This window comes from Ideonella oryzae (assembly GCF_024055665.1).
Classification (GTDB): Bacteria; Pseudomonadota; Gammaproteobacteria; order Burkholderiales; family Burkholderiaceae_C; genus Ideonella; species Ideonella oryzae.
In genome coordinates this window covers 1-112,552 of record NZ_JAMXMC010000011.1, presented here as the reverse complement: position 1 = coordinate 112,552, position 112,552 = coordinate 1, and the positions used below count along the sequence as shown (strand labels likewise).

Annotated in this window: 103 protein-coding genes, 2 pseudogenes and 1 CRISPR repeat array (1 of these 106 cut by a window edge); of the genes and pseudogenes, 66 read left to right on the top strand and 39 right to left on the bottom strand. The window is 69.0% G+C overall.

Translation table 11 applies throughout. The annotated features are described in order from the left end of the window. The 3 genes in view from M0L44_RS18250 to M0L44_RS18240 are tightly spaced (each overlapping or abutting the next) and all read left to right on the top strand, a layout consistent with a single transcriptional unit that may run on beyond the window. On the top strand, positions 1–711 hold the 3' portion of the coding sequence (locus M0L44_RS18250; RefSeq protein WP_252771362.1) for an alpha/beta fold hydrolase. It extends 852 nt beyond the left edge of the window; 711 of the gene's 1,563 nt are visible here — the last part of the coding sequence; its start codon lies beyond the left edge, outside the window; its stop codon occupies positions 709–711. After that, entirely contained in the window at positions 708–1,493 is a 786-nt protein-coding gene (locus tag M0L44_RS18245) for an ABC transporter ATP-binding protein (protein WP_252771355.1), read from the top strand. The genes M0L44_RS18250 and M0L44_RS18245 overlap by 4 nt, the downstream gene beginning before the upstream one ends. Continuing rightward, positions 1,490–2,653: an ABC transporter permease gene (locus M0L44_RS18240; protein WP_252771353.1), complete on the top strand. Its 1,164-nt coding sequence runs from the start codon at positions 1,490–1,492 to the stop codon at positions 2,651–2,653. The genes M0L44_RS18245 and M0L44_RS18240 overlap by 4 nt, the downstream gene beginning before the upstream one ends. A gap of 19 nt (positions 2,654–2,672) precedes the next feature. On the opposite strand, the gene M0L44_RS18235 is transcribed toward M0L44_RS18240, so the two are convergent. Further along, positions 2,673–2,942, bottom strand: coding sequence for a DUF4902 domain-containing protein (locus M0L44_RS18235; RefSeq protein ID WP_252771351.1), 270 nt, complete (start codon positions 2,940–2,942; stop codon positions 2,673–2,675). 205 nt (positions 2,943–3,147) lie between these two features. Between M0L44_RS18235 and M0L44_RS18230 the strand changes: the two genes are divergently transcribed. From M0L44_RS18230 to M0L44_RS18215, 4 genes are all read left to right on the top strand, one after another. After that, positions 3,148–3,912 carry an autoinducer binding domain-containing protein gene (locus M0L44_RS18230; protein WP_252771349.1) on the top strand — a complete coding sequence of 255 codons (765 nt, stop codon included), beginning with the start codon at positions 3,148–3,150 and terminating at the stop codon, positions 3,910–3,912. A gap of 119 nt (positions 3,913–4,031) precedes the next feature. Continuing rightward, positions 4,032–4,190: a hypothetical protein gene (locus M0L44_RS18225; RefSeq protein ID WP_252771348.1), complete on the top strand. Its 159-nt coding sequence runs from the start codon at positions 4,032–4,034 to the stop codon at positions 4,188–4,190. Positions 4,191–4,420: 230 nt separating this feature from the next. Beyond that, positions 4,421–5,683 (top strand): beta-barrel domain-containing protein, encoded by a 1,263-nt coding sequence (locus M0L44_RS18220; protein ID WP_252771346.1) that lies wholly within the window; start codon positions 4,421–4,423, stop codon positions 5,681–5,683. A gap of 10 nt (positions 5,684–5,693) precedes the next feature. After that, positions 5,694–7,841 carry a peptidase domain-containing ABC transporter gene (locus M0L44_RS18215; protein ID WP_252771345.1) on the top strand — a complete coding sequence of 716 codons (2,148 nt, stop codon included), beginning with the start codon at positions 5,694–5,696 and terminating at the stop codon, positions 7,839–7,841. Positions 7,842–7,855: 14 nt separating this feature from the next. Here M0L44_RS18215 and M0L44_RS18210 read toward each other — a convergent pair whose 3' ends face one another. Continuing rightward, a complete protein-coding gene (locus tag M0L44_RS18210; protein WP_252771343.1) occupies positions 7,856–8,044 on the bottom strand; it encodes a YgaP family membrane protein in 189 nt (62 codons plus the stop codon). 124 nt (positions 8,045–8,168) lie between these two features. Beyond that, positions 8,169–8,852, bottom strand: a complete 684-nt coding sequence (locus tag M0L44_RS18205) for a Crp/Fnr family transcriptional regulator (RefSeq protein WP_252771341.1) — start codon at positions 8,850–8,852, stop codon at positions 8,169–8,171. A 130-nt stretch (positions 8,853–8,982) separates the two neighbouring features. On the opposite strand from M0L44_RS18205, the gene M0L44_RS18200 reads away from it, so the two are divergent. Beyond that, entirely contained in the window at positions 8,983–9,243 is a 261-nt protein-coding gene (locus M0L44_RS18200) for a DUF2061 domain-containing protein (protein ID WP_252771339.1), read from the top strand. On the opposite strand, the gene M0L44_RS18195 is transcribed toward M0L44_RS18200, so the two are convergent. Next, positions 9,159–9,446 (bottom strand): YkgJ family cysteine cluster protein, encoded by a 288-nt coding sequence (locus tag M0L44_RS18195; RefSeq protein WP_252771337.1) that lies wholly within the window; start codon positions 9,444–9,446, stop codon positions 9,159–9,161. The genes M0L44_RS18200 and M0L44_RS18195 overlap by 85 nt on opposite strands. Before the next feature lie 122 nt (positions 9,447–9,568). Between M0L44_RS18195 and mnmG the strand changes: the two genes are divergently transcribed. From mnmG to M0L44_RS18180, 3 genes are all read left to right on the top strand, one after another. Next, positions 9,569–11,581 (top strand): tRNA uridine-5-carboxymethylaminomethyl(34) synthesis enzyme MnmG, encoded by a 2,013-nt coding sequence (gene mnmG, locus M0L44_RS18190; RefSeq protein WP_252771336.1) that lies wholly within the window; start codon positions 9,569–9,571, stop codon positions 11,579–11,581. 17 nt (positions 11,582–11,598) lie between these two features. After that, positions 11,599–12,270 carry a 16S rRNA (guanine(527)-N(7))-methyltransferase RsmG gene (gene rsmG / locus M0L44_RS18185; RefSeq protein WP_252771334.1) on the top strand — a complete coding sequence of 224 codons (672 nt, stop codon included), beginning with the start codon at positions 11,599–11,601 and terminating at the stop codon, positions 12,268–12,270. Positions 12,271–12,422: 152 nt separating this feature from the next. Continuing rightward, on the top strand, positions 12,423–13,235 hold the full coding sequence (locus tag M0L44_RS18180) for a ParA family protein (protein ID WP_252771441.1): 813 nt from the start codon (positions 12,423–12,425) through the stop codon (positions 13,233–13,235). A gap of 22 nt (positions 13,236–13,257) precedes the next feature. Here M0L44_RS18180 and M0L44_RS18175 read toward each other — a convergent pair whose 3' ends face one another. Together M0L44_RS18175 and argC are read right to left on the bottom strand one after the other, a co-directional pair. Next, on the bottom strand, positions 13,258–13,938 hold the full coding sequence (locus tag M0L44_RS18175) for a hypothetical protein (RefSeq protein WP_252771332.1): 681 nt from the start codon (positions 13,936–13,938) through the stop codon (positions 13,258–13,260). A 73-nt stretch (positions 13,939–14,011) separates the two neighbouring features. Then, the gene (argC, locus tag M0L44_RS18170; RefSeq protein ID WP_252771331.1) at positions 14,012–14,953 is read right to left on the bottom strand and encodes an N-acetyl-gamma-glutamyl-phosphate reductase; all 942 of its coding nucleotides are present in this window, start codon (positions 14,951–14,953) and stop codon (positions 14,012–14,014) included. Positions 14,954–15,045: 92 nt separating this feature from the next. Here argC and M0L44_RS18165 point away from each other — a divergent pair, with 92 nt between their 5' ends. The 9 genes from M0L44_RS18165 to M0L44_RS18130 all read left to right on the top strand — a co-directional run bounded on the left by M0L44_RS18165 (position 15,046) and on the right by M0L44_RS18130 (position 28,974). After that, a complete protein-coding gene (locus M0L44_RS18165) occupies positions 15,046–15,615 on the top strand; it encodes an RBBP9/YdeN family alpha/beta hydrolase (protein WP_252771329.1) in 570 nt (189 codons plus the stop codon). Positions 15,616–15,723: 108 nt separating this feature from the next. Next, complete coding sequence (locus M0L44_RS18160) at positions 15,724–16,485, top strand: LuxR C-terminal-related transcriptional regulator (RefSeq protein WP_252771327.1); 762 nt, start codon at positions 15,724–15,726, stop codon at positions 16,483–16,485. A 64-nt stretch (positions 16,486–16,549) separates the two neighbouring features. Beyond that, on the top strand, positions 16,550–17,458 hold the full coding sequence (locus tag M0L44_RS18155) for a ParB/RepB/Spo0J family partition protein (protein ID WP_252771325.1): 909 nt from the start codon (positions 16,550–16,552) through the stop codon (positions 17,456–17,458). Between the two features lie 404 nt (positions 17,459–17,862). Next, positions 17,863–19,785: a PrkA family serine protein kinase gene (locus M0L44_RS18150; RefSeq protein WP_252771324.1), complete on the top strand. Its 1,923-nt coding sequence runs from the start codon at positions 17,863–17,865 to the stop codon at positions 19,783–19,785. Positions 19,786–19,844: 59 nt separating this feature from the next. Beyond that, positions 19,845–21,128, top strand: a complete 1,284-nt coding sequence (locus M0L44_RS18145) for a YeaH/YhbH family protein (RefSeq protein WP_252771322.1) — start codon at positions 19,845–19,847, stop codon at positions 21,126–21,128. After that, positions 21,125–22,738, top strand: a complete 1,614-nt coding sequence (locus tag M0L44_RS18140; RefSeq protein ID WP_252771320.1) for a SpoVR family protein — start codon at positions 21,125–21,127, stop codon at positions 22,736–22,738. Before M0L44_RS18145 ends, M0L44_RS18140 begins: the two co-directional genes overlap by 4 nt. A gap of 97 nt (positions 22,739–22,835) precedes the next feature. Next, positions 22,836–27,641, top strand: coding sequence for an RHS repeat domain-containing protein (locus M0L44_RS18135; RefSeq protein ID WP_252771319.1), 4,806 nt, complete (start codon positions 22,836–22,838; stop codon positions 27,639–27,641). Between the two features lie 15 nt (positions 27,642–27,656). After that, entirely contained in the window at positions 27,657–28,181 is a 525-nt protein-coding gene (locus M0L44_RS22215; protein ID WP_354004145.1) for an Imm21 family immunity protein, read from the top strand. 28 nt (positions 28,182–28,209) lie between these two features. After that, the gene (locus M0L44_RS18130) at positions 28,210–28,974 is read left to right on the top strand and encodes a DnaJ domain-containing protein (RefSeq protein ID WP_252771317.1); all 765 of its coding nucleotides are present in this window, start codon (positions 28,210–28,212) and stop codon (positions 28,972–28,974) included. Between the two features lie 16 nt (positions 28,975–28,990). On the opposite strand, the gene M0L44_RS18125 is transcribed toward M0L44_RS18130, so the two are convergent. Further along, positions 28,991–29,701: a hypothetical protein gene (locus M0L44_RS18125; protein ID WP_252771315.1), complete on the bottom strand. Its 711-nt coding sequence runs from the start codon at positions 29,699–29,701 to the stop codon at positions 28,991–28,993. Positions 29,702–29,796: 95 nt separating this feature from the next. Next, on the bottom strand, positions 29,797–31,206 hold the full coding sequence (locus M0L44_RS18120; protein ID WP_252771314.1) for an FAD-binding oxidoreductase: 1,410 nt from the start codon (positions 31,204–31,206) through the stop codon (positions 29,797–29,799). 174 nt (positions 31,207–31,380) lie between these two features. Here M0L44_RS18120 and M0L44_RS18115 point away from each other — a divergent pair, with 174 nt between their 5' ends. The 4 genes and pseudogenes from M0L44_RS18115 to M0L44_RS18100 all read left to right on the top strand — a co-directional run bounded on the left by M0L44_RS18115 (position 31,381) and on the right by M0L44_RS18100 (position 34,893). Then, positions 31,381–32,367, top strand: a complete 987-nt coding sequence (locus M0L44_RS18115; RefSeq protein WP_252771312.1) for a quinone oxidoreductase family protein — start codon at positions 31,381–31,383, stop codon at positions 32,365–32,367. Positions 32,368–32,392: 25 nt separating this feature from the next. Beyond that, positions 32,393–33,361 (top strand): annotated as a pseudogene (locus tag M0L44_RS18110) (LysR family transcriptional regulator). Beyond that, positions 33,358–34,254 (top strand): DMT family transporter, encoded by an 897-nt coding sequence (locus M0L44_RS18105; RefSeq protein ID WP_252771310.1) that lies wholly within the window; start codon positions 33,358–33,360, stop codon positions 34,252–34,254. The pseudogene M0L44_RS18110 and the gene M0L44_RS18105 overlap by 4 nt, the downstream one beginning before the upstream one ends. Before the next feature lie 33 nt (positions 34,255–34,287). Continuing rightward, a complete protein-coding gene (locus M0L44_RS18100) occupies positions 34,288–34,893 on the top strand; it encodes a cob(I)yrinic acid a,c-diamide adenosyltransferase (RefSeq protein ID WP_252771307.1) in 606 nt (201 codons plus the stop codon). A 40-nt stretch (positions 34,894–34,933) separates the two neighbouring features. On the opposite strand, the gene M0L44_RS18095 is transcribed toward M0L44_RS18100, so the two are convergent. From M0L44_RS18095 to M0L44_RS18080, 4 genes are all read right to left on the bottom strand, one after another. Continuing rightward, positions 34,934–36,058, bottom strand: a complete 1,125-nt coding sequence (locus tag M0L44_RS18095) for a 3-deoxy-7-phosphoheptulonate synthase (protein ID WP_252771306.1) — start codon at positions 36,056–36,058, stop codon at positions 34,934–34,936. Between the two features lie 177 nt (positions 36,059–36,235). Further along, positions 36,236–37,033, bottom strand: a complete 798-nt coding sequence (locus M0L44_RS18090) for a sulfotransferase family protein (protein WP_252771304.1) — start codon at positions 37,031–37,033, stop codon at positions 36,236–36,238. A 128-nt stretch (positions 37,034–37,161) separates the two neighbouring features. Beyond that, complete coding sequence (locus M0L44_RS18085) at positions 37,162–37,776, bottom strand: acyltransferase (protein ID WP_252771302.1); 615 nt, start codon at positions 37,774–37,776, stop codon at positions 37,162–37,164. 48 nt (positions 37,777–37,824) lie between these two features. Continuing rightward, positions 37,825–38,718, bottom strand: coding sequence for a glycosyltransferase (locus M0L44_RS18080; protein WP_252771300.1), 894 nt, complete (start codon positions 38,716–38,718; stop codon positions 37,825–37,827). A 245-nt stretch (positions 38,719–38,963) separates the two neighbouring features. On the opposite strand from M0L44_RS18080, the gene M0L44_RS18075 reads away from it, so the two are divergent. Then, positions 38,964–40,364 carry a hypothetical protein gene (locus M0L44_RS18075; RefSeq protein WP_252771298.1) on the top strand — a complete coding sequence of 467 codons (1,401 nt, stop codon included), beginning with the start codon at positions 38,964–38,966 and terminating at the stop codon, positions 40,362–40,364. A gap of 33 nt (positions 40,365–40,397) precedes the next feature. On the opposite strand, the gene tldD is transcribed toward M0L44_RS18075, so the two are convergent. After that, positions 40,398–41,861 (bottom strand): metalloprotease TldD, encoded by a 1,464-nt coding sequence (tldD, locus tag M0L44_RS18070; protein ID WP_252771296.1) that lies wholly within the window; start codon positions 41,859–41,861, stop codon positions 40,398–40,400. 144 nt (positions 41,862–42,005) lie between these two features. Here tldD and M0L44_RS18065 point away from each other — a divergent pair, with 144 nt between their 5' ends. Beyond that, positions 42,006–42,371, top strand: a complete 366-nt coding sequence (locus M0L44_RS18065; protein WP_252771294.1) for a hypothetical protein — start codon at positions 42,006–42,008, stop codon at positions 42,369–42,371. Between the two features lie 22 nt (positions 42,372–42,393). On the opposite strand, the gene rsmI is transcribed toward M0L44_RS18065, so the two are convergent. Continuing rightward, on the bottom strand, positions 42,394–43,350 hold the full coding sequence (gene rsmI, locus M0L44_RS18060) for a 16S rRNA (cytidine(1402)-2'-O)-methyltransferase (RefSeq protein ID WP_252771293.1): 957 nt from the start codon (positions 43,348–43,350) through the stop codon (positions 42,394–42,396). Between rsmI and M0L44_RS18055 the strand changes: the two genes are divergently transcribed. The 3 genes from M0L44_RS18055 to M0L44_RS18045 all read left to right on the top strand — a co-directional run bounded on the left by M0L44_RS18055 (position 43,349) and on the right by M0L44_RS18045 (position 45,111). Then, positions 43,349–43,765 (top strand): YraN family protein, encoded by a 417-nt coding sequence (locus M0L44_RS18055; protein WP_252771291.1) that lies wholly within the window; start codon positions 43,349–43,351, stop codon positions 43,763–43,765. The genes rsmI and M0L44_RS18055 overlap by 2 nt on opposite strands. A gap of 68 nt (positions 43,766–43,833) precedes the next feature. After that, positions 43,834–44,436: an SIS domain-containing protein gene (locus M0L44_RS18050; RefSeq protein ID WP_252771289.1), complete on the top strand. Its 603-nt coding sequence runs from the start codon at positions 43,834–43,836 to the stop codon at positions 44,434–44,436. A gap of 36 nt (positions 44,437–44,472) precedes the next feature. After that, a complete protein-coding gene (locus tag M0L44_RS18045; RefSeq protein WP_252771287.1) occupies positions 44,473–45,111 on the top strand; it encodes a BON domain-containing protein in 639 nt (212 codons plus the stop codon). Positions 45,112–45,115: 4 nt separating this feature from the next. Here M0L44_RS18045 and M0L44_RS18040 read toward each other — a convergent pair whose 3' ends face one another. From M0L44_RS18040 to M0L44_RS18025, 4 genes are read right to left on the bottom strand one after another with little or no spacing between them, the layout of a single operon-like run. Next, complete coding sequence (locus tag M0L44_RS18040) at positions 45,116–46,009, bottom strand: NAD(P)-dependent oxidoreductase (protein WP_435526443.1); 894 nt, start codon at positions 46,007–46,009, stop codon at positions 45,116–45,118. Between the two features lie 5 nt (positions 46,010–46,014). Continuing rightward, positions 46,015–47,151: a PilT/PilU family type 4a pilus ATPase gene (locus M0L44_RS18035; protein ID WP_252771286.1), complete on the bottom strand. Its 1,137-nt coding sequence runs from the start codon at positions 47,149–47,151 to the stop codon at positions 46,015–46,017. A gap of 35 nt (positions 47,152–47,186) precedes the next feature. Then, entirely contained in the window at positions 47,187–47,843 is a 657-nt protein-coding gene (locus M0L44_RS18030; protein WP_252771285.1) for a cyclic nucleotide-binding domain-containing protein, read from the bottom strand. Positions 47,844–47,879: 36 nt separating this feature from the next. After that, positions 47,880–48,923, bottom strand: a complete 1,044-nt coding sequence (locus M0L44_RS18025; RefSeq protein ID WP_252771283.1) for a type IV pilus twitching motility protein PilT — start codon at positions 48,921–48,923, stop codon at positions 47,880–47,882. Positions 48,924–48,985: 62 nt separating this feature from the next. Here M0L44_RS18025 and M0L44_RS18020 point away from each other — a divergent pair, with 62 nt between their 5' ends. Further along, the gene (locus M0L44_RS18020; RefSeq protein ID WP_252771281.1) at positions 48,986–49,687 is read left to right on the top strand and encodes a YggS family pyridoxal phosphate-dependent enzyme; all 702 of its coding nucleotides are present in this window, start codon (positions 48,986–48,988) and stop codon (positions 49,685–49,687) included. A gap of 31 nt (positions 49,688–49,718) precedes the next feature. Here M0L44_RS18020 and M0L44_RS18015 read toward each other — a convergent pair whose 3' ends face one another. Both M0L44_RS18015 and M0L44_RS18010 read right to left on the bottom strand, forming a co-directional pair. Continuing rightward, a complete protein-coding gene (locus tag M0L44_RS18015) occupies positions 49,719–49,955 on the bottom strand; it encodes a hypothetical protein (protein WP_252771278.1) in 237 nt (78 codons plus the stop codon). 102 nt (positions 49,956–50,057) lie between these two features. Continuing rightward, the gene (locus M0L44_RS18010; RefSeq protein WP_256490345.1) at positions 50,058–50,549 is read right to left on the bottom strand and encodes an Lrp/AsnC ligand binding domain-containing protein; all 492 of its coding nucleotides are present in this window, start codon (positions 50,547–50,549) and stop codon (positions 50,058–50,060) included. Between the two features lie 95 nt (positions 50,550–50,644). On the opposite strand from M0L44_RS18010, the gene M0L44_RS18005 reads away from it, so the two are divergent. The 8 genes from M0L44_RS18005 to dsbD all read left to right on the top strand — a co-directional run bounded on the left by M0L44_RS18005 (position 50,645) and on the right by dsbD (position 60,354). Beyond that, positions 50,645–53,677: an L-glutamate gamma-semialdehyde dehydrogenase gene (locus tag M0L44_RS18005; protein ID WP_252771276.1), complete on the top strand. Its 3,033-nt coding sequence runs from the start codon at positions 50,645–50,647 to the stop codon at positions 53,675–53,677. Positions 53,678–53,856: 179 nt separating this feature from the next. Then, positions 53,857–54,186: a JDVT-CTERM system glutamic-type intramembrane protease MrtJ gene (gene mrtJ, locus M0L44_RS18000; protein WP_252771274.1), complete on the top strand. Its 330-nt coding sequence runs from the start codon at positions 53,857–53,859 to the stop codon at positions 54,184–54,186. A gap of 16 nt (positions 54,187–54,202) precedes the next feature. Then, a complete protein-coding gene (locus tag M0L44_RS17995; RefSeq protein WP_252771272.1) occupies positions 54,203–55,531 on the top strand; it encodes a choice-of-anchor D domain-containing protein in 1,329 nt (442 codons plus the stop codon). Next, on the top strand, positions 55,518–56,108 hold the full coding sequence (locus M0L44_RS17990; protein WP_252771270.1) for a TlpA family protein disulfide reductase: 591 nt from the start codon (positions 55,518–55,520) through the stop codon (positions 56,106–56,108). The genes M0L44_RS17995 and M0L44_RS17990 overlap by 14 nt, the downstream gene beginning before the upstream one ends. Next, complete coding sequence (locus M0L44_RS17985) at positions 56,105–56,353, top strand: DUF4266 domain-containing protein (RefSeq protein WP_252771268.1); 249 nt, start codon at positions 56,105–56,107, stop codon at positions 56,351–56,353. The genes M0L44_RS17990 and M0L44_RS17985 overlap by 4 nt, the downstream gene beginning before the upstream one ends. Beyond that, positions 56,340–57,503, top strand: coding sequence for a DUF3570 domain-containing protein (locus M0L44_RS17980; protein ID WP_252771266.1), 1,164 nt, complete (start codon positions 56,340–56,342; stop codon positions 57,501–57,503). The genes M0L44_RS17985 and M0L44_RS17980 overlap by 14 nt, the downstream gene beginning before the upstream one ends. A 56-nt stretch (positions 57,504–57,559) precedes the next feature. Next, positions 57,560–58,453 (top strand): FAD:protein FMN transferase, encoded by an 894-nt coding sequence (locus tag M0L44_RS17975; protein ID WP_252771265.1) that lies wholly within the window; start codon positions 57,560–57,562, stop codon positions 58,451–58,453. Next, on the top strand, positions 58,450–60,354 hold the full coding sequence (gene dsbD, locus M0L44_RS17970) for a protein-disulfide reductase DsbD (RefSeq protein ID WP_252771264.1): 1,905 nt from the start codon (positions 58,450–58,452) through the stop codon (positions 60,352–60,354). Before M0L44_RS17975 ends, dsbD begins: the two co-directional genes overlap by 4 nt. 6 nt (positions 60,355–60,360) lie before the next feature. On the opposite strand, the gene mnmH is transcribed toward dsbD, so the two are convergent. Continuing rightward, entirely contained in the window at positions 60,361–61,437 is a 1,077-nt protein-coding gene (mnmH, locus tag M0L44_RS17965) for a tRNA 2-selenouridine(34) synthase MnmH (RefSeq protein ID WP_252771262.1), read from the bottom strand. An 87-nt stretch (positions 61,438–61,524) separates the two neighbouring features. On the opposite strand from mnmH, the gene selD reads away from it, so the two are divergent. Continuing rightward, positions 61,525–62,577: a selenide, water dikinase SelD gene (gene selD, locus M0L44_RS17960; protein ID WP_252771261.1), complete on the top strand. Its 1,053-nt coding sequence runs from the start codon at positions 61,525–61,527 to the stop codon at positions 62,575–62,577. 20 nt (positions 62,578–62,597) lie between these two features. Here selD and M0L44_RS17955 read toward each other — a convergent pair whose 3' ends face one another. Beyond that, positions 62,598–63,872 (bottom strand): Glu/Leu/Phe/Val family dehydrogenase, encoded by a 1,275-nt coding sequence (locus M0L44_RS17955; RefSeq protein ID WP_252771259.1) that lies wholly within the window; start codon positions 63,870–63,872, stop codon positions 62,598–62,600. Between the two features lie 200 nt (positions 63,873–64,072). On the opposite strand from M0L44_RS17955, the gene proC reads away from it, so the two are divergent. Continuing rightward, a complete protein-coding gene (gene proC / locus M0L44_RS17950) occupies positions 64,073–64,906 on the top strand; it encodes a pyrroline-5-carboxylate reductase (RefSeq protein WP_252771258.1) in 834 nt (277 codons plus the stop codon). A 23-nt stretch (positions 64,907–64,929) separates the two neighbouring features. Here the strand turns inward: proC and ubiA are convergent, their stop codons facing one another. From ubiA to M0L44_RS17920, 6 genes are read right to left on the bottom strand one after another with little or no spacing between them, the layout of a single operon-like run. Next, the gene (ubiA, locus tag M0L44_RS17945; protein ID WP_252771256.1) at positions 64,930–65,835 is read right to left on the bottom strand and encodes a 4-hydroxybenzoate octaprenyltransferase; all 906 of its coding nucleotides are present in this window, start codon (positions 65,833–65,835) and stop codon (positions 64,930–64,932) included. A gap of 44 nt (positions 65,836–65,879) precedes the next feature. Continuing rightward, positions 65,880–66,767 carry a hypothetical protein gene (locus tag M0L44_RS17940; RefSeq protein WP_252771254.1) on the bottom strand — a complete coding sequence of 296 codons (888 nt, stop codon included), beginning with the start codon at positions 66,765–66,767 and terminating at the stop codon, positions 65,880–65,882. Between the two features lie 22 nt (positions 66,768–66,789). Further along, positions 66,790–67,257 (bottom strand): hypothetical protein, encoded by a 468-nt coding sequence (locus M0L44_RS17935; RefSeq protein ID WP_252771252.1) that lies wholly within the window; start codon positions 67,255–67,257, stop codon positions 66,790–66,792. A 7-nt stretch (positions 67,258–67,264) separates the two neighbouring features. After that, the gene (locus tag M0L44_RS17930; protein ID WP_252771250.1) at positions 67,265–67,711 is read right to left on the bottom strand and encodes a hypothetical protein; all 447 of its coding nucleotides are present in this window, start codon (positions 67,709–67,711) and stop codon (positions 67,265–67,267) included. 19 nt (positions 67,712–67,730) lie between these two features. After that, positions 67,731–68,456 (bottom strand): TadE/TadG family type IV pilus assembly protein, encoded by a 726-nt coding sequence (locus tag M0L44_RS17925; RefSeq protein ID WP_252771249.1) that lies wholly within the window; start codon positions 68,454–68,456, stop codon positions 67,731–67,733. Continuing rightward, positions 68,440–70,101, bottom strand: a complete 1,662-nt coding sequence (locus M0L44_RS17920) for a nitrilase-related carbon-nitrogen hydrolase (protein WP_252771247.1) — start codon at positions 70,099–70,101, stop codon at positions 68,440–68,442. The genes M0L44_RS17925 and M0L44_RS17920 overlap by 17 nt, the downstream gene beginning before the upstream one ends. A gap of 355 nt (positions 70,102–70,456) precedes the next feature. On the opposite strand from M0L44_RS17920, the gene M0L44_RS17915 reads away from it, so the two are divergent. The 15 genes from M0L44_RS17915 (at position 70,457) to M0L44_RS17845 (ending at position 82,507) form a co-directional block, all read left to right on the top strand. Continuing rightward, positions 70,457–70,738, top strand: a complete 282-nt coding sequence (locus M0L44_RS17915; RefSeq protein ID WP_252771245.1) for a Flp family type IVb pilin — start codon at positions 70,457–70,459, stop codon at positions 70,736–70,738. 67 nt (positions 70,739–70,805) lie between these two features. Further along, positions 70,806–71,114 (top strand): Flp family type IVb pilin, encoded by a 309-nt coding sequence (locus M0L44_RS17910; RefSeq protein ID WP_252771244.1) that lies wholly within the window; start codon positions 70,806–70,808, stop codon positions 71,112–71,114. A gap of 164 nt (positions 71,115–71,278) precedes the next feature. Further along, positions 71,279–72,667 carry a pilus assembly protein TadG-related protein gene (locus M0L44_RS17905; RefSeq protein WP_252771243.1) on the top strand — a complete coding sequence of 463 codons (1,389 nt, stop codon included), beginning with the start codon at positions 71,279–71,281 and terminating at the stop codon, positions 72,665–72,667. Further along, the gene (locus M0L44_RS17900; RefSeq protein ID WP_252771241.1) at positions 72,667–73,449 is read left to right on the top strand and encodes a hypothetical protein; all 783 of its coding nucleotides are present in this window, start codon (positions 72,667–72,669) and stop codon (positions 73,447–73,449) included. The genes M0L44_RS17905 and M0L44_RS17900 overlap by 1 nt, the downstream gene beginning before the upstream one ends. Before the next feature lie 9 nt (positions 73,450–73,458). After that, positions 73,459–74,169: a hypothetical protein gene (locus M0L44_RS17895; RefSeq protein ID WP_252771240.1), complete on the top strand. Its 711-nt coding sequence runs from the start codon at positions 73,459–73,461 to the stop codon at positions 74,167–74,169. Next, positions 74,166–74,366, top strand: coding sequence for a hypothetical protein (locus M0L44_RS17890; RefSeq protein WP_252771238.1), 201 nt, complete (start codon positions 74,166–74,168; stop codon positions 74,364–74,366). The genes M0L44_RS17895 and M0L44_RS17890 overlap by 4 nt, the downstream gene beginning before the upstream one ends. A 6-nt stretch (positions 74,367–74,372) precedes the next feature. Next, positions 74,373–75,272, top strand: a complete 900-nt coding sequence (gene cpaB / locus M0L44_RS17885; RefSeq protein ID WP_252771237.1) for a Flp pilus assembly protein CpaB — start codon at positions 74,373–74,375, stop codon at positions 75,270–75,272. Positions 75,273–75,396: 124 nt separating this feature from the next. Continuing rightward, positions 75,397–76,833 carry a type II and III secretion system protein family protein gene (locus M0L44_RS17880; protein ID WP_252771235.1) on the top strand — a complete coding sequence of 479 codons (1,437 nt, stop codon included), beginning with the start codon at positions 75,397–75,399 and terminating at the stop codon, positions 76,831–76,833. 3 nt (positions 76,834–76,836) lie between these two features. Continuing rightward, on the top strand, positions 76,837–78,573 hold the full coding sequence (locus M0L44_RS17875; RefSeq protein ID WP_252771233.1) for a TadA family conjugal transfer-associated ATPase: 1,737 nt from the start codon (positions 76,837–76,839) through the stop codon (positions 78,571–78,573). Continuing rightward, complete coding sequence (locus M0L44_RS17870; protein WP_252771231.1) at positions 78,570–79,412, top strand: type II secretion system F family protein; 843 nt, start codon at positions 78,570–78,572, stop codon at positions 79,410–79,412. The genes M0L44_RS17875 and M0L44_RS17870 overlap by 4 nt, the downstream gene beginning before the upstream one ends. After that, a complete protein-coding gene (locus M0L44_RS17865; protein ID WP_252771229.1) occupies positions 79,409–80,275 on the top strand; it encodes a type II secretion system F family protein in 867 nt (288 codons plus the stop codon). Before M0L44_RS17870 ends, M0L44_RS17865 begins: the two co-directional genes overlap by 4 nt. After that, positions 80,272–80,637, top strand: coding sequence for a DUF192 domain-containing protein (locus tag M0L44_RS17860; RefSeq protein ID WP_252771228.1), 366 nt, complete (start codon positions 80,272–80,274; stop codon positions 80,635–80,637). The genes M0L44_RS17865 and M0L44_RS17860 overlap by 4 nt, the downstream gene beginning before the upstream one ends. Then, a complete protein-coding gene (locus M0L44_RS17855) occupies positions 80,637–81,470 on the top strand; it encodes a hypothetical protein (protein ID WP_252771226.1) in 834 nt (277 codons plus the stop codon). The genes M0L44_RS17860 and M0L44_RS17855 overlap by 1 nt, the downstream gene beginning before the upstream one ends. A gap of 124 nt (positions 81,471–81,594) precedes the next feature. Next, a complete protein-coding gene (locus tag M0L44_RS17850; protein WP_252771225.1) occupies positions 81,595–81,948 on the top strand; it encodes a DUF192 domain-containing protein in 354 nt (117 codons plus the stop codon). 43 nt (positions 81,949–81,991) lie between these two features. Continuing rightward, positions 81,992–82,507 (top strand): DUF3617 domain-containing protein, encoded by a 516-nt coding sequence (locus M0L44_RS17845; RefSeq protein WP_252771223.1) that lies wholly within the window; start codon positions 81,992–81,994, stop codon positions 82,505–82,507. Positions 82,508–82,562: 55 nt separating this feature from the next. On the opposite strand, the gene M0L44_RS17840 is transcribed toward M0L44_RS17845, so the two are convergent. The 7 genes from M0L44_RS17840 to recG form a co-directional block, all read right to left on the bottom strand. Further along, complete coding sequence (locus M0L44_RS17840) at positions 82,563–84,200, bottom strand: peptide chain release factor 3 (RefSeq protein WP_252771222.1); 1,638 nt, start codon at positions 84,198–84,200, stop codon at positions 82,563–82,565. Positions 84,201–84,244: 44 nt separating this feature from the next. Then, a complete protein-coding gene (locus M0L44_RS17835) occupies positions 84,245–84,892 on the bottom strand; it encodes an FABP family protein (protein ID WP_252771220.1) in 648 nt (215 codons plus the stop codon). Positions 84,893–84,947: 55 nt separating this feature from the next. Further along, a complete protein-coding gene (locus M0L44_RS17830) occupies positions 84,948–85,109 on the bottom strand; it encodes a hypothetical protein (RefSeq protein WP_252771219.1) in 162 nt (53 codons plus the stop codon). A 113-nt stretch (positions 85,110–85,222) separates the two neighbouring features. After that, on the bottom strand, positions 85,223–86,146 hold the full coding sequence (locus M0L44_RS17825; RefSeq protein WP_252771217.1) for a LysR substrate-binding domain-containing protein: 924 nt from the start codon (positions 86,144–86,146) through the stop codon (positions 85,223–85,225). A gap of 113 nt (positions 86,147–86,259) precedes the next feature. Continuing rightward, entirely contained in the window at positions 86,260–87,825 is a 1,566-nt protein-coding gene (locus M0L44_RS17820) for a M4 family metallopeptidase (protein ID WP_252771216.1), read from the bottom strand. A gap of 275 nt (positions 87,826–88,100) precedes the next feature. Next, positions 88,101–89,663 (bottom strand): M4 family metallopeptidase, encoded by a 1,563-nt coding sequence (locus M0L44_RS17815; protein WP_252771214.1) that lies wholly within the window; start codon positions 89,661–89,663, stop codon positions 88,101–88,103. 213 nt (positions 89,664–89,876) lie between these two features. Next, on the bottom strand, positions 89,877–92,003 hold the full coding sequence (gene recG, locus M0L44_RS17810) for an ATP-dependent DNA helicase RecG (RefSeq protein WP_252771213.1): 2,127 nt from the start codon (positions 92,001–92,003) through the stop codon (positions 89,877–89,879). Between the two features lie 157 nt (positions 92,004–92,160). Between recG and M0L44_RS17805 the strand changes: the two genes are divergently transcribed. From M0L44_RS17805 to M0L44_RS17790, 4 genes are all read left to right on the top strand, one after another. Beyond that, positions 92,161–92,325, top strand: a complete 165-nt coding sequence (locus tag M0L44_RS17805; protein ID WP_252771212.1) for a hypothetical protein — start codon at positions 92,161–92,163, stop codon at positions 92,323–92,325. A 94-nt stretch (positions 92,326–92,419) separates the two neighbouring features. Further along, entirely contained in the window at positions 92,420–93,520 is a 1,101-nt protein-coding gene (gene queA / locus M0L44_RS17800; protein WP_252771211.1) for a tRNA preQ1(34) S-adenosylmethionine ribosyltransferase-isomerase QueA, read from the top strand. Between the two features lie 59 nt (positions 93,521–93,579). Continuing rightward, a complete protein-coding gene (locus tag M0L44_RS17795) occupies positions 93,580–94,038 on the top strand; it encodes a c-type cytochrome (RefSeq protein WP_252771209.1) in 459 nt (152 codons plus the stop codon). Positions 94,039–94,177: 139 nt separating this feature from the next. Further along, entirely contained in the window at positions 94,178–95,392 is a 1,215-nt protein-coding gene (locus M0L44_RS17790; protein WP_252771208.1) for an ABC transporter substrate-binding protein, read from the top strand. A 29-nt stretch (positions 95,393–95,421) separates the two neighbouring features. Here the strand turns inward: M0L44_RS17790 and M0L44_RS17785 are convergent, their stop codons facing one another. After that, entirely contained in the window at positions 95,422–96,021 is a 600-nt protein-coding gene (locus M0L44_RS17785; RefSeq protein WP_252771206.1) for an IMPACT family protein, read from the bottom strand. A gap of 99 nt (positions 96,022–96,120) precedes the next feature. Here M0L44_RS17785 and tgt point away from each other — a divergent pair, with 99 nt between their 5' ends. The 6 genes from tgt to M0L44_RS17755 all read left to right on the top strand — a co-directional run bounded on the left by tgt (position 96,121) and on the right by M0L44_RS17755 (position 103,717). Continuing rightward, positions 96,121–97,266, top strand: coding sequence for a tRNA guanosine(34) transglycosylase Tgt (gene tgt / locus M0L44_RS17780; RefSeq protein WP_252771204.1), 1,146 nt, complete (start codon positions 96,121–96,123; stop codon positions 97,264–97,266). 14 nt (positions 97,267–97,280) lie between these two features. Next, positions 97,281–97,979, top strand: a complete 699-nt coding sequence (locus tag M0L44_RS17775) for a UPF0149 family protein (RefSeq protein ID WP_252771202.1) — start codon at positions 97,281–97,283, stop codon at positions 97,977–97,979. 84 nt (positions 97,980–98,063) lie between these two features. After that, positions 98,064–99,140: a hypothetical protein gene (locus M0L44_RS17770; protein WP_252771201.1), complete on the top strand. Its 1,077-nt coding sequence runs from the start codon at positions 98,064–98,066 to the stop codon at positions 99,138–99,140. Between the two features lie 124 nt (positions 99,141–99,264). Continuing rightward, complete coding sequence (locus tag M0L44_RS17765; RefSeq protein ID WP_252771199.1) at positions 99,265–101,538, top strand: hypothetical protein; 2,274 nt, start codon at positions 99,265–99,267, stop codon at positions 101,536–101,538. A gap of 11 nt (positions 101,539–101,549) precedes the next feature. After that, the gene (locus M0L44_RS17760) at positions 101,550–102,056 is read left to right on the top strand and encodes a hypothetical protein (protein ID WP_252771197.1); all 507 of its coding nucleotides are present in this window, start codon (positions 101,550–101,552) and stop codon (positions 102,054–102,056) included. 119 nt (positions 102,057–102,175) lie between these two features. After that, positions 102,176–103,717: an NYN domain-containing protein gene (locus M0L44_RS17755; RefSeq protein WP_252771195.1), complete on the top strand. Its 1,542-nt coding sequence runs from the start codon at positions 102,176–102,178 to the stop codon at positions 103,715–103,717. A gap of 108 nt (positions 103,718–103,825) precedes the next feature. Here M0L44_RS17755 and argG read toward each other — a convergent pair whose 3' ends face one another. Together argG and M0L44_RS17745 are read right to left on the bottom strand one after the other, a co-directional pair. Further along, entirely contained in the window at positions 103,826–105,166 is a 1,341-nt protein-coding gene (gene argG, locus M0L44_RS17750) for an argininosuccinate synthase (protein WP_252771194.1), read from the bottom strand. Between the two features lie 56 nt (positions 105,167–105,222). Continuing rightward, positions 105,223–106,545, bottom strand: a pseudogene (locus M0L44_RS17745) (MFS transporter); the annotation flags it as partial. Between the two features lie 148 nt (positions 106,546–106,693). Between M0L44_RS17745 and M0L44_RS17740 the strand changes: the two are divergent. Continuing rightward, on the top strand, positions 106,694–108,847 hold the full coding sequence (locus M0L44_RS17740) for a phosphocholine-specific phospholipase C (protein WP_252771192.1): 2,154 nt from the start codon (positions 106,694–106,696) through the stop codon (positions 108,845–108,847). A gap of 42 nt (positions 108,848–108,889) precedes the next feature. Here the strand turns inward: M0L44_RS17740 and M0L44_RS17735 are convergent, their stop codons facing one another. Next, positions 108,890–110,806: a M61 family metallopeptidase gene (locus tag M0L44_RS17735; RefSeq protein ID WP_252771190.1), complete on the bottom strand. Its 1,917-nt coding sequence runs from the start codon at positions 110,804–110,806 to the stop codon at positions 108,890–108,892. 174 nt (positions 110,807–110,980) lie between these two features. After that, a CRISPR array of direct repeats spans positions 110,981–112,389; the repeat unit is 28 nt; unit sequence TTTCTGAGCTGCCTGTGCGGCAGTGAAC. Positions 112,390–112,552: the final 163 nt, after the last annotated feature.

Here is a 112,552-nt window from a genome sequence, read left to right as displayed (position 1 = left end):
CAAGCCAGCCTGCCGCGCAAGGTCACGGTGGCCCATCCCTTCACCGGCCAGCCCGAGACTTTCACCCTCACCCGGGCGATGCTGGCCAGCCTGGTGCTGCCGCCGCTCTATGCGCCGGTCACGGCGGCGGCCCTGCCTCTGGCGGTGCTGCAGGCCAGCCAGGGGCGCTTCGAGGCCCTGGTCGGGCTGGGCATGGGGGCCATGGGCGGCGGGCGCGGCCTGGGCCTGGCCACCGGCATGCACTTCTCGGTGGTCTGTGCCGAGGACGTGCCCCGCATGAAGCCCGGCAGCGCATCTGCGTTGACCGATTTCGGTGATTTTCAGGAGCGCCTGTACCGCGACAGCTGCCGGGACTGGCCGCGCGGCGAGCTGCCGGCGGCCTTCTACACGGTGCCGCGGGCGCCCTCGCCGGTGCTGCTGCTGTCCGGCGCGGTGGATCCGGCCACCCCGCCGGTGCATGCCGAGCGGGTGGCCAAGGCCCTGGGGCCGAAGGCCGTCCACATCGTGGTGCCGCACAGCGGCCACGGCGTGATGAGCCTGGGCTGCATGCGCGACGTGGTGTTCCGCTTCCTGGACGAGCCCGACGATGGCAAGGCCCTGGCCGAGGTGGGGGCCGATGCTGCCTGTGCCGCCAAGATGCCGCGGCCACCCGCGCTGCTGCCCTTGATGCCACCGACGGCCGCGTCGGCCTCCCAGGGAGGTGCCCGATGATCGAGGTGGCCGGACTGAGCAAGACCTTTGTCGCCGGCAGCGGCCGGCAGCGCAAGGTGGTGCCCGCGGTGCGGGCCGTGAGCTGGAAGGCGGCCGATGGCGCCATCACCGGCCTGCTGGGCCCCAATGGTGCGGGCAAGACCACCACGCTGCGCATGGTGGCGGCACTGTTGGCCCCTGACGCCGGCCAGGCCCGGGTGGACGGGCTGGAGGTGGCACGCGAACCGCAGGCCGCGCTGGCGCGCCTGGGGGTGCTCTCGGATGCGCGTGGCTTGTACCCGCGCCTGACCGCGCGCGAGAACATCGTCTACCACGGCCGCCTGCAGGGCATGCGCGCTGCGGAGGCGGTGGCCCGTGCGGAGCACCTGGCCCGGGTGCTGGACATGGTCCCGCTGTTGGACCGCCGTACCGAGGGTTTCAGCCAGGGCGAGCGCATGAAGACCGCGCTGGCCCGGGCCCTGGTGCACAACCCGCCCAACATCATCCTGGACGAACCCACCAACGGCCTGGACGTGCTGGCCACCCGCGCGCTGCGCGAGGCCCTGCGCCGGCTGCGCGACGATGAGGGCAAGTGCATCGTCTTCTCCACCCACATCATGCAGGAGGTGGAGCGGCTGTGCGACCACGTGGTGGTGATCGCCCGGGGCACCACGGTGGCCCAGGGCACGGTGCCCGAGCTGCTGGCCCGCACCGGTCGGAGCGATTTCGAGGAGGCCTTCGTGAGCCTGGCCTTTGACGATGCCGAGCGGGCCGCCGCTGCGGGCGGGGAGGGGGCACGATGACCGGCGCCTGGACCGTGTTCCGCAAGGAGCTGGCGGACGCGCTGCGCGACCGCCGCACCCTGATGACCGTGCTGCTCAGCGCGGTGGCCATGGGGCCACTGGTGCTGATGCTGATCTCCACCCTGGTGGCCCGAGTGGAAAAGCAGGCCGAGGCGCGCGAGGTGGTGGTGCAGGGCATCGCCCAGGCGCCCACGCTGCGCAATTACCTGGAGCGCCAGACCTACACCGTGCGCGAGGCCCCGGCCGACTACGAGCAGCAGCTGGCGCAGAACCGGCTGGGCGATCCGGTGGTGGTGGTGCCCAAGGACTTCGAGGCCGACCTGCACCAGGGCGAGGTGCCCACGGTGGAGGTGGTGAGTTCGTCGAGCAACCAGCGCGCTGACAGCGGGCAGCAGCGCATCCTGAACCTGTTGCAGGGCTTCAGCCGCGAACAGGCGGTGTTGCGGCTGCTGGTGCGCGGCGTGTCGCCGGCCCTGCTGCAGGCGGTGGATGTGCAGGGACGCGACCTGGGCAGCCCGGCGGCGCGGGCCATGCGCCTGACCGGCATGCTGCCCTTCTTCGTGCTGATGGCGGTGCTCTACGGCGCGCTCAACGCCGCACTGGACACGACGGCGGGCGAGCGCGAGCGCGGCTCGCTGGAGCCGCTGCTGACCACCCCTGCGACGCGGATGGGGCTGGTGGTGGGCAAGTGGGGCGCGGTGGCCGCGGTGGCCATGCTGATCGCGCTGCTGTCCAGTCTGAGCTTCCTGTCGGGGCAGTGGCTGCTGCGCAGCGAGACGCTGGCGGCCAACTTCCAGTATGGCTGGCCCGAGGCCCTGACCTTCCTGGCGGTGCTGCTGCCGCTGGCGGCCAGCCTGTCGGCCCTGCTGATGGCGATCGCCATCCGGTGCAAGACCTTCAAGGAAGCTCAGGCCGGGGCCAGCGTGCTGCTGCTGGGGGTGTCCCTGCTGCCGATGATGAGCATGATCGACCAGGACGGCGAGCGTCCCTGGCACCTGTGGGTGCCGGCCCTGGCGCAGAGCACGCTGATGAACCGCGTGCTGCGGGGCGACCCGCTGGGCTGGGGGGATTGGGCGATCACCGCGGTGATCGGGCTGGCCCTGACCGCCGCCTGCCTGGCCTACGTGGCCCGGCAACTGGCCAAGGTGGTGGCGCGTTGAGGTCGATGGCGCCGGGGCGTCAGGCCTGGCGCAGCGAGCGCCACACCTCGTCCTGCCAGGGCAGCTGGTGGATCAGGCCGTTCAGGTGCAGGGAGGCCTCGTTGCTGGTCATCACCGCGCCCTCGTCGCTGACCAGACGCAGATTGGTCAGCACACCCATCGGATCGGCCATGGCGACCACGCCTTCGTTGATTTCCACCCAGTCCCACAGCAGGCCGGCCTCGGGTTGGGGGGAGGATTCGCACCACAGGGTCTGTCCGCACAGGGGATCGCGGGGGCTTCCGCGCATCACACGCGTGCCAACGTGCACAAAGCGACAAGTTTGTGGCCGGTTTGCCTGCCAAAATACCGTCGGCCACAAATACAAGGACCAGGGGGGTGGCATGGCGCCGCGCGAGCGCGAGGGTGCATGAGCATTCGGTAGCGAGAGCATGGCGATAGTCTGGAATGGACGACGTGCGTGAGCTAGATGTAAGACCTGTCAGGGATGCCTGGTGGATCCCGGCCTGCGCGGTGCGGGAGGCAGCGCCGTGACCGCCGGCATGCTGCATGGCAGCTTTTTGTCGGTCATGCAGGCGCAGACTGAAGCGGATTTCCGCGAGGAGGTCATCCGCTTTGCGCAGGATCTGGGCTTTGCCTATGTGTCTGCGATGACGGTCATCGACCATTCGCTGACCCATTCCGATTTCTTCACGGTGGACAACACGCCCGCGAATTTCCTGGACGTGTTTGGCAACCACCAGTTGTGGCGACGCGATCCCGTCATGCAGCACTGCAAGCGGGGCACCGTGCCCATCCTGTGGGACCAGGCCACCTATGTCCGCAACGGGGTGGAGGAGCTCTGGGAAGAGCAGGCGGCTTTTGGCTATCGCACGGGGATTGCGCTGGCGATGCACCTGCCGCAGGGGCGACATTTCACCTTCGGCGTGGACCGCGACCAGGCCTTGCCCAGGGAGCCCGCGGCTCTGACCCGGATCGTGGCGGACATCCAGCTGTTTGCCGTGCATGCGCAGGAAGCGGCCTTGCGCCTCTTTGTGGCACCCAACGCGGTGGCGCTGGAGCGGCCCAAGCTGACCCCCCGTGAACTGGAGGCCTTGCGCTGGACCATGGAGGGCAAGACCGCCTGGGAGGTGGGCACGATCCTGGGCATCAGCGAGCGCACGGCGGTGCTGCACCTGCAGAATGCGATGCACAAGCTCGAGGCGAGCAACAAGCACCAGGCGGTGCTCAAGGCGCTGCGCCTGGGCCTGATCCACTGAGCAGGGGATGTGTTGCGGAGGGTGACGCCCTGTAAGAGTTGACAGTGTCGCCAAAAGCGGGGACTTGGTTCAATGACTTCACGCGCTAGATGCGCACCGATCAACGGAGTCAAGCCACCATGAAGCAAGTCCTGAAGTCCATCGTTTCCAACACCCTGGGCGCGCTGCGTGCCAAGACTGCCGCGGTGCAACCGCTGCAACAGCTGTCGACCACCGAGCTGCGCGCTGTGGTGGGCGGCACCCAGGCCGTGGATGCCCTGCCCAAGGGCGGCTGGTAATCCGAAGACAAGAAAACAAGACGCTGTCATCGTGAATCGGCCTGGGGAGGGCGATTCTCTGTTCACGCACCATCAGGGAAGACAAGTCCAGACTTAGGACGTGTTGGGATCTCTCGACGGCGGCCACGGGAAACCGGGCCGCCGTCTCTTTTTGAGGCCTGTCGAACGCCCTATCATCGGCCCGCCATGCAGTTCACACAGACCACCATCCGATGCCTCGCGAGGGCCGGATGAGCCTGTTCCGACCCGAGGCCCTGCGCCATCGTCAGGGGGAGTGGCTGGGGAGCCTGCAGCTGTCTCAGCCGCTGCCCCTCGCCTGGGTCACCGCCGGTGTGGTGGTGTGCGTGCTGGCCCTGGGGCTGTTCCTGGCCTGGGGACAGGGCAGCCGGCGCGTGCATGTGAGCGGGGTGTTGACACCCGCAGGCGGCCTGGTGCGCATCGTTCCGCCCCAGGTGGCACGGGTGCAGCGCCTGGTGGTGCAGGAGGGCCAGCGGGTGCAGGCCGGGCAGCTGCTGATGACCCTGGCCGTGGGCGACCCCCGCCTGGCCGGCACGCCGCAAGGCCAGCTGCAGCAGACCTTCGATGCCCGGCTGCAGAGCCTGGCCGACACCGAGCAGCAGACCCGCCGGGTGGCCGAGGCGGAGCAGCAGTCGCTGTCCCAGCGCATCGAGGCCTTGCAGCGCGAGCTGCAGCAGCTCGAGCAGCAGGTCCAGTTCCACCAGCAGCGTCTGGCCCTGGCCGAGCAGGCCCAGGCCCGGCTGGAATCGCTGGCGGGGCAGCAGTTCGTCTCTACCGCCCAGGTGCAGGCCAAGCAGGAAGAGGTGATGGGGCTGCGCGCCGACGGCGCTGCCCTGTTGCGCCAGCGTGCTTCGCTGAGCCGTGACCTGGCCGGCCTGCAGGCCCAGGCGCGCGAGCTGCCTGCGCAGACCGCCCAGCAGCTGCAAGGCCTGGCCCGGCAGCGCGATGAGATCCGCGAGACGGCGACGCGCGCCGACCCGGCGGCCGCGGATCGCGTGCTGCCCGTCACCGCGCCGATGGCCGGCACCGTCACCGCGATCTACGCCGGTGCGGGCCAGGCGGTCAGCGACGAGTTCGCGATGGCCAGCCTGTGGCCCGCCGCGGCGCCGCTGCAGGCCCACCTGTACGCGCCCTCCAGCGCGCTGGGTTTTGTGCGGCCAGGGCAACCGGTGCGCCTGCGGCTGCAGGCCTTCCCTTACCAGAAGTACGGCTGGCTGGATGGCACGGTGAGCCAGGTGGCCCAGGCGCCGGCCCAGGCCACCGAGCTGGCCAAGTTGCCGCTGGCCCCTGCGGCGGGGGCGCCGCAGCCCCTCTACCGCATCGTCGTGACGCTCTCGGCCCAGACCATGCGCGCGGGCGGCCAGGCTCAGCCCCTGCAGCCGGGCATGCAGCTGGATGCCGACATCCAGCTGGAACGCCGCCGGCTGATCGAATGGGTGCTGGAGCCCCTGCTGGGTTGGCGCCAGCGCTGGTGAGAGAGACCGCATGACCGAGCCGACCGCTGCCACCGCCCCCGAGCCCTTGCGCGGCCTGCGCACCGGATGGGGCCGCCGCCGCGTGCCCCTGGTGTTGCAGACCGAGGCGGCCGAATGCGGCCTGGCCTGCCTGGCCATGGTGGCCGGCGCCCATGGGCTGGACACCGACCTGCCGGCCCTGCGCAGCCGCTTCCAGATCTCCATGAAGGGGGCCACGGCCGCCGACGTCTGCGAGATGGGTGCGGCCCTGGGTCTGGCGCCGCGCGCCCTGCGGGCCGAGCCCGAGCAGCTGGCCCAGTTGAGCCTGCCGGCGGTGCTGCACTGGGACCTGAACCACTTCGTCGTGCTGGCCGGGCTCAAGCGCGGCGTGGCGACCGTGCACGACCCGGTGCGTGGCGTGCGCCGACTGAGCCTGGCCGAGCTGTCGCCGCATTTCAGCGGGGTGGCGCTGGAGTTCACGCCCACCGCGGCCTTCGTGCCCCGGCGCGAGCGCCAGCCGGTGCGCCTGCGTGAGCTGATGGGCCGGGTGCTGGGCTGGAAGCGGGCCCTGGGCCAGGTGCTGCTGCTGGCGCTGGCGCTGGAGCTGCTGGTGCTGGGCAGTCCCTTCTTTCTGCAGTGGGTGGTGGACAGTGCCCTGCCCACCGGCGACCGCGACCTGCTGCTGACCCTGGGCGTGGGCTTCGGCGGCCTGGTGCTGCTGCAGTCGGTGGCGGCGGCGGCCCGTTCCTGGGCGGTGCTGCACCTGTCCTCCACGCTCAAGCTGCAGTGGCTGGGGCAGGTCTTCGCCCACCTGCTGCGGCTGCCGCTGGAGTGGTTCGAGCGCCGCCATACCGGCGATGTGTGGTCCCGATTTGCTGCGGTGCAGCAAATCCAGGATGCGCTGTCGATGCAGTTCTCCGAAGCGGTGATCGACGGTCTGATGGTGCTGCTGACCCTGGTGTTGATGCTGGCCTACAGCCCGGCCCTGACCGCCGTGGCGGTGGCTGCTGTGGCGCTGTACGCGGTGCTGCGCTGGGCCCTGTACCGGCCGATGAAGGAGGCCTCCGAGGAGGCCCTGGTGCACGAGGCGCGCAAGAGCAGCCACTTTCTCGAGTCGCTGCGCGGGGTGGGCGCGATCAAGCTGTTCAATGCCCAGGGGCGGCGCCAGTCGCGCTTTCTGAACCTGGTGGTGGATGCGATGAACGCCAGCCTGGTGGCCCGCCGCCACGAGCTGGTGCTGGCGGTGGGGCAGCGGCTGATCTTCGGCCTGGAGCGGGTGGCGGTGGTCTGGTTGGGCGCGCTGGCGGTGATGGACCAGCAGATCAGCACCGGCATGCTGTTCGCCTTCCTGGCCTACCAGGAGCAGTTCGCCACCCGTTTTGGCGCATTGATCGACAAGGCCGGCGAGCTGCAGCTGCTGCGCCTGCAGGGCGAGCGCCTGGCCGACATCGTGCGCACGCCGCCCGAGGAGGATGCCGGCACGCCCTTGCCCGCGGGCACCGTGCTGGCGGGCCGGCTGACGGTGCGGGGCCTGCACTTCCGCTATGCGGATGTGGAGGCCGAGGTGTTACAGGACATCAGCTTCAGTGTGGCGCCGGGCGAGTCGGTGGCCATCACCGGGCCGTCGGGCGGCGGCAAGACGACGCTGCTCAAGCTGCTGCTGGGCATCTACGGCCCGCAGGCCGGCGAGATTTCCATCGACGGCCTGCCGCTGGCCCGCCTGGGCCGCACCCGCTGGCGCAACCTGATCGGCACGGTGATGCAGGACGAGCCGCTGTTCGCCGGCTCCATCGCCGACAACATCGCCTTTTTCGCGCCCGACCCGGACCGTGACTGGATCGAGGCCTGCGCGCAGCAGGCTGCGGTGCACGAGGAGATCCTGGCCATGCCCATGGGCTACGCCACCCTGGTGGGCGACATGGGCACCAGCCTGTCGGGCGGGCAGAAGCAGCGCATCCTGCTGGCCCGGGCGCTGTACAAGCGCCCGCGCATCCTGCTGCTGGACGAGGCGACCAGCGCGCTGGACGTGGACCGCGAGCGCCGGGTGAACCTCGCGGTCCAGCAGTTGCAGCTGACGCGCATCATCGTGGCCCACCGGCCCGAGACCATCGCCAGCGCCCAGCGGGTGCTGGTGCTGAAGGACGGCCGCCTGGTCGAGGACCGACCGGTCGGCGGCTGAAGCCGCCGCTCAGCTCACTTCATCGGGCAGGTCTTGATGCCCAGCACCGTGTAGAGCGGGCAGATGCGCAGGGCACCGGTGGCCAGCGGCACGATGCCGATCCAGCCCCAGACGCCGATGGTGCCGGTCAGGGTGAGGGCGATCAGCACGAGGCCGACGAGGATGCGGGCGATGCGGTCGAAACCGCCGACATTGGCTTGCATGAGTCTCTCCTGGTCTTGGATAGGCACGCTCTTGAGGGAGCGCATGGACGTACTGTGCGCCCGGCGGTCCGGCCCGGTCTGTGACTGGGGTCACACAGCCGACTGCGCAGGGGCCGGGGCGCGCTCAGCCGCCGGAGGCCAGCTGGCGCAGGGCGGCGGCGTCCAGCACCTCGATGCGCTCGCGTCCCAGGCGCAGCCAGCCGGCCCGTTCGAAACGCTTGAGCAGCCGGGTGACGATCTCGCGCACGGTGCCCAGCTCGTCGGCCAGGGCCTGGTGGCTGCTGGCCACCACCGCGCCGTGGCCCAGCAAGGTGCCGGCCAGGCGCTGGTCCAGGCGCTGGAAGGCCACGGCCTCGGCCAGGGCCATCAGGTCGGCCAGGCGGTCGGCGAAGATGCCGAAGACGAATTGCCGGAAGCCTGCGTCGATCACCCAGCGGTCGAAACCGCGGGGGCTGAGTACCACCAGCTCGGTGGGCTCGGTGGTGGCGCCATGGGCCACCATCAGGCTGTGACCGAACAGGCAGGAGGTGGAGGCCACGCACAGCTCGCCCGGGCCCACGCGGTAGAGCTCCAGCGAGCGACCGTTCTGCGCACCCCGCGCCACCCGCACCTCGCCGGAGAGCACCAGCGGAAAGCCCTGGCAGGGGGCGCCTTCCTGGAACAGCGGCACCTGGGCCGGCACCGTCATCACCGCGGCGTCCTCGGCCAGCACGCTGTCCCGCAGCGCGACGGGCAGGGCGGCCACGGCCGGATAGAGCGCGGACAGCTGTTCGGCCAGGGACAGGGGAGACGGGGACGGCGCGGGCATGGTGGCAGTGTATCGGTGGCCGGACGGTGAGCGGCTATGGCCACCATGCAGAGATTCGATGCCGCGGCGGGCATCGGTTTAGGACAATGAGAACCGTTCTCAACGATTTCACCCACCCACGGAGTCCACCATGGCCAAAACCCTCAGCTTCGGCGCCATGCACGTCGGCATCGCCTTCGGCCTGGGCTATGCCTTCACCGGCAGCGTGGCCACGGCCGGGGTGCTGACCGTGGTGGAGCCGCTGTGCAATATGGTGGCCCACCACTTCTTCGAAGGCTGGTGGGAGCGCCGCGAGCACGCACGGGCTCAGCCCGCGGGCGAGGTGGGGGCGTTGACCGGCGTCGGATTCGTGGCGGCTTCCAGTCCGCCCAGCCAGGTCATGGCCTGCTGACGGCTGTCACCGCACATTTCGGGCGAGGGCTGCAGCGAGCCGCAGACCGCCGGCCGCCGTGGATCGCCAAAGATCTGGCAGCGGTCCTGCGCATCCAGCTGCACGCAGCGCACCCCGGCCGGCTTGCCCTGGGGCATGCCCGGAATGGGAGAGGAGATCGACGGGGCGATGCAGCAGGCGGCGCAGTGCGGGCGGCAGTCCATGGTGAGATTGTTCCACGTGAAACAGCGGCGGCGGCTTCGCCGTGGGCAGGGTCTTGGCTGGGTCGGTGACGCCCAAGGGGGAGCGGCTTAAAATAGAGGGTTCGCCTCGCAGGAGCCTGCTCGTGCTGTATCCCAAGGAATTCGACGTCATCGTGGTGGGTGGTGGCCATGCCGGCACCGAGGCCGCCCTGGCCGCGGCCCGCATGGGCTGCGCCACCTTGCTACTCACCCACAACATCGAGACGCTGGGGCAGATGAGCTGCAACCCCTCGATCGGCGGCATCGGCAAGGGCCACCTGGTCAAGGAGGTGGACGCGCTGGGCGGGGCCATGGCCCTGGCCACCGACGAGGGCGGCATCCAGTTCCGCATCCTCAACTCCAGCAAGGGGCCGGCGGTGCGTGCCACCCGGGCCCAGGCCGATCGCATTCTCTACAAGGCCGCCATCCGCCGTCGCCTGGAGAACCAGCCGAACCTCTGGCTGTTCCAGCAGGCCGTGGACGACCTGATGGTGGAGGGCGACCGGGTCGTCGGGGCGGTGACCCAGGTGGGCATCCGCTTCCGGGCCCGCGCCGTGGTGCTCACGGCCGGCACCTTCCTGGATGGCCGTATCCATGTGGGCCTGCAGAACCACAGCGGTGGCCGGGCGGGAGACCCGCCGGCGGTCAGTCTGTCGGCCCGCTTGAAGGAGCTGAAGCTGCCCCAGGGTCGGCTCAAGACGGGCACGCCACCTCGCATCGACGGGCGCAGCATCGACTTTTCCAGGCTCACCGAGCAGCCCGGTGACGGGGTGGGGCTGGTGGACCGTTGGGGCGAATCGGCCCCGACGGGACCCGAGGTGCCGGTGTTCAGCTTCCTGGGCGAGGCGAGCATGCACCCGCGCCAGTTGCCCTGCTGGATCACCCACACCAACGAACGCACCCATGCCATCATCCGCTCCGGCTTCGACCGCAGCCCGATGTTCACCGGCAAGATCGAGGGTGTGGGCCCGCGTTACTGCCCCAGCATTGAGGACAAGATCAATCGCTTCGCGGACAAGGACTCGCACCAGATCTTCCTGGAGCCCGAGGGCCTGACCACGAACGAGTTCTACCCCAACGGCATTTCCACCAGCCTGCCCTTCGACATCCAGCTGGCGGCGGTGCAGTCCATGCCAGGGCTGGAGAACGCCCACATCCTGCGGCCGGGCTACGCCATCGAATACGACTACTTCGATCCGCGCGAGCTCAAGTCCACCTTCGAGACCCGGCAGATCCAGGGCCTGTTTTTCGCTGGCCAGATCAACGGCACCACCGGCTACGAGGAAGCGGCCGCCCAGGGCCTGTACGCTGGGGCCAATGCCGCCCTGCAGGCGCTGGGGCGCGAACCCGTGGTGTTGGCGCGCGATCAGGCCTATCTTGGCGTGCTGGTGGACGACCTGATCACCAAGGGCGTGAGCGAGCCCTACCGCATGTTCACCAGCCGGGCCGAGTTCCGCCTGCAGCTGCGTGAGGACAATGCCGACGCCCGCCTGACCGAGCTGGGCCGTTCGCTGGGCCTGGTGGACGATGCGCGCTGGGACGCCTACGCCCGCAAGCGCGATGCTGTTTCACGTGAAACAGAGCGCCTCAAGTCGACCTGGGTCCACCCGGGCATCTTCCCCGCCGAGGCAGCCGAGCGGTTGCTGGGCAAGACCATCGAGCGCGAGTACAGCCTCTGCGATCTGCTGCGTCGCCCGGGCGTGGGCTTCGACACGGTGGCCGAGATCGCTGCACTGACCCGACCGGACGCTGGTGTTTCACGTGAAACACTGAACACCGAGTTGGGCGAGTCTCTGGCCTCTGCGGTGGTGGAGCAGGTGGAGATCGCTACCAAGTACGCCGGCTACATCGACAAGCAGCAGGAAGAGGTGGGGCGTGCCCAGGCCTATGAGCGCCTGAAGCTGCCGGCCGACCTGGACTATGGCCAGGTGACGGCCCTGAGCCACGAGGTGCGCCAGAAGCTCAACCGCCACCGCCCGGAGACCCTGGGCCAGGCGGCGCGAATTTCCGGCATCACCCCGGCGGCCATCTCCTTGCTGCTGGTGCACCTGAAAAAGAAGCGCCTCGCGGGTTTTGCCGCCGAGGTCACCGACGAATCCAGTTCCGCGCAGGCCTGAGGGCGCTGCGCCACCCCATGACCCATCCGCTCCATGCTGAGCTGACCCAGGGCCTGTCCGCCCTGGGCCTGCTCCTGTCCCCCGAGACCGAGCAGCAGCTGCTCGACTACCTGGATCTGATCGCACGCTGGAACAAGGTCTACAACCTGACCGCCGTGCGCGAGCCCCGGGACATGTTGCGCCAGCATCTGCTGGACTGCCTGGCGGCCGTGCCCCTGCTGGACAGGGCCGATGCTGCCCGCGGGGAGAACGGCCACGCCGCTTGGCGCATCCTGGACGTGGGCAGCGGCGCCGGTCTGCCGGGCGTGGTGCTGGCCATCGTTCGTTCGCAGTGGCAAGTGACCTGTGTGGACACGGTGGCCAAGAAGGCCAGCTTCATCCGCCAGGTGGGGGCCGAGCTGGGCTTGCCCAACCTCCAGGCGGTGCACCAGCGGGTCGAGGCCATGGACACGCCGCCCTTCGATCTCATCACCTCTCGCGCTTTCGCCTCCCTGGCAGATTTCATCGCGCTCACCCGTGAGCGCCTGGCGCCGCAGGGCCAGTGGGTGGCCATGAAGGCCCATCTGACCGAGGATGAGCGCGCGGCTGTGCCGTCGGATGTGCAGATCACTGGCGTGTCGCCGCTCACCGTGCCGGGCCTGGACGCACAGCGCTGCCTGGTCTGGATGCGTCCTGCCACGAGCCTTTGATCTGCACAGCCCGCCCACAGGGTGGGCACAGCTTGTTCCGGGGTTTGTCCCCAGCCTTGTCCACAGCCTTCGTCGCGTTTTCTGTTGCGTGAGGGGAGGGCGGCCGGCCCGCCCTCGGCGACAATGGCCGCTTTCCTGCCCACCGCATGCCCATGTCCCGGATCTTCTGCATTGCCAACCAGAAAGGTGGCGTCGGCAAGACGACCACCTGTGTGAACCTGGCCGCAGGCTTGGCCGGCATAGGGCAGCGGGTGTTGTTGGTCGACCTGGACCCGCAGGGCAATGCAACGATGGGCTCCGGCGTGGACAAGCGCACGCTGGGCCACAGCGTCTACGACGTGCTGCTGGAAACCGCCTCCATCCCCGAAGCCAAGGTGCGCTCGGACAAGGGCGGCTACGACGTGCTGGGTGCCAACCGGGAGCTCTCCGGCGCGGAAGTGGAGCTGGTGGCGCTGGAGCGCCGCAACGAGCGCCTGCGCACCGCCCTCAAAGCGGTTGATGCAGACTATGACTTCGTGCTGATCGATTGCCCGCCCAGTCTCAGCATGCTGACGCTGAACGGGCTGTGCAGCGCCCATGGCGTGATCGTGCCCATGCAGTGCGAGTACTTCGCGCTCGAGGGCCTGACCGATCTGGTCAACACGATCAAGCAGGTGCATGCCAACCTGAACCGGGACCTTCAGCTCATCGGCCTGTTGCGGGTGATGTTCGACCCGCGCATCACGCTGCAGACCCAGGTCAGCGACCAGCTCAAGGCCCACTTCGGCGACAAGGTGTTCGACACCGTCATCCCCCGCAACGTGCGCCTGGCCGAAGCGCCCAGCTACGGGCTGCCGGGCGTGGTGTTCGACCCGGCCTCCAAGGGTGCGCAGGCCTTTGTGCAGTTCGCCCAGGAGATGGTGGCGCGGGTGGCTGGCGAATTGCCGGCTGATACTGCGGCGGGCAGCCCGGTCGTCAGCAGCTGAGGGCGGCGGTGGCCGTTGGCGCTCAGAAGTCGCGCGTCAGCAGCAGGCCCACATGGTTGGAGCCGACGTGGCTGGGGGCCACCAGGCCATAGATGCCCGAGCGGTGGTGGATGCGCAGCGCCAGGGCCCAGCCGGGCAGGGCGTCATGCCGCAGGGCGATCTCCGGGGCCATGTAGAACAACGTGGCGTAGTTCTTCTCGTCGGTGTGGTTCGGGTTGTCGTAGGGCGGGTTGTTCAGAGCGTGGGACAAGCCGAAGCTGCCCGCCACGTCGATCTTCAACCCCTGCCATTGCACACCGGTGGCTCCAAGGCGCCAGCCTGCCACCAGTTCATCGGAGTGCAGCAGCCCGTTGTGGTGAAAGGCCCCGAACTCCAGCCCGGTGAACACCGGCATGCCACCCCATTCGCCCCAGGCATTCACCCAGCCCGGGTTGTCCAGTGAACGACGGACGACCAGGCCGGAGATGTAGCTGTTCTGATCCCGCAGATCGCCACTGAAGGCATGGGGGATCAGGTCGAGCAGGTTGTCCTTGTACAGCTTGCCGCCGAACAGGCCCACGGACCAGACAGGTGCCTGCGCGGGGCTCAGCGTGGACGGGGACTGGGGGGCTTCGCTTTGGGCCAGGGCTGCTGGAGCCCATGCGCCGGCCGCCGCCAGCCCCACGATGGCCGCCAACGGCCGTACTGCTTTGAACACGATCATGTTCGCAGTATGTAACGCCGGGGATGCTCGGCACATCCCATCAACTGAAGAGGTGTGGCGTCTACCCCGCAGATCAGAGCCCCGCGCCCTCGTCCAGCCCCAGGTGCACGTTCATGGCCTGCACGGCCGCGCCGCTGGCGCCCTTGCCCAGGTTGTCCAGGCGGGACATCAGCAGCACCTGTTCGTCGTTGGCAAAGACGAACAGATCCACCCGGTTGGTGTCGTTGCAGGCCTGCACATCGAAGAAGCCACTGGCCAGGGTGTCCGGATCGGCCAGGGGCATGACCCGCACGAAGCGCTCGCCGGCATAGCGCGCGGCCAGGGCCTGCTGCAGGTCGGCGGCCGTGGCGCCGCCTTTCAGCTGCGAACGATGCAAGGGCACACTCACGGCCAGGCCCTTGTAGAACGGGCCCACCACCGGCAGAAACACCGGCGGCTGGGCCAGGCCGGTGTGGGCCTTCATCTCGGGCAGGTGCTTGTGGGCTAGGCCCAGGGCATAGGGGCGGGGGGCTTGCAGGGCCGGGTCGCCGCCGGCTTCGTACTGCTCGATCATCTTCTTGCCGCCGCCGGAGTAACCGGTCAGCGAGGTGGCCGAGATGGCGGCATCGGCCGGCACCAGGCCCGCATCCACCAGGGGGCGCAGCAGCAGGATGAAGGCGCTGGCGTGGCAACCGGGGTTGGCAATGCGCTTGCTGGCGCGGATGGCGTCGCGCTGGCCGGGGGCCAGCTCGGGCATGCCAAAGGTCCAGCCCGGCACGGTGCGGTGGGCGGTGCTGGCGTCGATCACGCAGGTGGCCGGGTTGCTCAGCAGGCTCACCGCCTCGCGCGAGGCGGCGTCGGGCAGGCACAGAAAGGCCACGTCCGCCGCATTGAGCAGGCGCGCGCGCTCGGCGCTGTCCTTGCGCTTGTCGGCGTCGATGCGCAGCACCTCCACATCGTTGCGGCTGGCCAGCACCTCGTGGATGCGCAAGCCGGTGGTGCCTTCCTGGCCGTCCACGTAGATCTTGAATGTCATGCTGCGGTCCTTCTCTTCTGCCTGGACGTCAGCATGCGGCGGCTGCGCCAGAATCGGGGCCCCGAAGCATAAGGCAAGCGCAGGTCCCCACGGTGTCAACGCATTCATCCGCGCCACGCATTCTCCTGCTGCCGGGCTGGCAGGATTCCGGCGAAGGCCACTGGCAGACCCGCTGGGAGGCGGTGCACGGCGACGAACGTGTGCGCCAGCACGACTGGCTGTGGCCGCGCCGGGGCGACTGGATGGCCCAGCTGGAAGAGGCCGTGCTGGCCGACGAACGGCCGGTGGTGCTGGTGGCCCACAGCCTGGGCAACCACCTGGTGGCTGCCTGGGCCGATCACAGCCGGCAGGTGGGACGGGTGGCGGCGGCCCTGCTGGTGGCGCCGCCCGATCTGGACCGACCGGAGCTGCCGCCCCAGCTGTTCAACTGGCGGCCGATGCGCCTGCCCCGGCTGCCGTTCCCGGCCCTGGCGGTCTACAGCGAAGACGACCCTTGGTGCAGCCCCGAGCGCGCCCGCTGGCTGGCCGACCAGTGGGGCGTGTCCAGCCGCTCGATCGGGTTGCGGGGCCATGTGAACCACGACTCCGGCCTGGGCGACTGGCCCGAGGGGCGGGCCTGGCTGCAGGCGCTGATGACCCCCGGGGGCCTGCCCGTGGCCTGAGCGGCTGGCGGGTCTGTCATCGGCGCTTCACCGGCGCTGCCTAGCCTGGGCCCTCTTTTCCCCAGACGTGAGGGCCGCCCGGTTGAAGGCCGCGTGTGGCAGACCACCATGACCACACCGCTTTCCGGCCCGCCCGATGGCGAGGCCCTGCTGCGCGCCGCCGAGGTGGCGGGCACGGTGCGCAACCGACACCAGTTTTTCCTGTGGCTGCGCCTGCACCTGCACCGCTTCGTGCCGCACGAGCTGTTGCTGTGCCGCATTGGCCGGCTCCGTGCCGGCGCCGAGCACCGGGTGGAGGTGTTCAATTGCCTGCCGCTGGACGAGGGCTTGGTCGAGGCGTTGAACGCGCCGCAGGGGCCGCTGTGGCGCCAGCTGCAGGAGGCCTGGGTGAACGGCGGGCGCCGCCCCGTCCTGCTGCCGCTGGACCGGTTGGCGGCGCAGGAGGGCCTGGCCCTGCAGGCCGCCGGCTATGCCCAGCTGGCGGTTCATGGCGTGGATGGCACGGCCGGCATCCATCCGCCCTTGCTGCTGGCCCTGGGCCGTCCCCAGATCCAGGTGCTGGAGCCCACGACCACGCTGGCCGGTCTGCAGACCTGGCTGCCGCACCTGCACTTCAGCGCCGCCCGTGCCCTGCAGGAGGGCGAGGGCCAGGCGGTGGGCGACGCCGACCGGCCGCGGGTGCTGACCGAGCGCGAGCTGGAGGTACTGCGCGCGATGCGGGTGGCCCGCAACAATGCCCAGATCGGCGAACAGCTGGGCATCAGCGCGCTGACGGTGAAGAACCACCTGCGCAAGATCATGCGCAAGCTGGGGGCGGGCAACCGGGTGCAGGCGGTGGCCGAGGCCATGGCCCGCCACATGATCAGCTGAGCCGCGCAAGCCTCTTGCGCCAGCCCGCAGGGCCGCAGGCTGCCGATCGCGGACAATGCGCCGCATGGCAAGCAAGAAACCCAAGGGCCTCGGGATGGGGCTGGAGGCCCTGTTGGGTCCCAAGGTCACCGAAGCCCCCGCACGCGAGGCCGGTCGCGAAGGCCCGCCCAGCGTCCTGAAGATCGCCCAGATGCAGGCCGGCAAGTACCAGCCGCGCACCCGCATGGACGAGGGTTCACTCTACGAACTGGCCGAGAGCATCAAGAGCCAGGGCATCATGCAGCCCATTTTGGTGCGTCCGGTGGGCGATCCGGTGCAGCAGCGCTACGAGATCATCGCCGGCGAGCGCCGCTTCCGTGCCGCTCAGCTGGCCGGGCTGAACGAGGTGCCGGTGCTGGTCAAGGCCGTGCCGGACGAAGCCGCGGCCGTCATGGCCCTGATCGAGAACATCCAGCGTGAGGACCTGAACCCGCTGGAAGAGGCCCAGGGCCTCAAGCGTCTGGTCGACGAGTTCGGCTTGACGCACGAGCAGGCGGCCCAGTCGGTGGGCCGCTCGCGCAGCGCGGCGTCCAACCTGCTGCGCCTGTTGAACCTGGCCGAGCCGGTGCAGAAGATGTTGATGGCCGGTGACCTGGACATGGGCCACGCCCGGGCCCTGCTGCCCCTGGCCGCGGCCCAGCAGATCCTCACCGCCAACGAGGTGGTGGCCCGGAAGCTGTCGGTGCGCGATGCCGAGAAGCTGGCCACCAAGGCGCTGCAGCCGGAGAAACCCGCCAGCGGCAAGGCCGCGTCTGAGAAGTCGCGCGACATCGTGCGACTGGAGGAGCAACTGGCGGATCTGCTCACGGCCCAGGTGGAGATCCGTGTGCAACGCAAGACGCGTCGCGGCGAGCAGGGCGAGGTCGCCATCCGCTTCGCCTCGCTCGACGAGCTCTCGGGCCTGCTGGACAAGCTGGGCCTCACCGAGCGCTGAGCTCGCTCGCCGGCCTTTGGGGTCTTCCACACGGGTCAACCCCGTGTCATCGACGTCAACCCTCTTGCCGCGCGGCGCGTTCGGCGAGAGGATGGCCTCATGGCTGTACGTTGGCAAAGACCCTGAAGGTCTTGCTGCCGGGCAGACACCATGGGCACGGCTTATGCTGATGAGCCACAACAGGAGTTCTGTTGAAACTGAGAGAGAAAAGGCCGCTTGATTCCAGCCTTCCTTTGGTGGGTGTGGCCCCAAGCTTCTTTGCACGCACTTTGCTGAACTGAATGCATCCCTGATCGGAACGCTCTGATGGCGCCCGGGCCGAGTCAAGCCGGGACTCCATCAAAACTTTCCAGACGCTGACCGGAGTCATGCCCGGCTGCGCCTTCCCTGCCCAGGAGGTCAACATGGATGTGATCAGCACCTTTGCCGCCCGCTACGAGCGCACCCGCGAGGAAGAGATGTCCCTCGAGGACTACCTGGCGGAGTGCAAGCGCAACCCCCTGGCCTATGCCACGGCCGCTGAGCGCATGCTGCAGGCGATCGGCGAGCCGCAGATGGTCGACACCCGGCACGACCACCGGCTCTCGCGCATCTTCGCCAACAAGGTCATCAAGATCTACCCGGCCTTCGCCGAGTTCTATGGCATGGAGGACGCGATCGAGCAGGTCGTTTCCTACTTCCGCCATGCCGCGCAAGGGCTGGAGGAGAAGAAGCAGATCCTCTACCTGCTGGGCCCGGTGGGGGGTGGCAAGTCCTCCATCGCCGAGCGCCTGAAGGCGCTGATGCAGGAGGTGCCCTTCTACGCCATCAAGGGCTCGCCGGTGAACGAATCGCCGCTGGGGCTGTTTGATGTCGAGGAAGACGGCCCGCTGCTGGAGGAGCAGTACGGCATTCCGCGGCGCTACCTCAACCGCATCATGAGCCCCTGGGCCGTCAAGCGCCTGGAGGAGTACGGTGGCGACATCCGCCAGTTCAAGGTCGTCAAGCGCTACCCCAGCATCCTCAAGCAGGTCGGCATTGCCAAGACCGAGCCGGGTGACGAGAACAACCAGGACATCTCCAGCCTGGTGGGCAAGGTCGACATCCGCAAGCTCGAGAGCTATGCCCAGGACGACCCCGATGCCTACAGCTACAGCGGCGGCCTGTGCCTGGCCAACCAGGGCCTGCTGGAGTTCGTCGAGATGTTCAAGGCGCCGATCAAGGTGCTGCATCCGCTGCTGACGGCCACGCAGGAAAGCAACTTCAAGGGCACGGAGGGCTTCGGTGCCATTCCCTTCGATGGCGTGGTGCTGGCCCACAGCAACGAAAGCGAGTGGAAGGCCTTCCGCAACAACAAGAACAACGAAGCCTTCCTGGACCGCATCTACATCGTCAAGGTGCCGTACTGCCTGCGCGTCAGCGAGGAAGTCAAGATCTACGAGAAGCTGCTCAAGGGCTCCTCGCTGGCCCATGCCACCTGCGCGCCCGGTACGCTGAAGATGATGAGCCAGTTCGCCATCCTGACCCGCCTGAAGGAGCCGGAGAACTCCAGCCTGTTCAGCAAGATGCAGGTCTACGACGGCGAGAACCTCAAGGACACCGACCCGCGCGCCAAGAGCTACCAGGAGTACCGCGATTACGCCGGTGTCGACGAAGGCATGAGCGGCATCTCCACCCGCTTCGCCTACAAGATCATCTCCAAGGTCTTCAACTTCGACAGCCAGGAGGTGGCGGCCAACCCGGTGCACCTGATGTACGTGCTCGAACAGCAGATCGAGCGCGAGCAGTTCCCGGCCGAGACCGAGCAGAAGTACACCGCTTTCATCAAGGAACTGCTGGCACCGCGCTACGCCGAGTTCATCGGCAAGGAGATCCAGACCGCCTACCTGGAGAGCTACAGCGAGTACGGGCAGAACATCTTCGACCGCTACGTCACCTATGCCGACTACTGGATCCAGGACCAGGAGTACCGCGACACCGACACCGGCGAGGTCTTCGACCGCGCCAGCCTGAACGGCGAGCTCGAGAAGATCGAGAAGCCCGCCGGCATTGCCAACCCCAAGGACTTCCGCAACGAGATCGTCAACTTCGTGTTGCGCGCGCGAGCCAACAACGCGGGCAAGAACCCGGTCTGGACCAGCTACGAGAAACTGCGCTCGGTGATCGAGAAAAAGATGTTCTCCAACACCGAGGAGCTGCTGCCGGTCATCAGCTTCAACGCCAAGGCCAGTGCCGACGAGGCCAAGAAGCACGAGGACTTCGTCGACCGCATGGTGCAGAAGGGCTACACGCCCAAGCAGGTCCGCCTGCTGTGCGAGTGGTACCTGCGCGTGCGCAAGAGCAGCTGATTGGGTCCCCTGGTCGGCCGGTTGGCCGGCCAGGGCCAGAAGTCTGACCGAGGAATGCGATGCTGCAGCAGATCATTGACCGTCGGCTTGCGGGCAAGAACAAGTCGATCGGCAACCGCGAGCGCTTCCTGCGGCGCTACAAGCAGCAGATCCGCGAGGCCGTGCGCCGCGCGGTGGACGGACGCGGCATCCGCGACCTGGAGCGCGGCGAAGAGGTGCACATCCCGAAGAAGGACATCTCCGAGCCCGTCTTCCACCACGGCTCGGGCGGCCAGCGCGACATGGTGCACCCGGGCAACCAGGAGTACGTGACGGGCGACCGCATCCAGCGCCCGCAGGGCGGAGGCGGCAAAGGGCAGGGCAAGGGCCAGGCCAGTGACTCTGGCGACGGGGAGGACGAGTTCACCTTCGCGCTGTCCAAGGAAGAGTTCATGCAGGTCTTCTTCGAGGACCTGGCCCTGCCACACCTGATCCGCACCCAGCTGGCCGAGACGCCCGAGTGGAAGACCCACCGGGCCGGCTTCTCCAGCGACGGCACGCCCAACAACCTGCATGTGGTGCGCTCCATGCGCGGCGCATTGGGCCGGCGCATCGCGCTGGGTGGCGAATCGCGCCGCGAGCTGCATGCGCTGGAAGACCTGGTGGCTCAGATGTTGCGCCAGCCCCCGGACGATCCGGCCGTCAAGCAGCAGCTCAAGGAGGCGCAGGAGCGCATCGCCGCGCTCAAGGCCCGGCTGGGTCTCATCCCCTTCCTCGATCCGATCGACCTGCGCTTTCGCAGCCGGGTGCGGGTGCCGGTGCCCACCAGCAAGGCGGTCATGTTCTGCCTGATGGACGTCTCCGGCTCGATGGATGAGCAGCGCAAGGAGCTCTCCAAGCGTTTCTTCATCCTGCTCTACCTCTTCCTCACCCGCCACTACGAGAAGATCGAGCTGGTCTTCATCCGTCACCACACCCAGGCTCAGGAGGTGAGCGAGGACGACTTCTTCCACGCCCGCGAGACCGGGGGCACCGTGGTGTCCAGCGCGCTGGAGTTGATGGACCAGATCATCCGCGAGCGCTACAACCCCACCGAGTGGAACATCTACGGCGCCCAGGCCAGCGACGGTGACAACTGGCACCACGACAGCGGCCGCTGCCGTGAGCTGCTGGCCGAGAAGCTGCTGCCCGCCTGCCGCTACTACGCCTACGTGCAGGTGGCCGAAGAGGAGCAGAACCTCTGGGAGGAGTACACCCGCCTGGGCGAGAGCCATCCGAACTTTGCGATGCGCAAGGCGGTGGAAGCCTCCGAGATCTACCCGGTCTTCCGCGACCTGTTCAAGAAGGAAGGGGCCACGACATGAGCGACTTCTCGCAAGAGCGCCGCTGGCACGACGACCACGCCAAGATCCCCGAAGGACAGGACCGTCGCAAGGGTCGTCTGGCTCTGCAGGCACCGTTGCCGCCCGGCCCGCGGCCCGAGCATCCGCTGCCCGACCCCAGCGACTGGACCTTCGAGCTGATCACGCAGTACCACGAGGTGATCGACCGCACCGCGCGTCGCTTCGGGCTGGACACCTACCCCAACCAGCTGGAGATCATCACCGCCGAGCAGATGATGGACGCCTATGCCAGCGTGGGCATGCCGGTGAACTATCGGCATTGGAGCTACGGCAAGGAATTCATCGCCACCGAGAAGAACTACAAGCGTGGCCACATGGGCTTGGCCTATGAGATCGTCATCAACAGCAACCCCTGCATCAGCTACCTGATGGAGGAGAACACGATGGCGATGCAGGCCCTGGTCATCGCCCACGCGGCCTACGGTCACAACAGCTTCTTCAAGGGCAACTACCTGTTCCGCATGTGGACGGACGCCTCGTCCATCATCGACTACCTGGTCTACGCCAAGAACTACGTGGCCCAGTGCGAGGAGCGCTACGGCGTGGACACGGTGGAGGAGTTCATCGACTCCTGCCATGCACTGCAGAACCACGGCGTGGACCGCTACCGCCGACCGACCAAGAAGTCGCTGGCCGAGGAACTGGCGCTGCGCAAGGACCGCGAGGCCTATGCCCAGCAGCAGGTCAACGACCTCTGGCGCACGCTGCCGCGCAAGGCCGAGGCTGCCGAGGAGGCCCCCGAGGCCCGGCGCTTCCCGGCCGACCCGGAGGAGAACCTGCTGTACTTCGTCGAAAAGAATGCACCGCTGCTGGAAGCCTGGCAGCGCGAGATCGTGCGCATCGTGCGCAAGGTGGCGCAGTACTTCTACCCCCAGCGCCAGAGCCAGGTGATGAACGAGGGCTGGGCCACCTTCTGGCACCACAGGCTGCTCAACACCATGTACGACGACGGCTACCTCACCGATGGTGTGATGATCGAGTGGCTCAAATCGCACACCAACGTCATCTACCAGCCCCGGGTGGGCGACCGCGGCTACAACGGCCTGAACCCCTACGCGCTGGGCTTTGCGATGTACACCGACATCCAGCGCATCTGCGAGCGGCCCACCGACGAGGACCGCGCCTGGTTCCCCGACATCGCCGGCAAGCCCTGGCTGCCCACGCTGGACCAGGCCATGCGCAACTACAAGGACGAGAGCTTCATCGGCCAGTTCCTCAGCCCCAAGCTGATGCGCGACTTCCGCCTCTTCGCCATCAGCGACGACGACCGCCAGCCCACGCTGGAGGTCAGCGCCATCCACGACGAATCCGGCTACCGCCAGGTGCGCGAGGCGCTTTCGCGCCAGTACGACCTGGGCGCGCGCGAGCCCAACATCCAGGTCTGGAACGTCAACCTGCGCGGCGACCGCAGCCTGACCCTGCGCCACACCCAGCACAACAACCGGCCGCTGGACGACAGTGCGCAGGAGGTGCTCAAGCACGTGGCTCGGCTCTGGGGCTTTGGCGTGCACCTCGAGAGCGTCAACAGCCAGGGCGATGTGACGCGGCGCTGGAGCGTGGCGGCACCTTGAGTTTGGCGTTCTGAAGCCGACACCCCTTCCTTTTGGGGATCCCGTTGATTTCGATTTGCCATAACGTCCGACTCATTCAAATGAGGGAGAGGCGTTCATGGCAAATTGGATGCGTGCTGTCGTCCTGGCATGGGCCGGTTGTGCCGCTTGGCATGGTGTTGCTCTGGCGGATGAATACGACGAGGCCTACAAACGCGTTGGGGCCGTCAAGACCATTGCCAGCTACGGGACCGATCTCTTCGGTGACCGAGTCAATTTGTATGATGGTGGGCTTGAGTTCGTCCAGCCCGATATCTCCCTGCCGGGCAACAACGCGCTTCCTGTCGCCGCAGGCAGGCGCTTGGTTGCCGGGACCCAAATCAGTGTCAGTTCAACCAACCCGACGGGTTCATTTGGTGACTGGCAGTTGGAGGTGCCGCACATCCATGGGACGTTCTCGTCTGGTCTGAATAAAGGTTGGGCGACCACCACAGGAACCTACACGCGGTGCACGAACTTCGGTGTTCCAATCGGTGGAACGGATACCAGTGGAACCTATGGCGCGTTCGGTGAATCCTTCTGGCACGGGACATTTCTCTACGTTCCAGGCCAGGGCGATCAAGAAATGGTCAAACGCTCTGCGGCCAATCAGGCGGCTCCGAGTGGTAACGCATCCAAATATCCTATTGTGACCCATGGGGGGTATCAGGTTGCCTGTGGGATCAATCTGGTCAATGGTCAGGGTGAAGGGTTCGTCGTCGTATCGCCGGAGGGGGTTACTTACCGCTTTGACACCATGATGAAGTGGTACGCGCCCAACTATCCTATCAGCCCTGGATCGGCAGAGTTGGCTGGGCGAAAAAGGCGAGATTCCGCGCCTTCGGTGGCAGCCAATCCGACGATGATGACCGCTGAGTATTGGATCGTGCCTAGCTTGGTGACTGATCGTTTTGGGAATACCGTCTCCTATAACTGGGACTCATCGGATGCGCATAAGTTAAATTCGATCGTTGCAAGCGACGGTCGTCGTCTGGACTTCTCTTATTCTGGCTCGCCGATCGTCACCCAAATCAGCGACGGTTCGCGAGTGTGGAAGTACGGCTATACAAATGGGTCTTTGACTTCGGTTCAATTGCCTGATGGAAGCGCGTGGGGCTTCAATCTTGGAAGCATCGAGAAGAGCATCAGCTACTCTGTGCCTCCCAGCAGCTGTGAGTCGGTGGGGACACCATATTCCTCGGTTTATACCGGAACGATCAGCCATCCGTCAGGTGCCACAGGCACCTTTCAAATGGGCAGTGTCAATCACGGACGGGCAAAGGTTCCCAAGTTGTGCTTGTCCAAGGGCGGGTCTCCTACGGAGACTTACTCTCAATACCCGCGCTACTTCGCACAACTCTCTCTGAAGTCCAAGCAGATCACCGGTCCCGGATTGGCAGGACTGTCCTGGGCTTACAGCTACCCGACCGCGGTGGGCTCTTGGGACAACTGCACCAGCAACTGCGGCGGCACCAAGACAGTTCGCGTCACCGATGGGCAAGGGCGGGTCACCGATCACACCTTCGGCACGGTGTGGGGTGTCAACGATGGGCAGTTGTTGGCCCTGGCGGAGGGTGACGGTAGCTCGGTGCTGCGCACAACCACGACCACTTATGCCGCGTGGGCAGACGATGGTGGGCAACCTTTTCCCAAGGAAGTCGGCTTCAGCGAGGCCGAGGGCGACCATTTTGCCACCGAGCAATTCACCCCTGAGCGAGAAAAGGCGATCACTCTGCAAGGTGTGACTTTCAAGTGGCACGCCAATGCCTATGACGCCTTTGCACGCGCCATTGATGTGACCAAGAGCAGCACCCTCGGTTACAGCCGGCGTGAACTGTATGGTTATCAGGACTTCACCAACCTGTGGGTGCTGGGGCGCCTCAATACGGTGACGGACGCTGCCAACAACCAGCAGATGGAGGGTCACTGGTATGACACGCTGGCCCGGAAGACATCTGACTACGAGTTTGGCTTCTGGCGTGGCATCTACACCTACAACGCCGACGGGACAATGGCCACGGTCACCGATGGTGCCCAGGATGCCCACAAGATCAAGCTTACCGACTACTACCGCGGCGTACCGCGCACCATCACCTATCCAGATGCACGCACAAAGAAGTCGGTCGTCAATGGCTACGGCAAGATCACAGCGCTGACGGACGAGGCCGGATACACGACCAACTACGCTTACGACGCGCTGGGGCGACTCAAGCAAATCACCTATCCCAACGACACGGTGAGCTACAGCCCCACCGTGGTGACCTTTGCCCAATCCACAGGGTCCGAGTATGGCGTACCAGCGGGTCACTGGGTGCAGCGCCTGACTACGGGCAGTCTGGTAGAAGAAAACTATTTTGATGGCCTGTGGCGCCCTATCATCTCGCGCCGCTACGACAGCGCAAACGCCGGGGGCACCTCGCGCTTTATCGTGCGCTCCTTTGATGAAGACGGCCAGCCGCTGTTCGAGTCCTACCCCATGGCCAGCCTCACCACTTGGTCTGGCCAGTACGCTGGCACGAGTACGTTGCGCGATGTCTTGGGGCGGCCTTATCAGGTCTTGGCTTCCAGCGAACTGGGCACCCTCAAGACCACGATCGATTACCTGAGTGGTTTCCAGACACGCACCACGAACCCGCGGTCGTTGGCCACCACCGTGAGCTACCAAGCGTATGACCAGCCGGTGGACACCTGGCCGGTGTCGCTGGTGGGCCCGCTCTACACCAACAGCGTTACCCGCAACAACTATGGCAATGCGTTGGTCGTGACGCGCAGCGGCAGCTTCCAGGGCAGCACGCTGCAAGCCACCACCAACTACGTCTACGACAAGTACTTCCGGCTGTGCAAGGTCATCACACCGGGGGGCTATGCCGAAGTTCAGAGCTATGACGCCGCCGGCAACGTGGCTTGGCATGCCGATGGTCAAAGTCTGAGCAGTACCACCGATTGCCAGCAGGGCTCGGTGTCGGCGACGGCCAAGACCAGCTACGGCTACGACAGCCGCAATCGCCTGTTGACGACCAGCTATGGCGATGGCGTGACGCCCAACATCACGCGCACGCTGACGCCGGACGGCCTGCCAGACACCGTGACCAAGGGCGCCACCGCCTGGAGCTACGACTACAACGCGCGCCGGTTGTTGACCACCGAAGCCCTGACGGTTGGCGGCAACTCGTATGCCTTCACCCATGTGTACGACAGCCTGGGCAACACCAGCGGGCTCGTCTATCCAAACGGGACCACGCTGAACTTCAGTCCCAACGCCTTTGGTGAAGCCACGGCCGTGGGTAGTCATGTCACGGGGGTCACCCGCTACCCCAATGGTGCTGTGTCTGGCTACAGCTATGGCAATGGCATCAAACGCACTGTGGGGCTCAATGGTCGTTACCTGCTCCAGTCAATCAAGGACACGGGGGCCAGCTCGCCCATCAACGACAGCTACGCCTACGACCCCAACGCCAACATCGCCAGCATCACGGACAGCGCGCGCAGTGGGCTGACCACCCGCAGCATGGCCTATGACGATGCAGATCGCCTCACCGGTGTGACGTCCAGCCAGCAATGGGGGGCAGCGAGTTACACCTTCGATCCGCTGGACAACATCCGCACGATGACCCGGCAGAACCAGAACATCACCCTGGGCTACAACGGCGCCAACCGCATCAGCGGTCTTACCGTGAACGGGCAGGCCTGGGCCGTTCAGCAGGATGATGGTGGACGGGTCACCCAACGCGGGCCGCTGGTTCTGAGCTGGGACCAGGAAGACCGCCTGACCGGTGTCACAGGTCCGGCCACGGTGGGCTATCAGTACGACGGCCTGGGCCGTCGCGCCCTGGTGACCAATGCGGATGGAAGTCGGCTCATCACCGTCTATGGCAAAGATGGCCAGCTGTTCTACAAGCAGAGCCTGGCGGCCAATGGGCAGGTGAGCAACACCACACTGCACGCCTACCTGGACGGCAAGCTCGTGGCAGAAGTGAGCAACGGCGTCGTGGCCTATGTGCACACCGATGGCCTGGGCAGCCCCGTGGCGCGCACCAACAGCGGCGCGGCCCTGACCCAGCAGGTGCAATACGACCCCTGGGGGGACGGCTGGGCGGGCACCAACCCCAGCGCGGTGGGCTACGCAGGGCACCACCATGACACCACCACGGATCTGGTGCAGATGCAGCAGCGCTACTACGATCCCCTCATCGGTCGCTTCCTCAGCCCGGACCCGGAACCCACTAACGCCAACACCGGGGAGAACTTCAACCGCTATTGGTACGCCAACAACAATCCTTATCGGTATACGGATCCGGATGGACGATTCAGTGATGCCGACTGCAGGGCGATGGGGGGCAATTGCCAAAGTTCTGCGTCAAGCTCAAACGGTTCCCGGCGCCGGGAACAACTGGTCGCCACGGGTGCAGTGCTAGGCGGAACAACAGGTACAGTGATCGCTGGTGGCTGTGCGGTGGCATCCGGTGGAGTGTGCGGCTTAGGAGCCCCAACAATTATTGGAGGTAGTGTCACTGCCGGTGCTCTTATCGGCGGACTGATTGACAGGGCAGCTTCTTGGCTTGAAGGTGTCCTCCTTAGTGAGGGTGCAAATAGCAACGTACCAAGCAATGTCGGACCTGGGCCAAATGCCGGCGAATCGGTTCCCGCTGGCCCCACTCCTAGGCCTACAAAGGAACAGCAGGACAAAATTAATGAGATCGGCAATCGGGATGGCTGCCACACATGCGGTACTACGACTCCCGGAACAAAGAGTGGTAACTGGGTAGGCGATCATCAAGACCCAACTAAGCTCAATCCAGATGGCAAGCCGCAAAGGTACTACCCTCAATGTCGAGGTTGCAGTAACGAACAAGGTGGACGTATTCGATGGCTGTCGGGTGTGTGAAGGTGAGGTCGTGACATGAAGTCAATAGTTTCTGGCGGGGGACCTCTAGTCTGTGTTGAAATGGAAGTGGTAAATCGTTGGCGGGGACTCGCTGGCAATTCAGTTTCAGGTGACATTGAGCCGGATTTCCCGAATGACTATAAAAGGGCCTGCGCTGTTTCGGATTACCTCGGAAAGGTCTCAGTGGGCGATCGAGATGCATTGGTACTAGGCGATATGCCGCTTGAGACCTTAATCTGGACACCTCTAGGCGAGCTTCCAAGGATAGTGCGCGTTTATTACGGTGATCCCGGTGTTGACGTGGCATCTCTACTCGAGAAGACAATCAAAAGTACGCCTGATGATCCAGACGAAATGTTGCCAGTGGAGTTCAAGTCCTCTCTGATCCTTGTGTTTGATGCCGCATGTCTTGGGTCCGACGCAAGCATTGATAGACTTTCATTCGAGGTGCCCGTAGGGAGGTACATCGCAATGACGAAACATTTTCAACCTGACAACAGAACCTCAGTTCTCGTTCATTTTTTTGTGCCCTCTCAATAGCCAGCGGAAACAAGTGATCTGACTACTCATGCGCCGCGAACGCCGCAACCTCTACCGCCTGCTTCACGTCCAGCCCGAGGCCCCGCCCGAGGTCATCAAGGCCGCATGGCGGGCGCTGATGAGCACGCTGCGGGCCCATCCCGACCTGGGGGGCGACCCCGAGCTGGCGGCGAGGCTGAATGCGGCCTACGAGGTGCTGAGCGACCCGGAGCGCCGGGCGGCCTACGACCGCACCCTCAAGCGCCCGCCGCGCGCTTCGTCCATGCCACCGGCCGCGCCGCCTGCCGCGGCCCCCAAGCCGCCACCCCATGCGGCGTCCGCGCCACCGGCAGCGCAGGCGCGGCGCGGTGCGCCGTCACCGGCGTCGGCCACACCGGCCGATTGCCCCTTCTGCGGCTTCACCCGCCGCACACCGCTGGCCCAGGATCCGCGCTGCCTGCGCTGTGACAGCCCGCTCACGCCGGCGCCCAGCCGATCCGCCGCGCCCGAGTTGCTGGGGCGGCGACAGAGTGAGCGCTTCGAGCGCGTGGCGATGGTTGCGGTGTGGGTGAAGGGCGATGCCCGGCCCCGTCACGCCCGGCTCAAGGACCTGTCCTTCACCGGCCTGTCCCTGCTGTACCCGGTGGCGGTGCCGGTGGGCAGCATCCTGCGGGTCAAGTCGCCACAGTTCGAGGCCCTGGTCCAGTTGGTGGCCTGCCGGGCCCAGGCCGGGCAGTTCAGCCTGCACGGACAACTGCTGACCTTGGCGCTGGACCGCGCCGGTCGTGGCGTTTACGTGGACGCCAAGGCCTGAGCCGTTTCGGCGCCGTTCAGGGCAGGGTGCATGTGCCGCTGCCCCCGTCGCGCACATAGGCGTCGGTGGACAGGCTGCCAGCCGCGACGGTGACCACGTTCAGACCGGGGGCCAGGAACAGCGTGGCCTTGGGCCGGCTGCTGCTCAGCTGGGTCAGCGGCACGGTGTTCAGGCTCACGTTGAGCAGATAGCCGCCGTTGTCGAACAGGGTGACGTAAGGCTGGGTCAGGCCCGTCTGCGGGTTCAGCGCGCAACCCGGCGTCACCGTGGCGTAAGAGGTGCCGCTGGCCGCGGTTTCCAGGTCACCCGAGACACTGTTGCCCCGGGTGTCGGGGATGCACACATTGGGCTGGCCGGGGAAGGTGGGCGTGCCATCAAAGGCATAGCGGTCGGCCACCCGGGCGCTCAAAGTCACCTGCACCGTGTTCGGCTTGGCGGCCAGCCACACCGTGGCATCCGGCTGGGTGGCCGTCACCTGGGCCACCTGCGCCCCGTTGAGGCTGACCGTGGCGCGCGCCCGCTTGGCGGGCTGGTAGAGGCCCGCCGTCACCCGGGGCGACAGGCCCGCCGTGGGATGCAGCGCGCAGGACAGGGCGCTGTCGGCGTAGGTCTTGCCGCTGAGGCCGACCTGGATGCCGGCCGCGCCCGCCTGCAGGGCGGTGCCGGCCAGCGCGGCCAGCAGGGCACCGCGCAGCAGGTGGCTGGAGGGGCGGGGGGATGGGGACATGGCTGGCTTTCGGCTGGCTAAGGGATACCGAGATTATGTGCAAATTGCACACTTCATGGTCAACCCCCTGTTTGACGGGCCATCTCTTGCGCCCCTCAGGCCTGGAAGATCTTCCCCGGGTTCAAGATCTGATGCGGATCGAGCGCGGCCTTGAGGGCGCGCATCATCGCCACGCCGCCCTCGCCGGCCTCCTCCCGTAGAAAGCCCTGCTTGTGCAGGCCAATGCCGTGCTCGCCGGTGCAGGTGCCGCCGCTGGCGATGGCCCGGCGCACCAGCTGTTCGTTGAGCTGTTCCACCACCTCGCGCTCCTCGGGCCGGGCTGGGTCGATCAGGTAGATCATGTGGAAGTTGCCGTCGCCCACATGGCCCACCGCGGCATGGGGCAGGCCGGCGGCCGCCGCCTCGTCCAGGGCCTGCACCACGTTCTCGGCCAGGCGCGAGATGGGCACGCAGGCGTCGGTGGTGATGGCGCGGCTGCCCGGGCGCATCTGCAGGGTCGAGAAGAAGGCATGGTGGCGCGCCGCCCACAGCCGGGTGCGCTCCTCCGGCGTGGTGGCCCACTGGAAGTCCTCGCCGCCGTGTTCGCGGGCCAGTTCCTGCACCACCGCGGTCTGCTCGGCCACGCCCGCCGGGCTGCCGTGGAACTCCATCAGCAGCAGCGGGCTCTCCTTCAGCCCCAGGTGGTCGCGGGCGTTGACGGCGCGCACCGCGTGCGCATCCATCAGCTCGCAGCGGGCGATGGGCACGCCCATCTGGATGAGGGCGATGGTGGTCTGCACGGCGCTGGCCACATCGGGGAAGGAGCAGATGGCCGCGGCCACATGCTCGGGCAGTGGGTGCAGGCGCAGCGTGATCTCGGTGATGACGCCCAGCGTGCCTTCACTGCCCACCAGCAGCCGGGTCAGGTCGTAACCGGCGCTGGACTTGCGCGCCCGGGTGCCGGTGCGGATCACCTCGCCCTGGGCGGTCACCACCGTCAGGCCCAGCACGTTCTCGCGCATGGTGCCGTAGCGCACCGCGTTCGTGCCGGAGGCCCGGGTGGCCGCCATGCCGCCGATGGAGGCGTCCGCACCCGGGTCGATCGGGAAGAACAGCCCGGCGTGGCGCACCGCCTGGTTGAGCTGGGTGCGCAGCACGCCGGCCTGCACGGTCACCGTCAGGTCCTCGGGCTGCAACTCCAGCACCTCGCCCATGCGTGAGAGATCCAGCGACAGGCCGCCCTGCACCGCCAGCAGATGGCCCTCCAGCGAGGAGCCCGCGCCGTAGGGGATCACCGGCACCCGGTACTGGGCGGCCAGGCGCACGGCGTCGGCCACGTCCTCGGTGGACTGGCAGAACAGCACCGCATCGGGCGGGGGCACGTCGAAGGGGGATTCGTCGCGCCCGTGCTGCTGCCGCACCGCTGCCGCGGTGGAGAGCTGGGCGCCGAAGCGGGCCTGGAGCTGGGCCAGCATCTCGGCGGGCAGCGGACGCGGGGGCAGGCCGGGAAGGCAGGAGGCGTTCATGGGGGCAGGGCAGAACCGTGATCCGGCCATTGCACCGCATTCCGGCCGCGCCGGGGAGCGCGACGACCCGGTCATTCGTGCATTCCACGCACGGATGATGTTCGTCCGGATGTCTTTATACGATCCGGCACACGAAACTACGCTCTCGGGTCCACAAAGTCACGGGAGCAAGACATGGCGCAACAGGTGCGGGCCATCCGTCTGGAGGCCTTCGGCGGGCCCGAGGCCATGCAGCTGGTGAACATGGTGCCGCAAGCCCCGGGGCCGGGCGAGGTCTGGCTGGACCAGCTGGCCATCGGCGTCAACCCGCTGGATGTGCTGCAGCGCAAGGGGGCGGTGCCCCTGCCGCTGCCCACCGGCCTGGGCCTGGAAGGGGCGGGCCGGGTGGTGGCTGTGGGCGAGGGCGTGCAGCGTCTGGCCGCCGGGGACCTGGTGGGCTACGCCACCGGGCCGCTGGGCGCCTACGCCAGCGCCCGCTGCTTTCCCGCCGAGCGTCTGGTGCGCCTGCCCGACGGGCTCTCGCCCGAGCTGGCGGCGGCCACCCTGTTCAAGGGCATCACCGCCCAGTACCTGCTCAAGACCACCGGCCAGGTCGGGCCGGGCTCGCGCGTGCTGATCTACGGTGCTGGCGGGGCGGTGGGCCAACTGATGGCGGCCTGGGCGCGCCACCTCGGCGCCTTCGTGATGGGCGTGGTCTCCAAGCCCGCCAGCGTCGCCCGGGCCGAGGCTGCGGGCTGCCACAGCGTCTTCGTCTTCGACCCGGCCACGCTGCCGGCCCAGGTGGCCCAGGCCACCCAGGGGCAGAAGGCCGACGTGGTGTACGACGGCGTGGGGCGCGACACCTGGGCCGCCTCGCTGGACTGCCTGCGTCCGCGCGGCCTGATGGTGTCCTTCGGCGCCACGTCCGGCCCGCCGCCGGCGGTGGAGGTGGCCACGCTCAACGCCAAGGGCTCGCTGTTCCTCACCCGGCCCTCGCTGGCTGCCCACACCGCCACCGCGGCCGAGTACCAGGCCCGGGCGCAGGACGTGCTGGACGCGGTGACGGCCGGCGTCCTGCAGCCCCAGGTCTGGCGCCGCTACCCGTTGGCCGAGGCCGCAGCCGCCCATGCCGACCTGGAGCAGGGCCGCAACCAGGGCGCGCTGGTGTTGGTCGTCCCTTGAGGGCCCCTGAGGGCATTTGCCGCGCATGGACGCCTTCGACCCCCAGCACGCCGATGAACAGGCCACCCTGCTGGCCCTGCATGCGCTGGGCTCCTTCGCCGCGGCCGGGCGCGCCTTGCAGCGCCACCCCTCGGTGCTGTCGCGCCGCCTGAGCGCGCTGGAGGCCCGCCTGGGCGTGCGCCTGGTCGAGCGCTCCACCCGCCAGCTGCGCTTCACCGATGCCGGACAGCGCCTGGTCGAGCGCCTGCAGCAGGCCCGTCAACTGCTGGAGGAGGCCGAGCAGGAGGCTCGCCAGACTGCGCAGGACGTGCGCGGCCGGCTGCGCCTGGCGTTGCCAGCGGCCATGGGCCGGCGCCTGCTCAGCCCCATGATCGCGGCCTTTGCGCTGGCCCACCCGGAGGTGGTGCTGGAGGTGGAGTACGGCGAGCGCTTCGTCGACCTGGTGGGCGAGCGCTTCGACGCCGCGCTGCGCATTGGCGAGCTGGCCGACAGCCGCTTGGTGGCGATCAAGCTGCACGACCATGCGCGCTGGCTCGGCGCCTCGCCAGCCTACCTGGCCCGCCACGGCACGCCGGCCGAGCCGCAGGACCTGCGGCAGCACAACTGCCTGGGTTTCACCGGCCTGGCCAGCTTTCCGCAGTGGCGGCTGGAGCGGGCGGGGCAGGGCGCATCGATGCAGGTGGTGCCGGTGCGCGGCAGCCTGACCAGCAACGACAACGAGGCCCTGCTGAACGCCGCGCTGGCCGGTGTCGGCATCCTGGCGGCGGGCGATTGGCTGCTGGGTCCGGACCTGGCTGCCGGCCGGCTGCAGCGCGTGCTGCCGGGCTGGTAGCTGCGGGGCGATGGCGGCATCTACCTGGTGCGGCCCTCGGCCCAGTACACATCGGCGGCCCTGGCCGCCTTCCGCGCCTGGGTCCAGCACTGGTTCCAGACCCAGCCACCCTGGTGTGCCGCGGCCGCATCCACCACCGTCTTCCCGACCGACCTGCCATGAGCGCCACCACGCCTGCTCCCGTTCCCGCCGATGCCGCCGCGCAGTGGGCCTATCCCGCGCTCTTCGTGCTGCTGTGGAGCACCGGCTTCATCGGCGCCAAGTTCGGACTGCCCGATGCCGGGCCGCTCACCTTCCTGAGCTGGCGCTACGCTGCCGTGCTGTTGCTGATGGGTGCGGTCGTGCTGTGGGCCCGTGCACCCTGGCCGCGCGCGCCGTGGGCCTGGCTGCACATTGGCGTGTCGGGCCTGTTGGTGCATGGGGTCTACCTGGGCGGGGTGTTCACGGCCATCGGCCGCGGCCTGCCGGCCGGGCTCACCGCGCTGGTGGTGGGCCTGCAGCCGCTGGTCACCGCGCTGGGCGCCAGCCTGCTGCAGGGCGAGCGGCTGCGGCCGCCGCAGTGGCTGGGCCTGGGCCTGGGGCTGGCCGGCGTGGGCCTGGTGGTGGCGCAGAAGGCCCATGCCGCGGCCGGAGCGCCTTTGCTGCCGCTGCTGGCGCCGGCGGTGCTGGCACTGTTGGGCATCACCGCCGGCACGCTGTACCAGAAGCGCTTCTGCCCCGCCTTCGACCTGCGCACCGGCGCGCTGATCCAGTTCGCGCCCTGTCTGGTGGCCACGCTGGCGCTGGCTGCGGCCACCGAAAACCTGCAGGTGCGCTGGACCGGCCACTTCGTCTTCGCCCTGGGCTGGCTGGTGCTGGTGCTCTCGCTGGGCGCGGTCAGCCTGCTCAACCTGCTGATCCGCCGCGGCAGCGCGGTGCACGTGGCCAGCCTGTTCTACCTCACGCCCCCCACCGCCGCCCTGATCGCCTGGGCCCTGTTCGGCGAAACCCTGCACGGCCTGGCCCTGGTGGGCATGGCCCTGGCGGTGACCGGGGTGTGGCTGGTCCGGCGCTGAGCCCGGGCCGTCCAGTTCACTACACTGCAGCGCATGGCAAACCGACTCTCGCAGATCGCCACCCGCACCGGCGACGATGGCACCACCGGTCTGGGCGATGGCCAGCGCGTGCCCAAGCACCACGGGCGCATCGCCGCGATGGGCGATGTGGACGAACTCAACTCCCACCTGGGCGTGCTGCTGGCCGAGCCGCTGCCGGCCGATGTGCGCGAACTGCTGGTGGTCATCCAGCACGAGCTGTTCAACCTGGGCGGCGAGCTCTCCATCCCTGGCTACACCCTGCTCAAGGACGAGGCCGTGGCCCGGCTGGACGCTGCGCTGGCGCATTACAACGCCCAGCTGCCCCGCCTGGCCGAGTTCATCCTGCCGGCGGGCACGCGCAGCGCGGCGCTGGCCCATGTGGCCCGGGCCGTGGCCCGTCGCGCCGAGCGGGCGGTGGTGGCCCTGGCCGCGCAGGAGGCGGTGAACGACGCCCCGCGCCTGTTCCTCAACCGCCTGTCGGACCTGCTGTTCGTGCTGGCCCGCGTGCTCAACCGGGCCAACCTCGACGGCCTGGGCGGCGACGACGTCTACTGGCGCAGCGAGCGCCTGGCGGCCCAGCAGGGCGAGGCCGGGGACGACGTGCCCGACGGGACCTGAAGACAGTTTGCACGGGGCAGGGTGCCTGCCCCGTGTCGCCTCAGCGGGCCCGGCGCGCCTTCACCGCGTCGCTGAGCACCTTGAGCATGCCCACCGAATCGTCCCAGCCGATGCAGGCGTCGGTGATGCTCTGGCCGTAGCACAGCGCGCGCGGGTCATCCTTGCCAGGGCTGAACTTCTGCGCGCCGGCCACCAGGTTGCTCTCCACCATCACGCCGAAGATCTGGCGGCTGCCGCCGGCCAGCTGGGCGGCGATGTCGCGGGCCACATCCAGCTGGCGCTGGTGCTGCTTGCTGGAGTTGGCGTGGCTGCAGTCCACCATCAGGCTGGGATGGAGCTTGGCGGCTTCCAGTTCGGCGCAGGCCGCACCCACATGTTCGGCGTCGTAGTTGGGCGTCTTGCCACCGCGCAGGATGACGTGGCAGTCCTTGTTTCCGGCCGTGCGCACGATGGCCACCTGGCCGTTCTTGTGCACCGACAGGAAGTGGTGCGGCCGGCTGGCGGCCTGGATGGCGTCAAACGCGATGCGCAGGTTGCCGTCGGTGCCGTTCTTGAAGCCGATCGGGGCCGACAGGCCGGAGGCCAGCTCGCGGTGCACCTGGCTTTCGGTGGTGCGTGCGCCGATGGCGCCCCAGGAGATCAGGTCACCGATGTACTGCGGGCTGATGGTGTCCAGGAACTCGCTGGCGGCCGGCACGCCCAGGCGGTTGATTTCCAGCAACAGCTGGCGGGCGATGCGCAGGCCCTCGTCGATGCGGAAGCTCTGGTCCAGGTAGGGGTCGTTGATCAGGCCCTTCCAGCCCACCGTGGTGCGCGGCTTCTCGAAGTACACGCGCATCACGATCTCCAGCGTGTCCTTGTACTCCTCGCGCAGGTCCTTCAGGCGGCGGGCGTAGTCCACCGCGGCGGCCGGGTCGTGGATTGAGCAGGGCCCGACGATGACCAGCAGGCGGTCGTCGTGGCCGGTCATGATGTCGCGCACCGCATGGCGGGTGTGCTTGACCAGCTTTTCGACCGGCGTGCCCGCGATGGGGAAGAAGCGGATCAGGTGCTCGGGCGGCGGCAAGGGGATGACCTCCTGGATGCGCTCGTCGTCCGCCTCACTGGTGCGGTTGCTCGGGACCAGGGGGCGGACGTCGATGGGGGTGGTGGCTTTGGCGTTCATCGGGGTTGCTTGCGGTGGGCCGGACCGGCGAAAAAAAACCGCCGGGGGTTCCGGCGGTTTTCTGGGGGATTCGCGTGGGTTCAGGTGCGCGCGTTTGCCTCTCCAGCCGCCATACGGGGCGAGAACCAGTAAAAGGCAAAGAAAAATCGTTGGGCACGCATCACGAGGCCGAATGTATCACATCAACTGCGGCAGGTAGCCGTACTGCTTGCAGCCCTTCTGGCACAGCTTGCGCACCAGGGCCTGTTCCTGGGGGCTCAGGACCGCCTCCTCGGCGTGGCTGACCTCCTGGATGGCCATGCCCTCGAACCAGCTGGCGTCAAAGGGCTCCTCCAGGAATTCGCAGAGCTTGGCCAGTTCGCCCAAGGGATTGGCCGTGAAGTCCTCGTAGCGCACCTCGTACATGCGCTTGGGGTATGCCCTGCGCAGGGTCGTGATGTTCTCGATGGCCTCGCGCCAGTAGTTGGCGGCGCCCAGCGGCTCGAACTTGTTCATCACCTTGCCCAGCCGCAGGCTGGCCGCCACCTCCACCGGGTTGCGCACGATGTGAACGAAGCGCACTTCCTTCCAGTCCCCCAGCATGCCGGCGCCATAGACATTTTGCGGGGTCTTCTCGAACCAGCGCGTGGCCTCGGGCTTGTTGCGGGCGATGTACAAGGCCATGTAGCGATCGCACAGCTCGCGCCGGGTGCTCGACTTGGCCAGGATGTCGGCGAACTCGGCTTCGCTGATGCCATCAATCTCTCGGTGCTTTCTCAGCACCGGGTTGGTCTGAACGATGCGGGCATAGGCCGCAGAGCCGAAGGGCTCAGGCCAGCGGTAGAAGTGGGTCTCCTCCGGGCAGGCCAGATGGGGATGGCAGCGCAGCAGGTTCCTCAGCATCGTGGTGCCGGACCGCACGCAGCCGATGACGAAGAAAGGAGCGGGACGACGCGCTGGGGTGCTGGCGGGAGGAGAGAGGTCTGCTGCGTTCATTCGGGGTATGGCCTCTCGAAGAAGTCAGGCTACCGAGGCGGGCCCAATGATAAGCGGCAGGCCGCCAGCTCCTTTGCTTCTGGCGTGGAAGGGGCGCTAAACAGTGGCAGGTGGCCGGTCCGGGGTGTTCACGTCTTGGGCGCTGGGTTCTTCAGAGGCAGGCGTCGCCGATCCCAGGTCACGCCACTGCGAATCACCCTGGCGGGTATGCCCACAGCCAGACTCTGGGGCGGAAGATCCTGCGTGACGATGGAGCCCGTCCCCACGACGCAGTGGGCGCCAATGTGGACTCCTTTCATCACGTAGGTTCCGTAGCCGAGCCACACGTGGTCGCCGATATGGATGTCGCCGGGTGGGTTCAGTCGATCGCCGGTGGCTGCGTCCAGTACGCTGTGCATGTCACTGGTGTCCATGCGAACTTCCCCAGCGAACATGCAGTCCCTTCCGATGTCGATCACACCCGCTTCGTGCATGGTGATCTTCACGCCCATCGTTGTGGTCTTCTCCCCGATGCGCAGTCGGGTGTTCGCCTCGCGCAGGTGGATCTCCCCCCCTAGCACGCACTGAGCGCCGATGTCGATCATGCAATCGCTGGCGAACACGGTGATCCGCATGTTGGGAAACCGTGCTCCGGCCCCAACGGTGATGGTGTTGCCGCTGCCCTTGATCTCGATGCGGAGCTTGCCCGGAACATCGGGTGCTACCGAGACGAGGTTGCGTTCTCCATGGTCAATCAGTTCCATCGTGCGGCTCAGCGGCGAATCTTGAAGGGCTCAGACGGCAAGGGGGGGTCATCCTTTGGTCAACCAGTTTGTCAACCTGCGGTGCCATGGGTCTGATGTTGGTGCGGAGGAGGGGAGGGGCGGCGCCGCAGCCAGGGGAGCCTGAAGGGTGGAGGCGGCAAGCTCCGATGTCTTGTCGTCCACCGAACCGGCAGTTCGCCAGTGGCGTGCGTCGCTCTTGTAGCCCAGGGCGGCCTTCAGGTAGGTGGGGCCCAACTCGATCAGCTGGTGGGCCCGCGACACTGTCTCAATGCGAACCGACGACGCGTCCTGGCTGTCTGCACTGCGGCGGCGCTGCAGATCGGAGGCCACGGCGCGGGTGAAAATGCCCGGTCCCGAGACGCCAAGGATGTTCTTCAAGGCGGCCTGCGGATCCTGTCGGCACTGCCGGGACACGTTGTCGGCGGTGACCTCCATGGCCCGCCGCAGGCTGGGGTCACCCGCGTGTCCGCCGATCAGCCAGTTGCAGAGATTGCTGAGGCCGCGGCTGTCCCACTGGTAGACCAGACAGGTACCGGGTAGCTCGAACAGCTGTCCTAGGTTGGGACGCAGCACGATGTCGGCATCGACGTAGTGGCCACCGACGGAGTACAGCCAAGCCAGACGGAACACGTCGCACTTCATGGCCGGGTGGACGGCCAAATCGAAGGCTTCGACGATGGATGGGGCCAGATGCTCGACCAGATGGGCGCGGGCACGGGGTTCGTCGAAGAAAACGTACTCAACCGATGCCGACGAGCAGAGGTCGCGGGTCCGGTCCAGCAGGGTCTGAATCTGCGTTGGCGGGTGCCGGTCCCAGAACTGCATCACCCGCCTCGAGATGGTCACGGCAGGCGGTGGATGCGTCAGTTGCTCAGCGCGATGAAGGCCGACAAGATTGCAAGCCTCATCCAGTTTCAGCAAGGGTGGCAACAAACCTGTTCTCCGTGATCCAAGCGCTCCGACCATGGAATTGGAGCGCTTGCGAGCAAGTGTATGTGACAGCCTCGCCCGTGGAATCGGCATGTCATCGTCGGACTTGAGGGTCTTGAGACCCCAGGAAAGCGACTCAATTCCGCAGCAATTTCTCCTAACGGTGCCCGCCAAGCTGCCGATGACTAGAAGGCGCGGTGCCATCGGGGCGACCGCATCGATCAAGGAGCGCGGTCATGAAGGCGACGGCAAACGAAGGAAAGGGCAAGCGGAAGTCGCTTTCTCCGGGCTGGGTGGCATTGAGTGTCATGAGCTTGGCCATCCTGGCCGCTTGCGGTGGCGGGGGAGGTGGCACTGGGGGCGGCGGCAGCACCAGCGGCGGCACTTCCGAGCAGCCCTCCGGCGGTACCACCGACACCTCGGTGACCGTGGATGCGCTGCCCTCCGCTACGCATGCGCTCCGCGTCCAGGTGGACTCGAACTGGTCAGACTTGCAGGCGGCAGCGCTGGCGGCAGGCGGGACGCCGGTGATGGGTTGGAATCTGCGAGACACGAGCAAGACCATGGTGCCGGGGATGAAAGTCGCATTCTTCGGGGTTTCCGATCTTTGTGACACCGATGCCGCGAACGGTCCCGTGGTCTCGGGTGAGGACAGCCAGTTCTCCCGCGCACAGGCACTGACGGGCGTGGCAGCCACGGCCACGCGCACGGATTTGCGCTGGACGCCTTCTGGGGCCACCACAGCTTGCGCACCTTCTGCACAGAGCCTGACCGGCCCCAACTGGATCTTTGTGAATCCCGCCGACAGTGGTGGGGGCATCGGCATGCTGACGCAGGTGGGGCCCGATCTCAACGGGCAGCCCCCATTTCTGCAGGCCACCTCGTCTTCGGGCATTGATGGCAATGGGTACAACGCCAATGGACTCGCCAACTTCGTTGCATTCCGTCAGGCCTGGAACACGACGAGCGCCATTCGGCCCTGGGCAGCTTCCTCCGATGGCACGGCGGTGGATGCACGGGTTCTCACCCGTCAATCCATGGGGTCGGCTGACGTTGGAACGGGCTCGGGCGCGACAGTGCAGGTCAAGCAGCAGGTGATGGTGTCGCTGATCAATACCGAGTGCCAGAAGGGTACGCAACGGCCTTGCCAGATCCAGTATCTTTTCAATACGGCGGCTGTCCGCACGGGCGTGACCGACTGGGCGACCTATTCGCCAGCCACCAACGGAAAAGTGTGGTTTGACGCGGCGCAGGCCGGGCTTCCAATTGTGGCCGGGCTGGTTCCGGCCAAGGGCAAGACGGTCGTGGACACGGACTCTGGTCTGGCGCTCTACAGCTCTGCAGGGGCAGAGTCGCAGCACGCCACCTTCAGCAACCAGCCCTTCGACATGCGCGTCAGCTTTGCCCAGCTTCTGAATGCCGCCCGGATCATTGCTGCGCGCCAACTTGGCATCGCGCCTGCCCAGGTGACGGAAGAGCAGATGGCGGTTCGCTGGTCTTCCCAATGGAACCAGCCTTCTTCTTGGACATTGGTGTCCAGTACCTTTGGCCACGAAATCTACAACGACGCGGCAGGCACCCGCCACAGCCACATTGGTGGCGGCTTGGCGAGCCTTTACGTGGGGCCGGTTCGCTGAGCGTTCGGCACCGCCGCGCAAGGCGGTCTGCCGTCAGGCCGTCCCGCCAACCGTCAGCCCGTCCATGCGCAGCGTGGGCTGGCCCACGCCGACGGGCACGCTCTGGCCTTCCTTGCCGCAGGTGCCCACGCCGGTGTCCAACGCCAGGTCGTTGCCGATCATGCTGACGCGGTTCATCGCGTCCGGGCCGTTGCCGATCAGGGTGGCGCCCTTGACCGGGTACTGGATCTTGCCGTTCTCGACCCAGTAGGCTTCGGAGGCCGAGAACACGAACTTGCCGCTGGTGATGTCGACCTGGCCGCCGCCGAAATTGGTGGCGTACAGGCCGCGCTTGACCGAGGCGATGATCTCCTCGGGCGACTTGTCGCCGGCCAGCATGTAGGTGTTGGTCATGCGCGGCATTGGCACGTGGGCATAGCTCTCGCGCCGCCCGTTGCCAGTGGGTTTCACCCCCATCAGCCGGGCGTTCAGGCGGTCCTGGATGTAGCCGCGCAGGATGCCGTCCTCGATCAGCACATTGCGCTGGCTCGGGTTGCCTTCGTCGTCGATGTTGAGCGAGCCGCGGCGGTCGGCCAGCGTGCCGTCGTCCAGCACGGTCACGCCCTTGGAGGCCACCCGCTCGCCGATGCGGCCGGAGAAGGTGGACGAGCCTTTGCGGTTGAAGTCGCCCTCCAGGCCGTGGCCCACCGCCTCATGCAGCATCACGCCAGGCCAGCCTGGGCCCAGCACCACGGTCATCGGACCGGCGGGGGCTGGGCGCGATTCGAGGTTGGTCAGCGCCGCATTGACGGCCTGGTCCACATAGCTTTCCAGCTGGGCGTCCTGGAAGTAGCCCAGGCCGAAACGGCCGCCACCGCCGCCCGAGCCCACTTCGCGCCGGCCATTCTGCTCGGCGATCACGGTGATGGACAGGCGCACCAGCGGCCGCACGTCGGCCGCGCGGGTGCCATCGGCGCGTGCCACCAGCACCACGTCGTACTCGGCGGCCAGGCCGGCCATCACCTGCACGACACGCGGATCGCGTGCGCGGGCCATGCGCTCGATGCGTTCGAGCAACTCGACCTTCTGGGTGCTGTCCAGCGTGGCGATCGGGTCCAGCGGGGCGTAGAGCAGGCGGCTCTTGGCCACCTGGGTCTTGTTGCTCACCTTGACGCGACGGCTCTGCCCCGACGCGGCAATGGTGCGCACCGTGCGGGCGGCGTCCAGCAAGGCCGCTTCGGACAGGTCATCCGAATAGGCGAAGGCGGTCTTCTCGCCGGCGATGGCGCGCACACCCACGCCCTGGTCGATGGAGAAGCTGCCGCTCTTGACGATGCCCTCTTCCAAGCTCCAGCCTTCGTGGCGGGTGTACTGGAAGTAGAGGTCCGCGTCGTCCACCTTGTGCTCACCGATGGTGGCCAGGGCCCGGGACAGCGTGGACTCCGTCAGTTGATAGGGGTCCAGCAGCAGGCTTTGCGCCACTGCCAGCCGTTCGAGGGTGGGTTCACGGGAGATCATGCGATCGATTGTAGGGAGTCGGCCTGTTTACAGGTGTACACCCTTTCGGAGAGTCCGAGTCGGCGCGATCCCTATCTCGTGCGTTGAGACTGTCACCGGGGCGTGGCATCGTGCCCCGTGATTTCAGTCGAAGGAGGAACACCCATGATTCGCAAGACGTCTGCCCTCAGCCTGGCCCTGGCCGGTTTCATTGCCTGCGCCAGCTTCGCCGCCAGCGCCCAGACTGCCACCCCGCCCGAGCGTGGCGCCAGCACCCCGCACATCAAGCTGCGTCAGCAGCGCGAGGCCGCCCGCATCAACCAGGGCGCCACCAGCGGCGAGCTGACCCAGCGCGAGAGCACCCGTCTGGACAACCAGCAGCAGCACATCGACAACATGGAAACCAAGGCCTCGGCTGATGGGACCGTGACGACCCAGGAACGCACGCGCATCCGCTCGGCCGAACGCCGCGCCAACCGCGACATCGCCCGCAAGACGCACAACGAGCGCGGCGCCTCGGCACCGCAGTGAGGGAGCGGGCAGCGGCCGGTGTTCAGCCGGCCGCGTCCTCGTCATCCCCGGTCTGCTGAGCCGCCTGACGCCAGGCCAGTGCCTGCTCGTACAAGGCATTGCGCGGGGCGCCGGTCAACTCCGAGGCCAGGGCCACGGCCTGCTTCAGCGGGAGATCCCGTGTGAGGACGCGCAGGGCTCTCTCCACCTCGGGCGGCAAGCCGGGATCGTCGACACGGGCAGGCGCGGGCGCATGCAGGACCAGTGCGAACTCCCCTTTGCGACGTTGCGCGTCGGCCGCGAACCAGGCCGGCAATTGCAATGCAGGCAGGGTGTCGATCTGCTCGAACTGCTTGGTCAATTCGCGGCAGACGGTCACCGGCCGATCGGGCGCCAGCTCGGCCAGGCGATCTGCGAGTGACTCGATCCGGTGGGGTGCCTCGAACAGCACGGTGGGGCAGGGTTGGGCCAGTGCGGCCTGCAGCCCCGTTTCACGATCCTGTCCTTTGGCAGGCAGGAACCCGGCGAAGTGGAAGCCCGGGCCCGCCGCGCTCACGCAGCCGGCCGCGCTCAGCGCAGTCACCACCGCGCTGGGCCCGGGCAGGGGCAGCACCCGGTGGCCGGCCGCCCGCACCAGATGGGCCAGCACGGCGCCAGGGTCTGACACGGCGGGCGTGCCGGCATCGCTGAGGTAGGCCACCCGCTCGCCCTGGGCCAGCCGGGCCAGCACCTTTTCCGTGGCGCTCTGCTCGTTGTGCTCGTGCACGGCAATCAGCGGCTTGTCCAGCCCCAGGTGGCGCAGCAAGCCTGCCGTGACGCGGGTGTCCTCGCAGGCCACCGCGTTGACCAGGGAGAGCGCATGCACCGCACGCAGGCTGAAGTCCGCCAGATTGCCGATGGGGCTGGCGACCACGTACAGGGTGGCGGCGGGATACTGCTGGGCACCGGCTGCGGTGGCAGCAGCCTGGAGCAGGGACAGGGAAGCAGAGGAAGCGCTCATGTGGTTCAGTAAGCCCCGGAAGGACCCGGCGTCGGCCCAGGCCGACGCTCAGGTGCGCGCGGTCACCGGCCGCGCGGCGGAGGATCGGGCCCTGGCGCATCTGCAGGGCCAAGGCTTGCGCCTGGTGCAGCGCAATTATCGGGTGGCGCGTGGCCCCTCCCGCCGCGGCGGCGAGATCGACCTGATTCTGCGCGAGCCCGATGGCACCCTGGTCTTCGTGGAAGTCCGCGCTCGTCAGGCGCGCGGGCATGGCGGAGCGGCCGCCAGCGTGACCTTCGCCAAGCAGCGCAGCCTGGTCTATGCGGCCCAGCACTACCTGCTGCGCCTGCCCACACTGCCGCCTTGCCGCTTCGATGTAGTGGCCGTCGACGGCGAGGCGTTGGAATGGTTGCCTGGCGCCTTCGATGCCGGCTGAAACACCGGGAACTCGCCGCCGGCCCGGGGTTCATACCCAGGACATGCCCGCGCTTATGATCGGCGCCCATGCTTGAAGCCCGTATCCAGCACCATTTCTTCGAGACCGCCGACCTGCTGTACCAGGTCGCCGAGTCCTTGTCCCGCCCCATCGCCGAGGCGGCCCAGGCGGCCGTTGGCTGCCTCACCGCGGGCGGCAAGCTGCTGGCCTGCGGCCAGGGGGCGGATGCCGATCTGGCCGCCATGCTGTGTGGCGCGCTGACGCTGCGCTTCGAACGCGAGCGCCCGCCCCTGGCCGCGCTGGCGCTGGGGCCTGGCCTGGGGCGCCCGCTGGCGCTGCCGCCCGCACCGGGGCATGGCGAGGATGTCTTTGCCGCCCAACTGCGTGCCCTGGGTCACCCGGGCGACCTGTTGGTGGTCTTCGCCGGTCTTTACAGCGACGATCTGGCGCTGCGCGCCGTGGTTCAGGCCGCGCATCAGCAGGAAATGAGCGTCGTGCTGTTCACCGGCGGTGACCCGGGGCCCTGGCCCGACCTGCTGGTGGAAACCGACGTCTGGGTGCCGGTGGCCACGGCCCGGCCGGCCCGTGTGCGCGAACTGCACCTGATGGCGGCACACGCTCTGTGCGATGCCATCGACATGCAATTGTTGGGCGAGGAGTCGCCCGCCTGAGGTGTCCATCCCGGGCACCCCTTTTCAGGACCGAAGATGAAGAATGCAAGCCGTATCGTGACCCTGGCCAGCCTGCTGGCCGCCAGCCAATTGCTCAGTGCCTGTGCGCCGCTGCTGATCGGCGGTGCCGCCGTGGGGGGCGCCCTGATGTACACCGACCGCCGGACCTCGGGCGCCCAGGTCGAGGACGAGGCCATCGAGGCCAAGGCCTACAACCGCATCCGCCAGGCCATTGGCGACCGTGGCCATGTCAATGTCACCAGCTACAACCGCCTGGCGCTGCTGACCGGTGAGGTGCCCAGCGAGACCGACCGCACTGCGGTGGCCAATGCCGTGGCCGGTGTGGAGAACCTGCGCTCCATCACCAACGAAGTGGTCGTCATGCCCAACAGCTCGCTGGGCTCCCGCTCCAGCGACGCCATCGTGACCAGCAAGGTCAAGGCCACGCTGTTCGACGCCAAGGACGTGCAGGGCAATGCCTTCAAGGTGGTGACCGAGCGTGGCACCGTCTACCTGATGGGCGTGGTGACCGAACGCGAACTGAACCGGGCCACCGAACTGGCCCGCTCGATCAGCGGCGTGGAGAAGGTCGTGCGCGTGGCCGAGGTGGTCAGCGAAGAGCAACTCAAGGCGCTGCAGCCGGCACCCGCGCCGGCGGCCTCCGCGGCCCGCTGACCTTTCAGCGCAGGCGGCGGATCAGGCTGGAGGTGTCCCAGCGGCCGCCGCCCATCTCCTGCACGTCGGCATAGAACTGGTCTACCAGCGCGGTGATCGGCAGGCGGGCGCCGTTGCGGCGCGCTTCGTCCAGCACCAGACCCAGATCCTTGCGCATCCAGTCGACGGCAAAGCCGAACTCGAACTGGTCGTCCACCATGGTCTTGCCGCGGTTGTCCAGCTGCCAGCTCTGGGCCGCGCCCTTGCCGATCACGTCCAGCACCAGCTTCATGTCCAGCTGGGCCTGCTGACCGAAGGCCACCGCTTCCGACAGACCCTGCACCAGACCGGCGATGCAGATCTGGTTGACCATCTTGGCCAGCTGGCCGGCGCCGGATTCGCCGATGCGGGTGACGGCCCGGCTGTAGGCCATGGCCACCGGCTTCATGGCTTCAAAGGGGGCCAGTTCGCCGCCGCACATCACCGTCAACACGCCGTTCTCGGCGCCGGCCTGACCGCCGGACACCGGGGCGTCGATGAAGTACTTGCCGGCCAGGCGGGCGACTTGGTTGAGCTCACGCGCCACTTCCGCGGAGGCGGTGGTGTGGTCGACGAAGATGGCGCCTTCCTTCATGCCGGCGAAGGCGCCGTCCGGGCCCAGCACCACCGAGCGCAGGTCGTCGTCGTTGCCCACGCAGGCAAACACCAGGCTGGCCCCGGCCACCGCCTCGCGGGGCGTGGCGGCACTGCGTCCGCCGTAGGTCGCCACCCAGGCCTCGGCCTTGGCGGCGGTGCGGTTGTAGACGGTCACCTCGTGACCGGCCCGTTGCAGATGGCCTGCCATCGGCGAGCCCATCACGCCCAAGCCGAGGAAGGCCACCCGCTGCGGCGGCACGCTGTCGTAGGTCTTGTTCGGCATGGTGTTCAGATGATGGTCAGGTTTTCGGTGCCGGCGGCCAGGTCGCCGACCCGCGCCCGCTTGCTGTTGAGCTTGATCTGCAGCCGCAGGTCGTTGACCGAATCGGCGTTACGCAGGGCGTCTTCGTAGGTGATGGCGTTGGCCTCGTAGAGGTCGAACAGGGCCTGGTCGAAGGTCTGCATGCCCAGTTCGCGCGAGCGCTTCATCAGTTCCTTCAACTCACCCACCTCACCCTTGAAGATCAGGTCGGCCATCAGCGGCGTGTTGAGCATGATCTCCACCGCGGCGACGCGGCCGCGGCCTTCCTGGCGTGGGAGCAGGCGCTGGGAGATCATGCCCTTGAGGTTCAGTGACACGTCCATCAGCAACTGGTCGCGCTTCTCCTCGGGGAAGAAGTTGATGATCCGGTCCAGCGCCTGGTTGGCACTGTTGGCGTGCAGCGTGGCCATGCACAGGTGGCCGGTCTCGGCGAAGGCGATCGCCAGCTCCATGGTCTTGCGGTCGCGGATCTCACCCATCAGGATCACGTCCGGTGCCTGGCGCAGGCTGTTCTTCAGCGCGATGTCCCAGTCCTCGGTGTCGATGCCCACCTCACGCTGGGTGATGATGCAGTTCTTGTGCGGGTGCACGAACTCCACCGGGTCTTCCACCGTGATGATGTGGTCACAGGCATGCTCGTTGCGCCAGTCCACCATCGAGGCCAGCGAAGTGGACTTGCCCGAGCCCGTCGCCCCCACCAGGATGACCAGGCCGCGCTTGGTCATCGCGATGTCCTTGAGGATCTGCGGCAGGGCCAGTTCGTCGATGGTGGGCAGCTCCTGCGGGATGGTCCGCAGCACCATGCCCACATGGCCCTGCTGCATGAAGGCGCTGACCCGGAAGCGGCCGACGCCCTGCGGTGAGATCGCGAAATTGCACTCCTTGGTGCGCTCGAAGTCCGCGGCCTGCTTGTCGTTCATGATGGCCCGCGCCAGTGCCACCGTGTGCGAGCCCGTCAGCGGCTGGGGCGAGACCTTGGTGACCTTGCCGTCCACCTTGATGGCGGGCGGGAAGTCGGCGGTCAGGAAGAGGTCGGAGCCCTTGCGCGTGACCAGCAGCTTGAGCAGGTCGTTGACGAACTTCGAGGCCTGGTCGCGTTCCATGGAGGTTCTCCGTCAGCGGATTCGGTCGGGTGGTGTCATTCGCTGGCCTGGCCACCCCGGGCCAGTTGCACCGACAGGCGGGCACTGACCTGGCGCAGGCGCAGCGACAGGCGCTTGGCCAACCAGGCCAGCACTGCGGCCGCCAGCCGGGGCTCATCGTTCATCATGGCCTCCAGCGCCTGGCTGGGCAGCACTGCGGCGACCAGCGGGGTCAGTGCGGTGCAGGAGCAGAAGCGCGTGCCGCCATCGAGCACCGACATCTCGCCCAGCACATCGCCCGCGCGCGATTCGTTGATGCGCACTTTGGCGCCCGAGGGTTGCAGCCGGTCATCGGCCACCACGCCCTTGAGCAGCACCACCAGATAGTCGCCCTGCTCGTCCTGGCCAATGATCTGGCGGCCACTGTCGAGCTGGACGAACTCGAAGTAGCCGCCTAGCACGCCCAGGTCGACGCCTTCCAGCCCGGCGAACACCGGGTCCTGGTGGAACCACTGCTGCAGCAGCGCCAGGCCCTGGACGGTGTCGAACGGGCGGGCGCCCAGCTCGCCGGCCCGCGCCTGCCAGGGGGCGAGCAACTGGGTGTCGCCCTCATGGTCCATCAACTGGGTGGCGAAGAAGCCGGCGTCATCGGGGCGCGGCGTTCCATCGGCCGGATCGGCCGTGCGGCGGAGGCGGGAGAGCAGCTGTTTCACGGTCACGGCGGTACTGCGAGGGGCGGTGAGGCGGGATCAGCCCGGGAAGTTCTCGGGGAACTTGGCCCGCACCCGGGCTTCGGAGGCGGCCACGAGGTTGCGGCGCACCAGATCGGCCAGGCACTGGTCCAGCGTCTGCATGCCCTGGCTCTGGCCCGTCTGGATGGAGGAGTACATCTGGGCCACCTTGTTCTCGCGGATGAGGTTGCGGATGGCCGAGGTGCCGATCATGATCTCGTGCGCGGCCACACGGCCCTGGCCGTCCTTGGTCTTGCACAGGGTCTGCGAGATGACCGCCACCAGCGATTCGGACAGCATGGCGCGGACCATGTCCTTCTCGGCAGCCGGGAACACGTCCACGATCCGGTCGATGGTCTTGGCGGCGCTGCTGGTGTGCAGGGTGCCGAACACCAGGTGGCCGGTCTCGGCCGCGGTCAGCGCCAGGCGGATGGTCTCCAGGTCACGCAATTCGCCCACCAGCACCGCGTCCGGGTCTTCGCGCAGCGCGGCGCGCAGGGCGTTGGCAAAGCTGTGGGTGTGGGGGCCCACCTCGCGCTGGTTGACCAGGCACTTCTTGGACTCGTGCACGAATTCGATCGGGTCTTCCAGCGTCAGGATGTGGCCGTACTCGGATTCATTGAGGTGGTCCACCATGGCGGCCAGGGTGGTGGACTTGCCCGAACCCGTCGGGCCCGTCACCAGCACCAAACCGCGCGGCTTGAGCGCCAGATCACCGAACACCGGCGGGCAGTTGAGCTGCTGCAGGGTCAGGATCTTGGACGGAATGGTCCGGAACACTGCACCCGCACCGCGGTTCTGGTGGAAGGCGTTGACCCGGAAACGCGCCAGCCCCTGGACCTCGAAGCTGAAGTCGCACTCCAGCGTGTCCTCGTACTGCTTGCGCTGCACGTCGTTCATGATGTCGTAGACCATCGCATGCACCTGCTTGTGGGGCAGCGGCTCGACATTGATGCGGCGGACATCGCCATGCACACGGATCATCGGCGGCAGGCCAGCAGAGAGGTGCAGGTCCGAGGCCTTGTTCTTCACCGAGAAGGCCAGCAGTTGGGTGATGTCCATGGCGTGGTGTGTGGGAGTCCCTGGGCACCCTGGGCAAGGGCGTCGTTTATGCTCGGGTGATCATGGTCAGTATCGCGCAGAACATACTACAAGTCCGTCACCGTCTGAACGCGGCCTGTGAGGCGGCGGGACGACCGGCCGACGCCGTGGCCTTGCTGGCGGTGAGCAAGACCTGCCCGCCCGAAGCGGTGCGCGAAGCCTTCGAAGCCGGACAGCGGGCTTTTGGCGAAAACTACGTCCAGGAAGCGCTGGCCAAGATCGAGGCCCTGGCCGACCTGCAGCCGCGGCCCGTCTGGCATCTGATCGGGCCGCTGCAAGCCAACAAGACGCGGGTGGTGGCCGAGCAGTTCGACTGGGTCCATTCGGTGGACCGGCTGAAGATCGCTGAAAGGCTGTCGGCACAGCGGCCCGCCGGGCTGCCACCGCTGCAGATCTGTCTGCAGGTCAACATCAGTGGCGAGGCCAGCAAGAGCGGTGTCACGCTGGACGAACTGCCCGCGCTGGCGCAGGCGGTGGCGGCCTTGCCGCGGCTGACCCTGCGGGGGCTGATGGCCGTCCCCGAACCTGCGGAGGATCTGGCCGCCCAGCGGCTGCCGCACCGCCGCCTGCGCGAAGCGCTGGAGGCCCTGAAGGCCCAGGGCTTGGCGCTGGACACCCTGTCGATGGGCATGAGCGCCGATCTCGAGGCCGCCGTGTTTGAGGGCGCGACCGTGGTGCGCATTGGCACCGCCATCTTTGGCGCCCGGCCACGGCCGGTGGGCTGACCGCCGCTGCGATCGGCCCAGGCCGCTCGGTTCAACTGCGGGATCGGTCCCGCTCTGGCGCGAACCACAGGCGCCAGGCCGGGTCGTCCGCGGGCAGGGGCAGCTCCTGCACGGTCAGGCCACGCTGCAGGTCCAGGCTGGAATCCAGCCAGCCCGCTTCGGCCTTGGGGCCGCGTGGGCGGACAGGCGACAAGGGGCGGGGCAGGGCGGTCGGGGGGAAGGGGGCGAACAAGAAATCCTCGTCCAGGGCATGGGGTACTGCTTCCATGCCGGACATGCTCGCGGCCGCTCCGGCGTCTGGCCATCACCCCAAGGGGGGTGTTCGACGGGCGGCTTCCCCCGTCCGGGGGATGTGGGGATGCCCTCGGACTCAGAAGTCCAAGGCAGTGGTATTTTTCACCTCTTCCATGACGGCATAGGTGCGGGTTTCGCGCACGCCGGGCAGGGTCCAGATGACGTCGCCCACAAAGGTGCGGTAGGCGGCCATGTCGGACACCCGGGTCTTGAGCAGGTAGTCGAAGCCGCCGGCCACCAGGTGGCATTCCAGGATTTCCGGCCGCACCTGCACGGCCGCACGGAAGGCGTCCATCACGTCGTGCACGGTGCGATCCAGCAGCACCTCCACGAAGACCATCAGCCCGGCGCCCAGCTTGGCCGGGTTCAGGCGGGCTTCGTAGCCCAGGATGTAGCCCTCCCGCGTCAGGCGCTTGACGCGCTCCAGCACCGCCGTGGGCGACAGGTGCACCTCCTCGGCCAGCTTGAGGTTGCTGATGCGGCCGTCGCCCTGCAGGACACGCAGGATGCGCAGGTCGATCTTGTCCAGCTCTCGGTCTTGCTCGTTTGTCTCTGACACGGGCTTCATGCCTTGAAAAACTCCAGCGAAACTAAAAAAGTCCGAATCTTTGTCGTGAATTGTCGCCGTAAGCTGTGTACTTATCCAGTTGGGTTTCTACTGCCATGCACACCGCTGCCGACCTTCATCTGCCGCCGCCGCAACAGCGCTTGCCATTTCCGTACCAGCCCGAGACCCGGGCCCTGGCGGCCGCACGGGCCCGGCTGGGCGAGGGCCTGGACTGGGCCGCGGCCGTGGCCGTGGCCGCGCCCTGGGTGGAGGCGGTGCGCGCCCACCCGGCGCCCTTCTGGGCTATGGAGTCGCTGCTGCGCGAGTACCCCATCTCCCGTCCCGAGGGCCTGGCCCTGATGCGCCTGGCCGAGGCCCTGTTGCGGGTGCCCGATGTGGAGACCGCGGTGGCGCTGACGGCCGACCAGTTGGGCCGAGCCGACTTCAGCGCCAACGACGGCAGTGGCGGCATGCTGGCCGGGCTGTCGGCGACCGCGCTGGCCATGTCGCAGAAGTTCCTGCCCGAGGCGGGCGAATCCGGCGGTCTGCTGACCCGGCTGGGCGCCCGCGGCGTGGTGGCGGCCACGGTGCGCGCCATCCAGCTGCTGGGCCGGCAGTTCGTGCTGGGCCGCTCCATCGACGAGGCCCAGGCCGAAGCCGACAAACAGCGCAAGGCCCAACCGCAGCTGCGCTTTTCCTACGACATGCTGGGCGAGGGCGCCCGCACCGAGGCCGACGCCGAGCGCTACCAGGCCAGCTACCTGAACGCGATCGCGGCCATCGCGCGGCACCAGGGCGACGCCTCGGTGGGGCCGGAAGGGCGCGATGGCATCTCCATCAAGCTCTCCGCCCTCTTCTCGCGTTACGAAGACGCCCAGCGCGGGCGCGTGCATGCCGAGTTGCTGCCGCGGGTCTGGGCCCTCATCGAGCAGGCCGCCGCGGCCGACATGAACCTCACCATCGACGCCGAGGAGGTGGACCGGCTGGAACTGTCGCTGGAGTTGCTGGACGCCCTGGCCGGCCGCATCGCGGCGGCCCTGCCGCGCTGGCGCGGTTTCGGCCTGGCGGTGCAGGCCTACCAGAGCCGTGCGCTGCCGGTGGTGGAGGCGGTGGCCGCCATCGCCCGCCGCCATGGGCTGCGCTTCATGGTGCGCCTGGTCAAGGGCGCCTACTGGGACGGCGAGGTCAAGCGTGCCCAGGAGATGGGCCTGCCGGCCTACCCGGTCTTCACGCGCAAGCCGCACACCGATGTGAACTACCTGGCCTGCGCCCGCGCCCTGCTGGCCCACCGCGACGTGATCTTCCCGCAGTTCGCCGGCCACAACGCTGGCACCATCGCCGCCCTGCTGCAGATGGCCGAGAAGGTCGGCGCGGTGCCGGGGCAGGACTTCGAGCTGCAGCGCCTGCACGGCATGGGCGATGGCGTGTTCCGCGAGGTGCTGAAGGATCCGCGCGTGTCCTGCCGCGTCTACGCCCCGGTGGGCGAGCACCGCGACCTGCTGGCCTACCTGGTGCGCCGTCTGCTGGAGAACGGCGCCAACTCCTCCTTCGTCCACCAGCTGGCCGACCCGAGCGTGGCCCCGGCCGAGCTGCTGCGCTCGCCGCTGCTGGAGGCCCATGACGGTGCCGGCCCGGCCGAAGGCCTGCCGCTGCCGCGCGATCTCTATGGGCTGGAGCGACCCAACGCGGCGGGCGCCGACCCCACCTGCCTGGAAAGCCGCCAGCCCCTGGCGGCCGCCATCGCTACGACCCGGGTGGACCCGGTGCCGCTGGCCAGCCAGGCCGACGTGGCCGACGCGATGCGGCGCCTGGCCCAGGGCGGGGCCGGCTGGAACCACCGCCCGGTGGACGAGCGCGCGGCGGTGCTGCGCCGCGCCGCCGACGCGCTGGAGGCCCGCCTGCCTGAGTTCTGCGGCCTGCTGGTGAAGGAGGCGCACAAGACCCTGGGTGACGCCATCTCCGAGGTGCGCGAGGCGGTCGACTTCTGCCGCTACTACGCCCAGCAGGCCCAGGCACGGCTGCAGCCGCAGGAGCTGCCTGGCCCCACCGGCGAGCGCAACACCCTGCGCCTGCACGGCCGCGGCGTCTTCGTCTGCATCAGCCCCTGGAACTTTCCGCTGGCCATCTTCACCGGCCAGGTGGTGGCCGCGCTGGTGGCCGGCAATGCGGTGGCCGCCAAGCCGGCCGAGCAGACCCCCGCGGTGGCCGCCCGCATGGTGGCCCTGCTGCACGAGGCCGGCGTGCCGGCCGATGCGCTGGCGCTGCTGCACGGCCCGGGCGAGACGACGGGCGCCGCGCTGGTGGCCCACCCGGCCACGGCCGGCGTGTGCTTCACCGGCTCCACCGCGGTGGCCCGCATCATCAACCGCACGCTGGCCGCCAAGGACGGTCCCATCGTGCCGCTGATCGCCGAGACCGGCGGCCTCAACGCCATGGTGGTCGACTCCACCGCCCTGCCCGAGCAGGTGGTCGACGCGGTGGTGCAGAGCGCCTTCCGCTCGGCCGGCCAGCGCTGCTCGGCCCTGCGTCTGCTGTGCCTGCACGAGGGCGTGGCCGACGGCATCCTGGCCATGCTGCGCGGCGCCATGCTGGCGCTGCGCCTGGGCGACCCGGCGGACTGGGCCACCGATGTCGGCCCGGTGATCGACGACGAGGCCTTCCAGAACCTGCAGACCCAGATCGCCCGCCTGCGCCGCGAGGCCACGCTGATCGGCGAAACACCGCTGCCGGCCGGGGCCGCCGTGCCGCGCCTGGTCGCCCCGGTGGCCTTCGAACTCGCCAGCGTGGGCCAGTTGCAGCAGGAGCTGTTCGGCCCGGTGCTGCATGTGGTGCGCTGGTCGGGCGACCCGGCCACGCTGGTGGCCCAGATCAACGCCCTGGGCTACGGCCTGACCTTCGCCCTGCAAACCCGCATCGACAGCCGGGCCGAGCGCCTGGCCGACCAGGCTCGCATCGGCAACGTCTACGTCAACCGCAACATGATCGGTGCGGTGGTGGGCGTGCAGCCCTTCGGCGGCGAGGGCCTGTCGGGCACCGGCCCCAAGGCCGGCGGGCCGCACTACCTCTACCGCTTCTGCGCCGAGCAGTGCGTGACCATCAACACCGCGGCGGCCGGCGGCAACGCGGCGCTGCTGGCCGGCGGGCATTGAGCGCCGACGTCCCGCCGCTGTCCCCTCCAGGCCGCCTTCGGGCGGCCTTTGCTTTTCCCTTGTGGTGTTTCTTAAGGCCGCCTGAAAGATCAGGAAAGACCGAGAGCGCAACATGCTGTTGCAAGCATTAAATGTGCAAATTGCACATTGATAAATAACATCTGCCCCATCGTGGAGACATGTGGGGGGCACAGGAGATGGTCGATGCGGTGGCTGCCGGCCTCGCGCTGGGCGCAGCCCCGGTGCTGGAGGAGACCGTCTTCCGGGCCGGGCTGCAGGACGCTCTGCTGCGCCGGGGCGTCTCGGGGGTCTTGAGCGTGCTGCTCACGGCCGGAGCCTTTGCCGCTGCCCATGCGCTGTGGCGGCCCGGCCCCTGGGCCTGGGCCACGGCCTTGCCGGCGTTGCTGCTGGGCGGGGTCTACCTGCGCACGCGCCGCCTCTGGCCCTGCATCGCCCTGCATGCGCTGTTCAACGCACTCTGGTGGGGCCTGCTGCGCCCCCTGGTCTGATTTTTCGGGAGCCGAGATGACACCTTTCCCTACTCCTTGCCCTTCGCCGGCCCGTCGCGTCCGACGCGCGGGCGCCCTGGTGGGGCTCACCGTGCTGGCGCCCGTGCCAGCCGCCTGGGCCCAGGACGCCACGCACGGCCAGGCCCTTTACCAGCAAGTGATCGTCACCGGCACCCAGACCTGTGCCGCTTCAGCCTGCCACGGCAGCGCGCCCAGCCGAAACCAGAACAAGATCGCCAGCGGAGCGAGCGCCTACACCATCGCCACCGGCATCGCCGGTGTCAGCCAGATGCGCGCACTGCAGGGGCAGCTCACCGAGTCGGACCTGAACGATCTGGCGGCCTATATTGCCGGCCAGACCGGCCGCACACCGACCTATTACCCGGTGTCCACCGCGCCAGCCGTGAGTCTGTCCACCACCAGCGTCGGCTTCGGCTCGGTGACCCTGGGGCTGACGGCCACCCAGACGGTGACGCTGACCAACAGCGGCAACGCGGCCCTCAGCGTGGGGACGCTCAGCAGCAGCCAGCCGGTCTTCACCGCCGGCAGCAACTGCCCGACCAGCCTGGCCGCGGGCGCCAACTGCGCGATCAGCCTGAACTTCACGCCGGCGCTGGCCGGCTCGTACAGCGGCACGGTCACCCTGCAGACCAATGCCTCCAATTCGCCGCATGCCGTCGCCGTCAGCGGCACCGGGGCGGCCGCCGCGCTGGCGCTGCTGGGCTGGCAAGGGGGGGTGAGCACCGTGGGCTTTGCCGACACCACCGTCGGCCAGGCGGCGGCCGGCCAGACCCTCACCCTGGTCAACACCGGCAATGCCTCCGCCACCCTCACCGCGGTGCTGCTCTCCGGCACCCAGGCGACGGACTTCAGCCTGTCGGGCAGCTGTGCCACGGGCGTGACGCTGGCCCCGGGGGCGAGCTGCACCGTCACCGTCGGCTTCCAGCCCACCGCCGCGGGCGCGCGCACCGCCAGCCTGCAGCTCACCACCAGCAATGCCACCAACCCCCCGGGGGTCAGCCTGACCGGCACCGGCGTGGCCAGCCCGTCGCCCGCGCCTGCCCCGGCACCTTCTCCGGCGCCCAGCCCGGCACCGCCCCCCGCGCCGACGCCCGCACCCACGCCGGCCCCCAGCCCGGCCCCCAGCCCGGCCCCCAGCCCGGCCCCAGCGCCCAGCCCGGCACCCGCTCCGGGCACGGACACCAATACGGGTGGTGGGGGCTGCAGCATCGGCCGCCCCGACACCCCGCTCGACCCCGTCTGGCCCACCCTGCTGGCGCTGTCCGCCGGGGTGCTGCTCCAACGCCGCCGTTCCCAAGGAGACCGCACTGATGACACGCCCTGATCGCTTCCCGACGACCGGCCCTGACCAGAGCCGCCGCCAACTGGCCGCTGGGCTGAGCATGGGCCTGACCGCCCTGTCCCTGCCCTGGCTGGGCCTGACCCCGGCGCACGCGGCCGAGGGCACCGAGGCCACCGGCCCGGCGCCCGACTTCGACCTCAGCGGCCCCGCCGGCCGCGTCCAGCTCTCGGCCCTGCGCGGCAAGGTCGTCTACCTGGACTTCTGGGCGTCCTGGTGCGGCCCCTGCCGCCAGTCCTTTCCCTGGATGAACGAGATCCAGGCCAAGCTGGGGCCACGCGGCCTGCAGGTGGTGGGTGTCAATGTCGATGCCCGCACCCCCGACGCCGAGCGCTTCCTGGCCGAGGTGCCGGCCCGCTTCACCGTGGCGTTCGACCCCAAGGGCGAGACACCCCGCCGCTACGCCATCAAGGGCATGCCCACCAGCGTGCTGATCGGCGCCGACGGCCGCGTCCGCTTCGTGCACAGCGGCTTCCGCCCGGAAGACCGCGCCGCGCTGGAAGCCCAGCTTCAGCAGGCCCTGGCGCAGGCCGCACCGCTGCGGCAGGGAGGCTTGGCATGAGCGCTGTCATCCATGCCGGGCGCCCCGTGCACCGCGGGCGACTGGCCGGCCTGGGCCTGCTGGCGCTGAGCCTGTTGGGCGGCTGCGCCGGCCCGCAACCCTGGGAAAAGGGCGATCTGGCGCGCCCGGAGATGCGCTTGGACCGCGATCCGCTGGAGGCACGCTTTGTCGGCCACGTGACGGCCAGCAAGGAAGCCTCGTCCGGTGGCGAAGGCGTGGGAGGAGGCGGCTGTGGCTGCAACTGAGGACCGCAAGACCGCGTCCGGCTGGGGCCTGATCGCCCTGGCCGCCTGCGCCCTGCCCGGGGTCATGCCTGCTGTGGTGACCGCCGTGCTGCCCGCCACCGCCCAGGCCGAAGAGGCCCCCGAGCAGGGGGTGGTGGCGCTGAAGTACTCCAGCTACGAGGACCGCCAGCCGGGCCTCAAGCGCCTGAGCGTGAAGTCGCCCTCGGCCTACCTGATGGCCCCGATCGGCCGCGAGTGGTCGGTCGAGGGCTCGGTCACGCACGACGACGTCTCGGGCGCTTCGCCGCGCTACTACACCGACGTCACCGGGGCCAGCCGCATGCACGACGACCGCAAGGCCGGCGACCTGCGCCTGACCCGCTACTTCGAGCGCAGCACGTTGAGCGTCGGCGCCTCGCATTCGGACGAGCACGACTACGTGTCCAACGCGCTGTCGCTGGCCGGCACCGTGGCCAGCGAGGACCACAACACCACCTGGAACTGGGGCGTGGGCGCGGCGCACGACCGCATCAACCCGGTCAACGACCTGGTGGACAACGAGACCCGCCGCACCACCGAATGGCTGCTCGGTGTCACCCAGGCCCTGACGCCGCAGGACATCGTCCAGGCCAACCTGACGCTCACGCGCGGCCGCGGCTACTTCAGCGACCCCTACAAGCTGTTCGACGCCCGGCCCCGCCAGCGCAACGCCACCATCGCCCTGGTGCGCTGGAACCACTGGTGGTCTGACCTGGGTGTGGCCAGCAAGCTGAGCTACCGCTTCTACGATGACAGCTTCGGTATCCGATCCCACACGCTGGAGCTGGCGGCCGACAAGCGTCTGTCGGACACGCTGGTGCTCACGCCCTCGCTGCGCTACTACACCCAGCGGGCCGCTTCGTTCTATTACGACCCGGTGTCCGACCCCAACGTCTACCCGGCGCCCTATGGCACGCCCACCGACAGCAGCACCGACCAGCGCATGTCGGCCTTCGGTGCCCTCGGGCTGGGCCTGAAGCTGGCCTGGCAGTTCGAGCCGGACTGGACGCTGGATGTGAAGGGCGAGCAGTACGAGCAGCGCAGCAGTTTGCGCCTGGGCGGCCATGGCTCGCCCGGTGTCGACCCTCTGACGGCCACGCAATGGCAACTCGGGCTGGCGCGGCGCTTCTGACCCGGCAGTCCCCACACCGTCCGCAGCCGCGGGCGGACGTGGAGACGGGCTGGCTGGTGGAATTCACCGCCATGGCCTCGCCCTGCCGCATCCGCCTGGCGGGTGTGGCCGACGAGGCGCAGGCCCAGGCGCTGGCGCAGGCCGCGGTGGACGAGGTGCGCCGCATCGAGCAGCGCTACTCGCGTTACCGGCCCGACAGCATCGTCTCGCGCATCAACGTGGCAGCCGGCAGCGGTCGCCCCGTGCCGGTGGATGCCGAGACCGCCCAGCTGCTGGACTTCGCCGACCTGCTCTACCGCCAGAGCGAGGGCCGCTTCGACCTCAGCTCCGGCGTGCTGCGCCAGGCCTGGGACTTCAAGGCGGCCCGCGTGCCCTCCGAGACCGAGCTGGCCCGCTGCCGCGAGCGCATCGGCTGGGACCGGGTGGTCTGGACCGGCGAGGCCATCGCCCTGCCGCGGGCCGGCATGGAGATCGACTTCGGCGGCATCGGCAAGGAATACGCGGTGGACCGCGCCGCCACCCTGCTGCTGGAGGCCGGCGTGCGCAGCGGCCTGGTCAACCTGGGCGGGGACTTGCGGGTGCTGGGTCCCCACCCCGACGGCCGGCCCTGGCGCCTGGGCGTGGCCCACCCACGCGCGCCCGGCGCGGTGGCGCTGGAGTGGGCGGTGCACGACGGCGCCCTGGCCACCAGCGGCGACTACGAGCGCTACTTCGAGCAGGACGGCCGGCGCTACTGCCACATCCTGGACCCGCGCACCGGCTGGCCGGTTTCGCACTGGCAGTCGGTCACGGTCGCCGCACCGTCCTGCCTGGCCGCCGGCGCCCTGAGCACCCTGGCCATGCTGGCCGGGCCGCAGGCGCCGGCCTTTCTGCAATCCCAAGGCGTGGCCTACGCCGCCCTGGACCCCCGGGGCGAACTGGTCGCGCCCGGCATGGAGCCTTCCGCATGACGCTGTTCTCTTCCCTTTTGCGCCGGACGCTGGCGCTGCTGGCGGCCGCCACGCTGGGGCTGGCCCTGGCACCCGCGCGGGCCGACGATTTCCTGGACCCAGCCCAGGCTTTTCCCTTGCAGGTACAGGTCACCGACGGCGGCCGCGCGCTGACTCTGCACTGGGCGGTGACGCCGGGCTACCACCTCTACCGCGAGCGACTGCAGGTGCGCGCGGCCGACCCTGCCGTCACGCTGGGGCCGCTGGCCCTGCCGCCCGGCCAGCGCCAGTACGACGCCAATCTGCAGAAGGAGGTGGAGATCTATGCCCAGCCGATTGACGCCACGCTGCCCGTGCAGGCCGGCGCCGGCCGCTGGCGGATCGAGGTGGACAGCCAGGGCTGCGCCGACGCCGGCCTATGCTATCCGCCGCAGACGCAGACCTTGCTGCTGCAGGCCGATGCCGGCGGCCTGCGCCAGGTCAGCCTGCTGGCCGACGGTGCGCCGCAGGACGCGCCGCAGGCGGCCAGCGCCGCAGCGCCTCAGGCGCAGGAGAGGGCTCAGGGGGTGAGCCTGGCGGCCTCCCCCGAGTCCGGCAACGGCGTCGAGCGAGCGCTGCGCTCCGGCAGCCTGCTGAGCATCGCCGGCGTGTTCCTGCTGGCCGGCCTGCTGCTGTCCTTCACGCCCTGCGTGCTGCCGATGGTGCCCATCCTGTCCTCCATCATCGTCGGCCAGGCGGGCGCCGGCCAGCCTCCCTCGCGGGCCCGCGGGCTGGCCCTGTCGCTGGCCTACAGCCTGGGCATGGCCCTGGTCTACACCGCGCTGGGCGTGGCCGCCGGCCTGCTGGGTGAGGGCCTGGCCGCCTATCTGCAGAAGCCGGCGGTGCTGGCCGCCTTCGCCGGGCTGCTGGTGCTGCTGGCGCTGTCGATGTTCGGCTTCTACGAACTGCAGCTGCCGCAGGCCTGGCAGTCGCGCATGGTGGGGGCCTCCACCCGCCTGCCGGGCGGGCGCCTGGGCGGCGTGTTCCTGATGGGCGGCCTGTCGGCGCTGATCGTCGGCCCCTGCGTGGCCGCGCCGCTGGCCGGGGCCCTGGTCTACATCGGCCAGACCCGCGACGTGCTGCTGGGCGGTGCAGCGCTGTTCAGCCTGGCCGCAGGCATGAGCGTGCCGCTGCTGCTGGTGGGCCTGTCCGCCGGCTCGCTGCTGCCGCGCGCCGGGGCCTGGATGGAGCAGGTCAAGCGCTTCTTCGGCGTGCTGCTGCTGGCGGTGGCGCTGTGGATGGTGTCCCCCGTGCTGCCGGCATGGGGCGTGATGGGCGGCTGGGCGCTGCTCTTGATCTGCGTGGCCGTGGGCCTGCGCGCCTTCGACGGCCTGGCGCCCCAGGCCCGCTGGCCGCAGCACCTGGGCAAGGGCCTGGGCATGGTGCTGGCCCTGGTGGGCGCGGCCCAGCTGGTGGGCGCCCTCTCGGGCGGGCGTGATGCCCTGCAGCCCCTGGCCCACCTGGTGGCATTGCGCGACGCTGCCGCGGCCCCGGGGAACACCGCGGCTCCGCAGGCAGAGGCGCCGCGCTTCGAGAAGGTGGCCGACCTGGCCGCGCTGGAGCAGGCGGTGGCCCGCAGTGACCGGCCGGTGCTGTTGGATGTGTCGGCCGACTGGTGCACGGCCTGCGGCGAGATGGAGCGCCTGACCTTCCGCGACCCGGCGGTGCAGGCCCGCATGGGCCGCATGACCCTGCTGCGGGCCGATGTGACGGCCAACAGCGCGACCGACCGGGCCCTGCTCAAGCGCTTCAGTCTGTTCGGCCCGCCGGGCATCGTCTTCTTCGACCCCCGGGGCGGCGAGCGCACCGGGGCCCGGGTGGTGGGCTATGTCGAGGCCGCGGCCTTCGCCCGCCACCTCGACAGCCTGCTGCCGGGCACCTGAGCGCGCTCAGGCGCCGGGTTCGCCGCCATCCCCGCCCAAGGCCCGCAGCGCCGGCCCCAAGGCCGCGACGGCCTCGGCGGTCAGGCGCTCGGCCGGCAGGGCCTGCGCCGTCTGCAGCTGCAGGAAGTTGCCGCGCTGCGAGCGGGCATAGGCCGGGTCGTAGTGCTCGCGCATCAAGGCCTCGAACAGCGGGGCCAGCTCGCCGGCGCGGGCCCAGGCCTGCCAGCGCGCCAGGGTCTCGTTGGCCAGCAGGCCGTGCAGCCGCCCCAGGGTCTGGGCCAGGGCCTCGCCGTCGGCGCCCAGATAGGCGTAGTCGCGCAGCAGGTACTCCAGCCGCGCGGCCAGCGGGGCCTCCACCGTGATGCAGGGGCTCTGCCGCAGCCGCTCCACCAGGGCGTTGGGCAGGGCGATGCGGCCGATCTTGCGGCTCTCGGCCTCGACGAACACCGGCCGCGCCAGGTCGAAGCCGGCCAGGGCCTGGGCCAGCCGCGTCTCGAAGGCCTTCTGCGAGGGCTGTTCCACCCCGGGCATCGCGCCCAGCACCGAGCCCTTGTGGGCGGCCAGGCCTTCCAGGTCCAGCACCTGGGCGCCGGCCCGGGCCGCAGCCTGCAGGATGGCCGTCTTGGCGCTGCCGGTGGGGCCGCACAGCACCCGCAGCGGCAGGCGCGGGGCCAGGGTGTCGATGCGCTCGATCACCTGGCTGCGCCAGGTCTTGTAGCCGCCGCGCAACTGCACCGCGGGCCAGCCCACCATGCGCAGCCAGGTCACCATGGAGCCGCTGCGCAGGCCGCCGCGCCAGCAGTAGACCAGCGGCCGCCAGTTGGTGGGCTTGTCGGCCAGCGGGCCGCGCAGGTGGCGCGCCAGATTGGCCGCCACCATGGCCGCGCCCACCCGCCGGGCCTCGAAGGCGCCGACCTGCTTGTAGAGCGTGCCGACGATGCGGCGCTCCTCGTCGTCCAGCACCGGGCAGTTGATGGCGCCGGGGATGGCGTCCTCGGCGAATTCGGCGGGCGACCTCGCATCGATCACCGTGTCGTACTGGTCCAGGGCGTCCAGGCCGACGGGATCATGGGGAAAGGGCATGCGCCCCTGCATGGTCATGGCCGCGGCCCCCGGCGGCACAATGGTGCCTTGGTTGGCGCCGCATCGCGGCAGGACAGGATTTCCGGCATGGACACGCCCATTCAACTCACCCGTTTCTCGCATGGTGGCGGCTGCGGCTGCAAGATCGCACCCGGCGTGCTCTCCGACATCCTGTCGCGCACCGCGCCCGGGGTGATCCCGCCCGAGCTGATGGTCGGGATCGAGACCAGCGACGACGCGGCCGTCTGGCGCCTGAACGACGAGCAGGCCCTGGTGGCCACCACCGATTTCTTCACCCCGATTGTCGACGACCCGCGTGACTTCGGCCGCATCGCGGCCACCAACGCGCTGTCGGACGTCTATGCCATGGGCGGGCGGCCCATCCTGGCGCTGGCCATCGTGGGCATGCCGCTGGACAAGCTGCCGCTGGAGGTGATCGGCCAGATCCTGGAGGGCGGCGCCAGCGTCTGCCGCGAGGCCGGCGTGCCCATCGCCGGGGGCCACTCCATCGATGTGCTGGAGCCCATCTACGGCCTGGTGGCCCTGGGTCTGGTGCACCCGAAGCGGGTGCGCCGCAATGCCGACGCCCAGGCCGGCGATGTGCTGGTGCTGGGCAAGTCGCTGGGCGTGGGCGTGCTCTCAGCCGCGCTGAAGAAGGGCAAGCTCGACGCGGCCGGTTATGCGCAGATGGTGCACTACACCACGCTGCTCAACCGCGTGGGCAGCGAGCTGGCTCAGTTCGACGGCGTGCATGCGATGACCGATGTCACCGGCTTCGGCCTGGCCGGCCACCTGCTGGAGATCTGCCGCGGCTCGAAGCTGCAGGCCACGGTGGACTGGGCGAAGGTGCCGCTGATCGAGGGCGTGGCTGCGCTGGCGCAGGAGGGCGTGGCCACCGGCGCCTCCGGTCGCAACTGGACGGGCTATGGCGCCCAGGTGAGCGTGGCCGGCGGGGGCGAGATGGCTCCCTGGCAGCGCACGCTGCTGACCGATCCGCAGACCAGTGGCGGCCTGCTGGTCAGCTGCGCCCCGGCCGAGCTCGACCGGGTGCTGTCGGCCTTCCACGGCAGCGGCTTTGGCGACGCCGCCGTGGTGGGTTCGCTGCAGGCCGGCACGCCCGGTCTGGTCGTGCAGGCCTGAGTGCCCAGGCCGTCAGTCCATCAGGGATAGAGGCCGCGCTCGCGCCGGGCTTCGAGGATGCGCTCGCAGGCCACCGCGAAGGTGGCGGTGCGCAGCGTGATCTGGTGCTGGTCGGCCACGTCCCAGATGCGCTTCAAGGCACCGACCATGATCTTGTCCAGCCGCAGGTTGATCTCGTCCTCGGTCCAGAAGAACGAGCTGAAGTCCTGCACCCACTCGAAGTAGGACACGGTCACGCCGCCGGCGTTGCAGATCACGTCGGGCACCACCAGAACGCCGCGGTCGGCCAGGATGTCGTCGGCCGCCGGCAGTGTCGGGCCGTTGGCGCCTTCGAGCACCAGCTTGGCCTTCAGGCGGCGGGCCCGGTCGGCGTTGATCTGGCCTTCCAGCGCGGCCGGGATCAGGATCTCGCAGTCCGTGTCCCAGAACTCCTCGTTGCCCAGGCGTTCGCCACCGGGGAAACCGGCCACGCCGCCGTGCTGCTTCAGCCAGGGCTGCAGGGCCCCCATGTCCAGGCCGTGGGCGTTGTAGATGGCGCCGGTGTGGTCCTGGGCGGCGACGATCTTGGCGCCGGCTTGGGCGAACAACTCCATGGCCGAGCCACCCACGTTGCCGGTCCCCTGCACCGCGACGCGCGCGCCGTTGAGGTCCAGGCCCATGCGGCGGGCCGCTTCACGGCCGGTGACGAACACGCCGCGGCCGGTGGCCTTGACGCGACCCAGCGAGCCGCCCAGGTGGATGGGTTTGCCGGTGACCACGCCGGTGGCGGTGGCGCCGGTGTTCATCGAGTACGTGTCCATCATCCACGCCATGATCTGCGGGTTGGTGTTCACGTCCGGTGCCGGGATGTCCTGCTGCGGGCCGATGATGATGCCGATCTCGCTGGTGTAGCGGCGCGTCATGCGCTCCAGTTCCTTGATCGACAGCAGCTTCGGGTCGACCCGGATGCCGCCCTTGGCGCCGCCATACGGCAGGTTGACCGCGGCATTCTTGATGCTCATCCACGCGGCCAGCGCCATCACCTCTTCCAGCGTGACGTCAGGGTGGTAGCGCACGCCGCCCTTGCCGGGGCCGCGCGACAGGTTGTGCTGCACGCGGTAGCCCTCGTAGTGGGCGATGGTGCCGTTGTCCAGCTCGATCGGGATGTCCACGATCAGCGCGCGCTTGGGGCGCTTGAGGGTGTCGGCCCAGCGGGACAGTTCGCCCAGGTAAGGCAGCACGCGGTCCACTTGCGACAGGTAGGTCGTCCAGGGGCTCTCGGGCGAGGGGTGGACGTAGGAAAGCTCGGCGGTCATGTAAGAAGTCTCCATCGTGTTGGATGCGACGCGCGGGGCTGGCCTTGTGAGCGGCCCCGCACCGCATGGTGGCGCACTGTAGGCGGTCCGCGAGGCCTTGTGGCGCCTGGGTTATGCAAGTTGCGCATGACTCCTGCAAGCCTGTCGGCAACTGTGCCGGGCCGCGCACCGGCACAGCGCTTGGCCCTACACTCGCCGCCATGAACAGCAGCAGTTCCCTGAACACGACGATTGCCTTCATCGGTGGTGGCAACATGGCCAGCGCCATCATCGGCGGGCTGGTCCGCGCGGGCCACCCGGCCTCCACCATCCTGGTGGTGGAGCCCTCGCCCGAGCAGGCGCTGCGCTTGCGCAACCAGTTCGGCGTGCGGGCGGATGCCGCCGCCGGCCCGGCCCTGGGTGCGGCCGGGTTGATCGTGTGGGCGGTCAAACCCCAGATGTTCGAGGCCGCGGCCGCGCCCTGCGCGCCCTACGCCAGCCAGGCCCTTCAGCTGTCCATCATGGCGGGCATTCCCTGTGTGGCCCTTGAGAAGGCCAGCGGCAGTGCCCGGGTGGTGCGGGCCATGCCCAACACCCCGGCCCTGATCGGCCAGGGCATGAGCGGCCTGTACGCGCGCCCGGCGGTGACGCTGGACGAGCGCCTGCAGGTCGAGCAGATGCTGGCGCCGACCGGCCAGCTGCTGTGGGTCGAGCAGGAGGCCCAGTTGGATGCGGTGACGGCGCTGTCGGGCTCCGGCCCGGCCTATGTGTTCTACCTGCTGGAGGCCATGATCCAGGCGGGTGTGGAACTGGGGCTGAGTGCCGAGCAGTCGCGCCAGCTGGCCCAGCAGACCGTGGCCGGGGCCGCGGCGCTCTCGGCCCAGTCACCCGAGACGCCCGAGCTGCTGCGCCAGCGCGTCACGTCCAAGGGCGGCACCACCCATGCGGCCATCAGCACCCTGGAGGCGCGGGGTGTGAAGCTGGCCTTCGTGCGGGCCCTGCACGCGGCGGCCGAGCGGGCGGCCGAGCTGGGCGCCGAGTTCGGCAAGAGCTGAGCGCCGGGCCCTGAGGGGGCCGTTCAGCGCACCCAGCCGGCCAGCACGGTACCGGCGAACACCGCTGCGCCCACCCAGTGGTTCAGGCGGAAGGCCTGGAAGCAGCCCTCGCGGCTGCGGTGGCGAATCAGCCAGCCGTGCCACACGACCTGGGCCGCCGCCACGCCGATGCCCAGCTGGTAGGGCCAGGCCAGGCCCAGGCGCTCGCCCACCCAGGCCCACAGGCCCAGGTAGAGGACGTAGAAGGTCATCACCGCGCGCACATCGTGCCGGCCCAGCGTGATGGCCGAGGTCTTGATGCCGATCTTCAGGTCGTCGTCGCGGTCGACCATGGCGTACTCGGTGTCGTAGGCCAGCACCCAGCAGAGGTTGCCCAGCACCAGCCACCAGGCATGCGGGGGCACCGAGGCACCGACGGCGGACAAGCTCCAGTCCTGCCCACCTTGCACCGCACTGAAGGCCATCGGGATGCCGAAGCTGAAGGCCACGCCCAGCACCGCCTGGGGCATGGCGATGACCCGCTTGGCGTAGGGGTAGAGGCCGGCCACCAGCACGGCGGGCACCGACAGCCAGATCGTCGGCGGGTTGGTGCTCAGCACCAGCACGAAGGACAACAGCGCCAGGGCCGCGCCCACGCCCAGCGCCTCGCGGACGCTGACCACGCCCGAGGTGACCGGCCGCTGCGCGGTGCGCTTGACGTGCAGGTCGAAGTCCTTGTCGGCCACGTCGTTGATGCAGCAGCCGGCGCTGCGCATCAGCACCGTGCCGGCGGTGAAGACGATCAGCAGATGCCAGCCGGGAAAGCCATCGGCCGCCATCCACAGTGCGGACAGCGTGGGCCAGAGCAACAGCAGCCAGCCCGCGGGGCGGTTCCAGCGGATGAGGTCCAGGTACAGCGAAAAGCGGGAGGGCAGCACGGTGGTGGGCATGGCGGGGGCATTATCCCGTGCCATGTCTGTGGCGGCGGGCCCTCTCAGGCGGGCTGGAGCGTCCGCCGCAGCGGGGAGCCGGCACGCCACAGCGCGGGCTCGGCCAGGTAGTGCACCAGCACCATCCAGAGCAGCACGGCGCCTGGCAGCAAGGCGCTGGTCGCCAGGCTCAGCAGCAGGGACAGCGGGATGAAGGCCGCTGCCGCCAGCCGGCCGCGTCGCTGCCGCACCACCGCCAGGTAGGCCGCAAAGGCCGTGGCGTCGTGGGTCCAGCGCAGCAACATCACGCCGAACACGGCATAGCCCAGCAGCACGCAGCCATAGGCCAGCAGGGCGGTGGCCTGCAGGGCCAGCAGGGCGCGCACATCCCCGCCCCGACGCCGCGCCTGCCACAGCAGCCAGCTGGCGGGCAGCACGCTGGCGCTGAGCGCCCAGCCGGCCCAGAGCAGCCATGGGCCATCGGGCTGGGGCGACTGCAGGGTTTCGCCGCCCACCGCCCAGGCGGCCACGCCTGTGCCCAGGGCCAGGGTGACCTTCCAGGCGCGGGCGCCCGCCGTGCTGGCCACGCGGGCCTGCCCGCAGGCCAGGCCCGCCTGCTGCCCCACGACATGCCACAGGGTCCAGCCGATCAGCAGGCCGTCGCGCCAGGCCTCGGGCAGCCACAGCGCCAGGGTGCAGGCCAGCGCGGCCAGCACGGCGGCGCGCTGCAGCAGCGGCTGGCATGGCCTGCGCAGCGCGCCATCCAGAAAGAGCAGCCCGCTGCCCATGATGTGGGGTTGGCCGAACACCAGGCCGTACCACGGCCACCCGGCCACGGTGGCCGGGCTGTGGGCCAACCCGGCCCCTTGCAGCAGCCCCTGGTCGCCCAGCACCGCCATCAGCACGAGCACGCTGGGCAGGTAGAGCCACAGCTGGAGCCGGGTGGAGGGCACGGCCGGTGCGTGGGCGCAGCGATCAGCGGGCGGCGACGCCCGTGGCCTGGCCCAGCTCGCGCTGCAGGGCGCTGAGGTTGTCCCGTGTGCGCCGCAGGGCCTGCGGGTCGGCCTGGGCACCGGCGCGCAGCAGGGTGTTCAGGGCCTGCTGTTCGCGCGCCAGCTCCTGCTGAAGAATGGCCTGCCGGTCGCGGTCGCGCTGGCGCTGAACCTGGGCAGGCACCTGAGCAGATGCCGCCGCGTCGGCGGTGGCGGCCGGCGATTCGGTTGACGCGCCGCGGCGGCTGCGAACGAGGTTCTCCGGCCCCAGGCCGGCGTCGCAGCGGGCCCCCGCACCGCCCACCAGCATCTCCACCGCGCCGTCACGGCACACCGGGACCGTGCCGGACGACGTGGCGCCAGCCGTGGCGGCAATCAACGTGCCGCCACCCACGAGCACCGCCCGGGCCCAGCCGGTCCACGGGCGCCTTCGAAAGCCGGAGGAGTGCATGGTGCGCTCAGTTCCCGCCCGCGGGGGCTGCGGCGGTCGGGATGGGCGTGGTGACCTCCTCCATCGTGCTGGTGATCAGCAGGGAGGTGATGCGTCCCATGTCGTCCGTGACGGTGATGGGCATGCTTTCCATGCAGGCGCCCTTGAACTGGATCGTGAAGCCGTCCCCGGCGTTGGCGACCGTCGCGCTGCTCAGGGTCATGCCGTCCGGCAGCGAGTTGTAAAGCGTGTAGGGGGGGCGGCCCCCATAGATGTAGACCGTCGGGCCATTGCCGGTGTAGCAGGCGCCGATGGCGCTCACGGCAAGTTCCGATTGGGACAGCGTGAGGGTCTCGTCGCCGCCCAGTTCATTGCCCCCACCCCCGCAGGCGGACAACAGGGCCAGGAGTCCGGCGGACAGGGCCAGGCCCAGCGGGCGGGCCAGGGGGATGGGGTGGAACTTCATGGTCTTCATGGGAATGGGCTGGGTTCGTTCACTGGAAGGCGGGCGTCTGCATTTCGACGATCGCCATGCTCTCGATGGGAATGCGGTTGTTGTTGAAATAGCGCACGCAGAGGTCGAAGTGGCTGACGCCGTAGAGGGACTCCAGCACGCTGACGTTGCCGAAGGCGTCGGGCCCGATCTTGCCGCCGCACATCATTCGCTTGACCACGCCGGCGATCAGGGGGATGTGCATCTCGTAGCCGTAGGTGACCCGGATCTTCAGCAGGTTGGCGTCCCGGATGTGGACCTTGGATTTGCCACCGACGCTCAGGCTGCGCCACTCAAGGTTGTCGTTGGGGATGTAGACCTTGCCGGTGGACGGGTTCTTGACGCCGAAGTCGGCGAAGGTGTCCGGGTTGGGCGAAAGCCGGTCGATCTGAGCGGCCCAAGGCGTCAGGGGCGTGGAGGTGTTGTCCACCTGTGCGGCACCCCAGGCGGTCAGCAGCCGCTTGGCGTCGTCGCTGGTGAGGCTGTTCTGGTAGAACGGAATCAGGCCCCGGAGCAGGGCTTCGCGGATCACCTTCGGGTCGGCGTTGTGCAGCGAGCCCACCCGGGCGGCCGTGAAGGTGGCATGGTTGAGCGTGAGCTTGGCCATGTAGATGAAACCGACCTGGATCAGGCTCAGCACGAACAGCACGGCCATCGGGAAGACAACCACGAATTCCACGAGGCTGGCGCCGTTCTGCCGGCGGCGGCGTTCAAGAGGCGTCCGCATGGGGCCACTCCTGCAAGGGGGGAAGAGGGGAGGCGGGGGTACGCCGGGATGGGGGGCGGGACGCGCCGGCTCGCCACAGGCCTGCCAGCAGCGGCAGCAAGGGGAGCACGGCCATCCACGGCCCCAGCCGGAGCGCCGGGGAACCGGGCGTGGTGGGCGCCTGGAATTGAACAGGCTGGAGAGCTGGACGTCCGCCGGACGCCGTGTCCTGAGTGTGGCCATCGGGCAGGGCCAGCAGGCTCGGGCCACCGCTGGCCGCGCGCAGGATGGGACGACCGGTCTCCAGCGCCCGCAGGCGCAGCAGCGAGCGCATTTGTCCCAGGTAGTCCGCCCGCCCGATCCAGCTGTCATCGGCGGCAACCAGCAGCCAGTCGCTGGCCTGGGCCCGGGTCCGGACCAGATCGGGCAGGGACAACTCGTGGCAGATCAGCACGCCCACCGGATGTCCGGCCACAAAGAACGGTTCCTGCAGATCGGCCGGTGCCGGCCGTTCTCCCTGGGCGGAGGCAAAGAGCCAGCGGGCCAGCGGGCGACCCCACGGCGCGTCCGGCAGGTACTCGCCCAGCGGCACCAGGCGTGCCTTGCCGTACACCGCCTGTCGCGTGGGGGCCAGGTGGCGCACGGCATTGACCGGGTAAGGCGCGGCGTCACCATCGCTCACCCATTGCGGCATGCCCAGCAGCACGTCCACCTGCCGCGTCGCGACCGCATCCAGCAGGTCGCCCCAGGCGCCGATGGGCGACTCCGGGGCCGACTGAGGCAGGTAGGTTTCTGAGGTGGCCAGCACGCCGCCAGCGGGCAACCGGACGACGGCGGCCAGCAGCCGGCTCATCGCCGCCTCCCTGTCCGCGGCTGTCCACGGTGCGGCGCGGTCGCGGTTGGTGCCCAGTGCCAGTGCCAGGGCCGTGACCGTGTCGCTGTCCACTGTGTTCGCGGAGGCGGTCGGCGGACGCACCACCTGCGCGTCCGGGCCGGACCAGAGGCCCAGGCCGCTCAGGCCGCCAGCCAGCAGCCACCCCCCCATCCTGACGCTGCGAGGACGCCAGCCTGCCCTGGGCTGGAGCAGGTTCAGGCCCGCACACAAGCTCAGGCAGAGCGTGGCCCAGCCCAGGCTGGAGAGCCAAGGCAGCAGGCTCTGCGAGCCGGGGGCGTCGATCAGCGCCGTGGCCAGCGCGCCGTAGCCATGGCCCCACCAGCCCAGGGGGCGCAGGGCCTCGGCCGAGGCCAGGGCCAGCACCCAGGCCAGCAGGACCTGGGCCTCTGCAGCCGCCCGGCGGAACAGCATCCGGCCCGCCACCCAGCCGGGCAGGGCGCAGACCAGGTGATGGGCCAGCACCAGGGCCAGCAGCCCCAGCTGCAGCAGCGGACGCCACGGGGCTTCCGGCCGCACGGGGATGACGGCCCAGCCCAGTCCGGCCAGGGACCAGGCGCACAGGCCCAGGGCGGTCAGCAGCAGGGCTTGGTGACCGCCCTGGGCCACGGACCGGAGGCGGCCCGCCCAGATCAACAGCGCGCACAGGGCGAGTGGCCAGAGGGCGCTCCAGCCACAAGCCAGGCCCACGGCAGCGCCACAGCCGGCCACATGCAAACCCTGGCCCCAGAGTGGGTGGGCTGCAGAAGAGGAACGGGTGAGGACGCTGGGCATGTCGGCAGAAACGGGCGGCGTGCCAGCCGAGGGGCCGGGATCCAGCGCGACAGTCTCTGCGGGAGATTCAACCCGCGGCCATCCCTAATCAGTACATTTCAGCAATTCAGCGGAAACAGAGAAACAGGGTGTTTCTTTGGTGCCATGGGAAAACATTTTGTTTCTCGCATTGACGTCTTGAATCAAATATCGCGATTGCCATGTCAACCCGATGACGATGCGCCTACAGGTTAGGGGTGTGGCGGCTCGATTTCGGTCGGTATTGTTTCTGCTCCGACAGCAGGGAGGGGTTTGTTTGTCCGTGCTGTTGCGATTTTGTTCCGTGTCCAACGAAACCTTTTTCAGGAGCTTCAGCATGAAGGCATTCTCTGTGTCCCGTCGTCAGGTCCGCGGTCAAGGCATGACCGAATACATCATCATCGTGGCGCTGATCGCCGTGGCCGCCATCGGCGTCTACAACCTGTTCGGCAAGACCGTGCGCAACCAGACCGCCGGCATGTCGGCGGCCCTGGGCGGTGCCGACACCGAGGCCAAGGCGGCCAACTCCAACGGCACGAAGTCGGGCCAGGCCACCAAGACCGAAGCCGACAAGACCAAGAGCCTGACCAACTTCACCGACTCCGTCGACGCGAAGTGATCGTCGGCCCCTGAGGGCCATTGTGCTGACCCCGGGGATATTTCACCCGGGGTCGGTTTTATTTCTGATGGTTCGCCTGGAAATGGGCGAGGGGGATGTCATGCAAATTGAATCGCGCCAGAAACAAGCCGGTCAGGGCATGACCGAGTACATCATCATCGTGGCCCTGATCGGGATTGCTGCGATCGGGGTCTACAACCTGTTTGGCAAAACCGTCCGTCACCAGCAGGCGGCCGTCTCTGCCGCGGTCGGCGGCGACGATGTCGACGCCAAGGATGCCAACAAGTCGGCCACGGCCGATGGCAAGGCCACCAAACTCGAAGCCGATGCGACCATCAGCCTCGAGAATTTCACCGAACCGTCATCGACCAAATAAGTCGGCAGGTTTTTTCTGTGATTGAAGGCGTCCCCGGCAGACGGGGACATCCGGGCCGCCGGTGCGTGGGCCTGACGCTTGTGGGGTGGGATATGTCCGGGAGGCAGACAAGACGGGAGGCGCGCGGACCGCGGTCTGCGCGGTCCAGCCGTGGTCAGGCCCTGGTGTGGTTGCTGGGCACGATGGCCGCGGCCGCGGCGGTGCTCTGGGGGGTCTACAACATCGGCCAGCTCACCAATGGCAAGCAGAAGGCCGTCAACGCCGCCGACGCGGCGGCCCTGGCCGGCGCCACGGTGGAGGCCCGCACCCTGAACCTGATGGCCTACAACAACCGTTCGATCCTCGCGAACGAGGTCTTCATGATCCAGACCACGGCGCTGCAGGGCTACATGCAGTACCTCAGCCACACGGCAGACAACATCGAGGACTACGCGAAGTGGATCCCGTACGTCGGCGAGGTGCTCTCGGCCATCCTGACCACGGTCGAGAAGATCACTGCGGCGATCGAGAAGGCCATGGACGCGGTGATTCCGGTCCAGGTGAAGCTGCTGGAGGCGCTCAAGACCGTGACGGCCACCACCCACGGCGTGCTGGCCACCACCGCCAGCCTGATGGCCGACAAGGCGGCGGCTGACCTCGTGGCCGCCAACCGGGCGCAGTTCGGCACGCACATGGATGCCGGCGTGTCGGTGGAGAGCCGGGCTGCGGTCAAGACCATCACCACCGTGCAGAACCTCTCGCAGTGGAAGTCCTTCACCAAGCGCTACAGCGGCAGCGAGCGCAAGGACACCGCCGATGTGCTGCTGGCCTCACGGGACAAGTTCACCGGCGGGCCGCGGCCGGGCAACTCGCTGCTCACGCTCAATCTCGTTGCGATGGGCTTCGTCAAGGACGGCGACACCCGCCTGGTCAACTACGACCGGTGGGAAACCGAGGACACCTACGAATACTGGTACTGGAGTTTGTGCGGCAAGCCGCCCCTGCCCTGCAAGAAGTACGAGGCCATCGGCTGGGGCCGTGGCAACCTGGACAAGTCTTCCAGCCGCGGCTCGACCTGGTCGCCCGGCCGGGACGCCCAGCAGCGGGCCTACCGCGAAGGCCATGTGCATGGTGGCTGGAGTGGCGTGCCGGCGCTGTACGACGTGGCGGACAAGAGCACGACTGCCCGGGAAACCCTGGGGGTGGACTACATGATCGCGGTGCGTCGCGAGCGCAAGGCCACGCAGACGTCTTCGACCATGGAGGTCAACAAGAGCGTCGGTTCGGTGGCCGGTGATGCGAGCATGGACGAGCAGTTGCTCGGCCAGCAGCTCTCGGCCCTGGGCAAGGCCCGGGTCTTCTTCGAGCGTCCGCAGTCGGGCATTGGCGACAGCACGGCGGGTGCCCTGGTGCGGCACGACAGCGCCAAGGAGTACGGCTCGCTGTACGACCCCTACTGGCAGGCGCGCCTGCAGGACATCAGCTACACCGAGAAGCTGGCCTACATGACGGCCCTGGGCATGAGCCCCACCGGGGCGGCCGCGGCGGCCAAGGTCACGCCGGGGGGACAGTGATGCGCCAACACCTGATCGCCACGGGGGCCCGCGACCAGCGGGGCCAGTCCATGACCGAGTTCCTGGCGGCGCTGCTGGTGCTGCTGCCCCTGTTCCTCGCCGTCACTTACGCCGGGCGCTATACCGACCTGCTGCAGACCAGCACCCAGGCCAGCCGCTACGCGGCCATGCAACGGGCCATCGAACCGAGCACGTCGCGCCTGTCCGATGCCAAGCTGCAGGACCAGACCCGGGTGCGCTTCTTCACCAACACCGACACGCTCCACAGTGGTCGATTGCAGTCTGACGACAGCGCCAGCGCCTACAGCGCCGACGAGGCCTTGCCTTCGAACTGGCGCGCGCTGTCCGGCGCGCCGCTGCTGGCCAAGCTGGACGACGTGAAGCTGAACTTCCACGGCGAATCGATGTATGGCGACACGCCGCTGGGCAAGTACGGCACGGCCACGACGGGCAAGAGCTACACCCAGCCCAAGTCTGCGCGGCTGGAGCTCACCCTGCTCAACCGCATGGACCAGACCAGCGATGCCCCGCCCCCTCTGAAGCTGGCGGCGGCCACGGCCACCGTGGGTGACCGCTGGAACACCGCGGGCATTGCCGACACCACCAAGACGGTCGAGCGCATCGTCCCCTCCGGCAAGCTGGAGCCGCTCAACGTCGTGCTGGACCCTTTCGTCTACCTGTTCGAGGGTGGCGGGCATGACTTCCAGTTCGGCTGCACCAAGGTGGATGTGGTGCCCAGCCATCGGCTCAAGGGCAGCCAGACACCGGACAGCTGCCGCTGAGGACGTGCCGTGCGTTGTCGTGTCCTCCACCTGCTGCCGGCCCTGGCGCTGATCTGTGCCCTGGGGAGTGCCCAGGCGGCCACCTGGCCCTCGGTGAGCCTGCCCCCTCGCTCCCAGGGTGCCCCGGTGGGCGAAGAGTTGCGCGTGAACGGCCTGCCCACCCGCATCCAGCGCTTCCAGAGCCAGCTTTCCGTGCCCGAGCTGCTGGCCTATTACCAGCGCCTGTGGGGCGCGGGCCAGCCCGCGCGTGCGCGTCCCGTGAATCAGGGTGACTGGCAGGGCGTGGCCAGCCTGCAGCCCCCATTTCAACTGGTGCTGCAGGCCCGCCCCGGCGCCCAGGGGGGCAGCGAGGGACTGCTCAGTGTGGCCAACCTCGGGGACCTGCAGCGCGACTACATTCCGCGCGGCTTCCCGCAGTTTGCCGACACCCGCATCGTGCAGGTCACCGACAGCCAGGACAGCGGCCAGCACAGTGTGCTGGTGCAGCAGTCCAGCCGGGCGGGCTTTGCCCTCAACGTCGACCGCTGGCGCCGCGAATGGCAGCGCCAGGGCTTCCAGCTGACCCAGGAGGCCCAGGTCCCGGCCGGCACGGGGCAGGGGCGTGGCTGGACCGCCTTCTTCGACCGCCAAGGCGCCGCCGTCGAAGTCAGCGTGGCGGAGATGACCCCTGGCGGCGACGTGGCCGTCACTGTCCACCAGCTCAGCAGGAGCCGTCCATGAACAGCCAGCAGCGTGCTTCCCGTCCGGCGGCCCAGCGGGGCCAGGCCATGATCGAGTACGTCCTGGTGGCGGCGCTCCTGGTGCTGGCGTTGTTCACCACCGACGCTGTCTTCGACGGCAAGACCGGCGCGCAATACCTCGCAGACATGATCCGAGCCTTCTTCCGAAGCCTCACCTATTTTCTTTCCCTGCCCTGAAGTTCCATGGCGATTCCTCGATTCAAGATCAACACCAATTGGTTGCTGCTGGGGGTGGCCATCGCCCTGGGCGGTGGCGCTGTCTATCTCAGCAACAACCTGATTCACGACAAGATGGCCCAGCTGGAGGCGGATGCCAAGCGCGGCCAGCAAACGGTCGAGGTCGTCGTCGCCAAACGGGATCTGGCGCCCGGCGAGACAGTCAGCTCCGATGTGATGGCGGTGCGTCAGGTGCCGCGCGAGTATGTGCCGGAGGCAGCGGTGCTGCCCGGGGCCTTTGGTGGCGTGGAGAACCAGCGCCTGGCCGCACCCATCCGCCGCGGTGAGATGCTGCTGACCCTGCACACCGAGGGCAACGGCAACACGGTGTTCTCGTCCACCCTGAAGAAGGGGCTGCGGGCCCTGACCTTCGAGGTCGACGCGGTGAACTCCATCTCTGGCATGCTGCGGCCGGGCGACTTCATCGACCTGATCTATTCGGCCAAGGGGCCGCTGGCTGGCGATGGCGATGTCACGGTGCCCCTGCTGTCCCAGGTGCAGGTACTGGCCACGGACCAGTCGATCACCAAACACGCCGACGGCACCGGCACCGAGCGCAGCTTCACCACGGTCACCCTGCAGGTCAGCCCGCTGGACGCCGATCGCATCATCGCCGCCAAGGCCGCCGGTCAGCTGACGGCCGTGCTGCGCCATCCGGACGATGGTCAACCCAACACCACCCATCCGATGACCGCCGCCGGCCTGCTCACCGGCGTGGCGGCTGCCCCCACCGGCCACACGATCGAGTACATCGCCGGTGGCTCGTCGGGCGAGCCCGCCGAAGTCCACCAGGCCCGCACGGCCCAGATTTCCCCCGCCGCCGCCGTCGCGGCAGCCCGCAGTCTGGCCACCGCCAGCGCGCGCTGATCTCTCGAATACCGTTCTTCCGGAGCGCCCTGTGTTGTCTGTTCTCGCTTCTCCCGTCTGTCGTCCGTCCCGTCCCCGCCTGGCGCTCGTGGCCGGGGCTCTGCTGCCCGCCCTCTGGAGTCCCATGGCGGTTCTGGCGGCACCCGCCGCAGCTGCGCCCAGCCCCTCGTCCGCGGCCAGCAGCTTCCCCGTTCCGCCCCGTCCTGCAGCGTCGGGCACGATGATCGAGCCGCAGAAGGTGACGCTGCCTCCGGCACTGATCCCCGCCAAGGGCAGGAGCGAGCGTGTGGCCGGCGTGGAGGACGGCGCCATCCAGAACCTGGCGGTGGGCGAGGTGTCCACCCTGCAGCTGCGCGGTGTGGCCCGGATCGCCATCGGCAATGGGGCTCTGATCAAGGCCACCGTGGTCGACGACCGGCAGGTGGTGCTGCTGGCCGAAGAAGCCGGTGACACCAACATGCATGTCTGGCTGCGCAACGGGCGCCAGATCAGCTACCCCGTGCACGTCGAGACCGTGCGCACCGGCCGGGTGATGGCCGACCTCAGGACCCTGCTGTCCGAGACGCCGGGTATCAGCGCGCGGCAGGTGGGTGACCGCATCGTGATGGAAGGGCGCTATCCGAACAGCGAGACGGCGGCCCGGCTGAAGTTGCTGGCCGGCAGCTTTCCTCAGGTGCTGAACCTGGTGCCGGAGCGTCCCGCCGACGCGGACCCGCTGCAGATGGACCGCATGGTGCAGATCGACCTGCGGGTGGTCGAGGTCAAGAAGCGCGCCCTGGACCAGCTGGGCATCAAGTGGTCCACCAGTGCAGCCGGGCCCACCTTCGCCACCAACGTGCTGGGCTATGCCAACACCACCTGGCGCCCCGGTACTGCCGGCGGCTATCCCACGGTCACCACCTCCAACCCGGCCCTGAGCTACTTTGGCCTGGCCACGCAGATCACCTCCGCGATCAACCTGCTGGAGCAGAACGGAGACGCCTGGACCCTGGCCGAGCCCAAGCTCAGTTGCCGCAGCGGGGCCGAGTCCAACTTCCTGGCCGGTGGTGAGATCCCCATCCCGGTGGCCCAGGCCCTGGGCGTGGTCTCGGTGGAGTACAAGCAGTACGGGGTGAAGATCAACTTCAAGCCGGTGGCCGATGGCAGCGGCAACATCGACTCGACCGTGATGGTCGAGGTCAGCGAGCCCGACACCCGCAACTCCAACAACGGCTACGTGGCCTTCACCACCAACCGCACCGAGACCCAGCTGGCCCTCAAGGCCGGTGAGCCGATGGTCATTGCCGGCCTGCTGCGGCAGAAGAGCGAGCGCGGATCGGACGGCGTTCCTGGCCTGTCCCGCCTGCCTCTGATCAGCGGTCTGTTCAAGTCACGTGAGCACACCAACGAGCAGACCGAGCTGTTCATCATCGCCACCCCGCGGGTGATCACCCCCGAGTCGGCGCTCAACCGCGAGGCGATCGAGCGCGCCGAGGAGCAGGCGAAGGGCAGCCGCGAGCGGGTGTCGCCGCGGCTGGAGCCGACCCCGGCCCAGGGTGAGTTCGGTGCGACGGGGGACTGAGCCATGCTGACCGTGGAACTCATCAGCCCGACCGGCGACCGCACGCCGGCCAAGGTCCAGGGCGGACGTTGCCTGATCGGCAAGGACACCGAGTGCCATGTGGTGCTCAGTGGCTGGCGGGTCAGCCGCCGCCATGCCGAGGTGTTCGTCTCCAACGATCGCCTGTTCGTGCGGGACCTGGAGTCCACCTTCGGGACGCTGGTCAACGAGACCCGTGTCCAGGAGGCCCACCCCCTGGGTCACGAAGACACCATCCGCATCGGCAACCACGCCCTGCGGGCGGTCTGGCGCAAGGCCGATGGGGCGCCAGGCCCGGCGGCCACCACCGCGGAGCCCGGTGCCGCCAGCGCGACCGCCCGCCGTCAGGTGCCGGCACCGGCCGAGGCGGCCGATCCGGCTGCAGCGCGGGCCGATGAACCTGTCTTCACCCCGCAGGTGGATGAGACCTTCCGCCTGCGGCGCGTGCTGCACGAGCGGCTGATCGAAGCCTTCGACGTGCGCCGCACCGACACCCACCGCATGGACGATGCGGCACTGCGTCAGCTCACCGAGGACCTGATCCGCGACCTGATCCAGCGCATGGGCAGCGAGATTCCGCCCCAGGTGGACCGTGCCCGTCTGCTGGCCGAGGTGCGTGACGAGGCCATTGGCCTGGGACCATTGGAGCCCTTGCTGGCCGATCCGACCGTGACGGAAATCATGGTCAACCGGGCCGAAGAGGTCTTCGTCGAGCGGGGCGGGAGGCTGCAGCGCTGGCCCGTCAACTTCACCAGCGACCGGGCGGTGCAGGGCATCATCGAGCGCATCGTCACCCCCATCGGGCGCCGCATCGACGAGAGCTCGCCGATGGTCGATGCGCGGCTCAAGGACGGCTCACGGGTCAATGCCGTGATCCCGCCGCTGGCCCTCAAGGGGCCGTCGATCACGATCCGGAAGTTCTCCAAGCGCAAGCTCGACTCCAGCGATCTGCTGAAGTTCGACTCCGCCAGCCCGGCCATGATCGAGTTCCTGCGGGTGTGCGTGGAACACCGCAAGAACATGATCATCTCGGGCGGTACCGGCTCGGGCAAGACGACGCTGCTCAACATCCTCTCGAACTTCATTCCGGAGGGCGAGCGCATCGTGACCATCGAGGACGCGGCCGAACTGCAGCTGCCGCACTCGAACCTGGTCTCGCTGGAAGCCCGGCCGGCCAACATCGAAGGCAAGGGCAGCGTCACGATCCGTGACCTGGTCAAGAACTCGCTGCGCATGCGACCGGACCGCGTGGTGGTGGGCGAATGCCGGGGCGGCGAGGCGCTGGACATGCTGCAGGCCATGAACACCGGCCACGACGGCTCGCTGACCACCGCCCACGCCAACAGTCCCCGCGACATGCTGGCTCGCCTGGAGGTGATGGTGCTGATGGCCGGCATGGAACTGCCGGTCACCGCCATCCGTGAGCAGGTGGCCTCGGCCGTCGACATCATCGTGCAGCAGACCCGCTTTGCCTGTGGCACCCGCAAGGTCACCAGCATCGTTGAGGTCACCGGGGTGGAAAGCGGCAAGATCCAGCTGCAGGAGGTCTTTGCCTTCAAGCAGACCGGCGTGGACCGCCAGGGCAAGACCCAGGGCCACTTCACCGGCCGTGGCTTCATGCCGGAGTTCTACGATCAGCTGGCGCGCATCGGTGTGCCGCTGGATCCGAAGATCTTCTTCGACGGGATGTCGGAGGAGGAACTGAGCCGGCGCGCGACATGACCCTGCAGCTGCTGCTGATCGCCCTGATGGTGCTGGGCGCCGTGGGCGCGCTGGTCGTGGCCCTGCGCCTGGGTCTGGAGCGCTGGCGCGCCAGCTTCACCGAACATGCCAAGGTCTCGATGGAGGACATGTTCCTCTTCATCGACCCACGCCGCCTGTTCCGACTGAACCTGGTCGTGTTCCTGCTGCTGCCGCTGGCGGCCTGGGTGCTGACCGGCTCGCTGTTCTTCGCCGTGGCGGCGGCATTGGTCGGGGCGGTGCTGCCTCGCGTGGTGTGGGTGGTGATGCGCAACCGCCGGGCCGACAAGCTGATCCAGCAGTTGCCCGACGCGCTGACGATGATGGCCGGCTCGCTGCGCGCCGGCGCCAGTCTGCAGATCGCGCTGGACATGGTGGTCAAGGAGAGCCCGGCGCCCATCTCGCAGGAGTTCTCGCTGCTGCTGCGCGAGCAGCGCCTGGGTCTGGCCCTGGAGGACTCGCTGCGCGGCATGGGTGAGCGCCTGCACATTGAGGAGGTGGACCTCTTCGTGTCGGCGATGACCATCGCCAAGGAAGTGGGGGGCAACCTCTCGGAGATTCTGGAGCGCCTGAGCAGCACGCTGCGGGCCAAGGCGGCCATGGAAGGCAAGATCCGCGCGCTCACCTCGCAGGGCAAGATGCAGGGCGTCATCGTCGGCCTGCTGCCGGTGTTCCTGGCGGGCATCCTGTACATCATGGACCCGGTGGCGATGCTGCCGCTGTTCGTCACGCCCTATGGCTGGGCGGTGATGGCCGCCGTGGCCGTGCTGCTGATGCTCGGGGGCGTGTTCATCAAGAAGATCGTGACCATCGACATATGAACACCTCGCTGCTTGTCGCCCTGCTGGTCGGCCTGGCCCTGGCCACGGCTGCCTATGCGGCCTACCGCCTGGTGGTGGAGTTGGGGCAGGCCGACACCGCCTACCGGGACCGCCCCCCGCGCGCCTTTCTGTGGGTCTGGCCGCTGCTCAACATCGTGGCCAACACGGTGGGCGTGCTGGTGCAGGGGGCGCGGGCGGAGGCCCTGCGTGCGCGTCTGCGCCGCGCAGGCCAGGAGTACGCGCTGACCCCGCAGCAGTTCTTCGCCGGCAAGATCCTCGCCCTGGGTGTCTTTGGCGGGCTGGGCTGGTACTTCTCGGGCGAAGGCACGACGCTGCTGGGCATCGTGGTGGGGGGCGTCCTGGGCTACATGTACCCGGACATCTGGCTCAGCGACCACACCAAGAAGCGCAACCTGGAGATCCTCAAGGCCCTGCCCTTCTTCCTGGACATCGTGACCTTGTCGATCGAGGCGGGCCTGAACCTCACCGGGGCCATGCAGAAGGCGGTGGACCACTGCAAGCCCAGCCCGCTGATCGTCGAGATCAACCGCGTGCTGCGCGACGTGCGTGCCGGCCGTCCGCGGGTGGAGGCTCTGCGCGAGCTGGCCGATCGCCTGGACTACGCGCCCATCTCCAGCCTGGTCAGTGCCATGGTGCAGGGCGAGCTGATGGGCTCCAGCCTGGGGCCGATCCTGCGGGCCCAGAGCGACCAGCGCCGCATCGAGCGCTTTCAGCGGGCCGAGAAACTGGCCATGGAGGCGCCGGTGAAGATGCTGGGGCCGCTGATCCTCTTCATCTTCCCTTGCACCTTCATCGTGCTGGGCTTTCCCATCGTGATGAAGTTCATGGGCTCGGGCCTGTGACACTGGCCCGCCTCCGGCTGGATGGTCAGCCCACGACCGAAGAGATCCGCCTGGCCGACCGTTGGTGGCGCCGGGCCGTCGGCCTGCTGGCGACGACACAATTGGAGCGGCCCAGCGGGCTGTGGCTGGCGCCTTGTGCCGCCATCCACACCTTGGGCATGCGCCTGACCATCGACATCGTGTTCGTCGGGCGCGACGGTGTGGTGCTCAAGGTGGTGCCGCGCCTGCGGCCCGGGCGCATGGCGAGCTGCCGCGGGGCCCATGCCGTGCTGGAGCTGCGCGAAGGTCTGGCGCAGACGCTGGGGCTGCATCCCGGCCGCCATGTCAGCCTGCAGGCGGCTGGCGCGTTCAAGGAGTTGTGATGATCCCCATACCCGTTTCCACCATCGCCCGCCGCCAGGGCCTGCGCCTGCTCGTCCTGCTGTCGGCGTCGGCTACCGTGTCGGCCGCCTCGCTGGCCGAGAACCCGACCTTGCTCAAGCAGCGCGTGGCGGCCCTGTTCGCGGGCCGCTACGCCAGCGCCAGTTGCTACGAGCAACCCAACCGGGAAGGCCGTCCCGCCGCTGCCGGTGACCTGCGCATCACGCCCGATGGCCAGGTGGTGGTCGGGCCGGAGCGGGCCGCCCTGTTCGACCCGGCCGGCGAACTGGCCTTCACGCTGGACCTCAAGGCCCGCCAGCTCTATCTCGATGTCACCGCGGGCGATCGCATGGCCCGCCTGGCCAGCACCGACGACAGCTTCCGGCAGGCCAGCATCGAAATCGGCCACGGGGCGGGCAACGTGACGCAGGGCCGCAGCTGCGGCGACCTGGACGTCCGCGGCGCCCGCATCGTGGCCCAGCCCGAGTCGGCGGCGGCGCTGTTTGCCGAGGTGTACGACACCGGCGGCCAGACCGTCAAAGGCCGCTGTCACACGGGCCGCCGCTCCGGTGGCAAGGACCGCGAGGCCAGCTTCAATGTGTCCGCCAAGGCCTTGGTGCTCAATGGCCGAATGCTGCCTTGGCCGGCTCAGGGCGGGGCCTTGGGCATGGTCTCTCTGGGCAGTCGGATCGCCGACCAGCAGGTCAATGGGGGCGTGGAGTGGCTCAACGGGGCCAATTTCCATGCCGAGCGTCAGGTCGGGCCGGGGGCCCCCTTCGTCAGCTTCTCGTTCAACGAGGCGGGGACCGATTGGGCCTGCAGCCCGTCTCACTGACGAAGGGCCTGGCCGCGCCCGTCTCGGTTTGTGGGTCGGATTACATGCTTGATACACCTGGAACCCCGGCGAGGCCCTAAGCTTCCGGGGCGGTGCCGGCATGACCGGGCCGCAGAACGTGAACATGTCTGCCCGGATCCAACTTTGCATCGATGGCCAGCCCACGCGGCGGGAGGTCGCCCGCCTGGGCCGCCTGCAGCGCCTGCTGTGGCCCTGGGCACGGGCAGGCCGTGGGCAGGCCGGTGTCATCTGCGGCAGCTGGCTGCGCCCGGCCCGCTGGGTGCACACCTTCGGGGCCCGCGGGCCGGTGGATGTCGTGTTCCTGCGGGCCGACGGTGTGGTGCTGGAAGTGGCCTCCCGCGTCGCCCCTTGGAAGCTGTTGAGCTGCCGGCAGGCCACCTCGGCCTTGCGCCTGCGCCCCGGGGCTGCGCGGCGGCTGGGCCTGCAGCCCGGCATGGCGCTGGACCTGATGTCCTGAGCGACGCAACGCCTCTCCAGACCAAGCACAGGAAGCACATCTGATGAAGACCTCCTCTCCGCGCTCGGTCGCGGCGTCCCACAGCCTCTGCCGATCGGCAGCCAGGAGTCTGGCTGCACTGTCCTGTGTGCTTGGCATGGCAGCGCAGGCGGAGACCTTGCGCCTCGCGCCCGGAACCTGGACCCAGCAGCGTCAGACCTGGGTCAATGGCAACCCCTTGCCTGCCCGCGAGGGGGGGACCTCCTGCGTGCGAGCGGGCGATCCGGGGATCGACCTCGATCAGGCGGTGCAGCATTCCTTCCAGTCGAACGGCCCGTGGTCGTGCCAGTCCAGCAACACCGTCATCGGTGGGGGGCAACTGCACAGTGACTTTGCCTGCACCACCCCGGGTGGCGGCCACCAGAAGGGCACGGCGCAGGGCAGTTACGGCGCCGAGCAGTACCGTTTGGACCTGCAGTCCAAGGGCAATGCCGTCACTTCCTCGGGTGAGGCTGTGCCGGGGCCGGACATCGCACTTCGACTGGTGTTCAGCGGCAAGCGCCAGGCGGGTGGCTGCTGAGGGCCGCTAAGGGTCGCGACAGCGCGCGCCCCCAATGGCCGCATCCGCAGGCGGCTCAGTCCCCCATGCGCTGCTGGAACACCAGGCCGGCGTGCTCGCGCAGGGCGTGGAACTTGATCTTGGGCCAGTTCTCCTGGATCGCGCGCAGTTCGCCCGCGTACTCCAGCAGCAGGGTGGGCGCGTCCACCGCGTCCAGCGCCATGCGGTGGCTGTTGCCGTCGATGAAGCGCTTGAGCTCCTTCTCGTCGGCCGCGGCCCCCTCGCCGGTTTCGCAGGTGACCCAGCGGGCCACGTTGAAACGCGCCGGCATGATGCGGGCCTTGACGCCGTACTCGTGCTCCAGGCGGTGGGCCACCACCTCGAACTGCAGCTGACCGACCGCGCCCAGCAGCAGCACGCTGCCCATCATGGGGCGGAAGACCTGGATCGCGCCTTCCTCGCCCAGCTGGGTCAGGCCAGCGCGCAGCTGCTTGGTCTTGAGCGGGTCGGCCACTTCCACCGAGCGGAACAGCTCCGGCGCGAAGAAGGGCAGGCCGGTGTATTGCAGGGCCTCGCCCTCGGTCAGGGTGTCGCCCAGCTGCAGCACGCCGTGGTTGGGGATGCCGATGATGTCGCCGGCATAGGCCTCGTCCAGCAGCTCGCGCTTCTGGCTCATGAAGGTCACCACGGTGTTGGGGCGCAGGGTCTTGCCCGAGCGCACCACCTTCATCGTCATGCCACGGCTGAACTTGCCGGAGGCCACGCGTAGGAAGGCGATGCGGTCGCGGTGGGCCGGGTCCATGTTGGCCTGGATCTTGAACACCACGCCGCTGAACTTGGTTTCGTCCGGTTCCACGGTGCGCTGCAGCGCGGCACGCGGGCCCGGCGCGGGGGCCAGGTCCACCAGGGCGTCCAGGACCTCCTGCACACCGAAGTTGTTGACGGCCGAGCCGAAGAACATCGGCGTCTGGTGGCCGGCCAGGAACTCGGCATGGTCGAACTCGGGGGCGGCCTCGCGCACCAGCTCGATCTCGCCGGCGGCCTGCTCGTAGGCCATGCCAAAGCGTTCGGCCAGGGCCGGGTTGCCGAGGCCCTGCACGATTTCTTCGGTGCCGGCCACGCGGTCCTCGCCGGGCGAGAACACGCGCATCTGGTCCTTGCGCAGGTCCAGCACGCCGCCGAAGACCTTGCCCATGCCCACTGGCCAGGTGAAGGGCACCACCGTCATGCCCAGCTCGCGCTCGATCTCGTCCATCAGGGCCAGGGGCTCCTGCACCTCTCGGTCCATCTTGTTGATGAAGGTGAGGATGGGCGTGTTGCGGGCCCGGCAGACCTGCAGCAGACGCCGTGTCTGCGGCTCCACGCCGTTGGCCGCGTCGATCACCATCAGCGCCGCGTCCACCGCGGTCAGCACGCGGTAGGTGTCTTCCGAGAAGTCCTGGTGGCCCGGGGTGTCCAGCAGGTTGATGGTGCAGTCGCGGTACTCCATCTGCATGACGGAGGAGGCCACCGAGATGCCGCGCTGCTTTTCGATCTCCATCCAGTCGGAGGTGGCGTGCCGGCTGGCCTTGCGCGCCTTCACCGAGCCGGCGATCTGGATCGCGCCCGAGAAGAGCAGCAGCTTTTCCGTCAGCGTGGTCTTGCCCGCGTCAGGGTGGGAAATGATGGCAAAGGTCCGGCGGCGGCGGACCTGTTCGGCGAGTTCGGCGGACATGGCGGGCTCGGCAGAGGGCGAAACCCGCCATTATCCGGCCCGTGTCAAGCCTTCGCCAGCGCGGCGGCCCACAGCGGGTTGGGCGTGGGCTCGCCGATCTTGTGCAGCAGGTTGCGGTCGGTGTGGTGGAAGGGCTCGGCCAGGCCGCGGATCTGCAGCACCGTGTCCTCTTCATAGCCCCAGCTGCCATCGGCGTTCACCGTCACCTTGATGCGGAACTCGGTGGTCTTGAAGGCCACATCCAGGAACGGGGCCGAACAGATGCCGAAGGTGTCCAGGCCCTGGGTGGCCACCAGCTCGAAGGTGGTGGCGTCGGGCGCGGCCGTGCCGCCGGCCAGGGCGGTCTGGCCGCGCGGGATGGTCAGGGTGTGGATGACCGCGCCGGTGGCCGGCTCCCACAGCCAGTAGCCCACCTGCTCGTGGTAGGTCTTGACCTGGTCAGGCTTGGTGATGTGCGTGTGGTAGCGCAGGCCGTAGAGCAGTTGCGGGCCGTTGGTCTGCGGGTCGATCGGCTGCAGCTCGATGCGTTCCACAAAGGCCTGCTTCTTCGGGCCCTCGGCCTTGGGCTTCACGTCCAGGCCGCGCTCGCCCTGCCAGATGCCGGCCATCGGGGCCAGAGGGCCCAGGTTGGCCAGCGTGTTCAGGTCGATGTCGCGGGGCTCGGTGTAGATGTCGCTCGGGAAGTCGCTCATGGCAGGGCGGCAGGGTTGATCTGACCCGATTGTGGGCCCGCCAGGGCCTTTCCGCTCAGCTGGCGGCCATGCCGTGGACCATGGGCGCCAGCCAGAGGCAGCTGCCGGCCAGCGTGACGCCCAGGCCCACCACCTGGCGCCAGCTCAGTGGGGCGGTGTGCCCGGACACCTGAAGGGTCGGGACGATGGGCGTGCGGCGGCGGGGGATGCGGGGCATGGCGGTTCTCCTGGATCGGCCCGAAGCGGACCATGGACCGAAGCATAGCCACCGCTTATCAATCAATCTAATTCAATAGCTTGATCGCGGCGATAGCCCGAACCGGGGGGGGCTCAGGCCGTCAGGCGAGCCACCCCGGGCAGCTCGCAGGCGTAGATGGCATTGCGCAGCGCGGCAATGGCCTCGTAGCGGGTGAAGCTGCGCCGCCAGGCCAGCACCACCCGGCGCGAGGGCACCGGGGCGGCAAAGGGCACGAAGGCCAGATGCGGCTGCGGCTCGCGCGGCATCGACAGCTGGGGCACCACCGTCACGCCCATGCCCGAGGCCACCATGTGCTTGATGGTTTCCAGCGAGGAGCCCTCGAAGCTCTTCTTGATGCCCTCGGTGTCGCTGGAGAAGCGGGCGAATTCGGGGCAGACCTCCAGCACATGGTCGCGGAAGCAGTGGCCGGTGCCCAGCAGCAGCATGGTTTCGCGCTTGAGCTCCTCGGAGCTGATGGTCTTGCGCTGGGCCAGGGGGTGCTGGGCGGGCACGGCCACCAGGAAGGGCTCGTCGTACAGCGGCGCGATGGCCAGACCGGTGTCGGGGAAGGGCTCGGCCATGATGGCGCAGTCCAGTTCGCCGGTGCGCAGCATGTCCAGCAGCTTGACGGTGAAGTTCTCCTGCAGGATCAGCGGCATCTGCGGCGTCATGTCGATCGCATGGCGCACCAGCTCGGGCAGCAGGTAGGGTCCGATGGTGTAGATGATGCCCAGGCGCAGCGGGCCGGCCAGCGGGTCCTTGCCGCGCTGGGCGATCTCACGGATGCCCTGAGCCTGCTCGATCACGCCCTGGGCCTGACGCACGATGGCTTCGCCCAGCGGGGTCAGGCTCACCTCGTTGCTGCCACGCTCGAAGATCTTGACGTCGAGTTCCTCTTCCAGCTTCTTGATGGCCACCGACAGGGTGGGCTGGGAGACGTGGCAGGCCTCGGCCGCGCGGCCGAAATGCCGCTCGCGGGCGACGGCAACGATGTAGCGCAGTTCGGTCAGGGTCATGGCCGCATTGTGCAATCCCGGCCGGGCGCCGCGCGGCCACCAAAGAAAACGCCGCGGACAAGCCGCGGCGTCGGGGGCGGAGGGCCCTACCCTCCGGGAACCGGTCCAGAGACTCAGTTCACATTGATGGCCGTCCAGGCCGCCTTGACCGAGGCCAGCTCGGTGGAGGCCGAGCCGTACAGGTCGGTGGCGGCGCTGATGGTGGCGGCGCGGGCGGCCGCGTAGTTGGTGCTGGAGGTCATGTAGACGGTCAGCGCGCGGTACCAGATCTTGGCGGCCTTGTCGCGGCCGACACCCGTGACGCTGCCGGTGCCGGTGGCGGTCTTGGTGTTGCCGGCCACGCAGGTCTTGGACGGCGAGCCGGCGGTCGTGCCCTCGGCCAGCATGTAGTAGAAGTGGTTCGCGGGACCGGACGAGTAGTGCACGTCCAGGTTGCCCACGCCGGAGTACCAGCAGTCTGCCGAAGCACCGTCGGTGCTGGGTTGCACCATGTTGCGGATGTAGTTGCCCGGCTGGACGAAGATCTCCTCGCCGATCAGGTAGTCGGGCGTGTCATTGGCGTTGTTGGCATAGAACTCCACCATCGTGCCCATCATGTCCGAGGTGGCCTCGTTCAGGCCGCCGGATTCCCCGGAGTAGACCAGTGCCGCGGTGCGCGAGGTGACGCCGTGGGTCATCTCATGGCCGGCCACGTCCAGGGCCACCAGCGGGTAGTAGCTCTTGCCGTTGTCGCCGTCGCCATAGGTCATGCAGAAGCAGCTGTCGCTCCAGAAGGCGTTGACGTAGTTGCGGCCGTAGTGGACGCGGGAATAGGCGCCATTGCCGTCGTCGGCGATGCCATTGCGACCGAAGGTGGTCTTGTAATAGTCCCAGGTCTCGTTCTGGCCGTAGGCCGCATCGGCGGCCACCGTGTTGGTGTCGCTCAGGGTGCCGTTGCCGAAGGTGGACGTCGTGCTCTTCACCGCCACCTCACGCGAGGTGGTGTTCTTCATGGTCACCACCTTGTGGCCGCCACGGGTGGCATCCACCAGGGTGTAGACGCCACGGGCGTTCTTGTCGGCGTGCAGGGTCTCGGTGCCGCTGAACAGGGTCTTGCCGGTGACCAGGGCGTCGGTGTTCTCGATCTCGTCCCAGCGGTCCAGCACGGTCTTGCTGGCGGCGCTGACGATGAAGTGCATGCGGCTCGGGGTCTGGTCGGCACGGGTGCCGGTCACCAGCACCTCCCAGGCCAGCTGCGGCTGACCGTGGCGGGCGAAGACCACCAGTTCCTTGTTCTCGACCTTGGCACCCGCGTGTTCGAAGCGGCCCTTGGCGAAGCTGGCCGCGCTGTCGCCGCTCAGCGAGGGTTGGGTCGACAGCGCCAGTGCGCCGTCAAAGGTGCGGCTCAGGCCGCGCAGGGCGCCATGGGCATCGCCGTGCACCACCAGGTCACCACCCAGCACGCGCAGGCCGCGGAAGGTGCGGTCGAAGCGGACATGTTCGCTGCCATCGGCATCGACGACGAGATCACGGGCCACGAAGCCATCCTGGCCGGCCGCCAGACCGGTCTGCGACTTCAGGTGGGCCAGGGCGCGGGCCACCGCGGGGCTGTCAGCCGCGGGGCGGGCTGCCTGGGCGGCAGGGGCCAGAGCCAAGGTCAGAGTGGCCAGGGCGGCCAGGTGCAGAGCAGTGGGTTTCATGGTGTGGATGTGATGACGGAAGAAGGGGCCGCAGCGGTCATTGCAGGACGGTGCGGTGGCCTGTCGCCTGCTTTTGGAAGGCGTACAGACCAGTGTCTGCCCGGCTCCGGGGGCGGGCCATCCCTACCACAGGGGGTGAGGAGAACCCTTGCAAAACCCTTGCAGAGCCCTGGCGACAGGTCAAGAAAACAGCCCGCGTCCGCAAGGCTGCGAGACGCGGGCTGTCCGGACGCCCGGGCCGGCGAGGCCCGGGGATCTGACGCCGTTCGGCGGCCTCAGTTGACCAGGATGGCCGACCAGGCGGCCTTGACCGCGGCCACTTCGGTCGAGCTCGCGCCGTACAGATCGGTGGCGGCCGAGATGGTGGCGGTGCGGGCGCCGGTGTACACGGTGCTGGAGGTCATGTAGACGGTCAGCGCGCGGTACCAGATCTTGGCGGCCTTGTCGCGGCCGATGCCCACCAGGGTGCCCGATCCGGTGGCGGTCTTGGTGTTGCCGCTCACGCAGGTCTTGGAGGGCGAGCCGGCGGTCGTGCCTTCGGCCAGCATGAAGTAGAAGTGGTTGGCCGGGCCGGAGGAGTAGTGCACATCCAGGCGCTTCAGGCCGGTGTACCAGCAGTCGGCCGAGGCGCCGTCCTTGCTGGGCTGGACCATGTAGCGCAGGGCCTTGCCGGCGGTGGTGTAGAGCTCCTCGCCGATCAGGTAGTCGGGCGTGTCGTTGGCGTTGTTGGCGTAGTACTCGACCATGGTGCCCATGATGTCGGAGGTCGCCTCGTTCAGGCCGCCCGACTCACGCGAGTAGGTCAGGTTGGCGGTGCGCGAGGTGACGCCGTGGGTCATCTCGTGGCCAGCCACGTCCAGCGACACCAGCGGGTTGAGGGTGCTGCCGTCGCCGTAGGTCATGCAGAAGCAGGTGTCGTCCCAGTAGGCGTTGTCGTAGTTGCTGCTGTAGTGCACGCGGGAGTACGCGCCCTTGCCGTCGTTGGCGATGCCATTGCGGCCGAAGGTGGTCTTGTAGTAGTCCCAGGTCATGTTCTGACCATAGGCGGCGTCAGCAGCCACCGTCTCGGTGCTGGACTCGGCGTTGTTGCCCCAGATGTTGTCGGTGGCAGTGAAGGTGCTGCCGCCCGAGGTCTTGTTGGCCATGTTGACCACATAGTGGCCGCCGCGGGTGGCATCCTTGAGCGTGTAGGTCGAGGCGCTCAGGTCGTCGTGCAGGCTCACATTGCCCGAGTACAGCGTCTTGCCGGTGCCCACGTCGTCGGCGGTGTGGATGTCGTCCCAGCGGTCCAGCAGGGCCTTGCTGGTGGCACTGAACAGCAGGTGGGCGCGGCTGGGGGTGCCGTCTTCGCGCACGCCGTTGACTTGCACGTCCCAAGCCAGCTGCGGCTTGCCTTCGCGGGCATAGACCACCAGCTCGGCCGACTTCACCGCGCCGTCCTTGGCGCCGAACTGGGCCAGGGCTTCGCTCTGGGCGGCCTGGGCGAACACCACGGGCTTGAGGTCGACCTGGATCTGGTCGCGCAGGGTCTGGCTGATGCTGCGGAAGCTGCCGTCACCGCGGCTGTGCACCACCAGGTCACCGCCGATCACGCGCAGGCCGGCAAAGGTGCGCTCGAAGCGGACGTGCTCGCTGCCATCGGCATCGACCACCAGGTCGCGGGCGACGAAATCGTCACGGCCGGTGCCGTGGACCTTCTGGAAGGCCACGCCGCCCAGGTGGGCCAGGGCGCGTTGGACCGCGGGGTGGTCGGCCGCCGGGGCAGCGGCGAAGCTGGTCGAGCCCAACGACAGGGCCAGGGCCGCGGCGGCTACGGCGCGCAGTGCGAACTTGTTCATGGAAGGGATGTCCTCGTGGGTGGGTTGTGTTGTGTGCTTCGGCCCCTTCCCGGGTCACAGGAGACGGGCCGAAGCGCAGTGTCAGAGCCGTGACAGGGTCCAGGTATCCCCCACTTTGGGGGATACCTGTCAGACATGACAGGAGGGTGTGAGGGGTTGTAATGCGGTCCGGGTAGAAACCCCGGTGGGTGTCGCCCGGAGCCCCGCGAGCGGTCAGGCCTTGAGGAACTCCGCGCGCGGGCCCAGCCAGCGCGCCACCTGGGCCCGCGCCGCGGCGGGGTGCCGGTCCAGCAGTTGGCTGGCCAGGCCGCGGGCGCGGGCCAGCAGGGGCGCATCCTCGGCCAGGTCGGCAAAACGCAGCAGCGCATCGCCCGACTGGCGGGCCCCCATGAACTCGCCCGGGCCGCGGATCTCCAGGTCGCGTCGGGCGATCTCGAAGCCGTCGGTCGTCTCCACCATGGCCTTCAGCCGCTGCTTGCCCGTGTCCGACAGGGGCGTGCCGTAGAGCAGCACGCAGACGCTGGCCACGCTGCCGCGGCCCACCCGGCCGCGCAGCTGGTGCAGCTGGGCCAGGCCGAAGCGCTCGGCATGCTCGATCACCATCAGGCTGGCATTGGGCACGTCCACGCCCACCTCGATCACCGTGGTGGCCACCAGCACCTGCAGCTCGCCGGCCGAGAAGCACGCCATCACCGCGGCCTTCTCGGCCGGTGGCATGCGCCCGTGCAGCAGGCCCACCTCCACGCCGGGCAGGGCCTGGGCCAGGTCCTCGCGGGTGGCGGTGGCGTTGCTCAGCTCGGACAGCGGCGTGCCGCGGCTGTCGTCGTCGTTCTCGCTCTCCTCGATCAGCGGACAGACCCAGTAGACCTGCCGGCCGCGCGCCACCTCCTCGCCGATGCGCTCCATCACCTCGTGGCGCCGGCTGTCGGCGAACACCTTGGTGACGATGGGCGTGCGTCCGGGCGGCAGCTCGTCGATGGTGGAGACCTCCAGGTCGGCGTAGTAGGTCATGGCCAGGGTGCGCGGGATGGGCGTGGCGCTCATCATCAGCAGGTGCGGCTCCAACGGCCGGCCGTCGTCGGTCTGTGCGCGCAGCTTGCGCCGCAGTTCCAGCCGCTGCGCCACGCCGAAGCGGTGCTGCTCGTCCACGATGGCCAGGCCCAGCCGGGCGAACACCACGTCGTCCTGGATCACCGCGTGCGTGCCCACCACCAGCAGGGCCTCGCCGCTGGCCACCTTGGCCAGCATGGCCTGGCGGGCCTTGCCCTTGCGGCTGCCGGTCAGCCACGCCACGGTGATGCCCAGCGGCGCCAGCCACTGCACCAGCTTGGCGAAGTGCTGCTCGGCCAGGATCTCGGTGGGCGCCATCAGCGCGCACTGCCAGCCCTGGTCCATGGCGATGGCGGCGCACAGCGCGGCCACCACCGTCTTGCCCGCGCCCACATCACCCTGCAGCAGCCGGTGCATGGGCTGGGGCTGGGCCAGGTCGGTGGCAATCTCCTCGCACACCCGGTGCTGGGCCCGGGTCAGGCCCCAGGGCAGCTGGGCCAGCAGGCGCTCGTGCAGGCCGCCGGGCCGGGCGGGCAGGGCGGGGGCGGCCAGCAGGGCGCGTTCGCGGCGCGACTGCATCTGCGAGAGCTGCTGGGCCAGCAGCTCCTCGAACTTCAGGCGCTGCCAGGCCGGGTGGCTGTGATCCTCCAGCGTGGCCAGCTGGGCCTTCGGTGGCGGGTGGTGCAGGAAGTGCAGGGCGTCGCGCAGCGTGGGCAGGCCGGCGGGCACGCTGCCGGCGGGCAGCACCTCGTCCAGCGGGGCGCGGGCCAGGCCGGCGGCCACCGCCTTGCGCAGATAGGCCTGGGGCAGCTGGGCGGTGCTGGGGTAGACGGGGGTGAGCGAGGCCGCCAGCGGCGTGCCGTCCTGCACCGCCTTGAAGGTCGGGTGCACCATCTCGCGGCCGAAGAAGCCGCCGCGCAACTCGCCGCGCACCCGCACCCGGGCGCCCGGAGCCAGCGTCTTCTGGTGCGAGGGGTAGAAGTGGATGAAGCGCAGCACCAGCTCGTCACCGGCATCGTCCTGCAGCCGGACCACCAGCTGGCGGCGCGGGCGCAGCTCCACCTTGCATTCGGTCACCACGCCCTCGGTCTGCAGCGGCAGCCCCAGCCGGCCCTCGCGCAGCGGGGTCAGCCGGGTCTCGTCCTCGTAGCGCAGCGGCAGGTGCAGGGCCAGGGCCAGCGGGGTGGTCAGGCCCAGGCGCTCCAGGGCGCGGGCGGGCCCCGAGCGTGGCTTGTCGGTGGCCGGGGCAGCAGCAGGGGCGGGGGGGGCCGCGGCGCGGGCGTCAGGCATGCAGGAATTCTCGCCGCAGCGCCGGGATGCGGCCCGGCCGCCACAGCCGCAGACACTTTTTTTCACCTTGCGGGATCTCGCCCCTGCCGGGGAGGCGGTCCTGCGGTGACAATCCGGAGCCCAACAGCGGACAGGGAACGCGCCGCTGCAGAAATGGATGTTCATGGTCGTCGCGCTGCGGGTCTTTGGTCGCTTGATGTTCTGGTTGTCGATGGTGCTGCTGCTGGCGCTGGCTCTGGCCTGGGCCTGGGACCGGTCCGACACCAACGCGGCCGCGGCTGCCACGCCGGCCGTTCCCGCACAGGCGGCCCACGGGGGCTGATGCCGCAGCCCGCCGGCCTGGCCTGCAAGGCCAGCGCGCCCATGGGAGAATGTGTGTCTGTCCAACACTTGAAGGCCGGTCAAGCCTGCAAGCCATGTCTGTGTCTCCCACGCCGTTCGGCGCTTCGGCCTTCACCCTGGCCGATTTCGACTTTCCCCTCCCCCCCGAACTGATCGCGCAGCAGCCCGCCGCCGAGCGCAGCGCCGCCCGCCTGCTCGATGGCCGCGGCGACCGCCCGGTGGACCGGGTCTTCCGCGAGTTGCCCGGCTTGCTCCAGCCCGGAGACCTGCTGGTCTTCAACGACACCCGGGTGCTCAAGGCCCGCCTGCATGGTGAGAAGGCCACCGGCGGCAGCGTCGAGGCCCTGGTCGAGCGGGTGCTGCCCACCCCGCCGGGCGTGCCGGGTGAGCTGCTGGCCCATGTGCGGGCCAGCAAGTCACCCAAGCCCGGCAGCACGGTGCGCCTGGGCACCGACCGCGGCGAAGGCTTCGAGGCCGAGGTGCTCGGCCGGGCCGGGCCGGACAACGCCCTGTTCCACCTGCGGGTGCCCGGCGAGCCCTTCGCCCTGCTGGAGGCCTTCGGCCACGTGCCGCTGCCGCCCTACATCACGCACGACGACGCGCCGGAGGACGAGACCCGCTACCAGACCGTCTTCGCCGCCCGTCCGGGCGCGGTGGCCGCCCCCACGGCGGCGCTGCACTTCGACGAAGGCGTGCTGGCCGCCCTGGCCGCGCGTGGCATCGAGCGCACCCAGGTCACCCTGCACGTGGGCGCCGGCACCTTCCAGCCGGTGCGTACCGAGAACATCGCCGAGCACAAGATGCACAGCGAGTGGTTCGAGGTGCCGCAGGCCACGGTGGATGCCATCGCCCGCACCCGGGCGGCCGGCGGGCGCATCGTCTCGGTGGGCACCACCACGCTGCGGGCGCTGGAGTCGGCCGCGGTGCAGACCGGCAGCCGCGAGGGCCTGGATCGGGCCTGCCATGGCGAGACCGACATCTTCATCACCCCCGGCTTCCGCTTCCGGGTGGTGGACCGGCTGGTGACCAACTTCCACCTGCCCAAGAGCACGCTGATGATGCTGGTGAGCGCCTTCGCCGGCCACGAGCACATCATGGCGCTCTACCGCCATGCCATCGAGGCGCGCTACCGCTTCTTCAGCTACGGCGACGCGATGTTGCTGGACCGGCGCTGAGCGCGCTGCCGCCGCCGGGCAGGTAAGCTAGCGCCTGACCACTGCTTCCTGCCCCTGCCATGACCGCCCGCGCCGCCTTCCCGTTCACTGTCTCTGCCACCTTGCGTCTGTGGCCCGTGCTGGCGCTGCTGGCGGCCGGCAGCGGTCAGGCGGCCGCACCGGCGGTCGACGGCGCCCGGGCCGAGCGAGTTGCCCAGTCTGCCGGTTGCTTCAGCTGCCACCAGATCGACCCCCGGTCCGCCGATGAGGACGAGGACAGCGAGCAGGCCGCCGCCACGCCGGCCGCGGCCCGTCCGCCGATCGCGCCGGCCTGGCGCAATGTCGCCACCAAGTACCGCCACGACGGCGGCGCCCTGGAGCGCCTGACCCGCGCCGTGCTCGGCGGCTCCAACCCCTACGACCCGCACTGGAAGTACCAGGTCACCGGCCTGGCCATGCCGGCCAACCGCATCGCCATCAGCGAGGACGATGCCCGTCTGGTGGTGCGCTGGATCCTGTCGCTGGACGACCCGGACTGACGCTTCCCGCATCGGTGGCGCCCTGAGCGCCCCTCGTGCCCCTTGCGCGGCGTCAGCCTGACGACACAAGGGCATGCCATCATCGCGTCCGACAAGAGACGGCGCCCTGTGAGGCCCGTCCGGCACAGGAGACAAGACGATGCGACGCAAGCTGGCGTGGGCCCTGCCGGGCCTGCTGTGGGGGGTGGCGGCCTGGGCGGCCGGTCCTCAGGACGGTCCCCCGCCGATCCGGGTTGGCTTCATCTGCCCGTTCACCGGCGGTTCGGCCGATTTCGGCACCGCCGCGCGGCTGGGGGCCGAGCTGGCCGTCAGCGAGGTCAACCAGGCCGGCGGCTACCTGGGCCGCCCGCTGGAGCTGGTCGCCCGCGACGACAAGTCCAACCCCGACGAGGGCCGCAAGATCGCCGAAGAGCTGGTGCAGGGCAAGAAGGCCGACTTCACCATCGGCTTCTGCAATTCCGGCGTGGCGCTCAAGTCGCTGGAGGTGTTCCAGAACGCCCACCATCTGCTGATGATCCCGGTGGCCACCGCCACCGCCCTGACCAGCCAGTTCCCGCCGGCCAGCAGCTTCATCTTCCGCGTCTCCCCGCGCGACGCGCTGCAGGCCGCCTTCCTGGTCGACGAGGTGCAGCGGCGCGGCCTGACCAAGGTGGCCGTCTTCGCCGACAAGACCGGCTATGGCGAGGGCGGGCTCAAGGATGTCGAGCGCTTTCTGGCCCAGAAGGGGCTCAAGCCGGCCTATGTGGCCCGCTTCGACCTGGGCGCCGCCAACCTCACGGCGCAGATGCGCGAGGCCAAGGCCGCCGGGGCCGAGGCCATCATCGCCTACACCGTGGGCCCCGAGATGGGCATGCTGGCCCAGTCTCGTGCCGATGCCGGCGTCAACGCCGACCTGCTGGGCTCGTGGACGCTGGCGCTGCGCTCGGCCGAGGACCGGGGCGGCAAGGCGCTGGAAGGCGCGGCCATGGCGCAGACCATCGTGCCGGACACCACGCTGGAGCGCCGGACCTCCTTCATCGCCCGGCTGCACCGCCTGCGGGGCAAGGAGCCGCTGGGCTCGCTGATGGCCGCCGCCCAGTCCTACGACGCCGTCTATCTGATGCTGGGCGCCCTGTTCCAGACCCAGGGCCGCACCGATGGCGATGCACTCAAGATGGCGCTGGAGCACCTGAACCGGCCCTACAGCGGGGTGGTGACCACCTACGACCAGCCCTTCTCGCCCAGCGACCACGACGCCATCAGCGCCAACATGCTGTGGCTGGCCACCTGGCGGCGGGGGGAACTGCACTTCTACTACCCCGAGGACGCCCGCAAGGCGACGGTCATCCAGCGCAAGCCGGGCGCCGCGCACTGAAGGGCGTGGGGAAGGGCGCCTGCGCCCGCTCAGCCTTCTTCCGGGTGGGCCACCCAGCCCAGCTGACCCTGGCCCAGTTCCTCCAGCTGGGCCACCAGCGCGGCCTGCTGGCCCTCCGTCACGCTGAAATCCAGCCGCACCAGCGCCTCGTGCCGGGCACCCAGCAGCGGGGCCTCGGCCGCCTCCAGCGCGCGGCGGATGCGGCCCTCCAGCGCATAAGGCACCTGGCAGGCCAGGGCCAGGCGCTTCTGCAAGAGCACGCGCTCGGCCTGCAGCAGAGCCTGGGCCACGCTGTCGGTGTAGGCCCGCACCAGGCCGCCGGCGCCCAGCTTCACCCCGCCGAAATAGCGCACCACGGTGGCCAGCACGCCTTCCAGTTCCTGGTGGCGCAGCACGTCCAGCATCGGCCGACCGGCCGTGCCGCCGGGCTCGCCGTCGTCGTTGGCGGCCGACTGCCCGCCGGCCAGCAGCGCCCAGCAGACATGGGCGGCGCCGGGGTGCTCGGCCTTCAGCGCGGCCACCCGGGCCTGGGCCGCGGCGCGGTCGGCCATGGGCTCGACACAGCCGATGAAGCGGCTCTTCTTGATCAGCAGCTCGCTGTGGACAGGGTGGGCAAGGGTGAAGGCCATGGGCGGCGCGGCGGCGGGCAGGAGGCGGGCAAACCGGCACTGTCGCACATCCGGCGGCGCGCGCCAGCGCAGGGCCTGCGCTCGGCGACAATCCGGCCCATGCTCCAGTTCGAACTGCTCAAGACCGACGGCCTGGCCCGCCGCGGCCGCCTGACCCTGAACCACGGCGTCGTGCAAACGCCGATCTTCATGCCCGTGGGCACCTACGGCACCGTCAAGGGCGTGCTGCCGCGCTCGCTGCACGACATGGGCGCGCAGATCATCCTGGGCAACACCTTCCACCTCTGGATGCGTCCGGGCCTGGACGTGATGAAGAGCTTCGGCGGCCTGCACGGCTTCGAGCGCTGGGACAAGCCCATCCTGACCGACTCCGGCGGCTTCCAGGTCTGGAGCCTGGGCGAGATGCGCAAGATCAGCGAGGAGGGCGTCAAGTTCGCTTCGCCGGTCAATGGCGACCGCCTCTTCCTCACGCCCGAGGTCAGCATGCAGATCCAGACCGTGCTGAACTCGGACATCGTGATGCAGTTCGACGAGTGCACGCCCTACGAGACCAAGGGCCACCTGACGACCGAGAAGGAAGCCCGCTTCTCGATGGAGCTGAGCCGCCGCTGGGCCAAGCGTTGCATCGCCGAGTTCGAGCGCCTGCAGAACCCCAACGCCCTGTTCGGTATCGTCCAGGGCGGCATGTTCGAGCAGCTGCGTGAAGAGTCGCTGCAGGCCCTGGTCGAGATGGACCTGCCCGGTTACGCCATCGGCGGCGTCAGCGTGGGCGAGCCCAAGGAAGACATGCTGCGCATCATGGCCCACACCCCGCACCGGCTGCCGGCACACAAGCCGCGCTACCTGATGGGCGTGGGCACCCCCGAAGACCTGGTGGCCGGCGTGGCCTGCGGCGTGGACATGTTCGACTGCGTGATGCCCACCCGCAACGCGCGCAACGGCCACCTGTTCACCCGCTTCGGCGACCTGAAGATCCGCAACGCCCGCCACAAGAGCGACCACCGGCCCATCGACGAGACCTGCACCTGCTATGCCTGCACCGGCGACGCCAGCAACGGCGGCTTCAGCCGCGCCTACCTGCACCATCTGGACCGCTGCGGCGAGATGCTGGGCCCCATGCTGGCCACCATTCACAACCTGCACTACTACCTGAACCTGATGCGCGAAGTGCGCGAGGCGCTGGACGCCGACCGCTTCGACGAATTCCGCCGGCAGTTCGCCACCGACCGCGCCCGCGGCGTCTGAGCCTGGAGTTGCCCATGCAGTTCACGCCACCCGCCGACCGGCCCTGGAGTGACGAGGACATTGAGTGTCTGGAGACCTTCCTGTTTGCCGAGGACAACGGCCTGGACCGGCCACTCAGCGCCTCGGCCATCGATGGTTTCTTTTGTGCCCTCATCAGCGCGCCCAACTTCGTCATGCCCACCCAGGCCCTGAAATGGGTGTGGGACGCTGACGAAGGCGTGCAGGCCCCGGCATTCGAGAGCGAAGACCAGATGCAGGCGATGGTGGGCCTGCTGATGCAGCAGTGGAACGCGATAGCCAGCGCGCTGATGATCCCGGGCGAGTACGCCCCCTTGCTGTCGGAGCGTGCCCTGCCCGATGGCCGGGTCGTGTCCATCATGGACGACTGGTGTCAGGGCTATGTGCTGGGCATGGCCCGGGACATGCCGGCCTGGACACCTCTGCTCACGGCGCAACCCGAGTGGTTTGCCACCATGCTGAGCTATGGCACCGAGGAGGGCTGGGCGTACCTGGAGCAGCATCCGCTCAGCGACGAAGAGCACGAGGCCGCCGCCGACGCCCTGGCCGGCCAGGCACAGGCCATCTATGCCCGCTTCCTGGCCCAGCGCATGCCCGCCGCACCCCGCCGGCGCGAGGGCCCGAAGGTCGGGCGCAACGACCCTTGCCCGTGCGGCAGCGGGCGCAAGTACAAGCAGTGTCATGGTGCGCAGTGAGTCCTGCGGCGAGACCGGTGGTCTGATTCCGGGGACTGGCAAACCTTGGGGAACACGTTGTCGGGTCGCTTGAGGATGACGAGGATGACCACCGGGGCCGGCCCTGGTCTGGTCAGGCAACCGCCCCCCCCATCGTTCGTCCAGCGGCATCTGGGGTGGCTCAAGGAACTGCCACTGGTTCCTTTGTCACAGCTGTCCTTGCTGGTGGGGGGGCTGACGCTGCTGGCCTTCTTTGCGCGCGTCGGCTTCATGCCGGACCTGAGCTTGGCCTCGGCGCTCTCGCTGCTTTATGCCGTGGCCTTGCTGGGGCTGGCCACCTTATTCGCCTTGTTCGTCATGCTGGTTCTGCCCAGCCTGCTGATGCGCCATGGCCTGCCTTGGCCGCCAGGTGCCCGGCCTTCGGGCAGGCTGCTTCTGATCAGCACCGTGCTGGCCAGCCTGGTCTGGGTGGGCTATTTCGCTGTCTGGGCTGTGGCGCCTGCGACCTGGCATGGTGGCTTGGGGCAAGCGGTGACGGGGCTGGCCCTTGCTGCACTGTTGTTCTGGGCCTCTCTTTCATTGGCGCCCGCAGCCAGGGTTGCGCGGGTACCCGGCTTGTTGGCCGCCATGGCCTTTGCGCTGCAGTTCGCTGCGCTGTCGTTGCCCCTGGTCGTCGTGGCCCCCTTGGCGGGCGGTGGTCAACTGGCCCATGCATCTACTTGGACCGCCGTCACCATTCTGGTGGGCCTGATCCTGCTGTTGGCCGTGACCACCACGCTTCGGGTGTTTCTTTGGGATCGCAGTCTGGTGGCCGCACTGGCTCTGACGATGGTCGAACTGATGTTGGTGGTGTCTGCCACAGGCAGTGCGGGCTACCTGCTGGACAACGTCATGGCCCGTCTTCAGCTGGGTCATGTGCAGCCCGTTCGGGCTGTCTTGACCCGAAGCGGATGCCTGCAACTCAATCTGGCGGCCGGGGTGCCCGTGTGCGCGGTGCCCGCAGCAGCAGATGTTCCGGCGGCGGTCTGTCCGTTGAGCATTCGTTTGCGCATTGGTGCTCAGGTCCTGCTGGCACCCGTGGCTGAGGCGGCTTCGGAGCCCGATTGGCAGGTGGTGCTCGAACGCAAGGAGCTGCTGGCCTGGTCCAAAGTTCCCCAAGGATGTGACGCCAAGATGCGCTGACCGCTCTCACATCATCCCTTCACTTCACAATAGCGCTCCCGCGTCGACTCAGCCTGAGTTGTTCGGCGGGATCCGGCAGGCGCCTGGCGCCGTCTTCATCGATTCACAGAAAGCAACTCGCCCCATGGCGACCACCTCCCGGCGCCGCCGCGCCGCCGCACCGGCCGACGACGCGCCGCTGATGGCCGCGCTGGACGCGGCCCCCATCCTCGCCTCTGCCCCTGAGGCGTCCATCGAACCCGAGGCCCCCGCCGCCAAGCCCGCCCGCAAGCGTGCGCCGGCCAAGCCCCGCAAGACGGCAGCCGTCAAGGCAGAGGTGGCCGAGCCTCCGTCGCCTGAGCCTGAGGCGCTGGCTGAGGCCGAGCCGGCCACCCCGCGCGCGCCGGCCCGCAAGAGTGCCAAGCGGCGCCCGGCCGCAGCCGAGGCCGAGGCCGTGGCCACCTTGGCCCCGGCTGACGCAGAGGTCGAGACCCCGGCCGCCGCGCCGGTACCGGCATCCGTCGAGCCCGAGGCCACCGAGCCTCCGGCCCGCAAATCCGGCCGCTCGCGCCGCCGCAGCCCGGCCGCCTCCGCGTCCGAGGCGACGGTGGCGGAGGCCGCGGTGCCCGCCGTCTCCGAGCGCCCCGAGCCGGCGCCGGCCGATGCGCCGGTGGCCCCGCCAGCGCCCACTGAAACGCCGCTGCCCGCGCTGGAAGCCGCCGAGGCCCAGTCGCCGGCGCCCGAGGCCCGGCCCGAAGCCGAGGTCGGTGCCGAGGTCGGTGCCGAGCCGGTGGTCGAAGCCCCGCCCGCGCCGGCCCCGGCCCCGCAACCGCCCACCCCCAGCCGCCTGACCCTGGCCGCCCGCCGCCTGCAGTGGGAGGCCGGCCACGGCTGCCCCGAGACGCTGCGCCAGGCTGTCTCGCGCTGGCAGGACCGCGATGGCCGCCTCAGCCTGAACGAGACCGAGGCCCTGGACGAGCTGGTGGCGGTGGCTGCCCGCTGCGGCCACCGGCTGACCGTGGACGAGGCCGTCTGGCAGCAGCTGGCGCTCAAGGGCGACCTGCGGCAGCGCATCGTCCACCTGGAAGCCAGCTTCCCGCAGGGCCTGGAAGCCGCCGAGTTCGAGGGCGCTGCCGCCGGCCCGCTGCCGGCCCGCCTGGCCCAGAGCGAAGCGGCCTTCTTCGCCGCCTGCGCCGGTGCCTGCCTGCTGGCCGACGCCGAGGGCCTGGAGCCCGAGCGTGAGCTGGCCCTGGCCTGGCAGCTGGTGCAGCGCCATTTCGGCGCCCGTCAGGTGGCGGTGCGTCTGCGTGGCGAGGCCGACGAGGCCCTGCGCGCGCGCTGGCAGGCCCTGCTGGCTCCGCTGAGCGCGGACGCCTCGGTGCAGCTGCTGCACCCCGGCGAGCCGCTGCCGGCCGGCCTGGACGTGCTGATCGTGGACCAGCGCCCCGGCTGGCTGGCCCTGCCGGCCGAAGAGGACACCGCCGCGCCCTGGCTGTGGGTGCTGTCGCCCGAGGACGGCCTGCAGAGCCATCCGGCCGAGGCCGAGGCCTGGCTGGGCCGGCTGGACCGCCTGGGCACCGGCGCCGTGGCCCAGGGCCTGGCCGCCGCCACGCCGGAAGCCCTGGGCCCGCTGCTGCTGCAGCGCGGCTGGGCCGAGGTGGCCGACCAGTGGCCGGCCTGGGCGCCTGAAGAGCGCGCCGTGGCCTGGCCCGACGAGACCCGTCAGCGCCACGCCCAGGCCCTGGCCGCCACCACGCCGCTGCTGGCGCGCTGGCAGCGCAGCGGCTTCCTGTCCGACAGCGACCAGCTGGCGCTGCGCGCCCAGCTGGCCCAGGCCGAGGCGGCCGAGCGCGAGGCCGCGCTGGTGGCCCTGCCCGAGTTGCTGGCCGAGGCCCTGGGCCGCGGCCTGTCCCGCGTGGTGCTGTTTGCCGAGTCGGACGCCGCCGAGGAGATGCCCGCCTGGGCCGAGCTGCTCAACGAGTGGCTGGCCGCGGCCGGCTGGCAGGCCCAGGTGCTGCCCACGGCCAACCGCGAGGCCGATGCCGTGCTGCGCCGCTTCCGCGATGCCGAGGGCCCCAGCCTGCTGCTGGTGGCCGACGGCCTGCCCGGCAGCGAGCCGCGCATTCCCACCGCGCCGCGCCTGCCCCTGATCGTCCACCTGGACCGCCCCTGGGACGAGGCCCAGCGCGAGCGCCGCCTGCAGCGCCTGCGCCTGCCGCGCGCCCAGCGCGCCGTGCCGGTCTGGCAGTTGCTGCCCGAGGGCAGCCTCGCGGCACGCCGCCAGCACCTGCCCGCGCCGGAGGCGGCCGGCGCGACCGTCACCGGGCGCCTGCGCCGCGGCCCGGCCCTGCAGGCCTGGCTCGCCGGCCTGGCGGCCTGCCTGCTGCCGGCCCAACCCGAAGCCGTTCCAGCGGCCTGAGGCGATCGCCCATGTCCGGCAGCGCCTGGCGCGCCCGTCTGAAGGCCCTGCTGCATGCGCTGTGGCAGTGGCCGCTGGCGCTGCTCATCCTGTTCGAGGAATGGGGCTGGGAGCCGCTGCAGCGCCTGCTGGCCTGGGTCGGCGCCTGGCCGGGCTTTCGGCAGCTGGAGGCCTGGGTGCGGCGCTTGCCACCCTATGGCGCGCTGGCGCTGTTCGCGCTGCCCACGCTGGCCCTGCTGCCCGTCAAGCTGCTGGCGCTGTGGGCCGTCAGTCGCGGCCATGCGGTGCTGGGGCTGGCCGTGATCCTGGCGGCCAAGCTGGGTGGCACGGCCATCGTGGCCCGGCTCTTCACACTCACGCAGCCGGCCCTGATGCGCCTGACCTGGTTCGCCCGCCTGCACGGCCGCTGGGTACCCTGGAAAGAGGCCCTGCTCGCACGGGTGCGCGCCAGTGCGCCCTGGCGGCTGGCGCGGGCGCTGCGGGCAAGGTGGAGGCGCTGGACCTCCCCCGGGCCCTGAGGGCTGGGGTCGTCCCACCACCTCCGTGAGTCCTTCCCCGAACCGACCGGCCTGCGCGCCCATGGGATCCAGCACGCGCTCGCCACAGTCAAAGTCGCCAAGCTCCCTTGGATCTGCCGATGCGCTCAGCCCTCTTCATTGATTTCGACAACGTCTTCACCGGCCTGCGGCGCCTGAGCCCGGGCTATGCCGAAGCCTTCGCACGGCAACCTTCCCGTTGGCTGGAATGGCTGGTGGCAACCCTGCAGCCGGCCGTGGGCATGCCGGAGGCCCCCTCGCAGCGGCGCGTCCTGGTGCGGCGCTGCTACCTGAACCCGGTCATGTACCAGGGCTACCGCATCGGCTTCAGCCGAGCGGGCTTCGAGATCGTGGACTGTCCGCCGATGACCTCGGCAGGCAAGACCAGCACGGACATCCACATGGTGCTGGACATTGTCGATGTCCTGCAAGCCAAGACCCACTACGACGAGTTCATTGTCTTCTCGGCCGACGCCGACTTCACGCCGGTGCTGCGCAAGCTGCGTCGCGAGGACCGGCGAACGACCATGTTCGCCGCGGGAGCGACCTCGGCGTCCTACGATGCCTGCGCGGACCTCATCATCGACCCCGAGGCCTTCATTCACGAGGCCCTGGGCTTCGACGAGGAAGAGCTGGTTCCGGCGCCGCCCGTGCCGAGCGAGGACAGCATGCTGGTGCAGGCAGAAGCGCTGGTCTGGGCGATGGTGGATGACGCCGACCAGCCCGTGCCTTTGCCGGCTCTGACCAAGGCGCTGGCCACGCGCATTCCGGCCCTGCCAGCCACCGACTGGGCCGGCAAGGGCACCTTCATCGCATTGCTGCGCAGCCTTCCGCTGGATCCGCTGCGCATTGACCGCGAACTCAACGCGATACTCGACCCGCGTCGCCTCCAGAACGCACCAAGCCCATCTATCACCGCCAACGCGGGCACCGCAGCAGGCAGGGACCGGACCGATCCGAGGCCTGCGCAGGCCTCGCTGGAGCAGGTCACGCAGTGGCTTGGCGAGGAGGTGGCCGCATCCGATCGCCCCGTCCCCATCGCGCGCCTGGCCCAGATCGCGCGGGCACGCTTTCCCGGGATCGAAGGATCCTGGCTTGGGCATGGCAGCTGGAAGAAGCTGCTGGAGTCCCTGAATCTGGCCGGGATCAGAATCGAGTGGCATCAACTGGCGGGCTGGGCGCTGGACCCAGATCGCCATGTCCTCCAGATGAGCGCCGCCCCGACTTTGAGCGAAGGAGGCGTGTCGCCTGCCAGGGAATCGTCGGTTCTTCGCCTGCTGGATGCGGTCGACCTGCCCCTGCTGGATCCAGGCCGGTACCGCGCCCAGCTCGAGGCGCTGGCGCAAGCCCTGGACATCCAGCCCTACTCACTGTCCCAGGTCACCAAGTCCATGCGCGACCATTGCCAGCAGCTGGGTTTCCCGGTCAGTCGGGAGCAGTGCCTGCGACTGCTGCGCACATTGGTCTTCAATGGCTTCGATCCGGAGACGTCTGCCCATGGATTCGATGACCTGGTGGCCACGACCTGCGGGGTGATCGTCGCCGCGTGTCAGCGGGAGGGGGTGCCCATCGACGATGCGGATCGTCGGGCCCTGCTCGGCTGGATGACGGGACAGGCGGGCCCCGCGTCGGCCGCCCTCTGAGTGCGAGAGGGCGAGCGAGAGGGCGAAAAAAAGGGCCCCGCGAGGGGGCCCTGGAAGGCGGTGCGCCGGCCGGGGCCGGACACAACCGCTGTCAACCGTGTGCGCTGATCAGGCCTTGTCAGGCGCGGTGATCAGGCCGATGCTGCTGTCCGGACGGCCCAGCAGGCCGGCGTCGCTGTAGATGCCCAGCTTCTCGCGGGTGTCGGCGATGTCCAGGTTGCGCATGGTCAGTTGGCCGATGCGGTCGGCCGGCGTGAAGGCGGCGTTCTCCACCTTCTCCATGCTCAGGCGTTCCGGCGCATAGGTCAGGTTGGGGCTCTCGGTGTTCATGACCGAGTAGTCGTTGCCGCGGCGCAGCTCCAGAGTCACCTCGCCGGTGACGGCGCGGGCGATCCAGCGCTGGGCCGATTCGCGCAGCATCATGCACTGCGGGTCGAACCAGCGGCCCTGGTAGAGCAGGCGGCCGAGCTTGCGGCCGTTCATGCGGTACTGCTCGATGGAATCCTCGTTGTGGATGCCGGTCACCAGGCGCTCGTAGGCGATGTGCAGCAGCGCCATGCCCGGGGCTTCGTAGATGCCGCGGCTCTTGGCCTCGATGATGCGGTTCTCGATCTGGTCGCACATGCCCAGGCCGTGGCGGCCGCCGATCTTGTTGGCCTCCTCGAACAGGGCCACGGCGCTGGCGAAGGTCTGGCCGTTCAGGGCCACCGGCACGCCTTCTTCAAAGCGCACGCTCACGGTCTCGGCCTTCACCTCGACCTCGGGCTTCCAGAAGGCCACGCCCATGATGGGCTTGACGATGTGCATGCCGGCGTTCAGGAACTCCAGGTCCTTGGCCTCGTGGGTGGCGCCCAGCATGTTGGAGTCGGTCGAGTAGGCCTTCTCCACGCTCATCTTGTAGTCGAAGCCGTTGGCGATGAGGTACTCGCTCATCTCCTTGCGGCCGCCCAGCTCGTCGATGAAGCGCTGGTCCAGCCAGGGCTTGTAGATCTTCAGCGCGGGGTTGACCAAGAGGCCGTAGCGGTAGAAGCGCTCGATGTCGTTGCCCTTGTAGGTCGAACCGTCGCCCCAGATGTTGACGCCGTCTTCCTTCATCGCCGCCACCAGCATGGTGCCGGTCACGGCACGGCCCAGCGGGGTGGTGTTGAAGTAGGTGGCGCCACCGGTGCTGATGTGGAAGGCACCGGACTGGATGGCGGCGATGCCCTCGGCGACCAACTGCGCGCGGCAGTCGATCAGGCGGGCGATGTCGGCGCCATAGGCCTTGGCCTTGCGGGGGATTTCCTCGTAGTCGCTCTCGTCGGGCTGGCCCAGGTTGGCGGTGTAGGCGCAGGGCACGGCGCCCTTGGAGCGCATCCAGTGCACGGCGGCACTGGTGTCCAGGCCACCGGAGAAGGCGATGCCGACGCGCACGCCGGTGGGGAGTTGTTGCAGGATGGTGGCGGACACGGTGTGTTCTCGTTGAAGCCGACGGGGAATCCCCAATTTTAGGCTGGCTTGCGCCCCAGCCAGGCGCGGCAGCGCCGCGGGTAGTCCGGCTCCAGGGTGAAGAGGGCACTGGCGGCGGCCACATTGGCCAGGGCCAGCAGGCCGAACACGCCGGGGATGCCCAGGCCGGCCGAACGCAGCGCGCCGACGATCAGTGCGCTGGCGATCATGTAGAGCGCGTTGAGGATGTTGTTGGCCGCGATGATGCGGGCCCGGTGGCTGGGCGGTGAGCGCCACTGCACCAGCGCGTACATCGGCACGCTGAACAGGCCGGCCGACAGCGACAGTAGGTAGAGCTCGGCCAGCAGCGGCCAGTGGCCCGGCTGGGCCAGGAAGTCGCCCAGGCCCCAGCGGGTGGCGGTGGCCGGCTCCAGGCCGGAGTTCCAGGCCAGGGCGCCGGCGAAGACCGTCATGCCCAGCGCGCCCAGCGGCACCAGGCCGATCTCCACATGGTGGCGGCTCAGGCGCTCGCACAGCAGCGAGCCGGTGCCCACGCCCACCGAGAACACCACCAGCAGCAGCGAGGCCACATGCTCGTCGCCGTGCAGCACCTCCTTGGCATAGGCCGGGAACTGCGACAGGAAGACCGCGCCGAAGAACCACAGCCAGGAAATGCCCAGCAGGGTGCGAAAGACCGTGGGCTGCTGGCGCGCCAGCTGCAGGTTGCGCCAGGTTTCGGAGAAGGGGTTGAAGTTCAGCCGCAGGCCGGGCTCGTCCGGCGGGCTGGGCGGCACGCCTTGCACCGCCCAGCGGCCCAGCGCCGCCAGCAGCAGGCCGGCCAGGCCCACCGCCTGCACGCTGCTGGGCACGCTGCCCTCGGGCAGGCCGGCCAGCACCCCGCCCAGCACACTGCCCAGCAGGATGGCCACGAAGGTGCCCATCTCCACCAGGCCGTTGCCGCCGGTCAGCTCGCGCTCGCCCAGGTGCTGGGGCAGGTAGGCGTACTTCACCGGGCCGAACACCGTGCTGTGCAGGCCCATCAGGAAGATGCAGCCCAGCAGCAGCGCGATCCAGCCCTGCCACAGGCCCCAGGCGGCCAGCGCCATGATGGCCAGCTCCAGGTTCTTCACCATGCGCATCACCCGGGCCTTGTCCAGCAGGTCGGCCAGCTGGCCGGCGGTGGCCGAGAACAGCAGAAAGGGCAGGATGAACACCGCGCCGATGGCCAGCCCGGCCAGCGCGGGCGGCAGCCAGTCCACCGACAGCCGGTAGGTCACCAGCACCGTGAAGGCGAACTTCAGCACGTTGTCGTTCATCGCCCCCAGGAACTGGGTCCAGAAGAAGGGGGCGAAGCGGCGCTGGCGCAGCAGGGCGAACTGGCTGGAGGGGGGAGCGGACATCGTGGCGTGGCGGGCGGCGGTGGTTGACTGTAGCGGCTGCCGGCCCCCCCCCTGTTCAAGGCCCCCGTTGGGCAGGCCGTGCCACGAAACTGACGCGCACCGCTGGCAAGCTGATTCGCATCGCCACCGGCCCCCGGGGAGGACCACCATGAGCACCGTCGACCGCCGCCAGTTTCTGCAGGGAGCCGCTGCCGCGGCCGGCACCGCCGCCCTGCCGCCCGCCATCGCCCGCGCGCTGGCCATCCCGGCCCACAACGTGGCCAAGAGCATCCAGGACGTGGCCCATGTGGTCATCCTGATGCAGGAGAACCGCAGCTTCGACCACTACTTCGGCACGCTGCCGGGGGTGCGCGGCTTCGGCGACCGCTTCACCATCCCGCTGCCCGACGGGCAGAGCGTCTGGCAGCAGAGCAACGGCGTGCGCACCGTGCTGCCCTACCACCTGGACAGCAGCAGCGGCAACGCCCAGCGCGCGGGCGGCACACCCCATTCCTGGCACGACGCGCAGTTCGCCTGGGACCACGGCCGCATGGCCCGCTGGCCGCTGTTCAAGACCAACACCTCGATGGGCTACTACACCCAGGCCGAGCTGCCCTTCCAGTTCGCCCTGGCCAATGCCTTCACCGTCTGCGACGCCTACCACTGCAGCCTGACCGGCGGCACCAACCCCAACCGCCTGTTCCTGTGGACCGGCAGCAACGGTGCCAGTGCCGCCGGCGTGGCCGCCGTGGTCAACGAGTGGGACGGCATGGACGCGCCCACCAGCGGCTACACCTGGACGGCCTATGCCGAGCGCCTGCAGGCCGCGGGCGTGCGCTGGAAGATCTACCAGAACATGCCGGACAACTTCACCGACAACCCGCTGGCGGGCTTCGTGAAATTCCGCCAGGCCAACCTGGACATCGGCAACAGCGCCGACGGCTCGCCCTACCTGCCCTATGCCGGCGCGATGGACAGCCTGAACCCGCTGGGCAAGGGCATCGCCAACACCATGCCCGATGGCGGCTTCCTGCAGGCCCTGCGCGACGACATCGCCGCCGGCACGCTGCCCCAGGTGTCCTGGGTGGTGGCACCGGCCACCTACAGCGAGCACCCCGGCCCCTCCTGCCCGGCCCAGGGCGCCTGGTACGTGGAGCAGACGCTCAACGCCCTGACCGCCGACCCGGCCGTCTGGAGCAAGACCGTGCTGCTGGTGATGTTCGACGAGAACGACGGCTTCTTCGACCACCTGCCGCCGCCGGCCGCGCCCTCGCTCAACCGCGACGGCAGCGAAGCGGGGGCCAGCACCTGCGATGTGAGCGCCGAGCGCTTCACCCACCCGGCACCGGCCGGCACCAGCGGCCAGCCCAAGCCGGACGGCGGCGTCTACGGCCTGGGCCCGCGCGTGCCCATGCTGGTGCTCTCGCCCTGGAGCCGTGGCGGCTGGGTCAACTCCCAGGTCTTCGACCACACCTCGGTGATCCGCTTCCTGGAGTCGCGCTTCGGCGTGGTGGAGACCAACATCAGCGCCTGGCGCCGCACCGTGGCGGGCGATCTGAGCTCGGCCTTCAACTTCGTCAACCCGAACAACGAGCCCCTGCCCAGCCTGCCACTGCTGACCAAGGACGCGGTGGATGCGCTGCGGGCCCAGCAGGAGGCCCTGCCCAAGGTGAAGGTGCCCGGCGTGGACCAGCAGAGCCTGCCGGTGCAGCCGGCCGGCACCCGGCCCTCGCGGGCGCTGCCCTACGCCCTGGCGGCGGACGCCACGCCCGATGCCGCCGGCCACCGCCTGCTGCTGGACTTCGTCAACGCGGGTGATGTGGGCGCGGTGTTCCACGTCTACGACCGCCTGCACCTGAACCGCAAGCCGCGCCGCTACACCGTGGGCGCCGGCCAGCGCCTGCAGGGCAGTTGGGACCTGCGCGCCAGCGCCGGCCAGTACGACCTGTGGGTGCTGGGCCCCAACGGCTGGCACCGCGCCTTCGTCGGCAGCCTGGCCCGCCGGGCCAGCGTGCCGGTGGTGGAGGTCCGGGTGGCCCCCCGGCCCAGCAGCGGCAAGATCCTGCAGGTCACGCTGCAGAACCTGGGCAGCGTGGCGGCCACCGTGCGCATCACCGCGCTGGCCTACCGCACCGACGGGCCCTGGCTGTTCTCGGTGCCGCCGGGCGGCAGTGTCAGCTGGAACCCGGGCCTGGCCGGCTCCCAGGGCTGGTACGACCTGCAGTTCACCGTCGAGCAACTGGACGGCTGGAGCCGCCGCGCCGCCGGCCGCCTGGAGAACGGCCAGCACAGCGTCAGCGACCCGATGATGGGCCTGGGCTGAGGCTCGCCCCGGCCGCTGCGGCGGCCGGCCATCAGCGGGTGTTCAGCGGGCCTTGTAGACCGCGTCCAGCCGGTCGGGCTTGCCGGCCTGGCGTTCCAGCACCGGGTAGCGCAGCCCGCCCTGCCAGTCGATCACCGGCTGCAGGAACAGGTCGCCATCGCGCACCAGCAGGCGGATGGGGGCCTGGCCCTGGCGGTTGGCCGTGACCGCGGCGCTCAGGCGCTCGGGCTTGTAGGCCCGGTCGTTGACGGCCACCAGAGTCATGCCCGGGGCCAGGCCGGCGCGGAAGGCCGGGCTGTCCCAGAAGACCTGCTCGAGCTTGCCGTCGCTGGTCACCCGCAGGCCCAGCGAGAAGGCCAGGTCCTGCGGCCGTTCATCGCCCTCCGGGCCGCTCCAGCCGCGTTCGTTCTGGGCAAAGCGGCTCTCCTGGGCTGACCACACCAGGCGCCACCCGCCGCGCTCCACGCCGTCCAGCAGGTGGCGGCCGTCGTGGCCGTCCAGCCGGTCGCGGAAGAAGCCGGCCCAGTCGTGCGGCTGCACCGCGTTCAGGGCCTGCATCAGCGTGTCGAAGTCATAGACGGCCGGCCGTGTGCTGCCATCGGCGTTGGTGGCGTGCGGTGCGCCGAAGAAGGCGCGGGCGACGTCGTCCAGCGCGTGCTGCTGGTGGCTCTTCTCGCGGATCAGCGTGTCCGCGTCCAGCCACAGCAGCAGGCCCTCGTCGTAGTAGTCGGTGCTGCGCTGCCAGTCCTCCCACTCGGCGGTGTGGCCCGGGCCGACGGTCGGGTCCAGCGTGGTGTCCTGCAGGTTGCGCCAGGCCCGGCCGCTGCGCGCCTGCAGCTCGGCCGCCAGCCAGGCCAGGCGGTCGCGCGCCTGCTCCGGCGTGGACAGGCCCGCGCGCGCCGTCAGCACATGGCCCCAGTACTGGGTCAGGCCTTCGTACACCCACAGCAGGCTGTTGCGCATGGGCTGGTTGTAGTTGGCCGTCCACAGGTCACTGGGGCGGCGGAACTTGCCGTTCCAGGCGTGCACGTACTCGTGCGGCAGCAGCTCGCGGGCGCGGATGGCGCGCTCCCAGTCGTCGGTGAAGTAGCTGGCCTCCACCCCGTTCTCGCTGGATTCGTGGTGCTCCAGGCCGATGCCGCCGAACTCGTCGGAAATGGCCAGCAGGAAGTCGTAGTGCCGGTAGGGGCGGGTGCCGAAAAGCCGGTCGGCCTGGCGCACCAGGGCGCGGTGGGCGTCCAGCTGGGCCGGCGTGGCGGCCACGGCCGCCGCGTCGTCGGCCAGCAGGTTGAGCGTGACCGGGGCAGCCGTTCCCGGCGCATCCAGCGCCACGCGGCGCAGCACCGCGCCGGCGAACAGCGGCGAGTCGATCAGCGTCTCCAGCGAGGTCTCGCCGAAGGTCCACCAGCCCTGACCATCGGCCGCGGCCGGGGCCTGGCCGTCCGGCCCGCGCAAGGCGGTGGCGGCCTGCCAGCCCGGCGGCAGCTTCAGCCGCGTCTGCACCCGCACCCCGCTGGCGGCCGTGCCGGCCGGGTAGAGCAGCACCGTCTCCCATTCCACGTTCAGCAGGCTGCGGGTGATGGAGATGCGCTCGCTGCTGCGCCGTGCCGGGGCGATGTACTGCAGGTGCAGCTCCAGCTGGTTGACCCCGGCGGGCACCTGCACCCGGTAGGCGTGGGTGTCCACCGTGTCGCGCTGCCAGGCCACCGGCCGGCCGCCGGCGCTGATCATCAGCCCGGCCAGCCGGCTCACGTCACCGTAGGGCCCGTGCGCCCCGGGCAGGAAGCGGGGGTAAAGCAGCGTCAGCTCGCGCGGTGCCTCCGAAGGCGTCACCGGCAGCAGCAGCCGGGCCTGCAGCACCCGGTGGGCCAGGTCGGTGGCGTCCACCTCCATGCTCAGCGGGGCGGGCCAGGCGGCGTTGGCCACTGCGGGCAGCGCCGGCGGCAGCGGCGCGGCCACGGGGGGTGGAGGCCCTGCCGGCCTTGCATCGACAACAAAGACGGCCAATCCCATCAGCAGGGCCAGTGTCGATGCAATCCGGCTCGAAAAGGGGGTGCTGTATGGCATGAGGCTGAGCGCTTAGGGAGAACAGGTGGCCAAGTATCGCGTGGGCAGAATGGGGCAGGTCGCGGGCATCAGAGCTGCCTGTGCGGCAGTGAACGTGGCCGCCGCCTGGCTCGGGGCCCTCACCGATTTCTGAGCTGCCTGTGCGGCAGTGAACCCGACGTGGGCCAGGCCTTCAGCGCGATCACCTTTCTGAGCTGCCTGTGCGGCAGTGAACCTGGGCAGGCGCACGGGGTTGACGCCGATGATTTTCTGAGCTGCCTGTGCGGCAGTGAACGCGTACTGCGCTGCTGCCTGCAGCCCGGGCATTTTTCTGAGCTGCCTGTGCGGCAGTGAACTCAGGTTGGCGCCGATCAGGTAGACGTCGCTCTTTCTGAGCTGCCTGTGCGGCAGTGAACCGATGACTCGGAAGTGCCTCGGGATGTCAAACTTTCTGAGCTGCCTGTGCGGCAGTGAACGACTCGGACAGCAGGCCGCTGAAGCCCTTGCATTTCTGAGCTGCCTGTGCGGCAGTGAACTCAGCATCGCCAGCACCTCCACGTTCTTCTCGTTTCTGAGCTGCCTGTGCGGCAGTGAACGGCCTGGCCCAGAGCCGCAAGCGCTTCCTGCTTTTCTGAGCTGCCTGTGCGGCAGTGAACAAGGCGTGCGATGACAGCCTGCACGCCCGGGTTTTCTGAGCTGCCTGTGCGGCAGTGAACCTTCGTCTGGGCCGCCAGGGACGTGCCCCCGATTTCTGAGCTGCCTGTGCGGCAGTGAACTCGCCAGTGAGCACTACTTCACTGCAGCCCAATTTCTGAGCTGCCTGTGCGGCAGTGAACAGTTGGGCGACATGGAGACTCTCCTGCTGTGTTTTCTGAGCTGCCTGTGCGGCAGTGAACATCAGGTACGACACCATGCGTCCGGTCGGCGTTTTCTGAGCTGCCTGTGCGGCAGTGAACGTGGTCGGGGGCGTTCGCAGGCGCCGCCAAATTTTCTGAGCTGCCTGTGCGGCAGTGAACGATTCCGACGGCAGCAAGCTGATGCTGGTGCATTTCTGAGCTGCCTGTGCGGCAGTGAACGTTGATAGCCTGCAGGAAGGCCGCTTGCTTGGTTTCTGAGCTGCCTGTGCGGCAGTGAACATCCCAGCGGACCACGCGGAACATCTGGGTATTTTCTGAGCTGCCTGTGCGGCAGTGAACAATCCCACGGTGACATCCAGCTTCAGGCTGTATTTCTGAGCTGCCTGTGCGGCAGTGAACCAAGACGGCTCCGACGGTGCCGTCACCCAGCATTTCTGAGCTGCCTGTGCGGCAGTGAACGTGATGTCGTAGTAGCCATCTGCGCCGCACTTTTTCTGAGCTGCCTGTGCGGCAGTGAACGTTGTGCCAGCTCTGCTCCACCCGGTTGCGCATTTCTGAGCTGCCTGTGCGGCAGTGAACGTGCAGACCGCATCGTGTCGCTTGGCCAGGCGTTTCTGAGCTGCCTGTGCGGCAGTGAACGAGGTTTGCCCTACATCGCAAACCCTCAGCGATTTCTGAGCGTAAGCGTGGCCCCAAGGCCGTATTGACCCACCCACGCTGATCACCCGAGCATGCGTCCACATGCAAGCCTGTGGACGCACCCCAACCTGGAGCGGCGAGCGCGTGCTCAAGACGAACGCGC

Coding starts and splice junctions, on each gene's coding strand:
- M0L44_RS18195 (WP_252771337.1), bottom strand. CDS start 9,446: ATGGACTGCCGCCCGCACTGCGCCGCCTGCTGCATCGCCCCGTCGATC.
- argC (WP_252771331.1), bottom strand. CDS start 14,953: ATGACATTCAAGATCTACGTGGACGGCCAGGAAGGCACCACCGGCTTG.
- M0L44_RS17925 (WP_252771249.1), bottom strand. CDS start 68,456: ATGCGGACGCCTCTTGAACGCCGCCGCCGGCAGAACGGCGCCAGCCTC.
- M0L44_RS17870 (WP_252771231.1), top strand. CDS start 78,570: ATGACCCTGCAGCTGCTGCTGATCGCCCTGATGGTGCTGGGCGCCGTG.
- M0L44_RS17880 (WP_252771235.1), top strand. CDS start 75,397: ATGGCGGTTCTGGCGGCACCCGCCGCAGCTGCGCCCAGCCCCTCGTCC.
- cpaB (WP_252771237.1), top strand. CDS start 74,373: ATGGCGATTCCTCGATTCAAGATCAACACCAATTGGTTGCTGCTGGGG.
- M0L44_RS18160 (WP_252771327.1), top strand. CDS start 15,724: ATGACCACACCGCTTTCCGGCCCGCCCGATGGCGAGGCCCTGCTGCGC.
- rsmG (WP_252771334.1), top strand. CDS start 11,599: ATGACCCATCCGCTCCATGCTGAGCTGACCCAGGGCCTGTCCGCCCTG.
- M0L44_RS18055 (WP_252771291.1), top strand. CDS start 43,349: ATGTGGTTCAGTAAGCCCCGGAAGGACCCGGCGTCGGCCCAGGCCGAC.
- M0L44_RS18180 (WP_252771441.1), top strand. CDS start 12,423: ATGTCCCGGATCTTCTGCATTGCCAACCAGAAAGGTGGCGTCGGCAAG.
- tldD (WP_252771296.1), bottom strand. CDS start 41,861: ATGATCTCCCGTGAACCCACCCTCGAACGGCTGGCAGTGGCGCAAAGC.
- M0L44_RS18130 (WP_252771317.1), top strand. CDS start 28,210: ATGCGCCGCGAACGCCGCAACCTCTACCGCCTGCTTCACGTCCAGCCC.
- queA (WP_252771211.1), top strand. CDS start 92,420: ATGTCTGTGTCTCCCACGCCGTTCGGCGCTTCGGCCTTCACCCTGGCC.
- M0L44_RS18015 (WP_252771278.1), bottom strand. CDS start 49,955: ATGGAAGCAGTACCCCATGCCCTGGACGAGGATTTCTTGTTCGCCCCC.
- M0L44_RS18120 (WP_252771314.1), bottom strand. CDS start 31,206: ATGAACGCCTCCTGCCTTCCCGGCCTGCCCCCGCGTCCGCTGCCCGCC.
- M0L44_RS18215 (WP_252771345.1), top strand. CDS start 5,694: ATGACCGAGCCGACCGCTGCCACCGCCCCCGAGCCCTTGCGCGGCCTG.
- mnmH (WP_252771262.1), bottom strand. CDS start 61,437: ATGCCCTTTCCCCATGATCCCGTCGGCCTGGACGCCCTGGACCAGTAC.
- M0L44_RS17890 (WP_252771238.1), top strand. CDS start 74,166: ATGAACAGCCAGCAGCGTGCTTCCCGTCCGGCGGCCCAGCGGGGCCAG.
- M0L44_RS17830 (WP_252771219.1), bottom strand. CDS start 85,109: ATGCCCCGCATCCCCCGCCGCCGCACGCCCATCGTCCCGACCCTTCAG.
- M0L44_RS17820 (WP_252771216.1), bottom strand. CDS start 87,825: ATGAAACCCACTGCTCTGCACCTGGCCGCCCTGGCCACTCTGACCTTG.
- M0L44_RS18035 (WP_252771286.1), bottom strand. CDS start 47,151: ATGGAACGCGACCAGGCCTCGAAGTTCGTCAACGACCTGCTCAAGCTG.
- M0L44_RS18240 (WP_252771353.1), top strand. CDS start 1,490: ATGACCGGCGCCTGGACCGTGTTCCGCAAGGAGCTGGCGGACGCGCTG.
- M0L44_RS17865 (WP_252771229.1), top strand. CDS start 79,409: ATGAACACCTCGCTGCTTGTCGCCCTGCTGGTCGGCCTGGCCCTGGCC.
- tgt (WP_252771204.1), top strand. CDS start 96,121: ATGCTCCAGTTCGAACTGCTCAAGACCGACGGCCTGGCCCGCCGCGGC.
- M0L44_RS18115 (WP_252771312.1), top strand. CDS start 31,381: ATGGCGCAACAGGTGCGGGCCATCCGTCTGGAGGCCTTCGGCGGGCCC.
- M0L44_RS18220 (WP_252771346.1), top strand. CDS start 4,421: ATGAGCCTGTTCCGACCCGAGGCCCTGCGCCATCGTCAGGGGGAGTGG.
- M0L44_RS17740 (WP_252771192.1), top strand. CDS start 106,694: ATGAGCACCGTCGACCGCCGCCAGTTTCTGCAGGGAGCCGCTGCCGCG.
- M0L44_RS18135 (WP_252771319.1), top strand. CDS start 22,836: ATGGCAAATTGGATGCGTGCTGTCGTCCTGGCATGGGCCGGTTGTGCC.
- M0L44_RS17835 (WP_252771220.1), bottom strand. CDS start 84,892: ATGAGCGACTTCCCGAGCGACATCTACACCGAGCCCCGCGACATCGAC.
- M0L44_RS22215 (WP_354004145.1), top strand. CDS start 27,657: ATGAAGTCAATAGTTTCTGGCGGGGGACCTCTAGTCTGTGTTGAAATG.
- M0L44_RS18065 (WP_252771294.1), top strand. CDS start 42,006: ATGATTCGCAAGACGTCTGCCCTCAGCCTGGCCCTGGCCGGTTTCATT.
- M0L44_RS18235 (WP_252771351.1), bottom strand. CDS start 2,942: ATGCGCGGAAGCCCCCGCGATCCCCTGTGCGGACAGACCCTGTGGTGC.
- M0L44_RS18100 (WP_252771307.1), top strand. CDS start 34,288: ATGGCAAACCGACTCTCGCAGATCGCCACCCGCACCGGCGACGATGGC.
- M0L44_RS17900 (WP_252771241.1), top strand. CDS start 72,667: ATGCGCCAACACCTGATCGCCACGGGGGCCCGCGACCAGCGGGGCCAG.
- M0L44_RS17855 (WP_252771226.1), top strand. CDS start 80,637: ATGATCCCCATACCCGTTTCCACCATCGCCCGCCGCCAGGGCCTGCGC.
- M0L44_RS17785 (WP_252771206.1), bottom strand. CDS start 96,021: ATGGCCTTCACCCTTGCCCACCCTGTCCACAGCGAGCTGCTGATCAAG.
- M0L44_RS17920 (WP_252771247.1), bottom strand. CDS start 70,101: ATGCCCAGCGTCCTCACCCGTTCCTCTTCTGCAGCCCACCCACTCTGG.
- M0L44_RS18020 (WP_252771281.1), top strand. CDS start 48,986: ATGGTCAGTATCGCGCAGAACATACTACAAGTCCGTCACCGTCTGAAC.
- M0L44_RS18025 (WP_252771283.1), bottom strand. CDS start 48,923: ATGGACATCACCCAACTGCTGGCCTTCTCGGTGAAGAACAAGGCCTCG.
- M0L44_RS17795 (WP_252771209.1), top strand. CDS start 93,580: ATGACCGCCCGCGCCGCCTTCCCGTTCACTGTCTCTGCCACCTTGCGT.
- mrtJ (WP_252771274.1), top strand. CDS start 53,857: ATGTGGGGGGCACAGGAGATGGTCGATGCGGTGGCTGCCGGCCTCGCG.
- proC (WP_252771258.1), top strand. CDS start 64,073: ATGAACAGCAGCAGTTCCCTGAACACGACGATTGCCTTCATCGGTGGT.
- M0L44_RS18105 (WP_252771310.1), top strand. CDS start 33,358: ATGAGCGCCACCACGCCTGCTCCCGTTCCCGCCGATGCCGCCGCGCAG.
- M0L44_RS17990 (WP_252771270.1), top strand. CDS start 55,518: ATGACACGCCCTGATCGCTTCCCGACGACCGGCCCTGACCAGAGCCGC.
- M0L44_RS18010 (WP_256490345.1), bottom strand. CDS start 50,549: ATGAAGCCCGTGTCAGAGACAAACGAGCAAGACCGAGAGCTGGACAAG.
- M0L44_RS18205 (WP_252771341.1), bottom strand. CDS start 8,852: ATGCCCGCGCCGTCCCCGTCTCCCCTGTCCCTGGCCGAACAGCTGTCC.
- M0L44_RS17985 (WP_252771268.1), top strand. CDS start 56,105: ATGAGCGCTGTCATCCATGCCGGGCGCCCCGTGCACCGCGGGCGACTG.
- M0L44_RS18140 (WP_252771320.1), top strand. CDS start 21,125: ATGAGCGACTTCTCGCAAGAGCGCCGCTGGCACGACGACCACGCCAAG.
- M0L44_RS17995 (WP_252771272.1), top strand. CDS start 54,203: ATGACACCTTTCCCTACTCCTTGCCCTTCGCCGGCCCGTCGCGTCCGA.
- M0L44_RS17825 (WP_252771217.1), bottom strand. CDS start 86,146: ATGACCCTGACCGAACTGCGCTACATCGTTGCCGTCGCCCGCGAGCGG.
- M0L44_RS17765 (WP_252771199.1), top strand. CDS start 99,265: ATGGCGACCACCTCCCGGCGCCGCCGCGCCGCCGCACCGGCCGACGAC.
- M0L44_RS17850 (WP_252771225.1), top strand. CDS start 81,595: ATGTCTGCCCGGATCCAACTTTGCATCGATGGCCAGCCCACGCGGCGG.
- M0L44_RS18155 (WP_252771325.1), top strand. CDS start 16,550: ATGGCAAGCAAGAAACCCAAGGGCCTCGGGATGGGGCTGGAGGCCCTG.
- M0L44_RS17915 (WP_252771245.1), top strand. CDS start 70,457: ATGAAGGCATTCTCTGTGTCCCGTCGTCAGGTCCGCGGTCAAGGCATG.
- M0L44_RS17770 (WP_252771201.1), top strand. CDS start 98,064: ATGACCACCGGGGCCGGCCCTGGTCTGGTCAGGCAACCGCCCCCCCCA.
- M0L44_RS17955 (WP_252771259.1), bottom strand. CDS start 63,872: ATGACCGCCGAGCTTTCCTACGTCCACCCCTCGCCCGAGAGCCCCTGG.
- M0L44_RS17875 (WP_252771233.1), top strand. CDS start 76,837: ATGCTGACCGTGGAACTCATCAGCCCGACCGGCGACCGCACGCCGGCC.
- M0L44_RS18225 (WP_252771348.1), top strand. CDS start 4,032: ATGAAGCAAGTCCTGAAGTCCATCGTTTCCAACACCCTGGGCGCGCTG.
- dsbD (WP_252771264.1), top strand. CDS start 58,450: ATGACGCTGTTCTCTTCCCTTTTGCGCCGGACGCTGGCGCTGCTGGCG.
- M0L44_RS18150 (WP_252771324.1), top strand. CDS start 17,863: ATGGATGTGATCAGCACCTTTGCCGCCCGCTACGAGCGCACCCGCGAG.
- M0L44_RS18245 (WP_252771355.1), top strand. CDS start 708: ATGATCGAGGTGGCCGGACTGAGCAAGACCTTTGTCGCCGGCAGCGGC.
- M0L44_RS18200 (WP_252771339.1), top strand. CDS start 8,983: ATGGCCAAAACCCTCAGCTTCGGCGCCATGCACGTCGGCATCGCCTTC.
- M0L44_RS17760 (WP_252771197.1), top strand. CDS start 101,550: ATGTCCGGCAGCGCCTGGCGCGCCCGTCTGAAGGCCCTGCTGCATGCG.
- selD (WP_252771261.1), top strand. CDS start 61,525: ATGGACACGCCCATTCAACTCACCCGTTTCTCGCATGGTGGCGGCTGC.
- rsmI (WP_252771293.1), bottom strand. CDS start 43,350: ATGAGCGCTTCCTCTGCTTCCCTGTCCCTGCTCCAGGCTGCTGCCACC.
- M0L44_RS18075 (WP_252771298.1), top strand. CDS start 38,964: ATGAAGGCGACGGCAAACGAAGGAAAGGGCAAGCGGAAGTCGCTTTCT.
- M0L44_RS18050 (WP_252771289.1), top strand. CDS start 43,834: ATGCTTGAAGCCCGTATCCAGCACCATTTCTTCGAGACCGCCGACCTG.
- M0L44_RS18005 (WP_252771276.1), top strand. CDS start 50,645: ATGCACACCGCTGCCGACCTTCATCTGCCGCCGCCGCAACAGCGCTTG.
- M0L44_RS18095 (WP_252771306.1), bottom strand. CDS start 36,058: ATGAACGCCAAAGCCACCACCCCCATCGACGTCCGCCCCCTGGTCCCG.
- M0L44_RS18040 (WP_435526443.1), bottom strand. CDS start 46,009: ATGCCGAACAAGACCTACGACAGCGTGCCGCCGCAGCGGGTGGCCTTC.
- M0L44_RS17910 (WP_252771244.1), top strand. CDS start 70,806: ATGGTTCGCCTGGAAATGGGCGAGGGGGATGTCATGCAAATTGAATCG.
- M0L44_RS17790 (WP_252771208.1), top strand. CDS start 94,178: ATGCGACGCAAGCTGGCGTGGGCCCTGCCGGGCCTGCTGTGGGGGGTG.
- M0L44_RS17815 (WP_252771214.1), bottom strand. CDS start 89,663: ATGAACAAGTTCGCACTGCGCGCCGTAGCCGCCGCGGCCCTGGCCCTG.
- M0L44_RS18045 (WP_252771287.1), top strand. CDS start 44,473: ATGAAGAATGCAAGCCGTATCGTGACCCTGGCCAGCCTGCTGGCCGCC.
- M0L44_RS17930 (WP_252771250.1), bottom strand. CDS start 67,711: ATGAAGACCATGAAGTTCCACCCCATCCCCCTGGCCCGCCCGCTGGGC.
- ubiA (WP_252771256.1), bottom strand. CDS start 65,835: ATGCCCACCACCGTGCTGCCCTCCCGCTTTTCGCTGTACCTGGACCTC.
- M0L44_RS18145 (WP_252771322.1), top strand. CDS start 19,845: ATGCTGCAGCAGATCATTGACCGTCGGCTTGCGGGCAAGAACAAGTCG.
- M0L44_RS17775 (WP_252771202.1), top strand. CDS start 97,281: ATGCAGTTCACGCCACCCGCCGACCGGCCCTGGAGTGACGAGGACATT.
- M0L44_RS18210 (WP_252771343.1), bottom strand. CDS start 8,044: ATGCAAGCCAATGTCGGCGGTTTCGACCGCATCGCCCGCATCCTCGTC.
- M0L44_RS18125 (WP_252771315.1), bottom strand. CDS start 29,701: ATGTCCCCATCCCCCCGCCCCTCCAGCCACCTGCTGCGCGGTGCCCTG.
- M0L44_RS18090 (WP_252771304.1), bottom strand. CDS start 37,033: ATGAACGCAGCAGACCTCTCTCCTCCCGCCAGCACCCCAGCGCGTCGT.
- M0L44_RS18175 (WP_252771332.1), bottom strand. CDS start 13,938: ATGATCGTGTTCAAAGCAGTACGGCCGTTGGCGGCCATCGTGGGGCTG.
- M0L44_RS17935 (WP_252771252.1), bottom strand. CDS start 67,257: ATGCACTCCTCCGGCTTTCGAAGGCGCCCGTGGACCGGCTGGGCCCGG.
- recG (WP_252771213.1), bottom strand. CDS start 92,003: ATGCCTGACGCCCGCGCCGCGGCCCCCCCCGCCCCTGCTGCTGCCCCG.
- M0L44_RS17805 (WP_252771212.1), top strand. CDS start 92,161: ATGTTCATGGTCGTCGCGCTGCGGGTCTTTGGTCGCTTGATGTTCTGG.
- M0L44_RS18085 (WP_252771302.1), bottom strand. CDS start 37,776: ATGGAACTGATTGACCATGGAGAACGCAACCTCGTCTCGGTAGCACCC.
- M0L44_RS17840 (WP_252771222.1), bottom strand. CDS start 84,200: ATGTCCGCCGAACTCGCCGAACAGGTCCGCCGCCGCCGGACCTTTGCC.
- M0L44_RS17755 (WP_252771195.1), top strand. CDS start 102,176: ATGCGCTCAGCCCTCTTCATTGATTTCGACAACGTCTTCACCGGCCTG.
- M0L44_RS17845 (WP_252771223.1), top strand. CDS start 81,992: ATGAAGACCTCCTCTCCGCGCTCGGTCGCGGCGTCCCACAGCCTCTGC.